This is a genomic window from Enterobacter sp. BNK-16 (genome assembly GCF_048684955.1).
GTDB classification, from domain to species: domain Bacteria; phylum Pseudomonadota; class Gammaproteobacteria; order Enterobacterales; family Enterobacteriaceae; genus Enterobacter; species Enterobacter bugandensis.
In genome coordinates, this window is the sequence record NZ_JBLQTQ010000001.1 from 2,854,459 (window position 1) to 2,966,554 (window position 112,096).

At 55.4% G+C, this 112,096-nt stretch carries 120 protein-coding genes and 1 tRNA gene (2 of these 121 running past the window's edge); 70 read left to right on the top strand and 51 right to left on the bottom strand.

The window, feature by feature from the left end:
- Positions 1-791, bottom strand: the 5' portion of a protein-coding gene (locus tag ACMGGH_RS13615) for a pirin family protein (RefSeq protein ID WP_045261663.1). It extends 70 nt beyond the left edge of the window; only the first 791 of its 861 coding nucleotides appear in the window; its start codon is at positions 789-791; its stop codon lies off the left edge, out of view.
- A gap of 109 nt (positions 792-900) precedes the next feature.
- On the opposite strand from ACMGGH_RS13615, the gene ACMGGH_RS13620 reads away from it, so the two are divergent.
- Positions 901-1,806 (top strand): LysR family transcriptional regulator, encoded by a 906-nt coding sequence (locus ACMGGH_RS13620; RefSeq protein WP_028012669.1) that lies wholly within the window; start codon positions 901-903, stop codon positions 1,804-1,806.
- Positions 1,807-2,049: 243 nt separating this feature from the next.
- On the opposite strand, the gene ACMGGH_RS13625 is transcribed toward ACMGGH_RS13620, so the two are convergent.
- Positions 2,050-2,137: transfer RNA gene (locus tag ACMGGH_RS13625), tRNA-Ser, on the bottom strand.
- A 232-nt stretch (positions 2,138-2,369) separates the two neighbouring features.
- Between ACMGGH_RS13625 and ghrA the strand changes: the two genes are divergently transcribed.
- From ghrA to ACMGGH_RS13645, 4 genes are all read left to right on the top strand, one after another.
- Positions 2,370-3,308, top strand: coding sequence for a glyoxylate/hydroxypyruvate reductase GhrA (ghrA, locus tag ACMGGH_RS13630; protein WP_028012670.1), 939 nt, complete (start codon positions 2,370-2,372; stop codon positions 3,306-3,308).
- A gap of 84 nt (positions 3,309-3,392) precedes the next feature.
- The gene (locus ACMGGH_RS13635) at positions 3,393-4,130 is read left to right on the top strand and encodes a phosphatase (protein WP_028012671.1); all 738 of its coding nucleotides are present in this window, start codon (positions 3,393-3,395) and stop codon (positions 4,128-4,130) included.
- Between the two features lie 20 nt (positions 4,131-4,150).
- Positions 4,151-4,705 carry a TorD/DmsD family molecular chaperone gene (locus ACMGGH_RS13640; protein WP_028012672.1) on the top strand — a complete coding sequence of 185 codons (555 nt, stop codon included), beginning with the start codon at positions 4,151-4,153 and terminating at the stop codon, positions 4,703-4,705.
- A gap of 96 nt (positions 4,706-4,801) precedes the next feature.
- On the top strand, positions 4,802-5,284 hold the full coding sequence (locus ACMGGH_RS13645) for a DUF1097 domain-containing protein (protein WP_072201771.1): 483 nt from the start codon (positions 4,802-4,804) through the stop codon (positions 5,282-5,284).
- A gap of 45 nt (positions 5,285-5,329) precedes the next feature.
- Here ACMGGH_RS13645 and csgG read toward each other — a convergent pair whose 3' ends face one another.
- Genes csgG through csgD form a run of 4 tightly spaced genes read right to left on the bottom strand, consistent with a single transcriptional unit; the run spans position 5,330 to position 7,671 of the window.
- Positions 5,330-6,163, bottom strand: a complete 834-nt coding sequence (gene csgG / locus ACMGGH_RS13650; protein ID WP_028012674.1) for a curli production assembly/transport protein CsgG — start codon at positions 6,161-6,163, stop codon at positions 5,330-5,332.
- A gap of 26 nt (positions 6,164-6,189) precedes the next feature.
- Positions 6,190-6,603: a curli production assembly/transport protein CsgF gene (csgF, locus tag ACMGGH_RS13655; protein WP_028012675.1), complete on the bottom strand. Its 414-nt coding sequence runs from the start codon at positions 6,601-6,603 to the stop codon at positions 6,190-6,192.
- A gap of 23 nt (positions 6,604-6,626) precedes the next feature.
- Positions 6,627-7,016, bottom strand: a complete 390-nt coding sequence (csgE, locus tag ACMGGH_RS13660; RefSeq protein ID WP_028012676.1) for a curli production assembly/transport protein CsgE — start codon at positions 7,014-7,016, stop codon at positions 6,627-6,629.
- A 4-nt stretch (positions 7,017-7,020) separates the two neighbouring features.
- Positions 7,021-7,671: a biofilm master transcriptional regulator CsgD gene (gene csgD / locus ACMGGH_RS13665; protein ID WP_028012677.1), complete on the bottom strand. Its 651-nt coding sequence runs from the start codon at positions 7,669-7,671 to the stop codon at positions 7,021-7,023.
- A gap of 755 nt (positions 7,672-8,426) precedes the next feature.
- Here csgD and csgB point away from each other — a divergent pair.
- The 5 genes from csgB (at position 8,427) to ymdB (ending at position 10,887) form a co-directional block, all read left to right on the top strand.
- Positions 8,427-8,882 (top strand): curli minor subunit CsgB, encoded by a 456-nt coding sequence (gene csgB / locus ACMGGH_RS13670; protein ID WP_028012679.1) that lies wholly within the window; start codon positions 8,427-8,429, stop codon positions 8,880-8,882.
- Positions 8,883-8,923: 41 nt separating this feature from the next.
- Positions 8,924-9,376: a curli major subunit CsgA gene (csgA, locus tag ACMGGH_RS13675; protein ID WP_047368274.1), complete on the top strand. Its 453-nt coding sequence runs from the start codon at positions 8,924-8,926 to the stop codon at positions 9,374-9,376.
- Between the two features lie 61 nt (positions 9,377-9,437).
- Entirely contained in the window at positions 9,438-9,770 is a 333-nt protein-coding gene (gene csgC, locus ACMGGH_RS13680; RefSeq protein WP_041910536.1) for a curli assembly chaperone CsgC, read from the top strand.
- A 150-nt stretch (positions 9,771-9,920) separates the two neighbouring features.
- Positions 9,921-10,241 (top strand): type 1 fimbrial protein, encoded by a 321-nt coding sequence (locus tag ACMGGH_RS13685; RefSeq protein WP_232948076.1) that lies wholly within the window; start codon positions 9,921-9,923, stop codon positions 10,239-10,241.
- A gap of 103 nt (positions 10,242-10,344) precedes the next feature.
- Positions 10,345-10,887, top strand: a complete 543-nt coding sequence (ymdB, locus tag ACMGGH_RS13690; protein WP_028012683.1) for an O-acetyl-ADP-ribose deacetylase — start codon at positions 10,345-10,347, stop codon at positions 10,885-10,887.
- A 35-nt stretch (positions 10,888-10,922) separates the two neighbouring features.
- Here ymdB and mdoC read toward each other — a convergent pair whose 3' ends face one another.
- On the bottom strand, positions 10,923-12,062 hold the full coding sequence (gene mdoC, locus ACMGGH_RS13695) for a glucans biosynthesis protein MdoC (protein ID WP_028012684.1): 1,140 nt from the start codon (positions 12,060-12,062) through the stop codon (positions 10,923-10,925).
- Positions 12,063-12,316: 254 nt separating this feature from the next.
- Between mdoC and mdoG the strand changes: the two genes are divergently transcribed.
- The 3 genes from mdoG to ACMGGH_RS13710 all read left to right on the top strand — a co-directional run bounded on the left by mdoG (position 12,317) and on the right by ACMGGH_RS13710 (position 16,703).
- Positions 12,317-13,870: a glucans biosynthesis protein MdoG gene (gene mdoG, locus ACMGGH_RS13700; RefSeq protein ID WP_232948077.1), complete on the top strand. Its 1,554-nt coding sequence runs from the start codon at positions 12,317-12,319 to the stop codon at positions 13,868-13,870.
- Positions 13,863-16,391: a glucans biosynthesis glucosyltransferase MdoH gene (mdoH, locus tag ACMGGH_RS13705; protein WP_041910533.1), complete on the top strand. Its 2,529-nt coding sequence runs from the start codon at positions 13,863-13,865 to the stop codon at positions 16,389-16,391. The genes mdoG and mdoH overlap by 8 nt, the downstream gene beginning before the upstream one ends.
- Positions 16,392-16,475: 84 nt before the next feature.
- Positions 16,476-16,703, top strand: a complete 228-nt coding sequence (locus ACMGGH_RS13710) for a YceK/YidQ family lipoprotein (RefSeq protein ID WP_013097162.1) — start codon at positions 16,476-16,478, stop codon at positions 16,701-16,703.
- Between the two features lie 6 nt (positions 16,704-16,709).
- Here ACMGGH_RS13710 and ACMGGH_RS13715 read toward each other — a convergent pair whose 3' ends face one another.
- The 3 genes from ACMGGH_RS13715 to ACMGGH_RS13725 form a co-directional block, all read right to left on the bottom strand.
- On the bottom strand, positions 16,710-17,084 hold the full coding sequence (locus ACMGGH_RS13715) for a MysB family protein (RefSeq protein WP_028012687.1): 375 nt from the start codon (positions 17,082-17,084) through the stop codon (positions 16,710-16,712).
- Positions 17,085-17,181: 97 nt separating this feature from the next.
- Positions 17,182-18,399, bottom strand: coding sequence for a multidrug efflux MFS transporter MdtG (gene mdtG, locus ACMGGH_RS13720; protein ID WP_232948078.1), 1,218 nt, complete (start codon positions 18,397-18,399; stop codon positions 17,182-17,184).
- A 140-nt stretch (positions 18,400-18,539) separates the two neighbouring features.
- Positions 18,540-19,466: a Kdo(2)-lipid IV(A) acyltransferase gene (locus tag ACMGGH_RS13725; RefSeq protein WP_028012689.1), complete on the bottom strand. Its 927-nt coding sequence runs from the start codon at positions 19,464-19,466 to the stop codon at positions 18,540-18,542.
- Between the two features lie 221 nt (positions 19,467-19,687).
- On the opposite strand from ACMGGH_RS13725, the gene ACMGGH_RS13730 reads away from it, so the two are divergent.
- Positions 19,688-20,737 carry a rhodanese-related sulfurtransferase gene (locus ACMGGH_RS13730; RefSeq protein WP_028012690.1) on the top strand — a complete coding sequence of 350 codons (1,050 nt, stop codon included), beginning with the start codon at positions 19,688-19,690 and terminating at the stop codon, positions 20,735-20,737.
- Between the two features lie 41 nt (positions 20,738-20,778).
- Here the strand turns inward: ACMGGH_RS13730 and ACMGGH_RS13735 are convergent, their stop codons facing one another.
- From ACMGGH_RS13735 to mdtH, 9 genes are all read right to left on the bottom strand, one after another.
- Positions 20,779-21,357 carry a YceI family protein gene (locus ACMGGH_RS13735; protein WP_028012691.1) on the bottom strand — a complete coding sequence of 193 codons (579 nt, stop codon included), beginning with the start codon at positions 21,355-21,357 and terminating at the stop codon, positions 20,779-20,781.
- Position 21,358: 1 nt separating this feature from the next.
- Positions 21,359-21,925 (bottom strand): cytochrome b, encoded by a 567-nt coding sequence (locus ACMGGH_RS13740; protein ID WP_028012692.1) that lies wholly within the window; start codon positions 21,923-21,925, stop codon positions 21,359-21,361.
- Between the two features lie 218 nt (positions 21,926-22,143).
- Complete coding sequence (locus ACMGGH_RS13745) at positions 22,144-22,257, bottom strand: YceO family protein (protein ID WP_032644857.1); 114 nt, start codon at positions 22,255-22,257, stop codon at positions 22,144-22,146.
- Positions 22,258-22,317: 60 nt separating this feature from the next.
- Complete coding sequence (solA, locus tag ACMGGH_RS13750; RefSeq protein ID WP_232948079.1) at positions 22,318-23,436, bottom strand: N-methyl-L-tryptophan oxidase; 1,119 nt, start codon at positions 23,434-23,436, stop codon at positions 22,318-22,320.
- A gap of 116 nt (positions 23,437-23,552) precedes the next feature.
- Positions 23,553-23,807 (bottom strand): biofilm formation regulator BssS, encoded by a 255-nt coding sequence (bssS, locus tag ACMGGH_RS13755; protein ID WP_023299782.1) that lies wholly within the window; start codon positions 23,805-23,807, stop codon positions 23,553-23,555.
- Positions 23,808-24,079: 272 nt separating this feature from the next.
- Positions 24,080-24,325 carry a DNA damage-inducible protein I gene (gene dinI, locus ACMGGH_RS13760; protein ID WP_028012694.1) on the bottom strand — a complete coding sequence of 82 codons (246 nt, stop codon included), beginning with the start codon at positions 24,323-24,325 and terminating at the stop codon, positions 24,080-24,082.
- Positions 24,326-24,399: 74 nt separating this feature from the next.
- Positions 24,400-25,446, bottom strand: coding sequence for a dihydroorotase (pyrC, locus tag ACMGGH_RS13765; protein WP_028012695.1), 1,047 nt, complete (start codon positions 25,444-25,446; stop codon positions 24,400-24,402).
- Positions 25,447-25,572: 126 nt separating this feature from the next.
- Positions 25,573-26,133, bottom strand: coding sequence for a lipoprotein (locus ACMGGH_RS13770; protein WP_028012696.1), 561 nt, complete (start codon positions 26,131-26,133; stop codon positions 25,573-25,575).
- 123 nt (positions 26,134-26,256) lie between these two features.
- Positions 26,257-27,465: a multidrug efflux MFS transporter MdtH gene (gene mdtH / locus ACMGGH_RS13775; RefSeq protein ID WP_232948080.1), complete on the bottom strand. Its 1,209-nt coding sequence runs from the start codon at positions 27,463-27,465 to the stop codon at positions 26,257-26,259.
- A gap of 236 nt (positions 27,466-27,701) precedes the next feature.
- Between mdtH and rimJ the strand changes: the two genes are divergently transcribed.
- From rimJ to murJ, 4 genes are all read left to right on the top strand, one after another.
- A complete protein-coding gene (gene rimJ / locus ACMGGH_RS13780; RefSeq protein WP_013097146.1) occupies positions 27,702-28,286 on the top strand; it encodes a ribosomal protein S5-alanine N-acetyltransferase in 585 nt (194 codons plus the stop codon).
- Between the two features lie 9 nt (positions 28,287-28,295).
- Entirely contained in the window at positions 28,296-28,943 is a 648-nt protein-coding gene (locus ACMGGH_RS13785; RefSeq protein WP_420299126.1) for a YceH family protein, read from the top strand.
- A 2-nt stretch (positions 28,944-28,945) separates the two neighbouring features.
- Positions 28,946-29,869 carry a Gfo/Idh/MocA family protein gene (locus tag ACMGGH_RS13790; protein WP_047364274.1) on the top strand — a complete coding sequence of 308 codons (924 nt, stop codon included), beginning with the start codon at positions 28,946-28,948 and terminating at the stop codon, positions 29,867-29,869.
- A 129-nt stretch (positions 29,870-29,998) separates the two neighbouring features.
- Positions 29,999-31,534, top strand: coding sequence for a murein biosynthesis integral membrane protein MurJ (murJ, locus tag ACMGGH_RS13795; RefSeq protein ID WP_232948082.1), 1,536 nt, complete (start codon positions 29,999-30,001; stop codon positions 31,532-31,534).
- 59 nt (positions 31,535-31,593) lie between these two features.
- Here murJ and flgN read toward each other — a convergent pair whose 3' ends face one another.
- The 3 genes from flgN to flgA form a co-directional block, all read right to left on the bottom strand.
- Complete coding sequence (gene flgN, locus ACMGGH_RS13800) at positions 31,594-32,019, bottom strand: flagella biosynthesis chaperone FlgN (RefSeq protein WP_028012701.1); 426 nt, start codon at positions 32,017-32,019, stop codon at positions 31,594-31,596.
- Between the two features lie 4 nt (positions 32,020-32,023).
- Positions 32,024-32,317, bottom strand: a complete 294-nt coding sequence (gene flgM / locus ACMGGH_RS13805; RefSeq protein WP_014883360.1) for a flagellar biosynthesis anti-sigma factor FlgM — start codon at positions 32,315-32,317, stop codon at positions 32,024-32,026.
- Positions 32,318-32,410: 93 nt separating this feature from the next.
- Complete coding sequence (gene flgA, locus ACMGGH_RS13810) at positions 32,411-33,070, bottom strand: flagellar basal body P-ring formation chaperone FlgA (RefSeq protein ID WP_232948083.1); 660 nt, start codon at positions 33,068-33,070, stop codon at positions 32,411-32,413.
- A 157-nt stretch (positions 33,071-33,227) separates the two neighbouring features.
- Between flgA and flgB the strand changes: the two genes are divergently transcribed.
- From flgB to flgL, 11 genes are all read left to right on the top strand, one after another.
- A complete protein-coding gene (gene flgB / locus ACMGGH_RS13815) occupies positions 33,228-33,644 on the top strand; it encodes a flagellar basal body rod protein FlgB (protein WP_008500815.1) in 417 nt (138 codons plus the stop codon).
- A gap of 3 nt (positions 33,645-33,647) precedes the next feature.
- Positions 33,648-34,052, top strand: coding sequence for a flagellar basal body rod protein FlgC (gene flgC / locus ACMGGH_RS13820; RefSeq protein ID WP_013097138.1), 405 nt, complete (start codon positions 33,648-33,650; stop codon positions 34,050-34,052).
- 11 nt (positions 34,053-34,063) lie between these two features.
- The gene (gene flgD / locus ACMGGH_RS13825; RefSeq protein WP_041910524.1) at positions 34,064-34,774 is read left to right on the top strand and encodes a flagellar hook assembly protein FlgD; all 711 of its coding nucleotides are present in this window, start codon (positions 34,064-34,066) and stop codon (positions 34,772-34,774) included.
- Positions 34,775-34,800: 26 nt separating this feature from the next.
- A complete protein-coding gene (gene flgE / locus ACMGGH_RS13830) occupies positions 34,801-36,009 on the top strand; it encodes a flagellar hook protein FlgE (protein WP_041910523.1) in 1,209 nt (402 codons plus the stop codon).
- 20 nt (positions 36,010-36,029) lie between these two features.
- Positions 36,030-36,785 carry a flagellar basal body rod protein FlgF gene (locus tag ACMGGH_RS13835; protein WP_028012705.1) on the top strand — a complete coding sequence of 252 codons (756 nt, stop codon included), beginning with the start codon at positions 36,030-36,032 and terminating at the stop codon, positions 36,783-36,785.
- 11 nt (positions 36,786-36,796) lie between these two features.
- On the top strand, positions 36,797-37,579 hold the full coding sequence (gene flgG / locus ACMGGH_RS13840; protein WP_000625853.1) for a flagellar basal-body rod protein FlgG: 783 nt from the start codon (positions 36,797-36,799) through the stop codon (positions 37,577-37,579).
- A gap of 57 nt (positions 37,580-37,636) precedes the next feature.
- On the top strand, positions 37,637-38,335 hold the full coding sequence (gene flgH, locus ACMGGH_RS13845; protein ID WP_023311139.1) for a flagellar basal body L-ring protein FlgH: 699 nt from the start codon (positions 37,637-37,639) through the stop codon (positions 38,333-38,335).
- Between the two features lie 12 nt (positions 38,336-38,347).
- A complete protein-coding gene (locus ACMGGH_RS13850) occupies positions 38,348-39,439 on the top strand; it encodes a flagellar basal body P-ring protein FlgI (RefSeq protein ID WP_232948084.1) in 1,092 nt (363 codons plus the stop codon).
- Positions 39,439-40,392 (top strand): flagellar assembly peptidoglycan hydrolase FlgJ, encoded by a 954-nt coding sequence (gene flgJ / locus ACMGGH_RS13855; RefSeq protein WP_041910522.1) that lies wholly within the window; start codon positions 39,439-39,441, stop codon positions 40,390-40,392. The genes ACMGGH_RS13850 and flgJ overlap by 1 nt, the downstream gene beginning before the upstream one ends.
- Positions 40,393-40,467: 75 nt before the next feature.
- Positions 40,468-42,108 (top strand): flagellar hook-associated protein FlgK, encoded by a 1,641-nt coding sequence (gene flgK, locus ACMGGH_RS13860; RefSeq protein ID WP_048956760.1) that lies wholly within the window; start codon positions 40,468-40,470, stop codon positions 42,106-42,108.
- 14 nt (positions 42,109-42,122) lie between these two features.
- Positions 42,123-43,076, top strand: a complete 954-nt coding sequence (gene flgL, locus ACMGGH_RS13865; protein ID WP_041910520.1) for a flagellar hook-associated protein FlgL — start codon at positions 42,123-42,125, stop codon at positions 43,074-43,076.
- Between the two features lie 77 nt (positions 43,077-43,153).
- Here flgL and ACMGGH_RS13870 read toward each other — a convergent pair whose 3' ends face one another.
- On the bottom strand, positions 43,154-44,368 hold the full coding sequence (locus ACMGGH_RS13870) for an MFS transporter (RefSeq protein ID WP_045261646.1): 1,215 nt from the start codon (positions 44,366-44,368) through the stop codon (positions 43,154-43,156).
- 109 nt (positions 44,369-44,477) lie between these two features.
- Here ACMGGH_RS13870 and ACMGGH_RS13875 point away from each other — a divergent pair, with 109 nt between their 5' ends.
- Positions 44,478-45,416 (top strand): LysR family transcriptional regulator, encoded by a 939-nt coding sequence (locus ACMGGH_RS13875; RefSeq protein ID WP_028012711.1) that lies wholly within the window; start codon positions 44,478-44,480, stop codon positions 45,414-45,416.
- 41 nt (positions 45,417-45,457) lie between these two features.
- Here ACMGGH_RS13875 and rne read toward each other — a convergent pair whose 3' ends face one another.
- Positions 45,458-48,565, bottom strand: a complete 3,108-nt coding sequence (rne, locus tag ACMGGH_RS13880; protein ID WP_232948085.1) for a ribonuclease E — start codon at positions 48,563-48,565, stop codon at positions 45,458-45,460.
- A gap of 572 nt (positions 48,566-49,137) precedes the next feature.
- On the opposite strand from rne, the gene rluC reads away from it, so the two are divergent.
- A complete protein-coding gene (gene rluC, locus ACMGGH_RS13885) occupies positions 49,138-50,085 on the top strand; it encodes a 23S rRNA pseudouridine(955/2504/2580) synthase RluC (RefSeq protein ID WP_028012713.1) in 948 nt (315 codons plus the stop codon).
- 79 nt (positions 50,086-50,164) lie between these two features.
- Here the strand turns inward: rluC and ACMGGH_RS13890 are convergent, their stop codons facing one another.
- A complete protein-coding gene (locus tag ACMGGH_RS13890; protein ID WP_232948086.1) occupies positions 50,165-50,749 on the bottom strand; it encodes a Maf family protein in 585 nt (194 codons plus the stop codon).
- A gap of 140 nt (positions 50,750-50,889) precedes the next feature.
- On the opposite strand from ACMGGH_RS13890, the gene yceD reads away from it, so the two are divergent.
- The 14 genes from yceD to ptsG all read left to right on the top strand — a co-directional run bounded on the left by yceD (position 50,890) and on the right by ptsG (position 63,216).
- A complete protein-coding gene (gene yceD / locus ACMGGH_RS13895; protein WP_021240759.1) occupies positions 50,890-51,411 on the top strand; it encodes a 23S rRNA accumulation protein YceD in 522 nt (173 codons plus the stop codon).
- A gap of 16 nt (positions 51,412-51,427) precedes the next feature.
- On the top strand, positions 51,428-51,601 hold the full coding sequence (gene rpmF, locus ACMGGH_RS13900; RefSeq protein ID WP_003857964.1) for a 50S ribosomal protein L32: 174 nt from the start codon (positions 51,428-51,430) through the stop codon (positions 51,599-51,601).
- A gap of 80 nt (positions 51,602-51,681) precedes the next feature.
- On the top strand, positions 51,682-52,716 hold the full coding sequence (plsX, locus tag ACMGGH_RS13905) for a phosphate acyltransferase PlsX (protein ID WP_065421059.1): 1,035 nt from the start codon (positions 51,682-51,684) through the stop codon (positions 52,714-52,716).
- A gap of 6 nt (positions 52,717-52,722) precedes the next feature.
- Positions 52,723-53,676 (top strand): beta-ketoacyl-ACP synthase III, encoded by a 954-nt coding sequence (locus tag ACMGGH_RS13910; RefSeq protein WP_232948087.1) that lies wholly within the window; start codon positions 52,723-52,725, stop codon positions 53,674-53,676.
- 15 nt (positions 53,677-53,691) lie between these two features.
- Entirely contained in the window at positions 53,692-54,621 is a 930-nt protein-coding gene (gene fabD, locus ACMGGH_RS13915; RefSeq protein ID WP_028012717.1) for an ACP S-malonyltransferase, read from the top strand.
- Positions 54,622-54,633: 12 nt separating this feature from the next.
- Positions 54,634-55,368 (top strand): 3-oxoacyl-ACP reductase FabG, encoded by a 735-nt coding sequence (gene fabG, locus ACMGGH_RS13920; RefSeq protein WP_010429699.1) that lies wholly within the window; start codon positions 54,634-54,636, stop codon positions 55,366-55,368.
- A gap of 154 nt (positions 55,369-55,522) precedes the next feature.
- A complete protein-coding gene (gene acpP, locus ACMGGH_RS13925; protein WP_003857954.1) occupies positions 55,523-55,759 on the top strand; it encodes an acyl carrier protein in 237 nt (78 codons plus the stop codon).
- 91 nt (positions 55,760-55,850) lie between these two features.
- The gene (gene fabF / locus ACMGGH_RS13930; RefSeq protein WP_045630098.1) at positions 55,851-57,092 is read left to right on the top strand and encodes a beta-ketoacyl-ACP synthase II; all 1,242 of its coding nucleotides are present in this window, start codon (positions 55,851-55,853) and stop codon (positions 57,090-57,092) included.
- 121 nt (positions 57,093-57,213) lie between these two features.
- Positions 57,214-58,029, top strand: coding sequence for an aminodeoxychorismate lyase (gene pabC, locus ACMGGH_RS13935; protein ID WP_232948088.1), 816 nt, complete (start codon positions 57,214-57,216; stop codon positions 58,027-58,029).
- The gene (gene yceG, locus ACMGGH_RS13940; protein ID WP_041910512.1) at positions 58,026-59,048 is read left to right on the top strand and encodes a cell division protein YceG; all 1,023 of its coding nucleotides are present in this window, start codon (positions 58,026-58,028) and stop codon (positions 59,046-59,048) included. The genes pabC and yceG overlap by 4 nt, the downstream gene beginning before the upstream one ends.
- Positions 59,038-59,679, top strand: a complete 642-nt coding sequence (gene tmk, locus ACMGGH_RS13945; protein WP_232948089.1) for a dTMP kinase — start codon at positions 59,038-59,040, stop codon at positions 59,677-59,679. The genes yceG and tmk overlap by 11 nt, the downstream gene beginning before the upstream one ends.
- Positions 59,676-60,680 (top strand): DNA polymerase III subunit delta', encoded by a 1,005-nt coding sequence (gene holB / locus ACMGGH_RS13950; RefSeq protein ID WP_232948090.1) that lies wholly within the window; start codon positions 59,676-59,678, stop codon positions 60,678-60,680. The genes tmk and holB overlap by 4 nt, the downstream gene beginning before the upstream one ends.
- Before the next feature lie 10 nt (positions 60,681-60,690).
- Positions 60,691-61,485 carry a metal-dependent hydrolase gene (locus tag ACMGGH_RS13955; RefSeq protein ID WP_047368291.1) on the top strand — a complete coding sequence of 265 codons (795 nt, stop codon included), beginning with the start codon at positions 60,691-60,693 and terminating at the stop codon, positions 61,483-61,485.
- A gap of 297 nt (positions 61,486-61,782) precedes the next feature.
- Entirely contained in the window at positions 61,783-63,216 is a 1,434-nt protein-coding gene (gene ptsG, locus ACMGGH_RS13960) for a PTS glucose transporter subunit IIBC (RefSeq protein ID WP_028012724.1), read from the top strand.
- 71 nt (positions 63,217-63,287) lie between these two features.
- Here ptsG and fhuE read toward each other — a convergent pair whose 3' ends face one another.
- Positions 63,288-65,477 carry a ferric-rhodotorulic acid/ferric-coprogen receptor FhuE gene (gene fhuE, locus ACMGGH_RS13965; protein ID WP_045630101.1) on the bottom strand — a complete coding sequence of 730 codons (2,190 nt, stop codon included), beginning with the start codon at positions 65,475-65,477 and terminating at the stop codon, positions 63,288-63,290.
- Positions 65,478-65,817: 340 nt separating this feature from the next.
- Between fhuE and hinT the strand changes: the two genes are divergently transcribed.
- The 8 genes from hinT (at position 65,818) to ACMGGH_RS14005 (ending at position 71,906) form a co-directional block, all read left to right on the top strand.
- Positions 65,818-66,177 carry a purine nucleoside phosphoramidase gene (gene hinT / locus ACMGGH_RS13970; RefSeq protein ID WP_006809243.1) on the top strand — a complete coding sequence of 120 codons (360 nt, stop codon included), beginning with the start codon at positions 65,818-65,820 and terminating at the stop codon, positions 66,175-66,177.
- Position 66,178: 1 nt separating this feature from the next.
- Complete coding sequence (locus ACMGGH_RS13975) at positions 66,179-66,553, top strand: YcfL family protein (RefSeq protein ID WP_193540654.1); 375 nt, start codon at positions 66,179-66,181, stop codon at positions 66,551-66,553.
- 13 nt (positions 66,554-66,566) lie between these two features.
- The gene (gene lpoB, locus ACMGGH_RS13980) at positions 66,567-67,211 is read left to right on the top strand and encodes a penicillin-binding protein activator LpoB (RefSeq protein ID WP_088205017.1); all 645 of its coding nucleotides are present in this window, start codon (positions 66,567-66,569) and stop codon (positions 67,209-67,211) included.
- Entirely contained in the window at positions 67,192-68,016 is an 825-nt protein-coding gene (gene thiK / locus ACMGGH_RS13985) for a thiamine kinase (RefSeq protein ID WP_041910506.1), read from the top strand. Before lpoB ends, thiK begins: the two co-directional genes overlap by 20 nt.
- 11 nt (positions 68,017-68,027) lie before the next feature.
- Positions 68,028-69,053, top strand: coding sequence for a beta-N-acetylhexosaminidase (nagZ, locus tag ACMGGH_RS13990; RefSeq protein WP_045630221.1), 1,026 nt, complete (start codon positions 68,028-68,030; stop codon positions 69,051-69,053).
- Positions 69,054-69,087: 34 nt separating this feature from the next.
- Positions 69,088-69,630: an alpha/beta hydrolase YcfP gene (gene ycfP / locus ACMGGH_RS13995; protein WP_008500781.1), complete on the top strand. Its 543-nt coding sequence runs from the start codon at positions 69,088-69,090 to the stop codon at positions 69,628-69,630.
- A gap of 237 nt (positions 69,631-69,867) precedes the next feature.
- A complete protein-coding gene (locus ACMGGH_RS14000) occupies positions 69,868-71,172 on the top strand; it encodes an NAD(P)/FAD-dependent oxidoreductase (RefSeq protein WP_028012730.1) in 1,305 nt (434 codons plus the stop codon).
- A gap of 194 nt (positions 71,173-71,366) precedes the next feature.
- Entirely contained in the window at positions 71,367-71,906 is a 540-nt protein-coding gene (locus tag ACMGGH_RS14005) for a glycine zipper 2TM domain-containing protein (protein WP_028012731.1), read from the top strand.
- Between the two features lie 59 nt (positions 71,907-71,965).
- On the opposite strand, the gene comR is transcribed toward ACMGGH_RS14005, so the two are convergent.
- Positions 71,966-72,601, bottom strand: coding sequence for a TetR family copper-responsive transcriptional repressor ComR (gene comR, locus ACMGGH_RS14010; protein WP_028012732.1), 636 nt, complete (start codon positions 72,599-72,601; stop codon positions 71,966-71,968).
- Positions 72,602-72,845: 244 nt separating this feature from the next.
- Between comR and bhsA the strand changes: the two genes are divergently transcribed.
- The gene (bhsA, locus tag ACMGGH_RS14015; RefSeq protein WP_023332711.1) at positions 72,846-73,103 is read left to right on the top strand and encodes a multiple stress resistance protein BhsA; all 258 of its coding nucleotides are present in this window, start codon (positions 72,846-72,848) and stop codon (positions 73,101-73,103) included.
- A 73-nt stretch (positions 73,104-73,176) separates the two neighbouring features.
- Here the strand turns inward: bhsA and ldtC are convergent, their stop codons facing one another.
- The 3 genes from ldtC to ACMGGH_RS14030 form a co-directional block, all read right to left on the bottom strand.
- Positions 73,177-74,142, bottom strand: coding sequence for a L,D-transpeptidase LdtC (ldtC, locus tag ACMGGH_RS14020; protein WP_232948091.1), 966 nt, complete (start codon positions 74,140-74,142; stop codon positions 73,177-73,179).
- A 150-nt stretch (positions 74,143-74,292) separates the two neighbouring features.
- On the bottom strand, positions 74,293-77,739 hold the full coding sequence (mfd, locus tag ACMGGH_RS14025; RefSeq protein WP_232948092.1) for a transcription-repair coupling factor: 3,447 nt from the start codon (positions 77,737-77,739) through the stop codon (positions 74,293-74,295).
- A 149-nt stretch (positions 77,740-77,888) separates the two neighbouring features.
- Positions 77,889-78,962 carry an acyltransferase family protein gene (locus ACMGGH_RS14030; RefSeq protein WP_232948093.1) on the bottom strand — a complete coding sequence of 358 codons (1,074 nt, stop codon included), beginning with the start codon at positions 78,960-78,962 and terminating at the stop codon, positions 77,889-77,891.
- A 256-nt stretch (positions 78,963-79,218) separates the two neighbouring features.
- On the opposite strand from ACMGGH_RS14030, the gene lolC reads away from it, so the two are divergent.
- Genes lolC through cobB form a run of 5 tightly spaced genes read left to right on the top strand, consistent with a single transcriptional unit; the run spans position 79,219 to position 84,158 of the window.
- Positions 79,219-80,418 (top strand): lipoprotein-releasing ABC transporter permease subunit LolC, encoded by a 1,200-nt coding sequence (gene lolC / locus ACMGGH_RS14035; RefSeq protein WP_028012739.1) that lies wholly within the window; start codon positions 79,219-79,221, stop codon positions 80,416-80,418.
- On the top strand, positions 80,411-81,112 hold the full coding sequence (gene lolD, locus ACMGGH_RS14040; RefSeq protein ID WP_008500772.1) for a lipoprotein-releasing ABC transporter ATP-binding protein LolD: 702 nt from the start codon (positions 80,411-80,413) through the stop codon (positions 81,110-81,112). The genes lolC and lolD overlap by 8 nt, the downstream gene beginning before the upstream one ends.
- Positions 81,112-82,356: a lipoprotein-releasing ABC transporter permease subunit LolE gene (lolE, locus tag ACMGGH_RS14045; protein ID WP_045261624.1), complete on the top strand. Its 1,245-nt coding sequence runs from the start codon at positions 81,112-81,114 to the stop codon at positions 82,354-82,356. Before lolD ends, lolE begins: the two co-directional genes overlap by 1 nt.
- 54 nt (positions 82,357-82,410) lie before the next feature.
- Positions 82,411-83,322 (top strand): N-acetylglucosamine kinase, encoded by a 912-nt coding sequence (nagK, locus tag ACMGGH_RS14050; RefSeq protein ID WP_192985960.1) that lies wholly within the window; start codon positions 82,411-82,413, stop codon positions 83,320-83,322.
- Between the two features lie 14 nt (positions 83,323-83,336).
- Positions 83,337-84,158, top strand: coding sequence for a Sir2 family NAD+-dependent deacetylase (gene cobB, locus ACMGGH_RS14055; protein ID WP_232948094.1), 822 nt, complete (start codon positions 83,337-83,339; stop codon positions 84,156-84,158).
- Positions 84,159-84,197: 39 nt separating this feature from the next.
- Here cobB and potD read toward each other — a convergent pair whose 3' ends face one another.
- From potD to potA, 4 genes are read right to left on the bottom strand one after another with little or no spacing between them, the layout of a single operon-like run.
- Positions 84,198-85,232 (bottom strand): spermidine/putrescine ABC transporter substrate-binding protein PotD, encoded by a 1,035-nt coding sequence (gene potD / locus ACMGGH_RS14060; RefSeq protein ID WP_028012743.1) that lies wholly within the window; start codon positions 85,230-85,232, stop codon positions 84,198-84,200.
- On the bottom strand, positions 85,229-86,020 hold the full coding sequence (gene potC / locus ACMGGH_RS14065; protein ID WP_048959704.1) for a spermidine/putrescine ABC transporter permease PotC: 792 nt from the start codon (positions 86,018-86,020) through the stop codon (positions 85,229-85,231). Before potC ends, potD begins: the two co-directional genes overlap by 4 nt.
- Positions 86,017-86,874: a spermidine/putrescine ABC transporter permease PotB gene (potB, locus tag ACMGGH_RS14070; protein ID WP_232948095.1), complete on the bottom strand. Its 858-nt coding sequence runs from the start codon at positions 86,872-86,874 to the stop codon at positions 86,017-86,019. Before potB ends, potC begins: the two co-directional genes overlap by 4 nt.
- Entirely contained in the window at positions 86,858-88,006 is a 1,149-nt protein-coding gene (gene potA / locus ACMGGH_RS14075) for a spermidine/putrescine ABC transporter ATP-binding protein PotA (protein WP_167401640.1), read from the bottom strand. The genes potB and potA overlap by 17 nt, the downstream gene beginning before the upstream one ends.
- Before the next feature lie 237 nt (positions 88,007-88,243).
- Here potA and pepT point away from each other — a divergent pair, with 237 nt between their 5' ends.
- Positions 88,244-89,467 carry a peptidase T gene (gene pepT, locus ACMGGH_RS14080; protein ID WP_032644861.1) on the top strand — a complete coding sequence of 408 codons (1,224 nt, stop codon included), beginning with the start codon at positions 88,244-88,246 and terminating at the stop codon, positions 89,465-89,467.
- Between the two features lie 42 nt (positions 89,468-89,509).
- Here the strand turns inward: pepT and ACMGGH_RS14085 are convergent, their stop codons facing one another.
- The 8 genes from ACMGGH_RS14085 to rluE all read right to left on the bottom strand — a co-directional run bounded on the left by ACMGGH_RS14085 (position 89,510) and on the right by rluE (position 97,317).
- Positions 89,510-90,631, bottom strand: coding sequence for a cupin domain-containing protein (locus tag ACMGGH_RS14085; RefSeq protein ID WP_232948096.1), 1,122 nt, complete (start codon positions 90,629-90,631; stop codon positions 89,510-89,512).
- A gap of 90 nt (positions 90,632-90,721) precedes the next feature.
- Positions 90,722-92,185, bottom strand: a complete 1,464-nt coding sequence (gene phoQ, locus ACMGGH_RS14090; RefSeq protein ID WP_045630113.1) for a two-component system sensor histidine kinase PhoQ — start codon at positions 92,183-92,185, stop codon at positions 90,722-90,724.
- On the bottom strand, positions 92,186-92,857 hold the full coding sequence (gene phoP / locus ACMGGH_RS14095) for a two-component system response regulator PhoP (RefSeq protein WP_025911763.1): 672 nt from the start codon (positions 92,855-92,857) through the stop codon (positions 92,186-92,188).
- Between the two features lie 124 nt (positions 92,858-92,981).
- Positions 92,982-94,352 (bottom strand): adenylosuccinate lyase, encoded by a 1,371-nt coding sequence (purB, locus tag ACMGGH_RS14100; protein ID WP_232948097.1) that lies wholly within the window; start codon positions 94,350-94,352, stop codon positions 92,982-92,984.
- 19 nt (positions 94,353-94,371) lie between these two features.
- Positions 94,372-95,001: a high frequency lysogenization protein HflD gene (gene hflD / locus ACMGGH_RS14105; protein WP_013097081.1), complete on the bottom strand. Its 630-nt coding sequence runs from the start codon at positions 94,999-95,001 to the stop codon at positions 94,372-94,374.
- Positions 95,002-95,027: 26 nt separating this feature from the next.
- On the bottom strand, positions 95,028-96,140 hold the full coding sequence (gene mnmA, locus ACMGGH_RS14110) for a tRNA 2-thiouridine(34) synthase MnmA (protein ID WP_028012751.1): 1,113 nt from the start codon (positions 96,138-96,140) through the stop codon (positions 95,028-95,030).
- Positions 96,141-96,180: 40 nt separating this feature from the next.
- Positions 96,181-96,654: an NUDIX hydrolase gene (locus tag ACMGGH_RS14115; RefSeq protein WP_028012752.1), complete on the bottom strand. Its 474-nt coding sequence runs from the start codon at positions 96,652-96,654 to the stop codon at positions 96,181-96,183.
- A gap of 9 nt (positions 96,655-96,663) precedes the next feature.
- Positions 96,664-97,317 carry a 23S rRNA pseudouridine(2457) synthase RluE gene (rluE, locus tag ACMGGH_RS14120; RefSeq protein ID WP_045630114.1) on the bottom strand — a complete coding sequence of 218 codons (654 nt, stop codon included), beginning with the start codon at positions 97,315-97,317 and terminating at the stop codon, positions 96,664-96,666.
- Positions 97,318-97,434: 117 nt separating this feature from the next.
- On the opposite strand from rluE, the gene icd reads away from it, so the two are divergent.
- The 3 genes from icd (at position 97,435) to ACMGGH_RS14135 (ending at position 99,425) form a co-directional block, all read left to right on the top strand.
- Positions 97,435-98,685, top strand: coding sequence for an NADP-dependent isocitrate dehydrogenase (icd, locus tag ACMGGH_RS14125; RefSeq protein WP_003857898.1), 1,251 nt, complete (start codon positions 97,435-97,437; stop codon positions 98,683-98,685).
- Positions 98,686-98,762: 77 nt separating this feature from the next.
- Complete coding sequence (locus ACMGGH_RS14130; protein ID WP_059356893.1) at positions 98,763-99,110, top strand: DUF1304 domain-containing protein; 348 nt, start codon at positions 98,763-98,765, stop codon at positions 99,108-99,110.
- Between the two features lie 69 nt (positions 99,111-99,179).
- Complete coding sequence (locus ACMGGH_RS14135; RefSeq protein WP_045261617.1) at positions 99,180-99,425, top strand: DUF2543 family protein; 246 nt, start codon at positions 99,180-99,182, stop codon at positions 99,423-99,425.
- Position 99,426: 1 nt separating this feature from the next.
- On the opposite strand, the gene ACMGGH_RS14140 is transcribed toward ACMGGH_RS14135, so the two are convergent.
- A complete protein-coding gene (locus ACMGGH_RS14140) occupies positions 99,427-100,926 on the bottom strand; it encodes an EAL domain-containing protein (protein WP_028012756.1) in 1,500 nt (499 codons plus the stop codon).
- A gap of 172 nt (positions 100,927-101,098) precedes the next feature.
- On the opposite strand from ACMGGH_RS14140, the gene ACMGGH_RS14145 reads away from it, so the two are divergent.
- Positions 101,099-102,583, top strand: a complete 1,485-nt coding sequence (locus ACMGGH_RS14145) for a sensor domain-containing diguanylate cyclase (RefSeq protein WP_232948098.1) — start codon at positions 101,099-101,101, stop codon at positions 102,581-102,583.
- 278 nt (positions 102,584-102,861) lie between these two features.
- Entirely contained in the window at positions 102,862-103,110 is a 249-nt protein-coding gene (locus ACMGGH_RS14150) for a GlsB/YeaQ/YmgE family stress response membrane protein (RefSeq protein ID WP_028012758.1), read from the top strand.
- Positions 103,111-103,236: 126 nt separating this feature from the next.
- Here the strand turns inward: ACMGGH_RS14150 and ACMGGH_RS14155 are convergent, their stop codons facing one another.
- Both ACMGGH_RS14155 and ACMGGH_RS14160 read right to left on the bottom strand, forming a co-directional pair.
- Positions 103,237-103,335 (bottom strand): YoaK family small membrane protein, encoded by a 99-nt coding sequence (locus tag ACMGGH_RS14155; protein ID WP_014883431.1) that lies wholly within the window; start codon positions 103,333-103,335, stop codon positions 103,237-103,239.
- A 45-nt stretch (positions 103,336-103,380) separates the two neighbouring features.
- Positions 103,381-104,400: a sensor domain-containing diguanylate cyclase gene (locus ACMGGH_RS14160; RefSeq protein ID WP_045630223.1), complete on the bottom strand. Its 1,020-nt coding sequence runs from the start codon at positions 104,398-104,400 to the stop codon at positions 103,381-103,383.
- A gap of 308 nt (positions 104,401-104,708) precedes the next feature.
- Here ACMGGH_RS14160 and ACMGGH_RS14165 point away from each other — a divergent pair, with 308 nt between their 5' ends.
- Together ACMGGH_RS14165 and ACMGGH_RS14170 are read left to right on the top strand one after the other, a co-directional pair.
- The gene (locus ACMGGH_RS14165; RefSeq protein WP_045261615.1) at positions 104,709-104,963 is read left to right on the top strand and encodes a DUF333 domain-containing protein; all 255 of its coding nucleotides are present in this window, start codon (positions 104,709-104,711) and stop codon (positions 104,961-104,963) included.
- 80 nt (positions 104,964-105,043) lie between these two features.
- The gene (locus ACMGGH_RS14170; protein WP_028012761.1) at positions 105,044-105,349 is read left to right on the top strand and encodes a hypothetical protein; all 306 of its coding nucleotides are present in this window, start codon (positions 105,044-105,046) and stop codon (positions 105,347-105,349) included.
- On the opposite strand, the gene ACMGGH_RS14175 is transcribed toward ACMGGH_RS14170, so the two are convergent.
- Entirely contained in the window at positions 105,350-105,694 is a 345-nt protein-coding gene (locus ACMGGH_RS14175) for a DUF488 domain-containing protein (RefSeq protein ID WP_049136794.1), read from the bottom strand. It abuts the gene before it with no gap.
- A gap of 101 nt (positions 105,695-105,795) precedes the next feature.
- Between ACMGGH_RS14175 and ACMGGH_RS14180 the strand changes: the two genes are divergently transcribed.
- On the top strand, positions 105,796-106,503 hold the full coding sequence (locus tag ACMGGH_RS14180) for a CTP synthase (RefSeq protein WP_028012763.1): 708 nt from the start codon (positions 105,796-105,798) through the stop codon (positions 106,501-106,503).
- Positions 106,504-106,534: 31 nt separating this feature from the next.
- Here the strand turns inward: ACMGGH_RS14180 and ACMGGH_RS14185 are convergent, their stop codons facing one another.
- The gene (locus ACMGGH_RS14185; protein ID WP_192985964.1) at positions 106,535-107,722 is read right to left on the bottom strand and encodes a CynX/NimT family MFS transporter; all 1,188 of its coding nucleotides are present in this window, start codon (positions 107,720-107,722) and stop codon (positions 106,535-106,537) included.
- A gap of 99 nt (positions 107,723-107,821) precedes the next feature.
- Between ACMGGH_RS14185 and ACMGGH_RS14190 the strand changes: the two genes are divergently transcribed.
- Positions 107,822-108,613: an AraC family transcriptional regulator gene (locus tag ACMGGH_RS14190; protein ID WP_041910482.1), complete on the top strand. Its 792-nt coding sequence runs from the start codon at positions 107,822-107,824 to the stop codon at positions 108,611-108,613.
- Here ACMGGH_RS14190 and ACMGGH_RS14195 read toward each other — a convergent pair.
- A complete protein-coding gene (locus ACMGGH_RS14195; RefSeq protein WP_008500737.1) occupies positions 108,597-109,043 on the bottom strand; it encodes a DUF441 domain-containing protein in 447 nt (148 codons plus the stop codon). The two genes, ACMGGH_RS14190 and ACMGGH_RS14195, sit on opposite strands and share 17 nt — an antisense overlap.
- 144 nt (positions 109,044-109,187) lie before the next feature.
- On the opposite strand from ACMGGH_RS14195, the gene yoaI reads away from it, so the two are divergent.
- Positions 109,188-109,292: a small membrane protein YoaI gene (gene yoaI / locus ACMGGH_RS14200; protein ID WP_088205013.1), complete on the top strand. Its 105-nt coding sequence runs from the start codon at positions 109,188-109,190 to the stop codon at positions 109,290-109,292.
- A 5-nt stretch (positions 109,293-109,297) separates the two neighbouring features.
- On the opposite strand, the gene ACMGGH_RS14205 is transcribed toward yoaI, so the two are convergent.
- The 3 genes from ACMGGH_RS14205 to yeaG all read right to left on the bottom strand — a co-directional run.
- On the bottom strand, positions 109,298-109,804 hold the full coding sequence (locus ACMGGH_RS14205; RefSeq protein ID WP_028012766.1) for a YbaK/prolyl-tRNA synthetase associated domain-containing protein: 507 nt from the start codon (positions 109,802-109,804) through the stop codon (positions 109,298-109,300).
- Positions 109,805-109,903: 99 nt separating this feature from the next.
- A complete protein-coding gene (locus ACMGGH_RS14210) occupies positions 109,904-111,187 on the bottom strand; it encodes a YeaH/YhbH family protein (protein ID WP_028012767.1) in 1,284 nt (427 codons plus the stop codon).
- 74 nt (positions 111,188-111,261) lie between these two features.
- Positions 111,262-112,096, bottom strand: the 3' portion of a protein-coding gene (yeaG, locus tag ACMGGH_RS14215) for a protein kinase YeaG (protein ID WP_014883443.1). The gene runs 1,100 nt beyond the window's last position; the window shows 835 of its 1,935 coding nt (coding positions 1,101-1,935); its start codon lies off the right edge, out of view — the gene reads right to left on this strand; it ends in the stop codon at positions 111,262-111,264.

Consider the following 112,096-nt stretch of genomic DNA (forward strand, 5'->3'; position numbering starts at 1 on the left):
ACAAACGGGCCGTAGCCCACAATCGGTTCATTCAGCGGCTCACCGGCCATCAGCAGCAATTTCGCGTCGCTGTTCGCTTCCAGATGCAGCTTTTCACCGCTCTGACTTAGCACAACCAGCTGCGCTTCACCCGCTGGCGTGGTGCCGTTCACCGTTACGCTGCCCTCAAGTACCACCAGCGCCGTGCTCCAGCCTTCGGGCTGGTTGAGCGTCAGATGGCTGCCCTGGTTAAGCGCGATGTCCCAGACGTTCAGCGGTGAGAAGGTATGGGCCGGGCCCGTCACGTCCTCAAGGCGACCGGCGATGACCCGCAGCGTGCCGCTGTTATCCGGCAGCGTGACCACCGGGATATCCGCTTTGGTGATACTCTGGTAGCCGGGCGTCGCCATTTTGTCTTTGGCGGGCAGGTTGACCCACAGCTGCATCATTTTTAGTTCACCGCCTTTCTGCGCGAAGGCGCTGGAGTGGAACTCCTCGTGCAGGATGCCTGCGCCCGCCGTCATCCACTGCACGTCGCCGGGGCCAATAACGCCGCCTCTGCCGGTGGAGTCGCGATGCTCCACTTCGCCGGCGTAAACGATGGTCACCGTTTCAAAGCCGCGATGAGGATGCTCGCCCACGCCGCGTTTCGCGCCGTCCGCCGGGAAGGTGTACGGTCCGGCATAGTCCAGCAGCAGAAACGGGCTCAGCGGCTCGCCGTGCGTCTGGTAAGAAAACATTGAACGAACCGGGAAACCGTCACCGACCCAGTGCGGACGAGGTGCGGTATAAACGCCTGTTACGTTTTTCATGATGTACTCCTGATGTTCTGTTGATGTAATTAGCTTATATTCAGGGTTAATATCCCGGTAGATAGTGAAAATGACATTCACTGTTCTGAATATGGAACGATGAGGGCGTATGCAGGATCTCAATGATTTCGCGTGGTTTGTGAAGGTGGTGGACCATGGTGGATTTGCGGCGGCGGGTCGGGCGCTCGATCAGCCCAAGTCAAAACTGAGCCGCCGGATTGCCCAGCTGGAAGAGCGCCTTGGCGTGCGGTTGATCCAGCGCACCACCCGGCAGTTTACGGTGACGGAAGTGGGGCAGACGTTCTATCAGCACTGTAAAGCCATGCTGGTAGAGGCCGAAGCTGCGGAAGAGGCGGTGGCGGCGTTGCAGGCCGAGCCACGCGGCGTGGTCAGGATCACCTGTCCGGTCACCTTGCTGCACGTGCACGTGGGTCCCATGCTGGCACGGTTTATGGCGCGCTATCCGGGGATCAATCTTCAGCTTGAGGCCACCAACCGACGGGTCGATCTGGTGGGCGAGGGCATTGACGTGGCGATCCGCGTTCGTCCACGTCCGTTTGATGACAGCGACCTGGTGTTAAGAGTGCTGGCAGACAGGGGACACTGCCTGGTGGCGAGCCCTGCACTGATTGAGCGGATGGGTCACCCTGCCGTGCCCTCTGAGCTGAGCGAGTGGCCGGGTTTGAGCATGGGGGTGGGAAAGCAGCTGCACAGATGGGAGCTGAGCGGGCCGGAGGGAGCGAAAGCCGCGATTCATTACACGCCGCGCTTTATTACCACCGACATGCTGGCGCTGCGTGAAGCGGCGATGGCGGGGGTGGGTGTGGTGCAGCTGCCGATTTTGATGGTCAAGGATCAGCTGGCATCCGGGGAACTGGTAAGGGTGCTGGACGCATGGGAACCCCGACGGGAAGTGATTCACGCTGTTTATCCTTCCAGGCGAGGTTTGCTGCCGTCCGTCAGAACGCTGGTGGATTTTCTTACTGAAGAGTATGCGCGGATGGTGGAGGAGTAACGATCCCCTCGCCCTTTTGGGGAGAGGGTTAGGCTGAGGCGCTCAGGCTGCACCGAGCTGAATATAGCACCGGGGGGGATTGACTCGCTTCGCTCGCCCTGCGGGCAGCCTGTTCGCTTTGCTTACAGTCTGTCCAACTGGCTGCGCCAGTTGTCGAACCCCGGTCGGGGGTTCTCATCCCCCCGCAGGCGTGCAACATGCGAAAAAAAAGCCCGCATTTTCATGCGAGCTCTTCTTAAAATATGGCGGTGAGGGGGGGATTCGAACCCCCGATACGTTGCCGTATACACACTTTCCAGGCGTGCTCCTTCAGCCACTCGGACACCTCACCATATTGTCATCCCGTTGTTGCTGGGACGGGCGCTAATGTAAGGAAAAGCCGAACTGCCGTCAACCCACTTTTTCAGTAATTTAGCGCGTTTAGACAAACTTCAGGCAACATGATTCTTAAATGTGCTGAAAGCGTCTTTTTTATCAACAACACGGTCACGCAATAAATTTGCTATGCTGACCGTCCAGTTAAAAAGCAAAATAAATCAGCGCAATAAAAGGCAGGATTGACTATGGATATACTCTTCTATCACCCCACTTTTGATACGGCTTACTGGATTAAGGCACTTTCTGCGGCACTGCCGGGCGCTCGCGTTCGTGAGTGGAAGCGGGGCGATAACGAACATGCTGACTACGCGCTGGTCTGGCATCCGCCGGTAGAAATGCTCCAGGGCCGTAAGCTGAAGGCCGTGTTCGCGCTTGGAGCCGGCGTGGATTCCATTCTGAGCAAGCTGAAAGCACACCCTGAAATGCTGCCGGAAGATATTCCTCTGTTCCGCCTGGAAGATACCGGTATGGGCCAGCAAATGCAGGAATATGCCGTCAGCCAGGTGCTGCACTGGTTCCGCCGCTTTGATGACTATCAGGCGCTTAAGCAGCAATCCCGCTGGGAGCCGTTGCCTGAATATCCGCGCGAAGCGTTTACCGTTGGTATCCTCGGCGCGGGCGTGCTGGGTTCGAAAGTGGCTGAAGCGCTCGCGCCGTGGGGCTTCCCGCTGCGCTGCTGGAGCCGCAGCCGTAAAGACTATCCGGGCGTTGAGAGCTTTGCCGGAACGGATGAGCTTCCGGCCTTCCTGAACGGCACGCGTGTGCTGATTAACCTGCTGCCCAATACGGCGGAAACGGTGGGGATTATCAATGAAGGCCTGCTCAACCAGCTGGACGACCAGAGCTACCTGATGAACCTGGCGCGCGGCGTGCATCTGGTCGAGCCGGATCTGCTGAAGGCGCTGGATAGCGGGAAGCTTAAAGGCGCCATGCTGGATGTCTACAGCCGTGAGCCGCTGCCGGAGGAAAGCCCGCTGTGGCGACACCCGCGCGTGGCAATGACTCCGCACGTTGCCGCCGTGACGCGACCTGCCGAGGCGGTGGCCTATATCTCGCACACGATCGGTGAAATAGAGAAGGGTAACCCGGTCACCGGACAGGTCGACCGACAGCGCGGCTACTGAGAGAAACCCGGCGTTCGCCGGGTTTTTGCTAATATTCGCCGCTGATAACTGCTATCCTTTGGAAAAAACGCAGAGGAGAGAAATATGTATCCCGTTGACCTGCATATGCACACCGTCGCCAGCACCCACGCTTATAGCAACCTCCATGATTATATCGCCCAGGCGAAGCTTAAGGGCATCAAGCTGTTCGCGATAACCGATCACGGCCCGGATATGGCGGATGCGCCGCACTACTGGCATTTTGTGAATATGCGTATCTGGCCACGTCTGGTGGACGGCATTGGGATACTGCGCGGCATTGAGGCGAACATCAAAAACACCGACGGTGAAATTGACTGTACCGGCCCGATGCTGACCTCCTTAGATCTGATCCTTGCCGGCTTCCATGAGCCGGTTTTCCCGCCGCAGGATAAAGAGACCAATACCGCGGCGATGATTGCCACTATTGCCAGCGGCAATGTGCACATCATCAGCCATCCGGGCAATCCGAAATACCCGATTGATATTCAGGCCGTGGCGCAGGCCGCGGCGAAACACCGCGTGGCGCTGGAGATTAACAACTCCTCGTTCGTGCACTCGCGTAAAGGCAGTGAAGCCAACTGTCGCGAAGTGGCTGCCGCCGTGCGTGATGCGGGTGGCATGGTGGCGCTGGGCTCTGATTCGCACACGGCCTTCACGCTGGGGGATTTTAGCGAGTGCCTGAAAATATTGCAGGATGTGGATTTCCCGGAAGAGCGCATCCTGAACGTCACGCCGCGTCGTATGCTTGATTTCCTCGAGTCGCGTGGCATGGCGCCGATTGATGAATTTGCCGATCTTTAATTGAATAACGGAATAGAACAATGAATGAATTTTCCATCCTTTGCCGCGTGCTGGGCTCCCTGTATTACCGCCAGCCGCAGGACCCGCTGCTGGTGCCGCTGTTTACGCTGATTCGCGAAGGTAAACTGGCGCAGAACTGGCCGCTGGAACAGGATGAGTTACTGGAGCGCCTGCAGAAAAGCTGCGATATGCAGCAGATCTCAACGGACTACAATGCTCTGTTCGTGGGCGAAGAGTGCCGCGTGTCGCCGTATCGTTCCGCCTGGCAGGAAGGAGCGACCGAAGCGGAAGTGCGGGCATTCCTTTCAGAACGCGGGATGCCCCTGAGCGATACCCCAGCCGATCATATCGGTACGCTGCTGCTGGCCGCGTCCTGGATCGAAGACAACGCTGGCGACGATGAAAATGAAGCCATCGGGATCCTCTTCGAAACCTATCTGCTGCCGTGGGTGGGGACCTTCCTGGGTAAAGTGGAAGCTCATGCCACCTCTCCGTTCTGGCGAACGCTGGCCCCGCTGACGCGTGACGCCATTGCAGCAATGTGGGATGAGCTGGAAGAAGAGAGCGAGGAGTGATGTAAATCACAAAAATCCTGCAACGATACATTTCAACTTGCACGTAATGTGCTTCTGATCGCATTTCTACGGCGCGCTTCTGCTAAGATGCGCGCCATGAACATATTACTTTGTATTGCAATCACGACGGGCATCCTCTCCGGTATTTGGGGATGGGTAGCGGTGTCTCTCGGTCTGTTAAGCTGGGCTGGCTTCCTGGGCTGCACGGCCTATTTCGCCTGTCCTCAGGGCGGGCTGAAAGGGCTCTTTATCTCAGGCTGCACGCTGATGAGCGGCGTTATCTGGGCGCTGGTCATCATGAAAGGCAGCGCGCTGGCGCCGCATCTGGAGATGCTGGGGTACGTCATGACGGGTGTCGTCGCGTTCCTGATGTGCATCCAGGCGAAGCATCTGCTGCTGTCGTTTGTGCCGGGAACCTTTATGGGGGCCTGCGCAACCTTTGCCGGGCAGGGGGACTGGAAGCTGGTGGTTCCTTCCCTGGCGCTGGGGCTGCTGTTTGGCTACGCCATGAAGAACAGCGGTCTTTGGCTGGCGGCGCGACGGGAAAAAACGCAAAACATCACCGCGGTGAGTGAATAAAAAAAAGGCGAGATAATCATCTCGCCTTTTTTTATGCGCTGCCTGTCAGGATTCCGGAGGCACCGACATATCACGGTATTTCACCAGGATCGGGTTCTGCACGTCCGCTTTGTTTTGCAGATCCCACAGCCCGCGATCGATACCATCGTTGATTAAGAAGATCACGCCGGTTTCAATGGCTGACATCAGACACATCATGACCGGTTCGTTAGAGGTGTAGCCAATTTCTCCCTCCAGCAGACGCTGGTAATCGATGAAGCGGAATACCCCAGCCTGAACTTCATAAGACAATATCGTTTTGCTGGTGTTGACCGAAGAGAGCACTTCACCGGTACTGACGTTCACGACGCGCAGGTTAACCGCAATTTGGTCGAGCTGGTACTGGGTATCTGCGCCGATACCGAAGTAGCGCGCGCCCACGCCACCCGATTTCACGTTGCTCTCGTAACCGATAATCGACCCTTCAATCATCACGTTTGCGGCGGCCAGAGACTGCAGAGGCATCCGGTTATTGTCCGCAACGGTGCCATTCTCCTGCGCGGCACGAATGATTTTTCGTTCATTTAACAGGTTCTGAAGCCCCTGGCGTTCCAGCGGAATAAACCAGTGCGAATCTTTAAGTGCAGTCACCAGCATGGCGGTGGCGCTTTGCGGCACCGCGGTGGAGAAGTTACTTGCCGGATAAGGCTTAAATTGTCCGGTTTCATCCTGAATGTTGTATACCGAGACAAATATCTTGCCCGTAGGTGAAGGCAAATGGGTTAAATCACGGTAACTTTGGGCCCGCGGCATTAATGTGGGTTTTGCAGCTTCTTTAGGCGGAGCAGTTAAACAACCGCTCAATAAGCACACTGCAACAAATATCAGGAAGCGCTGCATGGTCGTTGTCCTTATTTAGCTATTGTTTAAAAGTCAGTTGAATTATTTTGCAGGCCGGAAACCTCTATGGTGGAAGTTTTTCCGGTTTTACGATCGGTCACATTCAACTGGAGCTGTCCGTCCCTGTTGGCGATGTCGACGATAAAGTCGTTGGTCATCATTCGGCCGGGTTTGCCGGTATTAATGTTGGTCAGCAATCCCCCTAAAATCTGCGACTGGATAGCCTGGGTGAAGTTATCCAGTGCGGAAGGGGTATCAACGGTAAAATCCTGAAAGCTCGGATCTTTATAGGAGTTTTGTGCCTGAGCTTGATTCAGCAGAAAGGCACCGTTGTTGGGGTTACCGCCAAAGTTAGGGTTACGGAACTGGAAGGTCATATTTCCAGCCCAGCTCAGGGGAGCAATAAGCATGATCGAAACAACTGCATATGCAATACGCATGACAGCCTCCGCATATCGGTTCGCTAGAACTCATCTTTTGCTAAATCGCTGGTGCTTAATAGGGCTTTATCTATTTGCAGGCGATTAATAGCGTCTTCAGTTTGAGCCAGTGCTAAGGCTACGTTTTTTTCGAAGTCTGTTTTCGAGGGGAATAAAAACGTTTGATAAATAACGTCCTGATTGGCCGTTATGGTTATCCAGCTTCCCCATCGTGCACTGGGCCGCTCGTTGATTGTTAAATTACCCGTGTAGGGACTGTCCCATTTATCGCTGAAGGCCCGGTAAAAACTGTGCCCGATCGATGAGACAGTGTGGTCAGTTAACAATCCGGGAACTTCGACCTCAACGGCCTGCAGGTTCCCTGCAGCGAGCAGGAGACTCGCTGCGGCGATCCAACTCAACGTGCGCTTCATGTGATTAACGCCTGAGGTTATCGTTTGCCCATGAAACCGCCTGAGTTCGGTTTTTAACAGCTATCTTCTTGAAAAGATTATAAAGGTGCGTCTTTACCGTATTTTCGCTGATAAATAACGAACGGGCGATTTCAATATTTGAAGCACCAATGCGTAATTTGTTCAGGATCTCTTTCTCACGGTGGGTGAGCAGCGCTGATTCCGAACTGTTATAGCGGTAATTTCCGGAGTGCGTGATGAGGTAGCTGGCCAGCTTTTGCGAGAAATAGCATTCGCCGCGCAATATGCCTTGCAGACCATCTACCACCCGAACTTCTTCTTCAGTGACGTAGAACACGCCATTGATATGCGGCCAGCTTTCAATATCTCTGAAAGGATATTCATCAGGCGTATTCAATAATAACACGCGGATATTATTGTTTTTCCTGCTTAAGTTATCTTGCCAGTAATGGATAAGCTTTTTATCGGCTTCCATCATATCAAACAGAATGATGCTGCCAGGCGCAATATCATCAAAAGAACGTTGAATATTATGCAATTTCCCGTTCAGTGATAGAGATTGCTTTAAATGTTGTAATAAAGCTGTCGCTTGCAGAGAAGGTTTTGTGATCAACAGTAATGTATGACCATGTAAACTATGGACTTCATTATACATGATGAAACCCCACTTATTTTTGGCACCTGACAGCCGCCCTCTCTGTAAAGAAGAGGGCACCAGAAGTACTGACAGATGTTGCACTGCTGTGTGTAGAATCAGAACATAACCTCCACAGGGAGGTAAATATAAAACCAATTTCGTACATCTAATTTCAATCTAGCTTTTACGAATTTTAAAGCAAGTGTTAATCATGTAACAAAATGTAAAAATCAATATTAATTTGTGAAAATTGCAGATTTTGAATGTTGTTATTTGATATGAAAGTTGTACATGGAAATAGTGGTGCATAGATTTTAAAAATCATACAAATATAATTAACTAGTTAATATTTATAAGTATTTATTATTTTATTTAGTTTGTGCCCAGGTATGAGTAACTGATACTTTCTAAGTCATGCCGTTCTGATTTTTCCGGCTTAAGAAAACTCGCCTTGTGTCACGCCCTGAAGAAAATGTCATCCTGGCGTTACGCTTAAACAACGCGGGAAGGGGCATGGACGGCTTTCTCGCCGTTGTACAACATGTCGCGCATAAATATTTCATAAAAAAATAAAAACGGCCTGTGTCATGCCTTTTATGGTGCAAATTACAACTTTGTGGTGACCTGAAAAATAAAAATAAGCCGCGCGGGTGAGATATTTAAAATGTTTCAGCGGACATACTCTTCACCGTAACGACGCGTTAACAAAAACGTGTCGTTTAATACGAAATACGATCAGGGTGTTTTCAGGTAGCCGGGTCCAGGGTGACAACATGAAAAACACATCGTTATTTTTGATGTTTACATTACTGGGTGCGCCTGGATTTGTAACCGCCGCGAATTCAGATTTGGCAAACGCTGAATATAATTTTGCGGTTAATGAATTAAGTTATTCATCATTAAATCAGGCAGCCATTATTGGTCAACAGGGCGTATTTAATGACGCTCAGCTTCGCCAGGAAGGATCGAAACTCTTGTCCGTCATTTCTCAGGATGGGGCAGGCAACAGAGCGAGAGTTGATCAATCAGGGACTTACAATATTGCCTGGATCGATCAGAGCGGTAACGGGAACGATGCAGGTATTACGCAAGATGGATATGGTAATAGTGCGAAAATTATCCAGAAAGGGTCGGGTAATAGAGCAAATATTACGCAGTACGGTACGCAGAAAACCGCAGTTGTAGTGCAGAAACAGTCGCAGATGGCAATTCGCGTTATTCAGCGCTAGCTATTTCGCGACGACGTTAATCAATCCGATGGGGGTTTACCATGAAATTTATCAAAGTGGCAGCACTTGCAGCAATCGTCGTTTCTGGTAGTGCTATGGCTGGTATGATTAATCAGGGCGGATGGGGTCATGGACACGGTCATGGCGGAAACAGTGGTCCAAATTCAACCCTGAATATTTATCAGAACGGTGGCGGTAACTCCGCGCTGGCGTTGCAGACAGATGCCAGAAATTCCGTTCTTAATATTAGCCAGACCGGTGGCGGTAACGGGGCTGATGTCGGTCAGGGTTCTGACGACAGCAAAATCAACCTGACCCAGAACGGCTTTGGCAACAGTGCGACTCTCGATCAGTGGAACAGCAAAAAATCCGTTATGAATGTTAGCCAGTACGGCGGCCTTAACGGTGCGCTCGTAGACCAGACGGCGTCTAACTCCACCGTCAACGTTACCCAGATCGGCTTTGGTAACCACGCGACAGCGCATCAGTACTGATACTGAAATCTGTACTACAAAAAAACAGGGCCGATGCCCTGTTTTTTTTCGGGAGTTCCTCATGAATACCTTCATTCTCCTTGCCGCGCTTTCCGGGCAGATAACCTTTCAAACGTCACAGCAGGGAAATATGACGACCATTATTCCGCAGGTCATTTTGACGGAACCGTGTGATTGTCAGGTTCAGATCCTCTCTTTGAAGGAAGGGCAGAGTGGGCAAAGTGCTTCGCGACAGCAAAATACCCTTTTTATTCCCGCTAATCAGCCGATTGATTTAACGCGGTTGAGTTTAACTATTTCTGCGGAAGACACGATCAACATCGTTGTCACCGTCACGGATGGAAAAGCGCTTCATTTATCACAGCAGTGGTCGCCAGCCGGGGGTGCGCTGTAAATATTCATGAAATCAATGCATTGTGAATATTTGCCGTTGAACTAAGCTGTTATCAGGAACTGCGTTGTTAGGTTCCGTAACGTCAGCCTTCGTTTGCATAATGAAGCGCGTTTGCCCCTCATGGACGATTTTCATTGAGGAGTACATATCGTGACCCACTCTTTTGCACATCTTTTTTCAGGTCTGGGCCTGCTTGTTTCGGCATTTATCGCTCCAGCTTATTCGGCCACGCTCGCGCAGGGCGGCGTTATTCACTTTCGCGGCGCAATCGTTGCTGACCCTTGCGAAGTTACCCAGCAGCAACGGCAGCTGGCGGTGTCGTGTCCGGAAAAAAATCGTATGCAAACGCGTATGGTGAGTTACGGCGACGCGCTGGACGGCAAGGCGACGGCTTCCGGCCTGGCGACAGTGAATATGACGTACCTGAATCCTGAAAAAACGCTCGCGGTTGTTCAGATCCAGTACCGTTAATACCCGTGAGCGCCCGCCGGTGGGCGCGGTTTTATGCCTATCGTTTTTCTCAATAACCCCTCTGCGATACACTTATAAAAAAGGCGGGCAGCAGAGGGGCTTTATGAAACCGCAAATTGAAGTTATTCATGGCGATATTACGACAGTTCATGTCGACGTCATCGTCAATGCAGCCAATCCTTCCCTGATGGGGGGAGGAGGCGTAGACGGCGCTATTCACCGGGCTGCCGGACCGCAGTTACTGGAAGCCTGTAAAATCGTGCGTCAGCAACAGGGTGAATGCCCTCCGGGCCATGCGGTGATTACGCTGGCGGGCAACCTTCCTGCCAAAGCGGTGATTCATGCTGTCGGGCCCGTGTGGCACGGCGGAGACCAGCATGAAGCGAGCCTTCTGGAGGAGGCATACCGAAACTGTCTGCGGCTTGCCGCCGACAACGGCTATAAAACGATGGCGTTCCCGGCCATCAGCACCGGCGTGTATGGATATCCTAAGGCGGCAGCGGCGACCATCGCCGTCGAAACGGTTTACCGCTATTTGTCGCTTAAACCGCTGCCAGAGAAGGTGATTTTTGTCTGCTTCGATGAAGACACCACGCATCTTTATCAGCGGCTTCTGACTCAGCGCAGACAAGAGCTGGAGAGCTGAAGCGAAGGCGGCGCACCGTGAGTGCGCCGCGCTGCTCAGGCGGCTTTCGGCTGAGGTTTTCCTGAAAACAGGAAGCGCAGAAGAGGGATCCGCAGATGGATCTCGTAGAGTACGACGGCAATCCCCACCACAAACACCAGCCCGGTAAAGAAGCCCAGCGTGTTGGATGCGATATGCGGCGTGATGTATGCCCCGAAGAACAGCGTCAACGGGTGGTGCACCAGATAGATAAACAGTGAGGCATTGACGAAGTAGGTCACGCGGCTGGACTTAAAGTTCAGCAAACGGTGGCCGAGCGCGAACACTACGTTCACCATCCACAAGCCCAACAGCATGGTGATCACGCTTTCTGTTTCATACATCCAGGCGTCGCCACTCCCGTAGCGCTGGTTCAGCAGGTAGGCCACAAACGCGATGGCCGCACCCACCGCGCACCACGGTGACGGGGTGGTAAACAGCGCTTTAAGCCTCGGATGAATAAAGGCCAGCGCGCCAATTAAAAAGAACGGAATGTAGAACAGCGACTGCATCACCACAAAATTGAACAGGCCGTCGCTCAGTATCGGTGGATAGACAATAAACAGCGTGCGTCTCACCGCGGCATAGGCGATCCCCAGCAGTAAAAAGAGCACCGACAGTTTGCCCAGCGTGACGTTAGCGAAGAAAGAGTCTGCTGTCGTGCTGAGATGACGCCGCAGGCGGCTGAAAATCACCAGACTGACCGTGGTCAGCACCACCAGAACCAGCAGGAACCAGAGGTGAGACACCAGCTCCCAGACCAGCGTGTTGTACTTTTCATACAGCGAGAGATTCGGCCAGTTCTCCGCCTTGCCTTTAACGTATTGCAGCATAATGAACTGCGGCAGCGTCAGCAGCGGTATGGCGGTTAACATGGGAATACCTACGCGCTCCACGCGCACTTTCCACCAGCGCTTAAGCGGATAGCGTAAAAAAAGCATGTACGAGAAATAGCCGGAGATGACAAAAAACACCTGCATGCGGAAGGCGTGAATAAAGTCATTAAACAGCGTCAGCCACCAGGAGGGCATCTGGCTATTAACATGCCACGTGTGGCTGGAGTAAATCAGTGAAATATGAAAGGGGATCCCCAATAGCATCAGCCATGCCCGGATCGAGTCGAGGAAATATTCCCGTTGTATCGGTGTTGTGCTCATATAACGTTGCGCATTCTCAGACTTTTCGCCTTATCCCTAAGGCTCATAATGGTTACATTCGACGCCAACCCTACACCAAGACCGACACACTGTCTCCAGGATAAGCACGCAAAGTGAATAACGGGTTCTTTCATTTGCTTAATCCATGAGCCAGCAGCTGAACAAAGCAGTGATTATGTTGTCGGATTGCCTGAGTTTCCATTAAAATGGATCGGATCGATATAAGCACACAAAGGGGGAAGTGCTTACTTATTATGAAACATAAACCACAGATGATGAAAATGCGTTGGTTGGGTGTTGCGGTGGTGTTATCACTGTATACCTCATCGGCACTGGCCTTTAACATCGACGATGTCGCAAAACAGGCAAAATCGATGGCAGGCAAGAGCTACGAAACGCCGAAAAGTAACCTGCCCTCCGTTTTCCGCGACATGAAGTATGCGGACTATCAGCAGATCCAGTTCAACCACGATAAAGCGTACTGGAACAACGTTAAAACCCCGTTCAAGCTTGAATTTTATCATCAGGGTATGTACTTCGACACGCCTGTTGCCATCAATGAAGTGACGGCGACCGCGGTACGTAAGATCAAGTACAGCCCGGATTACTTCAATTTTGGCAATGTGCAGCACGACAAAGATACGGTGAAAGACCTGGGCTTCGCAGGCTTCAAGGTGCTTTACCCGATCAACAGCAAAGATAAAAACGACGAAATCGTTAGCATGCTTGGCGCCAGCTACTTCCGCGTGATTGGCGCGGGCCAGGTGTACGGGCTTTCTGCGCGCGGTCTGGCTATTGATACCGCGCTGCCATCAGGTGAAGAGTTCCCGCGTTTCCGCGAGTTCTGGATTGAGCGTCCAAAACCAACGGACAAACGTCTGACTATTTATGCGCTGCTGGATTCCCCACGCGCAACCGGTGCCTATCGCTTTGTGATTATGCCAGGTCGTGACACGGTCGTTGACGTGCAGTCTAAGGTTTACTTGCGTGACAAAGTGGGCAAACTGGGCGTCGCTCCGCTGACCAGTATGTTCCTGTTTGGGCCGAACCAGCCGTCACCGGCAACCAACTTCCGCCCGGAACTGCATGACTCCAACGGTCTGTCTATTCATGCCGGTAACGGTGAGTGGATCTGGCGTCCGCTGAATAACCCGAAACATCTGGCGGTCAGCAGCTTTGCGATGGAAAACCCGCAGGGCTTTGGCCTGCTGCAACGTGGCCGTCAGTTCTCTCGCTTTGAAGATCTCGACGACCGCTATGACCTGCGTCCAAGCGCCTGGGTTACGCCGAAAGGCGACTGGGGTAAAGGCAAGGTAGAGCTGGTTGAAATCCCAACCAACGACGAAACCAACGACAACATCGTCGCATACTGGACGCCGGATCAGCTGCCGGAAGCCGGTAAAGAGATGAACTTCAAGTACACCATTACCTTCAGCCGCGACGAAGATAAGCTGCATGCGCCGGATAACGCGTATGTGACGCAGACTCGCCGCTCTACGGGTGACGTGAAGCAGTCTAACCTGATCCGTCAGCCTGACGGTACGGTAGCGTTTGTTGTGGACTTTACCGGCCAGGATATGAAGAAACTGTCTCCTGATACTGCGGTGTCGGCCCAGGCCAGCATCGGTGACAACGGTGAAATCGTAGAGAACACCGTGCGTTACAACCCGGTAACCAAAGGCTGGCGTCTGACCCTGCGCGTGAAAGTGAAAGATCCGAAACAGACCACTGAAATGCGTGCTGCGCTGGTCAGTGAAGATCAGCCGCTGAGTGAAACCTGGAGCTACCAGCTACCTGCCAATGAATAATACATCTGAATATATTGATGCCATGCCGCTGACGGATATCGAAAAAGCGGCGCTGCCTAAGAGCGACATCCGCGCGGTTCATACCGCGCTGGATGGCGAACATCGTCAGTTTTCCCGTGATGATGATACGCCGCTGGGGTCAGTCAAGGCGCGTCTGGAGCAGGCCTGGCCGGACTCGCTGGCAGAAGGGCAGTTGATTAAAGACGACGAAGGACGCGATCAGCTTCAGGCGATGCCGAAAGCGACGCGTTCCTCAATGTTCCCCGATCCATGGCGCACCAACCCGGTTGGCCGCTTCTGGGATCGCCTGCGCGGGCGTGACGTCACGCCGCGCTATCTGTCGCGCCTGACGAAAGAAGAGCAGGCCTCCGAACAGAAATGGCGTACCGTGGGGACAATTCGCCGTTATATCCTGCTGCTTCTGACGCTGGCGCAGACGGTTGTCGCGACCTGGTATATGAAAACCATTCTGCCTTACCAGGGCTGGGCGTTTATCAATCCGACGGACATGATGGGCCAGGATCTCTGGGTCTCCTTCATGCAGCTGCTGCCGTATATCCTGCAGAGCGGCATTCTCCTGCTGTTCGCGGTCCTCTTCTGCTGGGTATCTGCCGGTTTCTGGACCGCGCTGATGGGCTTCCTGCAGCTGCTGATGGGACGGGACAAGTACAGCATTTCGGCGTCAACGGTCGGGGATGAACCCCTCAATCCCGAGCACCGTACCGCGCTGATTATGCCTATCTGTAACGAAGACGTTGACCGCGTATTTGCGGGGCTGCGTGCAACCTGGGAGTCCGTAAAGGCAACCGGTAATGCGGCGCATTTCGACGTTTACATCCTGAGTGACAGTTACAACCCGGATATCTGCGTTGCAGAGCAAAAAGCCTGGATGGAGCTGATTGCAGAAGTGCAGGGCGAAGGGCAGATCTTCTACCGCCGCCGCCGCCGTCGCGTGAAGCGTAAAAGCGGCAACATCGATGACTTCTGCCGCCGCTGGGGTAACCAGTATAGCTACATGGTCGTGCTGGATGCTGACTCCGTCATGAGCGGTGACTGCCTGAGCGGTCTGGTGCGTCTGATGGAAGCCAACCCGAACGCGGGGATCATTCAGTCTTCGCCAAAAGCATCCGGCATGGACACCCTGTACGCGCGCTGCCAGCAGTTCGCCACCCGTGTTTACGGCCCGCTGTTTACCGCCGGTCTGCACTTCTGGCAGTTGGGTGAGTCGCACTACTGGGGCCACAACGCCATTATCCGCGTGAAGCCGTTCATCGAACACTGTGCGCTGGCGCCGCTGCCGGGCGAGGGTTCGTTTGCCGGTTCGATTCTGTCGCATGACTTCGTGGAAGCGGCGCTGATGCGTCGTGCTGGATGGGGCGTCTGGATTGCCTACGACCTGCCGGGATCGTACGAAGAGCTGCCGCCGAACCTGCTGGACGAGCTCAAGCGCGACCGCCGCTGGTGTCACGGTAACCTGATGAACTTCCGCCTGTTCCTCGTAAAAGGGATGCACCCGGTTCACCGTGCGGTGTTCCTGACGGGCGTAATGTCTTATCTCTCCGCACCGCTGTGGTTTATGTTCCTCGCGCTCTCCACTGCGCTGCAGGTCGTCCATGCCCTGACGGAGCCGCAATACTTCCTGCAACCGCGCCAGCTGTTCCCGGTGTGGCCGCAGTGGCGTCCGGAGCTGGCGATTGCGCTCTTTGCTTCCACCATGGTGCTGCTGTTCCTGCCTAAGCTGCTCAGTATCATCCTGATCTGGTGCAAAGGCTCGAAAGAGTACGGCGGATTCTTCCGCGTCACCCTTTCGCTGCTGCTGGAAGTGCTGTTCTCCGTGCTGCTGGCGCCGGTGCGTATGCTGTTCCACACCGTGTTTGTGGTCAGTGCCTTCCTGGGCTGGGAAGTGGTCTGGAACTCACCGCAGCGTGATGACGACTCCACGCCGTGGAGTGAAGCCTTCATGCGCCACGGCTCTCAGCTGCTGCTGGGCCTGGTGTGGGCGGCCGGAATGGCCTGGCTGGATCTGCGCTTCCTGTTCTGGCTGGCGCCGATTGTCTTCTCGCTGATCCTGTCGCCGTTTGTGTCCGTGATCTCCAGCCGTTCAACGGTAGGGCTGCGTACCAAACGCTGGAAACTGTTCCTGATCCCGGAAGAGTATTCCCCGCCGCAGGTGCTGGTGGATACCGATACCTATCTGGAGCAGAACCGTAACCGCACGCTGGACGATGGCTTTATGCACGCCGTGTTTAATCCGTCATTCAACGCTCTGGCGACGGCAATGGCCACCGCGCGCCACCGCGCAAGCCAGGTGCTGGAGATTGCCCGCGATCGTCACGTTGAGCAGGCGCTTAATGAGACTCCGGAAAAACTCAATCGCGACCGTCGTCTGGTGCTGCTGAGCGATCCGGTCACGATGGCAAGACTTCACTATCGCGTATGGTCCGCTCCGGAGAAGTACTCTTCGTGGGTGAACTACTACAAAGAGCTGAAGCTGAACCCGCTGGCGCTGAAGGCGAAGTAAGCGGTTAAGCAAGGCGGGTAAGCAAAGCGCCACCCGCCAGATAAAATACCGGCTGTGAGGCCGGTATTTTTTTAGAGGTTACTGATGAAAATAATCATCGTCGTCATGATGGCATGCCTGCTGAGCGGCTGCGGCAGCATCATCAGCCGCACTATTCCAGGTCAGGGCCATGGCAACCAGTACTACCCGGGCGTAAAATGGGATGTCCGTGATTCCGCATGGCGCTACCTGACGGTGCTCGATCTGCCGTTCTCGCTGATTTTCGACACGCTGTTGCTGCCCATCGATGCCAGCCACGGCCCGTACGAGTAGCGTAAATTAACGCTCGTCCCATTCATCGGCTGCGGTTTGACCTTCTTCCGTATCCAGCGGTGGCTCGAGCTGAAATTCGCCCTCATCCCACTCGTGCAGCGTATTCTCCTCCAGCCATTCCTGGCGTAACTCGATTTCATCATAGTCGCCATCAAACACGGCCTGCGCACCTGCACCGCTCAGGACCGGCAAACATTCTCCTTCTTCGCCTTCATCGGCAAAGAATTCGGCCTGCCACATAATATCCCCATCCTGCAGAACATATTTTTGGATATTAAGTTGTTGCACGTCAGCATCTTCTTCCTCAACGCCGGGATTATCGGCAAGGAACTCTTCACGAGCGGCATCAATAGCTTCTTCCAGCGTGGCGTACATGGTCATTGGTGTCTCCCTGTTTTCCAGAAGGTTTCAGGGAAAGAATAGCTGAATATCAGATTCTGCAAGTATGAATGCGAAAATAAGCCGTCAGGCGTTCTTCTTATTCCGTCACCGGCCGTAACGCGCGGGATAAACTGAACCACGAGTAAATCGCGTTGAACAGCACCACGCCTGCCGTCACGATAAAGACGGCGCGAAAACCGAAGCTGGCGGAAATACCCGCCCCGAGAAGCGGCCCGGTGACGTTACCGATATCGCGAAACGACTGGTTATAGCTAAAGATACGCCCGGCAATCTGATTCGTGGAGTTGTAGACCAGCAGGGTCTGTACGGCGGGCAGCAACGCCCCGTCGGCGGCGCCCAGCAAAAAGCGAAGCACGCCCAGCTGCCACGGAGAGTGCACTATCGACATGGGGATAAGCAGCAGGACGGAAATGATCAGTGCGCAGATCAGGATCTTTTCCGGGCCGACCCGGTCACCCAATTTCCCCAGTCTCGGTGCGCTAACCAGCGCCGCCACGCCGGGCACAGAGGCAATCAGTCCGCTGATAAACGCAATATTGCTGACGTTACCCGCCAGGTCGCGAACGTATAGGGTGAGAATAGGAGCGATCGATCCGGTTGCCACCTGAATGATCAATGTCGTTACGAACAGGCTCAGCACCAGTCTGGGATTTTTAAGCGAGGTCAGCACGTCTCTGGCGTGAAGCATCTCTTTTTTGGCGACGGGCGTAAATTTTTCACGGATGCAGACCAGGGTGACGATAAAGCACAGGAACAACACGCTGGCGGTGATGAAAAAGACCGGGCGCAGGCCGTAGTTATCCGCCAGTAATCCCCCAGCCAGCGGCCCAAGCAGGGCGCCGCTCACGCCACCGGTTGAGAGCGTGCCAAGCGCCCAGCCGCTCTTATGGCGAGGAATTTGCGTGGCGATCAGGGCGTTCGCGTTGGGAATAAATCCGCCCAATAAGCCCAGCAATGCGCGCAATATCAGGAACTGCCAGACGTTCTGCGCCACGCCCATCAGCGCCATGATAATCGCCATCCCCAGCGCCGAACGCAGGAGCATGATTTTACGTCCCTTGCGGTCGGCAAGGCCGCCCCAGAAGGGCGAGGCAATGGCGGAAAAGAGAAACGTGATGCTGAATACCAGGCCAGACCACATGTTGAGTGCGCTATGGCCCGTCACGCCCAGCTGTTCGACGTAGAGCGGCAGGAAAGGCATGACCAGGCTAAACGCCGCGCCGGTAAGAAAACAGCCAAGCCACGCAACCGTGAGGTTACGCTTCCAGTTTATGGGGGCATCTGAGGGTGTCATAACAATCCGCATAGTGAGGTGCAGAGCACCTGAGGCATGAAGTAATAAGCCTGCTAATTATGCGCCTGGGTTATGATTGCCGCAATGAGGGGGAGCTTTTAAAGCTAAAATAGCATGCGGCCCTGAGGGCCGCATGAGGATCAATAGCGGGAAGGCGTGCCTTCTGGCCGCGTTTTAAAGCGTCGATGCAGCCACATGTACTGCTCGGGTGCCAGCATGATGCACTTCTCCACAACGCCGTTCATCCAGCGCGCGGTAGTTTCCGCATCTTCCAGCGGTGGCGCGAGTTCCGGCTCAAGCATCATCAGCTCGTAGCCTGAGCCATCCGGCATACGGCGGGGAACAAAGGGAACGATGGCGGCTTTGGACATCCGCGCCAGCATCCAGGTGCCGGTCGTGGTGGCGGCCTCATCAACGGCGAAGAAGGGGACAAAGACGCTGGCCTGGGGGCCATAGTCGTGATCGGGGGCATACCAGACCACTTCACCGGACTTCAGCGCGCGGATCATGCCCTTCAGATCCTTACGGTCGATCATGCTTTTGTTGGAGCGCATGCGGCCGTTGGTCTGGATGAGATCGATAACCGGGTTGTCGTTAGGACGGTAAACCCCGATGCCGGGCGCCTGCATGCCAAACATACGCGCCCCGATTTCGAGCGTCAGGAAATGGACGCCGATCAGCAACACGCCGGTCTGATTGGCCTGAAGCGTATGCACCGGCTCCATGCCGGTGCCTGTAACCTTGCTCCAGCGGGCCATACGTTTGTCCGACCAGAACCACGCCATGCCGGTCTCCATGAGACCCATGCCGACGGATTCGAAATTCTTCGAGACCATATCATGGCGCTCTGCCTCGCTCATCTGCGGAAAGCACAGCTCAAGGTTACGATACGCGATGCGGGCGCGGCGCTTCATAAGCGTTTGCGCGAGTCGGCCTAATGATGTACCTAACCGGAAGATAACAGGGTAGGGAAGCTGTACCAGTAGCCATAAAAAGCCAATGCCAAGCCAGGTCATCCAATAGCGGGGGTGCAAAAGGGCGACGGTAAATTTTGGTAACTGGGTCATGTCTTTCCTGTGTTCAAACGTCCTGTTTCGCTATTGTCGCATTTTTTGAGACGTAGCCAAAATATCTGCCGTCGAAACCTGCACGACGACGGCGATTGTTAAGCCTGATTCATCAGGGTGTGTGAAATGTAGCGTAAATTGTGTGGATGTAAATTGGTTTTGTTTGCTATATGATGCCGACCGATTTTGATTCTCTCTGACGATTGCAGGACTTGTACACCATGCCAGTGTTACACAACCGCGTTTCGAATGAGATGTTAAAGGCGCGCATGTTGGCTGAAACCGAACCGCGCACAACCATCTCCTTCTACAAATACTTCACCATCGACGATCCGCAGGCGACCCGCGATGCGCTTTATCAGGCCTTCACGGCGCTGAACGTTTTCGGGCGCGTCTACCTTGCCCGCGAAGGCATTAACGCGCAGATTAGCGTGCCGGAAAGCAAAGTGAATGCGTTCCGCGACGCGCTTTATAGCTTCGATCCGGCCCTCAACGGCTTACGCCTGAACATTGCCCTGGATGACGATGGAAAATCGTTCTGGGTGCTGCGCATGAAGGTGCGTGAACGCATCGTGGCGGACGGTATTGACGATCCTGAGTTTAACCCGGCGGACGTCGGCGAATATCTGAAGGCCGCGGAAGTGAATGCGATGCTGGACGATCCGGATGCCGTGTTCATTGATATGCGTAACCACTACGAGTACGAAGTGGGGCATTTCGAAAACGCGATGGAGATTCCGGCCGATACCTTCCGCGAGCAACTGCCTAAAGCGGTGGAGATGATGCAGGAGCATAAGGATAAAAAAATCGTTATGTACTGCACCGGCGGTATCCGCTGCGAGAAGGCCAGCGCGTGGATGAAGCACAATGGGTTCAACAAGGTCTGGCACATTGAAGGCGGTATTATCGAGTACGCCCGCCGCGCCCGTGAGCAGGGCTTACCGGTACGCTTTATCGGTAAAAACTTCGTCTTTGACGAGCGCATGGGCGAGCGCATTTCTGAAGATGTGATTGCCCAGTGCCACCAGTGCGGCGCGCCGTGCGATACCCACACCAACTGCAAAAACGACGGGTGTCATCTGCTGTTTATTCAGTGCCCGGCCTGTGCCGAGAAGTTTAACGGCTGCTGTAGCGAGCTGTGCAGCGAAGAGAGCGTCCTGCCGGAAGAAGAGCAGCGTCGTCGTCGCGCGGGGCGTGAAAACGGTAATAAGATTTTTAATAAATCACGCGGCCGTCTGAATACCAAACTGGGTATTCCTGACCCGGAATGATAATAACGCCCGGCACGGCGAAAGCCTGCCGGGCGAATCTATTACGACTTCTGCTGCACACCTTCAACGGAAATAACCAGCTCAACGTCCTGCGACGCCGGGCCTAAATCCGTTGTGATATTAAAATCTTTCAGGTGAATTTTACCCGCCGCTTCAAAACCTGCGCGTTTTCCGCCCCACGGATCGTCGCCCTGACCGATCAATTTCGCATCCAGAGTCACGGGTTTAGTTACGCCATTCAGCGTCAGATTCCCGGTAATAGCCAATTTATCACCGTCTTTCTTAACTTCCGTGGAGGTGAAGGTGGCCTGTGGGAATTTTGTGACGTTGAGGAACTCTGCGCTGCGCAGGTGTTTATCGCGCTCAGCATGGTTCGTGTCGACGCTGTTCGTATTAATGGTCACATTGACTTTATCTGCCGCAGGATTTTTCTCGTCAAAAGTAAATGTGCCGTCGAAATCTTTAAAGGTGCCGTACAGCCAGCTGTATCCCAGGTGCTGAATGCGGAAATTGACGAAAGCGTGCTGGCCCTCTTTATCAATTTTATAGTCAGCCGCTACGGCAGAACCGGTGGTGAATAACAGAGAACCGAGGGCAATACCCAGCAGGTGTTTTTTCATTTTATGCTCCAGAGTCAACTGACGAGCGGCCAAGCATGCGCTTAAGCGTATCGTCTTTATCAATAAAATGGTGTTTAAGGGCGGCGAGCCCGTGCAGTACGGACAGGATCACCACGCTCCAGGCAAGCCAGAGGTGAACGACGCCTGCCGTATCGGCCTGAGCCCCGGCATCGCTGAGCGTTGCCGGAACCTCGAACAGGCCAAAAACGCTAATCGGTTTGCCGTCTGCCGTTGAAATGAGATAGCCGCTGATCAGAATGGCGAAGAGCAGCGCGTAGAGCGCAATATGCGCGGCAACGGCGCTGACGCGGGTTATTTTTCCATATGTCTTTAGTGGCGCGGGCGGTGGGGAAATATGTCGCCAGATGGCGCGAAATACCAGCCCCAGCATCAGCAGAACCCCGATGCTTTTATGCAGCTCGGGTGCCTGATGATACCAGCCATCGTAATAGCTGAGCGTGACCATCCAGAGTCCAAGTCCGAACATACCGTAGACGGCAATGGCAAATATCCAGTGCAAACTTATGGATATTATTCCGTAGCGCCGGGAGGAGTTACGCAATTGCATCAGAATGTCCATTTTCAAATTAACCGAAAGGTAAAAATGAACGGGAAGACGCGATATTGCAACTGAAATAATTGACTATTGATTTTTATTTTATTTATTTCAGCGATTTTGAAAAGAAACGGCGAGATTAATTCAATGGCTTCGTGCAAGACGTATTTAGCAGAAGAAAAAATCTTAAATAAACATAAAGTAACGTCAGTTAACGTCAATTGTCACTTTCAATAAAACACAATGTATATAACATCAACGATAGCGAGCAGCGCCCACAATAAGATATAGAGCATAAAGTGTTCGCGAATGTTATTGATGAGGAAATCCACTATCCTGCGCATAACGCCCCACAATTGAGTACGAAGAAAACGGGCCCCGATACCGCCGGAGCCCGTGGCCGATTATCCGTTAAAACGCGAGAGTGAGAACGGCGTCAGATCAAACTGCGGCGTGATACCCTGGGCAAACTGCGCGGCGATTTCACCCAACACCGAAGCGAACTTAAAGCCGTGGCCACTCAGCCCGGTAATCAGCAGGGTGTTGTCATGTCCCGGCAGCGTATCAATGATAAAGTCTTCATCCGGCGTGTTGTCATAGGTGCAGGCTGCGCCATAAAGCAGGCCACCGACGCCCGGGAGAATATTGCGCAGGAACGAGAAGGCTTCTGAGCCGTCCTGCGGGCAGGCGCCAAACGGCTTGCGCTCCTCAGGTGAGGAGATGACCTGCCCGCCGTTGTGTTTTCCAATCTTGAGAGCGTCCTTCTCGGAAGGGAAACCGTAGAACTGATCGCCGTTGGGTAACTCGCCGGTAAACGCCGGGAATTTATTTTGCGCGCTGTAACGCCCGTCCGACTGGAACCAGGAGAAGACCTTGCGTACCGGCTGGATCGGCAGGTCCGGGAGCAGGCGGGTAACCCAGGTTCCTGCGCTAATAAGCAGGCGGGAAGCCGAATATTCCCCGTCTACGGTTTTCACCGTAACGCCGTTTGCATCATGCGTGATGGCCTCTACGGGGCAATTGAACAGCTGCGCACAGCCCGCTTTGGAGGCAAGATCGACCCAGGTTTTGATCGCCGTTTCACAGTGCAGCACACCGGAGTTGGCTTCAAAGAGGCCGATATAATCCTCCGGGACGGTAATTTCAGGCCAGCGCGAGGTAATGGCCGCCGCGTCCAGCTTCTCTACGTCAAGATTAAAGGCTTTCGCGCTGCGTTCGACGTTGGCGAGAAAGTCTGAACGGGCCGGACCGAGGTTGATGATCCCCGTGCGTTCGAAAATGCGCTCTTCAGTCTGTTTCGCCAGCTCGTCCCACAGCGTCTGGGCGCGAAGCACCAGCGGAACGTAGCGCTCCCCCTCGCCATAGGCATGGCGAATGAGACGGGTGTCGCCATGATGGCTACCTTCGCTATGCGGCGGCAGGTGGGCGTCAATCATCAGGACGTTTAGCCCTGCCTGCGTTGCGTAATAACCGGCGGCCGATCCAACGGAGCCGCTACCAATAATGATTAAGTCGTATCTCATATGCATCTCGTAAACTTACGGTTTGTTAGCAGAGTAATTAACAACGCGGGCGTAAACAAGCGGGAAATAAATAAGGCACCGCGAGGGTGCCTGTTGAGTGAAAAGTGGGCATAAGGTTAGTGCCGTTTATACTCATTTTCCTGATAGTCGCCAGATTCTATTTTTGCAATGCCTGCCTCTAAAATAGAAATAAACTGACGGGCGACGTCTGTTGTTAGCCACAGCGTCTGTCCAACTTCCGCTTCGTCACGGTTGAGTTGATTTGGGGTCTGGTAGTGCAAACGCAGCATCAGTGCATCGTAGCTATCTACGGTACTGATATCCCAGCCTACAAGCGGATGGGTCTGGATCACTTCGTTATTCTTTTCCATTATAACCCCCTTAATGCGTGTTAGAAGACAACGGCTCTGAGGTTCAATGCATGTTTTTCTGAAAGCTTCTTCAGTATACCAAGTAATAAGGGTTCCAACGGGAAAAATAAACAGGTAGCAACACATTTTTCTGCTTTTTAGGATTGTTCGAACAATAAAACACCATCTCGTTCACGATTTTTTAAGAACACGCTGAATTAATTTGAACTTTCGAAATTACAGGCAAAAAAAAGCCGGGGCGACCCGGCAAAAAACACAATGAGGGAGCAGTGTTAATCGGTAATGAACCAGTCGTCTGCGCTTTCCCACGTTTCCTGCAGGATTTCGCTGATGCGATCTTTATCTTCTTTTGCGGCACCCATGACGGAGAGGTTGTTCGCTGCGGCGTAACGTACCGTTACGGCGCCCGCGTTGTCGGGAAAGGTGTTGTTAATACGACGGGATAATTCGCCTGCCAGAGCGTCAAGCGCGCCGGCAGGCAGAACGGTAGTTTTGGCTATGGTGACTTCAATACGCATAAATGCCCCCTGTGTAATATACTGTTTATTTATACAGGCATATTGTCGGTTTGACAACAAGGGGCGTTGATTTTTTAGCGTTTTACCGTCCAGCTTACGGTTTCACCTGCCAGGAAGGGGATCAGCGTGTCATCCGTCAGCGCGATAGACTCCTCAACCTGGCTCGCTTTGCGCTCCAGCTCAATGAAGGTGTCATTGACCGGCAGGCCGTAGAAGCGCGGGCCGTTGAGGGAGCAGAACGCTTCGAAATGTTCCAGCGCGTTCATCTCTTCAAATACGGTTGCGTAGCTGGCAAGCGCCGTTGGGGCGTTGAAACAGCCCGCGCAGCCGCAGCTTGCCTCTTTGCGATGGCGGGCGTGAGGCGCGGAGTCTGTGCCCAGGAACGCACGAGTGAATCCGCTGGCGACCAGCTCGCGCAGCGCCTGCTGGTGAACGTTGCGCTTGAGGATCGGCAGGCAGTACAGGTGAGGGCGCACTCCGCCCACCAGCATATGGTTACGGTTAAACATCAGATGCTGCGGGGTGATAGTCGCAGCGATCAGTTCGTTACCGTCGCGAACATACTCTGCCGCGTCTTTGGTGGTGATATGCTCAAAGACCACCTTAAGCGCCGGCAGGCGCTGGCGCAGGGGCTCCATCACGGTTTCGATAAAACGGGCTTCACGGTCGAAGATGTCAATCTCCGCATGCGTTACTTCACCGTGTACCAGCAGCGGCATGCCCAGTTTCTGCATGCGCTCCAGCACCGGCATGATGGCATCAATACTGGTGACGCCGTGGCTGGAGTTGGTGGTGGCGTTCGCAGGGTAGAGTTTCGCCGCCGTAAATACGCCTTCGTTAAACCCGCGTTCCACTTCGTTCGGATCCAGTGAATCGGTCAGGTAGCAGGTCATCAATGGAGTGAAATCATGTCCCGCCGGAACGGCATCCAGAATGCGCTGACGGTAGGCAATGGCGGCATCGACGGTGGTGACTGGCGGAACCAGGTTTGGCATGACAATCGCGCGGCCATAAATTTCACTGGTATAGGGCACGACGGTTTTCAGCATATCGCCATCGCGCAGATGGATATGCCAGTCGTCTGGGCGGCGGATTTTAAGAACCTGGGGTTGTGCAGTCATGGAAGCTCCGGCTTGTCAGGAATCAGTCATAAGGATGGCTGTTTTTGCCGGACACAAATCATAAGCGGAAACGTTTTCGTTTGCACACTTTTCCGTAAAAAAAAGGGCGCCGCAGCGCCCTTCAGGTTAATCGGTGAAAGGAATAACGATCTCTCCCGGTTTCACCTCTATCCCTTTTGCGTATTTCTTCGCGAGAGCTTCACCCTTGCTGTTGTCTTCGCTTAAGACGTACGCCGGCTGCTGGTTAAAGTAGTTTCGCAGCGACTGGTTCAGATAGGGCATCAGGGTTTGCAGTACCGGCGCCATTTTGTCCGGCGAAACCTGCGCATCGACCACTTCCATCTCCTGCAGGAATATCGCCCCTTTCTCTTTGTTGAAAACGGGGAGCGCCTTCAGCTTGAGCTTGATGTTGGCTTTCTGATTGCCAAAAAGGGACGTCATATCAAGCGCGGCATCGCCTGCGAGAGTGACTTTATTCGGCTCTTCGCGACCAATCTGGCTGGTGAGATTGGTGAGCACGATGTGGGCATCGGCCAGCCCTGGCACGCCAATGTCTTTAGAGAAATTGTTATGTTTTTCCAGCGCCTGATTAATTTCCTGCTCACTGACGGTATATTGCGTAAGCTGGTTACAGCCCACCAGCAGACCGCTGACAACGAATGCCGCGGCTAAGACAATTTTCTTCATAGTGCTCCTCAACGAAAAATCGGCGCTTCTGTCCTGTTACGCCAGTATGTCAGCGTGAATGGGCAGAAACCAGCAGAAAAAACTGAGAAGTGGGGCGGGAGAGGCTCCCGCCCGAGGGAAAGGCTACGCGCCAGGCTCGAGCATGCCGCTCGCGCTGCGCTTCTGGCTGAACTGCCACCACAGGGCGAGAAGCGTCATGATGCCTACCACGCCGAGCATCATCCAGGGGAGTTCCGGCTGGTTCAGCGCTTTGCCGGCATCGAACAGCCAGCCGCCGCCGGCGTAACCCAGCGCACCGCCAAAGGCCAGACCCAGGCGGCTGAAGCCCATATAGCTGCCGCGCGCACGCGCATCCGCAAGCGAGGCGCTCAGCGTTTCGCGGGCGGGCTCAGCGATGATGGAGCCGATATAGAAGGTGCAGATCAGCGTAAAAAGCTGCTGAAGCGTGTTTACCAGACCGATCGGCATCATGCTCAGCGTCATCAGAAACAGCCCTGCCATCAGGCGATGCTCCAGGCGAAAACGCCGTTCACTCCAGCGGGCAATCGGATAAAGCAGCGTTAATGACAGGCAGGCTTCGATGGCGTACATCCATTTTACGGCAGCAGGCGTGCCCGCAATATCGTTCACCATGATTGGCAGCATCAGCATCACCTGTACGGCGAGCATGTAATAGCCGGTCAGGGTCAACACGTAGGTGACAAAACGCCTGTCGCGCAGGACGCGTCCTAGCCCCTCGCGCACCGGGGCTTTTACCGTCGACAGCTTCCAGGCCGGAAGGTAGAGGCCGTTAAACAGGGCGCACAGAATAAACAGCACCGCCCCGGCCGCGCAAACCAGACGGAAATCGTACTGCAGCAGCCAGCTGCCCAGCAGGGCGCCAACAACCGCCCCGGCGCTGTCCTGCATCATCAGAATGGAGAAGAAGCGGCCGCGGTGCTGAGGACGAATCAGCTTTACCACCAGCGCGGTGCGCGGCGGGTCAAACAGGGTGCCACCGATACCGGAGAGAAAGCAGGAGAACCACAGCAGCCACGGCTCCTGGGCGATCGCCATCGTGGCAAAGCCTGCCGCGCGGAGCAGCATACCGGTCACGATCATCGGTTTAGCGCCAAAGCGGTCAGCGATCGCGCCGCCAAAGACGCCCAGCCCCTGCTGGACAAACTGACGTAGCCCCAGGGCAATCCCAACCATTAATGCCGCCCAGCCCATTTGATCGACAAAGCGGATCGAGATGAGGGGGAACACAACAAAAAAGCCGAGCACGACCAGCATGTTATCGACGAGCAGGAAATATTTACCCAGGCTCCTGGCCTGTGATACGCGGGACATTTTCCCTCCAGGGAAAATAAGAAGGTGAGCACGCTAACATTCTGCGGTGTCGCCGCGTTTTTTCCCACCCCCGGGCGCGACAATATTTTTTTATCAAAACGGTGCTTTGATAGAGAGTTCTCATCGAAAAATGTGAAAAGAGGTCAAAATGGTATGTCACTGTTTTCACAGACGGCACGGGCGCAGGTATAGTAAAGCTAATGGGTAAGCTGAAGTGACGGGAAGGAGTGGTATTGATGTTTGGCTATCGCAGTAATGTGCCAAAAGTGCGTCTGACAACGGACAGGCTGGTCGTTCGTCTTGTGCATGAGCGTGATGCCTGGCGTCTGGCGGATTATTACGCCGAGAATCGCCAGTTTTTAAAACCCTGGGAACCCGTTCGGGATGAGAGCCATTGTTACCCCTCCGGCTGGCAGGCACGCCTCAGCATGATCGCTGAATTTCATAAGCAGGGCAGCGCGTTTTATTTCGCGCTGCTGGATCCAGAAGAGAAAGAGATTATCGGGATCGCCAATTTTTCAAACGTGGTGCGGGGATCGTTTCACGCCTGCTACCTTGGCTATTCCATCGGTCAGAAATGGCAGGGGCAGGGGCTGATGTACGAGGCGTTAACGGTAGCCATCCGCTATATGCAACGCACGCAGCATATCCATCGCATTATGGCGAACTACATGCCGCATAATCAGCGCAGTGGGAATTTGCTGGCGCGTTTAGGGTTTGAGAAAGAGGGTTATGCCAAAGACTATCTGCTGATAGACGGAGAGTGGCGCGACCACGTTCTGACGGCATTAACCACCCGTGACTGGACCGCAGGTCGTTAAGGAGAAAAGATGAAGTATCAGCTAAACGGTACGGAAGCGCGCGTGATTGGGTGCTTACTCGAAAAACAGGTCACCACGCCGGAGCAGTATCCGCTCTCTGTTAACGCCGTGACCATGGCCTGCAACCAGAAGACCAACCGCGAGCCGGTGATGAATCTCAGCGAGCATGAGGTTCAGGACGTGCTGGATGCGCTGGTGAAGCGCCACTATCTGCGCACCGTCAGCGGCTTCGGCAACCGCGTGACCAAATACGAGCAGCGCTTCTGTAACTCCGAATTTGGCGATCTGAAACTGAGCAGCGCGGAAGTGGCGGTTATTACCACGCTGATGCTGCGCGGGGCGCAAACGCCGGGGGAACTGCGAACGCGCGCTTCCCGAATGCATGAGTTCAGCGACATGCAGGAAGTCGAGCAGACCCTGGAAGGGCTGGCCGCGCGTGAGGATGGCCCTTACGTGGTGCGCCTGGCGCGCGAGCCGGGTAAACGTGAGAGCCGCTACATGCATCTCTTCAGCGGCGACGTTGACGCCGCAAGCGCGGCGACGGAATCGAGCCCTGCAACCCGTGACGACCTTGCCGCGCGCGTAGAGGCGCTGGAAGACGAGGTGGCCGGGCTGAAACAGCGTCTGGATGCACTGCTGGCACATTTGGGAGACTAACGGTGAAAAAATTACGCATTGGCGTGGTGGGGCTGGGCGGTATTGCGCAGAAAGCCTGGCTGCCCGTATTGGGCGCTGCGTCTGACTGGACGCTGCAAGGGGCATGGTCACCCACCCGAGAAAAGGCAGAACGTATCTGTGAAACCTGGCGTATCCCGTATGCGGCATCGCTCCAGGATCTGGCCCGCGAGTGCGATGCGGTCTTTGTGCATACCTCAACGGCAACCCACTATCAGGTGGTGAGCGAGTTGCTCAATGCGGGGGTTCACGTCTGCGTGGATAAACCGCTGGCGGAAAATGTTCAGGACGCCGAACGGCTGATTGAGCTGGCGGCACGTAAAAAACTGACGCTGATGGTCGGTTTCAACCGCCGCTTCGCGCCGCTTTACCAGCAGCTGAAGGCGCAGTCCGGCAATATGGCCTCGCTGCGCATGGATAAGCACCGCACCGACAGCGTGGGACCAAACGATCTGCGCTTTACCCTTCTCGATGACTACCTCCACGTGGTGGACACCGCGCTGTGGCTGACTAACGGCGAAGCGCTGCTGAAAAGCGGCACTCTAGTCACCAACGAACAGGGGCAGATGGTGTATGCGGAACACCATTTTGCCGTTGAGCATCTTCAGGTCACCACCAGCATGCACCGCCGCGCGGGCAGCCAGCGGGAATCCGTGCAGGCGGTAACCGACGGCGCGCTGTACGACGTTACAGACATGCGTGAATGGCGGGAAGAGAAGGGCAGCGGCGTGGTGATGCAGCCGGTCCCCGGCTGGCAAAGCACTCTGGAGCAACGAGGTTTCGCAGGATGTGCCCGCCACTTTATCACCTGCGTGCAAAATCAGACGGTTCCTGAAACGTCCGGCGAGCAGGCCATTCTGGCTCAGCGCATTGTGGAACGGCTCTGGCGCGAGGCCATGAGTGAATAACTCGCTGTAACATCTGCGGATAGTAATTCGTTGAAATCCGGTTAGACTAAGCACCGCTTGTTGGCTTTGCCGGGTGGCGCTTGTGCGTTCCCGGTCTATAAATCCGTATGGTTCTGGAAATTCACGTTAATGAACTTATTAAAATCGCTGGCGGCCGTCAGCTCGATGACCATGTTCTCTCGCGTTCTCGGTTTTGCGCGCGATGCCATTGTGGCAAGGGTCTTTGGTGCAGGGATGGCAACGGACGCCTTTTTCGTGGCGTTCAAACTGCCGAACCTGCTGCGTCGCATTTTTGCTGAAGGGGCGTTCTCCCAGGCGTTTGTGCCCATTCTGGCGGAATATAAAAGCAAGCAGGGTGAAGACGCGACGCGCGTGTTTGTCTCTTATGTCTCCGGGTTGCTGACGCTGGCGCTGGCCGTGGTGACGGTAGTCGGTATGCTGGCCGCGCCCTGGGTCATTATGGTGACCGCGCCCGGCTTTGCCGACACGGCGGATAAATTTGCCCTGACCTCGCAGCTTCTGCGCATTACCTTCCCCTATATTCTGCTGATCTCGCTGGCCTCGCTGGTGGGGGCGATCCTGAACACCTGGAACCGCTTCTCCGTTCCGGCGTTTGCGCCGACGTTTCTCAACGTCAGCATGATCGGTTTTGCGCTGTTCGCCGCGCCGCACTTCACCCCGCCGGTGCTGGCCCTGGCCTGGGCGGTCACCGTGGGCGGCGTGCTGCAGCTGGCGTACCAGCTGCCGCATCTGAAAAAAATCGGCATGCTGGTGCTGCCGCGCATCAACCTCAAAGATGCCGGGGCGATGCGCGTTATCAAGCAGATGGGGCCCGCCATTCTTGGCGTCTCCGTCAGCCAGATCTCGCTGATTATCAACACCATTTTTGCCTCTTTCCTGGTGTCGGGTTCCGTCTCGTGGATGTACTACGCTGACCGCCTGATGGAGTTCCCGTCCGGCGTGCTGGGCGTGGCCCTGGGGACCATCCTGCTGCCGTCGCTGTCGAAAAGCTTTGCCAGCGGCAACCATGACGAATACTGCCGCCTGATGGACTGGGGCCTGCGTCTCTGCTTCCTGCTGGCCCTGCCAAGCGCGGTAGCGCTGGGGATCCTCGCCAAGCCGCTGACGGTATCGCTTTTCCAGTACGGGAAATTCACCGCGTTTGACGCCGCGATGACCCAGCGCGCGCTGGTCGCTTACTCGGTGGGATTGATGGGGCTGATTGTCGTCAAAGTGCTGGCACCAGGGTTCTATTCACGTCAGGACATTAAAACGCCGGTGAAAATTGCCATTGTGACGCTGATTATGACGCAACTGATGAACCTGGCATTTATCGGCCCGCTGAAGCATGCCGGCCTGTCGCTGTCTATTGGTCTGGCGGCCTGTCTGAATGCCGGGCTGCTTTACTGGCAGCTGCGCAAGCAGGATATCTTTACGCCGCAGCCGGGGTGGGCAAGTTTCCTCGTGCGTTTGGTAGTGGCGGTGCTGGTGATGTCTGCGGCACTCATCGGGATGATGTACGTCATGCCGGAGTGGTCTCTGGGCACGATGCCTTATCGTCTGATGCGGCTGATGGCCGTGGTGGGCGTTGGGGTGGTAGCGTATTTTGCCACGCTCGCCGTGCTGGGCTTCAAAGTGAAAGAGTTTACCCGCCGGACGGCATAAACGCCAAAAGGGGAGTTCACCTCAGGGTGCTCCCCACTGCAAGATTTGTCGCTTACGCGTCAAATCGAAATCTTTTTTACACCCGCAATACGTGCCGTCGCCGTCTGACCATCCGCGCCGTACAGTCCGGTTTCTTTATGCGGCTTCAGCACCTCAAGCGCCTGCTGATTACGCTCTATCTGGCCTTCAAGCAGCCAGCCGTTATGCTGGTTGAGATCGCGCAGATGCTGGGTTTTTTCGGTAATGGTCTGCCAGCGCTCGGCAATATCGTCATTGGCGCTGCGCTTCGAGTCCTGCTCGGCGCGGCGCTGCTGCTCCAGATAATCCAGCGTGGCCAGCAGCGAACTCTTATCTTCAGTAATACGCTGCAGCGCGCTGCCGTTAATGTGACCGGAAGAGAGATGCTGTTGTTCAGCATCCATTACCGTTTTCAGGTCGTTCAGGACAACCGTCATTTGATCCAGTATTTCTGACAGTCGACTCATACGGTTAGTTACTCTGTAAGAAACTCTGTGCTTCCTGAATCAGGGCATCAGCGATTTTGCTGGTGTCCATTTTCAGCTCACCGTTGCGAATAGCCGTTTTCAGCGCTTCAACACGTTCCATATTGATATCGTTGCTGCCTGGCTGCATCAGTTTTGCCTGGGCATCGCTCAGGGTCACGCTGGTGCTGTTAGACGTTGACGGTTTTTCCAGACGCGTTTTCTGAGGGGTAGCGTCGTTCGTTTCGCGAGGCTGTACAGCGCTTACCGGCTTCAGGGCTGATGTACGATCAATGCTCATAGTGTTGTCCTCATCGAGGGTTCGCGGCGTTTGCGCCTGACATCATCATTAGTGGAATATTTATCGGCACGCGCCGCGAAATCTTTAAAAAGATTATAGGTTAATCAGAATATTCCCATCAGAATCGACGGTTCCGCTCACCACCTGGCCTGAGGACATTCTGACGCGGGCGTTTTGCGCTACCGCGGCATTGTTCAACGCTTTCCCTTCACTGTTGATGCTAAAGCCGTCTCCGTTGGCAACGACCATCACCTGCTGTCCCGCTTTGACACGCCACGCCTGGCGCAGCATGGAGAGCTGAATAGGCTGGCCCGGCGCGACATCGCGCAGGCTGACGGCGTCCTGTGCCTGGTTAGTGTCCAGCATTGTCCGCGGCGGGAGCTGATCCAGACGCCCGCGCTTTAACGTCACGCTGTTTGCCTGCAGCGCGCTGCCACGCACAATGGGGACGGCGGCGACAACATAATTGCCCGTCGCCTGAACTGCAACCTGTAAATAGCGTTTTTCGTTGGCGCAGCGTGCCAGAACGTTCACATTGCCCCACAGCTTCGTGGTTCCCGTCACGCTGAATGACGGTTGTTCGCAGGTCGGATACAGATTCGGCGGCGTGCGGATGGTCACGTTAACGTCATCGCTAAAGCCCGCCAGCTTCTGGGCAAAAAAATTCGTCAGCGCATCCTGTAAATCCCCGGCATTCACCAGAGGGCTAAACAGCAAGAAGGTTGCCATCAGGCCACGTTTTAACGTTTGCATCGCAAGCTCCACCGTTTCCAGAGTTGGATGAATTCTACCTGCAGTGGTTTTGCATCAACGGAATAAATAGCGACGCATTTTGTGCTTATTCCGTCGATAGGGGAGACCGGGTGAGATTTAAGCTGTGAACTGAAATTTTGCCATCAGCGGAGGAGACATGCTCGATAAACTCGACGCCGCGTTACGTTTTCAGCAGGAAGCGCTCAATTTACGCGCCCAGCGGCAGGAGATTTTAGCCGCCAACATCGCTAACGCCGATACGCCCGGGTATCAGGCGCGCGATATTGATTTTTCCAGTGAGCTCAAAAAGGTGATGGAGCGTGGACGTGCCGAAGGAACGGGTGTTGCACTCGCCATGACATCCTCTCGCCATATTCCCGCTCAGGCGATGACCGCGCCAGCGACCGATTTACTTTATCGCATCCCTGACCAGCCTTCACTCGACGGTAACACCGTGGATATGGACCGGGAGCGTACGCAGTTTGCCGATAACAGCCTGAAATACCAGACGGGCCTGACCGTACTCGGCGGACAAATCAAAGGCATGATGAACGTCCTGCAGGGGGGCAACTGATAAATGGCCTTGCTGAATATTTTTGATATCGCCGGCTCGGCGTTAACCGCCCAGTCCAAACGTCTGAACGTGGCCGCCAGTAACCTGGCGAACGCCGACAGCGTGACCGGACCTGACGGACAGCCTTATCGTGCCAAACAGGTTGTGTTTCAGGTCGACGCTGCGCCAGGCGCGGCAACGGGCGGCGTGAAGGTGTCTGACGTGGTTGAGAGCCAGGCGCCGGACAAGCTGGTGTATGAGCCAGGTAACCCGCTCGCGGACGCTAACGGATACGTGAAGATGCCAAACGTGGATGTGGTAGGCGAGATGGTGAACTCCATGTCGGCGTCCCGTAGCTACCAGGCGAACGTCGAAGTGCTTAATACCGTGAAGAGCATGATGCTCAAAACACTCACTCTCGGCCAGTAAAGGAGACATGCATGTCCATCGCCGTAAATGTGAATGATCCGACGAACACGGGTGTTAACAACACCAAAAGTTCGACAAGCTCCAGCTCCCTGACGGGAAGCAATGCCTCCGATTTGCAGAGCAGTTTTCTGACGCTGCTGGTGGCGCAGCTTAAGAACCAGGATCCGACTAACCCAATGCAGAACAACGAACTGACCACGCAGCTTGCGCAGATCAGTACCGTGAGCGGCATTGAGAAACTGAACACCACCCTCGGTTCCGTCTCCGGTCAGATTAACAGCGCTCAGTCCCTGCAGGCGGCAAGCCTGATTGGTCACGGCGTGATGATCCCGGGGACCACGATCCTGGCGGGCACCAGCACCACCGACGGTACATCGACCACCACCACTACGCCGTTCGGCGTTGAATTGCAGCAGGCGGCTGACAAAGTGACGGCGACGATCACCGATTCAACCGGCGCCGTGGTTCGCACCATCGACATCGGCGAGCTGAAAGCGGGCGTTCACACCTTTACCTGGGACGGCAGCCTGACCGACGGCACGAAAGCACCAAATGGCTCCTACAAAGTCGCGATTAGCGCCAGCAACGGGACGACCCAGCTGGTGGCGCAGCCGCTGCAGTTCGCGCTGGTTCAGGGCGTGATTAAAGGGGGCGACGGCAACAAACTGGATTTGGGTACTTCAGGTACCACCACACTCGACGAAGTTCGGCAGATTATCTAAGCCTTAACACTTATCAGGAGTAAGTCATGGCCTTTTCTCAAGCGGTCAGCGGCCTGAATGCTGCGGCCACCAACCTGGACGTCATTGGCAACAACATCGCCAACTCCGCGACCTATGGTTTCAAATCCGGTTCTGCGTCTTTTGCAGATATGTTTGCCGGTTCCAAAGTGGGTCTGGGCGTAAAAGTTGCGGGCATCACTCAGGACTTTACCGACGGTACCACCACCAACACCGGTCGTGGCCTGGACGTTGCCATCAGCCAGAACGGTTTCTTCCGTATGGTCGATGCAAACGGCTCGGTGTTCTACAGCCGTAACGGCCAGTTCAAGCTGGACGAAAACCGTAACCTGGTGAACATGCAGGGGATGCAATTAACGGGGTATCCGGTTGCCGGAACGCCATCAACGGTTCAGACCGGTGCGAATCCGCAGGCGATTAATATCCCGACCACGCTGATGGCCGCGAAGTCCACCACCACGGCTTCCCAGCAGATTAACCTCAACTCCACCGATGCCGCACCAACCGCCGCCTTTGATCCGGCCAACCCGGATACCTACAACAAAAAAGGTACGGTAACCGTCTTTGATAGCCAGGGTAATGCGCACAACATGAACCTGTTTTACGTCAAAGATGCGACCCCGGCGAACTCCTGGAAAGTGTATGCCCAGGACGGCAGCGTGGCAGGCAGCGCGGCGGCAGTGGCCACGACCTTGACCTTCGATAATAACGGTACGTTGATCGGGGGTGGAAACATCAACATCACTACCGCGACTATCCCAGGTGCGGACCCGGCGACCTTCGCGATGAGTTTTGCTAACTCCATGCAGCAGAACACCGGTGCAAACAATATCGTGGCGACCAATCAGAACGGCTTCAAGCCGGGCGACCTGGTGAGCTATCAGATTAACGATGACGGCACCGTCGTCGGGAACTACTCCAACGAGCAGACTCAGGTGCTGGGCCAGATCGTGCTGGCAAACTTCGCCAACAACGAAGGTCTGAAGTCCGAAGGGGATAACGTCTGGTCTGCCACGCAGTCTTCCGGTGTTGCCCTGCTGGGCACCGCGGGCTCCGGTAACTTCGGCACGCTGACCAACGGCGCGCTGGAAGCCTCTAACGTGGACCTGAGTAAAGAACTGGTGAACATGATTGTCGCGCAGCGTAACTATCAGTCGAATGCGCAGACCATCAAGACCCAGGATCAGATCCTCAACACGCTGGTTAACCTGCGTTAAGCGGCTAACAGGAAAGCGCAATGGATCACGCAATATATACCGCGATGGGCGCGGCAAGTCAGACGCTCAGCCAGCAGGCCGTTACCGCCAGCAACCTGGCAAACGCCTCTACGCCGGGCTTTCGCGCGCAGCTGAATGCGCTGCGCGCGGTGCCGGTGGAAGGGCTCTCCCTGCCGACCCGTACGCTGGTGGCGGCATCCACCCCGGGCGCAGACATGACGCCAGGGCAGATGGATTACACCTCACGCCCGCTGGACGTTGCTCTGCAGCAGGACGGCTGGCTGGCGGTGCAAACGGCGGACGGTGGCGAAGGCTATACCCGTAACGGGAATATCCAGGTCAGCGCGACCGGCCAGCTGACGATTCAGGGGCATCCGGTGATGGGTGAAGCGGGCCCGCTGACCGTGCCGGAAGGCTCTGAGCTGACCATCGCCGCGGACGGCACCATCTCGGCGCTGAACCCGGGCGATCCGGCCAACACCGTTGCCCCCGTTGGGCGTCTGAAGCTGGTCAAAGCGGAAGGCAAAGAGGTGCAGCGCGGCGACGACGGCATGTTCCGTCTGACCCAGGCAGCTCAGGCTACCCGTGGTGCCACATTACAGGCCGATCCGAGCATCCGCGTGATGTCCGGCGTTCTGGAAGGCAGCAACGTTAAGCCGGTAGCCGCTATGAGCGACATGATCGCCAGCGCCCGTCGTTTTGAAATGCAGATGAAAATTATCAGCAGCGTGGACGAAAACGCGGGCAAGGCTAACCAACTTCTGTCGATGAGTTAACAGGACTCTTTATGATCAGTTCTTTATGGATCGCGAAAACTGGCCTGGACGCGCAGCAAACCAACATGGATGTGATTGCCAACAACCTGGCAAACGTGAGCACCAATGGTTTCAAGCGTCAGCGCGCCGTTTTCGAAGATTTGCTTTATCAAACCATCCGCCAGCCGGGCGCGCAGTCTTCTGAACAGACGACGCTGCCGTCAGGCCTGCAGATCGGTACCGGCGTTCGCCCGGTGGCGACCGAGCGTCTGCACAGCCAGGGCAACCTGTCTCAGACCAACAACAGCAAAGACGTGGCGATCAAAGGCCAGGGCTTCTTCCAGGTGCAGCTGCCTGACGGGACCTCTGCCTACACCCGTGACGGTTCCTTCCAGGTCGATCAGAACGGTCAGCTGGTGACGGCGGGCGGTTTCCAGGTTCAGCCTGCGATCACCATTCCGGCGAACGCCCTGAGCATTACCATCGGCCGCGACGGCATCGTGAGCGTGACCCAGCAGGGGCAGGCCGCGCCGGTCCAGGTCGGACAGCTCAACCTGACCACCTTCATGAACGATACCGGTCTGGAAAGCATTGGTGAGAACCTCTACACCGAAACGCAATCCTCCGGTACGCCAAATGAAAGTACGCCAGGCCTCAACGGTGCCGGTCTGCTGTATCAGGGGTATGTCGAAACCTCCAACGTGAACGTGGCGGAAGAGCTGGTGAATATGATCCAGGTCCAGCGCGCGTATGAAATTAACAGTAAAGCAGTCTCGACGACCGATCAGATGCTGCAGAAACTGACGCAACTCTAAGGTGTAGCCCGGTGCGGTAAACCCCGCACCGGCTCCCTGTTTTCGAAGATGAAGGCAATGCAAAAAAACGCGGCGTTTCGTTATCCGATACTGACTGTTCTGGCCGTCACCCTCAGCGGGTGCGCTTTGATCCCGTCTAAACCATTGGTCCAGGGTGCGACGACTGCCCAACCCGTTCCTGGCCCTGCGCCAGTTGTAAACGGCTCCATTTTCCAGACCGCGCAGCCGATTAACTACGGCTATCAGCCGCTGTTTGAAGATCGCCGCCCGCGTAATGTCGGCGATACATTGACCATTGTGCTGCAGGAAAACGTCAGCGCGAGCAAGAGCTCGTCGGCGAACGCCAGCCGCGATGGCAAAACCAATTTTGGCTTTGACACCGTTCCACGCTATCTGCAGGGCCTGTTCGGCAATGCCCGTGCGGATGTTGAGGCCTCCGGCGGCAACACCTTTAACGGTAAAGGTGGCGCGAACGCCAGCAACACCTTCAGCGGTACGCTGACGGTCACGGTTGACCAGGTGCTGGTTAACGGCAATTTACACGTCGTGGGTGAAAAACAGATCGCCATTAACCAGGGCACTGAATTCATTCGCTTCTCGGGCGTGGTGAATCCACGCACCATCAGCGGCACCAACACCGTTCCGTCCACCCAGGTGGCGGATGCGCGCATTGAGTACGTCGGTAACGGCTACATTAATGAAGCGCAGAATATGGGTTGGCTGCAGCGCTTCTTCCTTAATTTATCGCCGATGTAAGCGAGGTGACCCATGTTTAAATCGATCTTCGCCGCGGCGCTGGTTCTTGTCGCAACGTTTGCCCAGGCCGATCGCATTCGCGATCTCACCAGCGTTCAGGGCGTCCGCGGGAACTCGCTGATTGGCTATGGCCTGGTGGTGGGGCTGGACGGTACCGGTGACCAGACCACCCAGACGCCGTTTACCACCCAAAGCTTAAACAACATGCTTTCCCAGCTCGGCATTACCGTGCCGGCGGGAACCAACATGCAGCTGAAAAACGTGGCCGCGGTAATGGTCACTGCCTCATACCCGGCGTTTGCGCGCCAGGGGCAGACCATTGACGTGGTGGTCTCCTCAATGGGTAACGCCAAAAGCCTGCGCGGCGGTACGCTGCTGATGACCCCGCTGAAAGGCGTCGACAGCCAGGTCTACGCGCTGGCGCAGGGGAACATCCTGGTTGGCGGGGCTGGCGCATCCGCTGGCGGAAGCAGCGTACAGGTGAACCAGCTGAACGGCGGGCGCATCACCAACGGTGCGATCATCGAGCGTGAACTGCCGACCCAGTTTGGCGCGGGCAACACCATCAACCTGCAGCTGAATAATGAAGACTTCACGATGGCGCAGCAGATTACCGACACCATCAACCGCAGCTATGGCAATGCCACGGCACTGGATGCGCGTACCGTGCAGATCCGCACCTCCACCGGCAGCAGCAACCAGGTGCGCATGCTGGCGGATATCCAGAATCTGGAAGTGAACGTGCCGGTGCAGGATGCCAAAGTGATCATCAACTCCCGTACGGGCTCCGTGGTGATGAACCGGGAAGTGTCGCTGGATAGTTGTGCCGTGGCGCAGGGTAACCTGTCGGTGACGGTTAACCGTTCCGCCAACGTCAGCCAGCCGGATACACCATTTGGTGGCGGCCAGACGGTAGTGACGCCGCAAACGCAGATTGATTTACGCCAGAGCGGCGGTTCCCTGCAGAGCGTGCGCTCCAGCGCCAACCTGAACAGCGTGGTACGTGCCCTGAACGCCCTGGGCGCGACGCCGATGGATCTGATGTCCATTCTGCAATCGATGCAAAGCGCGGGCTGCCTGCGCGCCAAACTGGAAATCATCTGATGCTGACCGATAGCAAACTGTTGACCAGTGCCGCCTGGGACGCCCAGTCGCTCAACGAACTGAAAGCCAAAGCAGGTAAAGACCCGGCGGCGAATATCCGCCCGGTCGCCCGCCAGGTGGAAGGGATGTTTGTACAGATGATGCTGAAAAGCATGCGTGAAACCCTGCCGAAAGACGGGATGTTCAGCAGCGATTCAACGCGTCTCTACACCAGCATGTATGACCAGCAGATTGCGCAGCAGATGACCGCCGGTAAAGGCCTCGGTCTGGCTGACATGATTGTCAAACAGACCGCTGCCGCACAGGGTGTTCAGCCAGAAGAGCAGCCGCCGCAGGTGCCGATGAAGTTCGACCTCGAAACGGTGACCAGTTATCAGAACCAGGCGCTGACGCAGATGGTGCGTAAAGCGATACCGAAGGCAACGGGCAGCGGCGACGAGGCGCTCTCCGGTGACAGCAAAGACTTCCTGGCGCAGCTTTCTCTGCCGGCACGGCTTGCCAGTGAACAGAGCGGCGTGCCTCATCACCTGATTCTGGCCCAGGCCGCGCTGGAGTCGGGTTGGGGCCAGCGCCAGATCCGCAAGGAAAACGGCGACCCGAGCTTCAACATCTTCGGCGTGAAGGCCACCTCCAGCTGGAAGGGGCCGACCACCGAGATCACGACTACGGAATACGAGAACGGCGCGGCGGTGAAGGTGAAAGCCAAATTCCGCGTTTACAGCTCGTATCTGGAAGCCTTATCCGATTATGTAGGCCTGCTGAGCCGAAATCCGCGTTATACCGCCGTTACGCAGGCGGCAACGGCGGAGCAGGGCGCTCAGGCCCTGCAAAACGCGGGCTACGCGACCGACCCGAACTACGCGCGCAAGCTTACCAGCATGATCCAGCAGCTGAAATCCATGGGCGAGAAGGTCAGCAAAGCCTATAGCACAGATATCGAAAATCTGTTCTGAAAGTTCTCAAGTCCCGGTGGAGGTTGCCGATAACCTTCATCAGGACTCGTGTCTGAACGTATAAAAGGAACCCCCATGTCCAGTTTGATTAACAGCGCCATGAGTGGCCTCAGTGCCGCGCAGTCGGCACTCAATACCGTCAGTAATAATATTTCAAGCTATAACGTGGCAGGTTACACCCGCCAGACGACGGTGCTGGGTGCATCTAACAGCACGCTGACCGGCGGTGGCTGGGTGGGTAACGGGGTGTATGTCTCCGGTGTCCAGCGTGAATATGACGCTTTCATCACCAACCAGCTGCGCGCCGCGCAGACCCAGAGCAGTGGCCTGACCACGCGCTATCAGCAGATGTCAAAAATTGACGATGTGCTATCCGATACCACCAACTCGCTTTCCACCACTCTGCAGGATTTCTTTAAGAGCCTGCAAACGCTGGTGAGCAACGCGGAAGACCCGGCTGCGCGTCAGACGGTGTTGGGAAAAGCGGGCGGCCTGGTCAATCAGTTCAAAACCAACGATCAGTATCTCCGCGATCAGGATACGCAGGTGAATACGGCGATCGGGACCAGCGTTTCGCAGATCAACAACTATGCCAAACAGATTGCCAATCTGAACGATCAGATTTCCCGCCTCACCGGCGTCGGCGCGGGCGCATCGCCTAACGATCTGCTCGACCAGCGCGATCAGCTCGTCAACGAGCTGAACAAAATCGTGGGTGTGGAAGTTTCGGTTCAGGATAGCGGCACGTTTAACATCTCTTTCGGCAACGGCTACAGCCTGGTGCAGGGCAGCAAAGCTAACCAGCTGGCCGCCGTGAAGTCCAGCGCCGATCCTTCCCGCACCACTATCGCCTACGTCGATGAAGTTGCGGGTAATGTCGAGATCCCGGAAAAGATGATCACCACCGGCTCGTTAGGCGGTTTGCTGACCTTCCGCGCGGAAGATCTGGATAAGGCTCGTAATAACCTGAACCAGATGGCGCTGGCGTTTGCTGACGCGATGAACAAGCAGCATGAGGCTGGCTTTGATGCCAACGGCGATGCGGGCGGCAAGCTGTTCGGCTTCGGTTCTCCGGCTGTGCTTTCCAACAGCAAAAATAGCGGCACGGCGGTCGTCAATGCCACCGTTGCGGACAGCACCAAAGTTCAGGCAACGGACTATAAGCTGCAGTTTAACGGCACCGACTGGACCATCACCCGCACGTCGGACAAGACCAGCTTTACCATGAGCCCGGATGCCAGCGGCAATCTGTCGTTTGACGGTCTTAACGTGAACGTCAGCGGTTCGGCCAACGCCAAAGACAGCTTTACCGTGAAGCCCGTCTCTGACGTCATCATGAACATGGAACTGTCCATCAGTGACGAATCCAAACTGGCCATGGCCGCGGTGCAGAACGGCGGTGAGAGCGATAACCGCAACGGGCAGAAAATGCTCGATCTGCAAAACAGCAAAGTGGTTGGCGGGAACAAAACCTTTAACGATGCCTATGCCTCACTGGTGAGCACCGTAGGGAGCACCACCGCTTCACTGAAAGTCAGTAGCCAGACGAAAGCCAATGTGGAAACGCAGTTAATTAAGCAGCAGCAGACCATCTCTGGGGTAAACCTCGACGAAGAGTATGGCAACCTGCAGCGTTATCAGCAGTATTACCTCGCCAACGCGCAGGTGCTTCAGACTGCCAGTACGCTCTTCGATGCAATTATCAACATTCGTTAAGGTTGAGGTGAAAAATGCGTATTAGCACCCAGATGATGTACGAACAGAACATGCGCGGGATCACCGATTCCCAGAGCAGATGGCTGAGCTACGGTGAACAAATGTCCACCGGCAAGCGCGTTAACCGTCCGTCGGACGATCCTATTGCGGCTTCACAGTCTATTGTGCTGTCACAGTCTCAGTCTCAAAACAGCCAGTTCGCGTTAGCGCGCACCTTTGCCACGCAAAAAGTGTCGCTGGAAGATAACGTGCTGACCCAGGTGAACACCGCGTTATCAAGCGTGCGTGAGAAGCTGGTCTACGCGTCAAACGGCACCTTAAGCGATGACGACCGTCTCTCTCTGGCGACCGATATCCAGGGGATCCGCGACCAGCTGATGAACCTGGCTAACACGACGGATGGCAATGGTCGCTTTATCTTTGCGGGATACAAAACCGAGAGTGCACCGTTTGATGCCGCAACCGGCACCTACAATGGTGGTACTGAGGCGATCACTCAGCAGGTCGATACGGCGCGAAACATGGCGATCAGCCATACCGGCCAGCAGATCTTTGAGAGCATTACCAGCAATGCACAAGAGCTGCCGGGCGGTGGGTATGGCGATACCAACATGTTTAAAATCCTTGATTCCGCCATTGCTTCGTTGAAGACGCCGATTGAGAACGATCCGGCCGCGGCCGCCGCGCAAGGTCAGGTGATTTCCAACGCGCAGATCGGTATTAAAAACGCTCAGAACAACGTCCTGACGGTCGTTGCGGATGTGGGTACTAAACTGAACGAACTGGAAAAACTCGATACTCTGGGTGACGACCGCGCGCTGGGTCAGACTAAGCAGATGAGCGACCTGGTGGACGTAGACTGGAACGAAGCGATTTCCTCTTACACCATGCAGCAGGCGGCCCTGCAGGCCTCTTATAAAGCGTTTAGCGATATGCAGGGCATGTCTCTGTTCCAGCTGAACAAATAACATCTTGACCTCTTGGAACATGTCTTGAAACTGGGCATGTTTTACTGCCCAATCCGTCTGGATTGGGCATTTTTTTTTTATGCCATTTCTGCTGGTGCCGAGGCGACCCGCGCGCTTTCAATCATACGGATTGCCAGCGCAATGATGCCGCAAACCGTTGCCAGCGCAACCACGCCCGTCCAGCCAGCCAGCGTGTAAATATTGCTGCCTAACGCGGAACCCAACGCCATACCGATAAAGATCACGGTAAAGAGCAGGGCGTTCAGACGACCCCGCGCCTGTGGCTCAAGGCTGTAAACCAGATTCTGGTGCGCGACCAGGCTGGACTGCAGGCCCAGATCGAACCCGATAGCAGAGACGGCAATCAGAATCAGCTGTCCGTGAACTCCCAGGGCGGGCATCAGGAACATCAGGGCAAACGAGACGGTCACAAGGACGGCACCAAGCTGCGTGACTTTCCCGGCACCCAGTTTATCCGCCAGGCCGCCCGCCAGCGGGGCTGCCAACGCACCGGCTGCACCTGCGATACCAAAACCACCGGCGACGGCACTCCCGAGGTGATAGCGTTCCAGCAGCATGACCGCAAGCGTAGACCAGAAGGCGCTAAAGGCTATCGACAGAAAACCCTGGGCCAGCGCGGCACGGCGCAGAGCGGGATAGCGACGCCACAGATGTTCCATCGAGCGCAGCAGAGCGGGATAGCTCAGCGTGGAGTGAACGGCGAAACGAGGGAGTACGGCCCACATCACCACGCCGATAAACGCAATACTTGCCGCAGCCAGCTGATACATCACGCGCCAGCCAAACGCTTCGCCCACCACGCCGCTGACGGTTCGGGAGAGCAAAATGCCCAGCAGCAGACCGGTCATCACCGTACCCACGGTTTTCCCCTGTTTGCCTTCCGGCGCAAGGATCGCCGCAGCCGGGACAATATCCTGCGCCATGGTGGCGGCCATGCCGATGAGCAGGCTTGCCAGCAGCAGGGAGTGGATCTGTCCGGTCAGGCTACAGCCCAGCAGGAACAGCGCCAGGGCCGCGCTCTTTATCAGGATTAATGTTCTGCGGTCGTGGCGATCGCCGAGCGGCAGCAGGAACAGGATCCCTAAGGCATATCCCGCCTGGGTGAGGGTCGGGACCAGGCCCATTCCTTCGATACTCAGGTGAAGGTCGGCGCCCATCAGAGGCAGCAGAGGCTGGGCATAATAGATGGATGCCACGCTGAAGCCTGCACCGAGCGCCAGCATTAAGATTACCCAGCGGCTTACGGCATGGGCGGCGGTTGTTGTGTTCATAAGACGTTCCTCATTCATCGTGTGAGGCTATTTTTTATCAGTACGCCTTGCGGCGGTAGCGGGCGCGGTGGTAAAACGCTTATACGTTGAACGTATAGATGAAAAGTAAATGAAAAGAGCTGAGCGTATAGACAGGGTAGAGCTAATGCGGACGTTTGTCCGCATTGTGGAGGCGGGTTCCCTTTCTGCGGCGGCACGGCAGCTGGACACCACCCAGGCCACGGTGAGCCGGCGGCTGCAGTCGCTTGAGACAATGCTGGGCGTGCGTCTGATGTTGCGCACCACCCACACGACGCGGCTGACGGATGACGGGGAGCGCTGTTATCAGCATGCCCGCCGGGTAATTGACAGCTGGCTGGCGCTGGAAGATGAGGTGGGGCAGACGGAAGATGAACCTGTAGGCGTGCTGCGGGTGCGGGCACCGCATGCGTTTGGTCAGGATCAGCTCCTGAAACCACTAACCGAATTTCTACAGCGTTATCCGCAGCTTTCTATTGAGTGGATGCTCAACGATCGGTCGGCTGATTTTCTGGGCGACAACCTTGACTGCGCTATTCGGGTGGGAATGGAAGTCGACCCGGCGACCGTGTCCGTGCTGCTGGCCGAAGTGCCGCGCTCGGTGGTGGCTTCTCCGGCATTGCTGGACCGCTTTCCGACGGTTAACACCCCGGAGGATCTGCAGCAGCTGCCTTGGATTGCCATCAGCTCTTTCTACCAGCGCCATGTGGAGCTTTTTCACGAGGCATCATCCGCCACCGCGCGCGTGATAATTACCCCACGCCTGAGCACCGACAGTTTGTATGTCGCACGCAATACGGCACTCACCGGTCTTGGCGTGGCGGTAGTATCCAGCTGGACGGTACAGGATGATATCCGGGAAGGTCGGCTGGTACATTTGCTGCCAGAGTGGCAGCCGGCGGCGTTACCGGTGCATCTGGTTTACCCCTGGTCCCGGTATTATCCGGCGCGCTTGCGGCGATTTCTGGAGCTAATGCGGCAGATCATGCCGGAGGTCACCGGGATGAGAAAGCCCGTGCAGCAGCCATAAAAAAAGCCGACCCGAAGGTCGGCTTTTTACTTTCTGCGTCGTTATTCGACAGACTGCGGACGCGTCGCTGGTGCAGTCGCCTGATGCGTTGCACTGTGGCCGCCTGCAGCGCCTTTACCGTCAAAGCTGAACGCCGGGCGAACCCAGTCGCTGTGACGCGGTGCTTCAGGCACATACTCTGGTGCCGGAGCGCGCGTCATCGGCGCTGTCGCAACGTGAGCAGGCGCAGGAGCGGCAACAACCTTAACCGGCTCTGGTTCCACTTCAGGCGCTTTCGCTTCTTCAACAACCGGTTCAACCTGAATCTCAACGTCCTGAACGATTTCTTCAGTGGTGGTTTCGACGAGGGTTTCAGCGGCTTCTTCCACTGCGGCTACTGGTTCAGCCTCTTCAGCGACTTCCTCAGCCACCACGACATCTTCTTCGGCGATAATCTGCGGCGCGGCATCAACCGGCGCGGCAATCACTTCAGGATGGGTGGTTTCGACGTCCACTGCGTGTGGTTCTGCCGCTTCAACAACCTGAGGTTCAACCACGGTTGCTGCTTCGGTCACAGCGTCTTCAACCGCTGCTACAGGAGCAATCACCTCTTCGGTCACAGCCTGCTCTTCAACAGCCTGCTCCAGGCGAGCGACCGGATAACGGATCCAGACTTTGCCGGATGCCATTTCTGGTGACGCGCACGCCACGGTCAACGGCATTGGAGACTGAGTCGGATAACGCTCGTCACGGTAGCGACGACGACGCTGGCCACTCACGCGCAGATGACGCGGAGAACGGCGGGAGCGACGCGGCATACCTGCGTTGTCACGGTTTTCACCGTTTTCATCCTGCTCAACGTTATTGTCCACGACGGCTGGCAGGTCAACTTTTGCAACCTGCGTGCCTGTTGCGGTTTCTGCCGCTTCAGCCGCAACTACGGTGGTTTCTTCTACCGGAGCCGCACCAACGCGCACTTTCTGTGACAGCTGGCGCTGCTTACGACGAGGCATCACCTGAGTACGTTCTTCCTGCTCGCCGTCCTGCTGCTCAGCGGGCTCTTCGCGGTTCAGGTTTTTAACTTCCTGCTGCGCCTGACGCTTCTCGTCGTTACGACGACGGTTGCGTTCGCGGCGTGGCTGCTGCTCGTCGCGCTGTTTGCTCTTCTCGGACTCATCGCCCGCCTGCTGGCGAATTTCACGATCTTCAACATTCTGCTGCTGTTTCTCGCGACGGTTGCGACGGTTGTCTTCGCGCTGCTCACGGCCTTCGTTATTGTCTGAACGGCTGTCACGACGCTCGTTACGGTCGCTGCGGTCGTTACGATCGCGGCGGTTGTTCTGACGCTTGCGACGGTCCTGCTGACGTTCAGGTTTGGCTGCTTTAGGTTCTTCTTTCGGCTGCTCTGGCTGAACTTCTTCACCCGCAAACATCTTCTTCAGCGCGCCGAAGAAGCGGCTCAGCAGACCCGGTTGCGCCGGCTGGGCTTTCACTGCCGCGGCTTCTGGTTTCTGCGCCGCCGGTTTGGCTGCAGGTTTTTCCAGCGCCGCTTCCGGTGGTGCTTCAGGCATAATGAAGGTCGCTAACGCAGGCTGCTCTGGCAGTTTGCGCTCGGCAGGTTCTTCATCGGAAGGCAGCGCCATCTCTTCTTCATGCAGCTTCGGCAGCAGATAGCTGAGGGTGCTGGTCTCTTCGCCCTTACGGACACGCAGCACGTGATAGTGCGGGGTTTCCATCTGGTCGTTTGGCACGATGATGCAGCGAACGCCGCCCTGACGCGCTTCGATTGCGCTGACCGCTGCACGTTTTTCGTTCAGCAGGTAGGAGGCAATCGGCACAGGCACAATGGCGTGAACCTCTTTGGTGTTCTCTTTCAGCGCTTCTTCTTCAATCAGACGCAGGATAGAGAGAGACAGCGATTCGTTATCACGCACGGTGCCGGTGCCGGAGCAGCGCGGGCAGACGTGATGGCTGGACTCACCCAGCGACGGGCTCAGACGCTGGCGGGACATCTCCAGCAGGCCGAAGCGCGAGATGTGGCTAATCTGGATACGCGCGCGATCCTGACGCACCGCTTCACGCAGGCGGTTTTCAACCGCGCGCTGGTGGCGAACAGGAGTCATGTCGATGAAGTCGATAACAATCAGACCGCCCAGGTCGCGCAGGCGGAGCTGGCGGGCGATTTCATCAGCGGCTTCAAGGTTGGTGTTGAAGGCCGTCTCTTCGATGTCCCCGCCGCGGGTTGCACGCGCGGAGTTGATGTCGATAGCGGTCAGCGCTTCGGTGGTATCGATAACGATAGAACCGCCGGACGGCAGGCGCACTTCACGCTGGAAGGCGGACTCGATCTGGGATTCGATCTGATAATGGCTGAACAGCGGGATTTCACCGGTGTACAGTTTAATTTTGCTGGTGAAATCCGGACGACCCAGCGCGGCGATGTGCTGGCGAGCCAGCTCAAGCACTTTCGGGTTATCGATCAGAATCTCACCGATGTCCTGACGCAGGTAATCACGGAAGGCACGCACGATAACGTTGCTTTCCTGGTGGATCAGGAACGGAGCAGGGCGGCTTTCTGCGGCTTTCTGGATAGCTTCCCAGTGCTTCAGACGGAAGCTCAGGTCCCACTGCAGCGCTTCGGCAGATTTGCCCACGCCCGCGGTACGCACGATAAGCCCCATGCCATCCGGCAGCTCAAGGCTTGCCAGCGCTTCTTTCAGCTCGGTACGGTCATCACCTTCGATACGGCGAGAGATGCCCCCCGCGCGCGGGTTGTTTGGCATCAGCACCAGATAGCTCCCCGCCAGGCTGATAAAGGTGGTCAGTGCGGCACCCTTGTTGCCGCGCTCTTCTTTATCAATCTGAACGATAACTTCCTGACCTTCACGCAGAACATCTTTGATGTTTGGGCGGCCATGGGCGTTGTAGTTTGCAGGGAAATATTCGCGGGCGATTTCTTTCAGAGGGAGGAAACCATGACGCTCAGCACCGTAATCGACAAATGCAGCTTCAAGGCTTGGTTCAATGCGGGTGATTTTACCTTTGTAAATGTTCGCTTTTTTCTGTTCGTGTCCAGGACTTTCAATATCCAGATCGTACAGGCGCTGCCCATCCACAAGGGCGACACGCAACTCTTCTTGCTGAGTTGCGTTGATTAACATTCTTTTCATCGTAACTTACTCGTTATTCTTACATTGACGACAAAGCTGCGGGCAAGGTGACGCTTTCCGGGGTATGAACCGATGGCCTCGTGTCTGTTCACGTCGCCAACCTCACGGTTGTCGCTCGCTTAAGAGGCGCAGAGTGTCGGTTGCCTGTATTTCATACGGAAACACAGCGCAATTATCAGGGGAATTGCCTGGGTAGAACTCTCCAGAGAACAATCCTTATACCGGGAAGTACTGCAACCCGCAGCCCGCTAACTGCCTGAAAGATCAATACGTCTTACGCCATTGCTGCGTGGATGATCGGTCAGACAAAATTGGTCATTCCGTCGACATCCTTACAAAACCCGGATTTAACGCGGAAAACAGCCCCATTATTCCACTGCTCGCCGGGTTATAGCAAGATGACTTTTACCAATTATCACCCGGTTACTCACAGTTTCTTCACCTCAAGGTGGTGATTGGTTTAATAACCACCAAATCGATTGCGTGAAACGGGGCGCAGGCCGGATAAAAGTAAATATAAGCATAGAAAAATGAGTGGCGCTAATGGCTGACGATATTTAGAATCGCCAACCATGAAAACAGAGACTCCAGCCGTAAAAATGGTTGCTATCGCGGATGACTACGCGGGGCAACGCATCGATAACTTCTTGCGCACCCAACTGAAGGGCGTGCCAAAGAGTATGATTTACCGCATCCTGCGTAAGGGCGAGGTGCGGGTGAATAAAAAACGCGTGAAGCCTGAGTATAAGCTCGAAGCCGGTGATGAAGTGCGTATTCCACCGGTGCGCGTGGCTGAACGTGAAGAAGAGGTGGTTTCGCCGAAGCTGCAAAAAGTCGCGGCCCTGAGCGATGTCATCCTTTATGAGGACGATCATATTCTGGTGCTGAATAAGCCATCGGGTACCGCGGTCCACGGTGGTAGCGGTCTGAGCTTCGGCGTGATTGAAGGGTTACGTGCGCTGCGTCCTGAAGCCCGTTTCCTCGAACTGGTTCACCGCCTGGACCGTGATACCTCAGGCGTGCTGCTGGTAGCGAAAAAGCGTTCAGCGCTGCGTTCCCTGCACGAGCAGCTGCGTGAAAAGGGCATGCAGAAAGATTATCTGGCGCTGGTGCGCGGTCAGTGGCAGTCCCATGTGAAGGTGGTGCAGGCCCCGCTGCTGAAGAACATTCTGCAAAGCGGCGAGCGCATTGTGCGCGTGAGCCAGGAAGGGAAACCGTCTGAGACGCGCTTTAAGGTTGAAGAGCGCTACGAGTTTGCCACGCTGGTGCGCTGCAGCCCGGTGACGGGGCGTACCCATCAGATTCGCGTGCATACCCAGTTTGCGGGCCATCCGATTGCGTTTGATGACCGCTACGGCGATCGCGAGTTCGATAAGCAACTGGCGGGCACGGGCCTGTCGCGTCTGTTCCTGCATGCGGCAGCGTTGAAGTTTACCCATCCTAATACCGGGGAAGTTATCCGTATTGAAGCGCCGCTGGATGAGCAGTTGAAACGCTGCCTGAAGGTTCTGCGCGGCTGATTAGGTGCCGGGTGGCGCTGCGCTTACCCGGCCTACGAAACCCGTAGGCCCATGCAAGCGAAGCGCCGCTGGGTATAACTTACACGACCAGCGGATTACACTCTTCTCGCCGTAACATCTGGCACAAGGCAATCAGCGGCAATCCCACCAGTGTGTTCGGATCCCGACCGCCCAGCTTGTCGAACAGCGCAATTCCCAGCCCCTCACTTTTGAAGCTTCCTGCGCAGTTCAGCGGACGTTCCCGGCGCACGTAGTCCATAATCTCCTGCTCGCTAAGATGGCGGAAGTGCACGTCGAACGGCTCGCATTCGGTTTGCAGATGGCCGGAGGCGGAGTTATAGAGCGCCAGGCCCGTGTAAAAGGTCACGATAGTGCCCCGCGCACGCAGAAGCTGCTGGCAGGCATTCTCCTCCGTATGGGGCTTGCCGGTGATTTCGCCGTCCAGCACGCAAACCTGATCGGAGCCTATAATCAAATGTGCAGGATAACGTGCGGCCAGCGATTGCGCTTTCTCCTTAGCGAGACGCGTTACCAGATGACGCGGTGATTCGCCCGGCTGCGGCGTCTCATCAACGTCCGGCGCGGCGCATTCAAACGGGATCCCGAGCTTTTCCAGCAGCGTTCGACGGTAGGGAGAAGTGGAAGCAAGGACGAGATTTGGCATATTTTTATCACCAGATATAGCGTATCGATGCCAGCCATTTTAAACTACAGGCCGCAATGTGTGCGAATAATTGGCAAAAGGCAGCTCTGGTTGCCTTTTTCTTTGACTCTATGACGTTACAAAGTTAATATGCGCGCCCTATGCAAAAGGTAAAATTACCCCTGACTCTTGATCCGGTTCGTACGGCTCAAAAACGCCTCGATTACGAAGGTATCTATACTTCCGATCAGGCCGAGCGTATTGCCGAATCTGTAGTCAGTGTGGACAGTGATGTAGAATGCTCCATGTCGTTCGCTATCGACAACCAGCGTCTCGCCGTTTTAACCGGTGATGCAAAGGTAACGGTAACGCTCGAGTGTCAGCGTTGCGGGAAACCGTTTGTACAGCATGTTCACACAACGTATTGTTTCAGTCCGGTTCGTTCTGACGAACAGGCTGAAGCACTCCCGGAAGCGTATGAGCCGATTGAGGTTAACGAATTCGGTGAAATCGATCTTCTGGCTCTGGTTGAAGATGAAATCATCCTCTCCTTGCCAGTTGTTCCGGTGCATGATTCTGAACACTGTGAAGTGTCCGAGGCGGACATGGTCTTTGGGGAACTGCCTGATGAAGCGCAAAAACCAAACCCATTTGCCGTATTAGCCAGCTTAAAGCGTAAGTAATTGAGGAGTAAGGTCCATGGCCGTACAACAGAATAAACCAACCCGTTCCAAACGTGGCATGCGTCGTTCCCATGACGCGCTGACTGCAGTTACCAGCCTGTCTGTAGACAAGACTTCTGGTGAGAAACACCTGCGTCACCACATCACCGCTGACGGTTTCTACCGCGGCCGCAAGGTTATCACTAAGTAATCGCGCGAAAGCGTGATTAGGCTTAGTGAGGATTTCCCCGTGCAAACGGGGAAGTTACCGAACCAGGCTGCGACGATACCTTGACACGTCTAACCCTGGCGTTAGATGTCATGGGGGGAGATTTTGGCCCTTCCGTGACAGTGCCTGCAGCATTGCAGGCACTGAATTCTAATTCGCAACTCACACTTCTTTTAGTCGGCAATCCCGACACAATCACGCCATTACTTGCAAAAGCTGACTTTGAACAACGTTCGCGTCTGCAGATTATTCCTGCGCAGTCAGTTATTGCCAGTGATGCACGCCCCTCACAGGCGATTCGTAATAGCCGTGGCAGCTCTATGCGCATTGCGCTGGAGCTGGTAAAAGAAGGGCGAGCGCAGGCTTGCGTCAGCGCTGGCAATACCGGCGCGCTGATGGGGCTGTCGAAATTACTGCTCAAGCCGATTGAGGGCATTGAGCGCCCGGCGCTGGTGACGGTGTTACCGCATCAGCAGAAGGGGAAAACGGTGGTGCTCGATTTGGGCGCTAACGTGGATTGTGATAGTACCATGCTGGCTCAGTTCGCCGTGATGGGGTCGGTGCTGGCAGAAGACGTGGTCGGGATCAACAATCCCCGCGTTGCGTTATTGAATATTGGTGAAGAAGAGACCAAAGGCCTGGACAGCATTCGCGACGCTGCTGAAATGCTCAAACAGGTTCCCTCCATCAACTATATTGGTTATCTCGAAGCCAATGAGTTGCTGACGGGAAAAACGGATGTTCTGGTGTGCGATGGCTTCACCGGAAACGTAACGTTGAAGACCATGGAAGGGGTCGTGCGCATGTTCCTTTCTCTGCTGAAATCTCAGGGAGAAGGCAAAAAAAGCGCCTGGTGGTTGATTTTATTGAAGCGTTGGTTACAAAAGAGCCTGACGCGGCGATTCAGTCACCTCAACCCCGACCAGTATAATGGCGCCTGTCTGTTAGGATTGCGCGGCATCGTGATTAAGAGTCATGGCGCCGCCAATCAGCGAGCATTTTCTGTCGCCATTGAACAGGCAGTGCAGGCGGTGCAGCGACAAGTCCCTCAGCGGATTGCCGCTCGCCTGGAATCTGTATTAGCTAAAAGTGACTGAGCGTACATGTATACGAAGATTTTAGGTACCGGCAGCTACCTGCCAAAACAAGTGCGTACCAACGCCGATCTGGAAAAAATGGTAGATACGTCTGACGAGTGGATTGTCACGCGCACAGGTATCCGTGAACGTCGTATCGCCGCGCCAGACGAAACCGTGTCCACCATGGGTTACGAAGCCGCACAGCGCGCTATCGAAATGGCGGGTATCGATAAAGAAGAGATTGGCTTGATCGTGGTTGCCACGACGTCTGCCACGCATGCTTTCCCAAGCGCGGCGTGTCAGGTGCAGAACATGATCGGTATTAAAGGCTGCCCGGCGTTTGACGTTGCCGCCGCGTGCGCAGGTTTCACCTACGCGCTGAGCATTGCCGATCAGTATGTTAAATCTGGCTCCGTCAAATATGCGCTGGTTATCGGTGCTGACGTTTTGGCGCGTACCTGCGATCCAACCGATCGCGGAACGATCATTATTTTCGGTGATGGTGCCGGTGCGGTGCTGCTGGGGCAGTCCGAAGAGCCGGGTATCATCTCCACGCATCTGCATGCCGATGGCCGCTACGGCGAGCTGTTAACGCTGCCTAACGCCGATCGCGTTAATCCGGACAGCTCCATCTACCTGACCATGGCGGGTAACGAGGTGTTCAAGGTGGCGGTGACCGAGCTTGCGCACATTGTCGATGAGACGCTGGAAGCAAATAACCTTGAACGCACCGCACTCGACTGGCTGGTGCCGCATCAGGCGAACCTGCGTATCATCAGCGCCACCGCTAAAAAGCTGGGCATGTCGATGGATAACGTTGTGGTGACGCTGGATCGTCACGGCAACACCTCTGCGGCGTCGGTACCGTGCGCATTTGATGAAGCGGTACGCGACGGACGAATCAAACGGGGCCAGCTGGTCTTGCTTGAAGCCTTCGGGGGCGGGTTCACCTGGGGTTCCGCGCTGGTTCGTTTCTAGTATAAGGAATAAAAAATGACGCAATTTGCTTTTGTGTTCCCGGGCCAGGGTTCTCAAACCGTTGGGATGTTGTCTGAAATGGCAGCAAACTACCCGGTCATTGAAGAGACTTTTCGTGAAGCTTCTGATGCGCTGGGTTATGATCTGTGGGCGCTGACCCAACAGGGTCCGGCCGAAGAGCTGAACAAAACCTGGCAAACTCAGCCAGCGTTGCTGACTGCGTCCGTTGCGCTGTGGCGCGTATGGCAGCAGCAGGGCGGTAAAGCGCCAGCGCTGCTCGCGGGCCATAGCCTGGGTGAATACTCTGCGCTGGTGTGCGCCGGTGTGATTGCGTTTGCTGACGCGGTGCGCCTGGTAGAACTGCGCGGTAAATTCATGCAGGAAGCGGTGCCAGAAGGAACGGGTGGCATGTCTGCCATTATTGGTCTGGATGATGCCGCGATTGCAAAAGCGTGTGAAGAATCTGCTGAAGGGCAGGTGGTTTCTCCGGTTAACTTCAACTCGCCGGGCCAGGTTGTTATTGCTGGTCATAAAGAGGCCGTTGAACGTGCCGGTGCTGCCTGTAAAGCCGCGGGCGCCAAACGCGCACTGCCGCTGCCGGTCAGCGTACCGTCTCACTGCGCACTGATGAAGCCCGCAGCCGAGAAACTGGCGGCTGAGCTGGAAAAAATTACCTTTAACGCACCGACGATTTCCGTTGTGAACAACGTCGATGTGAAATGCGAAACCGCGCCGGAGGCTATCCGTGACGCACTGGTTCGCCAGCTCTATAGCCCGGTACAGTGGACCAAAACCGTTGAGTTTATGGCCTCTCAGGGCGTTGAGCACCTTTATGAAGTCGGTCCTGGTAAAGTCCTCACCGGTCTGACGAAACGTATTGTTGACACCCTGACTGCCTCGGCGATTAACGAGCCGGAAGCGATGTCAGCGGCACTCTCGCAATAAAAGAGGAATACCATGAGTTTTGAAGGAAAAATTGCCCTGGTTACTGGCGCAAGCCGCGGTATCGGGCGTGCAATTGCTGAAACACTGGTCGCGCGCGGCGCGAAGGTGATTGGTACAGCAACCAGCGAGAATGGCGCTCAGGCCATCAGCGAGTATCTGGGTGCGAACGGTAAAGGTCTGGTACTGAATGTGACCGAACCTGCATCTATCGAATCTGTTCTGGAAAATATTCGCGCAGAGTTTGGTGAAGTGGATATTCTGGTCAATAATGCCGGGATCACTCGCGACAACCTGCTGATGCGAATGAAAGATGATGAGTGGAACGATATTATCGAAACCAACCTGTCATCTGTATTCCGTCTGTCAAAAGCGGTAATGCGCGCTATGATGAAAAAGCGTCATGGTCGTATTATCACTGTTGGTTCTGTGGTTGGTACCATGGGAAATGCTGGTCAGGCTAACTACGCTGCGGCGAAAGCAGGTCTGATCGGTTTCAGTAAGTCGCTGGCGCGTGAAGTCGCGTCCCGCGGGATTACTGTAAACGTTGTTGCTCCGGGCTTTATTGAAACGGACATGACGCGTGCGCTGACTGATGATCAGCGTGCGGGTACGCTGGCGGCAGTTCCGGCGGGTCGTCTTGGCGACCCTAAAGAAATCGCCAGTGCGGTTGCATTTTTAGCCTCTGACGAAGCGGGTTACATCACTGGTGAGACCCTCCACGTCAACGGCGGGATGTACATGGTTTAATCACGATCGAAAATATTTGCGTTATTAGGGCAAATGGCCTCAAAATAACGTAAAATCGTGGTAAGACCTGCCGGGATTTAGTTGCAAATTTTTCAACATTTTATACACTACGAAAACCATCGCGAAAGCGAGTTTTGATAGGAAATTTAAGAGTATGAGCACTATCGAAGAACGCGTTAAGAAAATTATCGGCGAACAGCTGGGCGTTAAGCAGGAAGAAGTTGTGAACTCCGCTTCCTTCGTTGAAGACCTGGGCGCAGATTCTCTTGACACCGTTGAGCTGGTAATGGCTCTGGAAGAAGAGTTTGATACTGAGATTCCGGACGAAGAAGCTGAGAAAATCACCACCGTTCAGGCTGCCATTGATTACATCAACGGCCACCAGGCGTAAGTGAACATCTCCAGGCGGTCATTCGACCGCCTGAGTTTTATCTTTTTTAGTCCCACGTATCTCTTTTTTTATCCCTCCCTGGAGGACAAACGTGTCTAAGCGTCGTGTAGTTGTGACCGGACTTGGCATGTTGTCTCCTGTCGGCAATACCGTAGAGTCCACCTGGAAAGCTCTCCTTGCCGGTCAGAGCGGCATCAGCCTAATCGACCATTTCGATACTAGCGCCTATGCAACGAAATTTGCTGGCTTAGTAAAGGATTTTAACTGTGAAGAGATCATCTCGCGCAAAGAACAGCGCAAGATGGATGCCTTCATTCAATATGGAATTGTCGCTGGCGTTCAGGCCATGCAGGATTCTGGCCTTGAGATTACGGAAGAGAACGCAACCCGTATCGGCGCCGCTATCGGCTCCGGGATTGGTGGTCTTGGCCTGATCGAGGAAAACCATACATCGCTGATGAATGGCGGACCGCGTAAGATCAGCCCGTTCTTCGTTCCGTCCACGATTGTTAACATGGTGGCAGGTCACCTGACCATTATGTTCGGCCTGCGTGGGCCAAGCATCTCTATCGCTACCGCGTGTACGTCTGGCGTACATAACATCGGCCAGGCCGCGCGTATCATTGCGTACGGCGATGCAGATGCTATGGTTGCGGGCGGTGCTGAAAAAGCCAGTACCCCACTGGGTGTTGGTGGTTTCGGCGCAGCGCGTGCGCTCTCTACCCGTAACGATAATCCTCAGGCGGCGAGCCGTCCGTGGGATAAAGACCGCGATGGTTTCGTGCTGGGTGACGGCGCAGGTATGCTCGTACTGGAAGAGTACGAACATGCGAAAAAACGTGGCGCGAAAATTTATGCTGAAGTCGTTGGCTTCGGGATGAGCAGCGATGCGTATCACATGACGTCTCCTCCGGAGAACGGCGCGGGTGCTGCGCTGGCGATGGAAAATGCGATCCGTGATGCGGGTATTACCCCTGCACAGATTGGCTACGTTAACGCGCACGGCACTTCTACGCCTGCAGGCGATAAAGCAGAAGCGCAGGCGGTTAAGTCTATCTTCGGCGAGGCTGCCAGCCGCGTAATGGTCAGCTCCACGAAATCCATGACCGGTCACCTGCTGGGTGCGGCGGGTGCAGTAGAGTCAATCTACTCTATCCTTGCGCTGCGCGATCAGGCTGTGCCGCCAACCATCAACCTGGATAACCCGGATGAAGGTTGCGATCTGGACTTCGTTCCGCACGAAGCGCGTCAGGTTAGCGGTATGGAGTACACCCTGTGTAACTCCTTCGGCTTTGGCGGCACGAATGGTTCTCTGATCTTCAAAAAGGTCTGAGCCTGACTGCCTGAAAACTATAAAAAAAGGTCCGCTTGGCGGGCCTTTTTTATTAGGGAAAATTCCCTTGTCCGGCTTTAAACATCCTGCCAGACTGAGCCTCCACGCATAAGGAGCCACCATGTTTTTAATTAATGGCCTTGAGCAAGAAACGCTGCCGGCAAGCGACAGGGCAATCCAGTTTGGCGATGGCTGTTTCACCACTGCGCGTATTCTTGACGGTGAGGTGAGCCTGCTTGACGCCCATATCCGTCGTTTACAAAAAGCCTGCGAGAAATTGCTGATTCCCTTCATGCAGTGGGACATTCTCGAGCGCGAGATGCGCCGGCTGGCGTCAGGTAATACAAGCGGCGTTTTAAAAGTTATTCTTAGCCGCGGCAGCGGCGGGCGAGGGTACAGCGGTTCCGCCTGTCAGCATCCCACGCGTATTCTTTCCGTATCAGCGTATCCTGCTCACTATGCGCGCTGGCGTGAGGAGGGGATAACGCTGACGCTGAGCCCGGTACGGCTGGGGCGAAACCCTATGCTCGCCGGAATAAAACATCTTAACCGCCTTGAACAGGTGCTTATTCGTACTCATCTTGAACAGACGGACGCCGATGAGGCGCTAGTCCTTGACAGCGAAGGGTTCATTACGGAATGCTGTGCGGCTAATTTACTCTGGCGGAAGGGCCGTGAGGTCTTCACCCCTTCGCTGGAGCAGGCTGGGGTTAACGGCATCATGCGCCAGTTTTGTTTGCAACAGCTGGCACATGCAGGCTTTCGCGTTGTCGAAGTAAACGCGAAGGAAGAGGCGCTGCTGTCCGCCGATGAAGTTGTGATCTGCAATGCGCTGATGCCTGTTATACCCGTTCGGGCGTATGGTCAACAGCGCTGGTCTTCGCGAGAGCTCTTTACGTTTTTAGCCCCGATATGTGAGCAAATCAAAAAGTCATGAAGAAAATGTTGCGCTTTGTCCTTCTCCTGATCGTTGCGCTGGGTATTGCCGGCGGAGCGGGAGTATGGAAGGTTCGCCAGCTGGCGGACAGTAAAATCCTGATTAAAGACGAGACGATTTTTACCCTGAAAGCCGGTACCGGGCGGATGGCGCTGGGCGAGCAGCTTTACGGGGATAAAATCATCAACCGTCCACGCGTGTTCCAGTGGTTATTGCGTATCGAGCCTGAACTGTCTCACTTCAAGGCTGGTACCTATCGCTTTACGCCCGGCATGACCGTCAGAGAGATGCTGCAGCTGCTGGAAAGCGGTAAAGAGGCACAGTTCCCGCTGCGCTTTGTTGAAGGGATGCGCTTAAGCGATTACCTCAAGCAGCTGCGTGATGCGCCTTACATCAAGCACACGCTCAAAGATGACCGCTATGAGACGGTCGCTGAGGTGCTGAAATTTGAACATCCTGAGTGGGTGGAAGGCTGGTTCTGGCCAGACACCTGGATGTATACGGCGGGCACGACCGATGTGGCGATTCTTAAACGGGCACACAAAAAGATGGTCGAGGCAGTTGATTCCGCCTGGGAAGGGCGCATGGACGGGCTGCCTTATCAAGATCAAAACCAGTTTGTGACAATGGCCTCGATCATTGAGAAAGAGACGGCCGTGGCGGCTGAGCGCGACCGGGTCGCGTCGGTATTTATCAACCGCCTGCGCATCGGCATGCGTCTGCAAACCGACCCGACCGTTATCTACGGCATGGGCGAGAGCTATGCCGGTAAGATCTCCAGAAAAGATCTGGAGACGCCAACGGCGTATAATACCTACGTGATTAACGGCTTACCGCCGGGCCCGATAGCCACGCCGAGCGAGGCTTCGCTCAAAGCCGCCGCGCACCCGGCCAAAACACCATACCTCTATTTTGTGGCTGATGGAAAAGGGGGGCATACCTTTAACACCAACCTTGCCAGCCATAATCGCTCTGTTCAGGACTATCTGAAGGCACTTAAGGAAAAAAATGCGCAGTAAATACATTGTCATTGAGGGACTCGAAGGGGCGGGTAAAACCACCGCCCGTAACGTGGTAGTGGATACGCTGAAATCGCTTGGCGTCGCTGACATGATCTTTACCCGCGAGCCGGGCGGTACTCAGCTGGCGGAGAAACTGCGCAGCCTGGTGCTGGATATTAAATCCGTTGGCGACGAGGTTATTACTGACAAAGCCGAAGTGCTGATGTTCTATGCGGCGCGCGTCCAGCTGGTTGAGACCGTGATTAAACCTGCGCTGGCCGACGGCAAGTGGGTGATCGGTGACCGTCACGATCTGTCGACTCAGGCCTATCAGGGCGGCGGACGCGGTATTGACCGGGCGATGCTGGCAACCCTTCGCGATGCCGTACTGGGGGATTTTCGCCCGGACCTGACCCTCTACCTGGATGTGACCCCGGAAGTGGGCCTCAGGCGCGCCCGCGCGCGCGGCGAACTGGATCGCATTGAGCAAGAGTCATTCGATTTCTTTAACCGCACGCGCGCGCGCTATCTTGAGCTGGCCGCACGGGACAGCGCAATTCGTACCATTGACGCCACGCAATCTCTGGACGACGTCACGCGCGATATTCAACAGACCGTTACGCAGTGGCTACAGGAGCAGCAGGCATGAAATGGTATCCATGGTTGCGCCCGCACTTTGAACAGCTGATCGCCAGCTATCAGGCCGGTCGGGGGCATCATGCGTTACTGATTCAGGCGTTGCCGGGAATGGGGGATGATGCGTTGATCTACGCCATCACTCGTTTTCTGATGTGCCAGCAGCCGGAAGGGCATAAAAGCTGCGGTAAATGCCGCGGCTGCCAGCTGATGCAGGCCGGCACGCATCCTGACTATTACACGCTTGAGCCTGAGAAGGGCAAAAGCGCGCTTGGCATTGATGCCGTGCGTGAAGTCAGCGAGAAACTGTACGAACATGCGCGTCTGGGCGGGGCAAAAGTGGTCTGGCTCAACGACGCTGCGTTGCTTACCGAGGCGGCGGCGAACGCGCTGCTTAAAACCCTGGAAGAGCCGCCGGAAAAGACGTGGTTTTTCCTTTCCTGCCGGGACCCGGGACGTTTACTGGCGACGCTGCGCAGCCGTTGTCGTCTCCATCATCTGGCGGTACCTCAGGAATCGTGGGCGTTTAGCTGGCTTGAGCGAGAGGTGACAACGTCACAGGAGAGTGCGTTGTCTGCGCTGCGCCTCAGCAGCGGCGCCCCCGCGGCGGCGCTGGCATTACTACAGCCTGACGTCTGGTCGCAGCGAGAAACGCTCTGCCGGGCCGTTGAGGCTTCACTTAACAACCAGGACTGGCTAAGTTTACTGCCTGCGCTGAATAGCGATCGGGCCGTTGAGCGTCTGCACTGGCTGGCCTCCTTATTGCTTGATGCGCTAAAAATCCAGCAAGGAGCTACGCTGCTGACTAACCCGGACGCGTGGCCCCTGGTGAACATGCTGGCGAGCCGCCTTACAGGCGCGTCTCTGCACGCTATCCTTCATGATGTTTGCGAGAGCCGCGAACAGCTTTTAACCGTGACGGGTCTTAATCGCGAGCTTTTGCTGACCGACCAGTTACTGCGTATTGAACACTACCTGCAACCGGGCGTTACGCCGCCTGTTTCCCATCTCTGAGAGAGACATTATGTTTTTAGTCGACTCACACTGCCATCTTGATGGCCTGGATTATCAATCCCTGCACAACGACGTGGATGACGTGCTGGCGAAAGCCGCTGCCCGCGATGTGAAATTTTGTCTTGCGGTGGCGACGACGCTGCCGGGGTATCGCTCAATGCGTGAGCTGGTGGGCGTTCGCGATAACGTGGTGTTCTCCTGCGGCGTTCATCCGCTGAACCAGGACGAAGAGTATGACGTAGAAGAGCTGCGCCGACTGGCAGCAGAAGCGGGCGTCGTGGCGATGGGTGAAACCGGGCTGGACTATTTTTACACGCCGGAAACGAAAGCGCGCCAGCAGGCGTCTTTCCGCAACCATATCCGCATCGGCCGCGAACTGAATAAACCGGTCATCGTACATACGCGCGACGCGCGCGCCGATACGCTGGCGATCCTCCGGGAAGAAAACGTGACGGATTGCGGTGGCGTACTACACTGTTTCACAGAAGACAGAGAAACGGCGGGTAAACTGCTTGATTTGGGGTTTTATATTTCGTTTTCCGGGATCGTGACGTTCCGTAACGCTGAGCAGCTCCGTGATGCTGCGCGCTATGTCCCGCTCGATCGCATTCTGGTGGAAACAGACTCTCCGTATCTGGCGCCGGTACCGCATCGCGGTAAAGAGAACCAGCCGGCCATGACGCGAGACGTCGCAGAGTACATGGCCGTGCTTAAAGGCGTCAGTATCGAAGAGCTGGCCCGCGTTACGACGCAAAACTTCTCTGCGCTGTTCCATATCGACCCCGCCCGCCTGCAATCCGTCTGATAAGCCTGTTTTTTTTAGGCTCGTAATTAATAAATAAAACGAGTAAAGTTCACCGCCTCATTTGGGGCGGTGACGGTGTTCTTAGAAACATCTAGACATGCTTTTTGTAAATTACTGAAAGTTTTTCGACCGTCTTAAGCTGAAACGTGATAGCCGTCAAACAAACTCAGAGGGAATTATTTTACTCTGTGTAATAAATAAAGGGCGCTTAGATGTCCTGTCCACGGCACGGTACTCCCCCCGGGCCAATGCGTGAAAGCGTAAAAAAAGCACAAATACTCAGGAGCACTCTCAATTATGTTTAAGAATGCATTTGCTAACCTGCAAAAGGTCGGTAAATCGCTGATGCTGCCAGTATCCGTACTGCCTATCGCAGGTATCCTGCTGGGTGTCGGTTCTGCTAACTTCAGCTGGCTGCCAGCCGTAGTTTCCCATGTGATGGCTGAAGCAGGCGGTTCCGTCTTTGCTAACATGCCTCTGATCTTCGCTATCGGTGTGGCGCTGGGCTTCACCAATAACGACGGCGTTTCTGCGCTGGCTGCAGTGGTTGCTTACGGCATCATGGTGAAAACCATGGCTGTGGTTGCGCCGCTGGTTCTGCATTTACCGGCAGAAGAGATTGCCGCGAAACACCTGGCAGATACCGGTGTTCTGGGCGGTATCATCTCCGGTGCGATTGCAGCGTATATGTTCAACCGCTTCTATCGCATCAAGCTGCCTGAGTATCTGGGCTTCTTCGCGGGCAAGCGTTTTGTTCCGATCATCTCTGGTCTGGCAGCGATTTTCACTGGCGTGATCCTCTCCTTCATCTGGCCACCAATCGGTTCCGCTATCCAGACCTTCTCTCAGTGGGCTGCTTACCAGAACCCGGTTGTCGCGTTCGGTATCTACGGCTTCATCGAGCGTTGCCTGGTGCCATTCGGCCTGCATCACATCTGGAACGTTCCATTCCAGATGCAGATTGGTGAATTCACCAACGCAGCAGGTCAGGTGTTCCACGGCGATATCCCACGTTACATGGCGGGTGACCCAACTGCAGGTAAACTGTCTGGTGGCTTCCTGTTCAAAATGTACGGCCTGCCGGCTGCTGCGATTGCAATCTGGCACTCTGCTAAGCCAGAAAACCGTGCAAAAGTGGGCGGTATCATGATCTCCGCAGCGCTGACCTCGTTCCTGACCGGTATCACCGAGCCGATCGAGTTCTCCTTCATGTTCGTTGCGCCAATCCTGTACATCATCCACGCTGTACTGGCTGGCCTGGCGTTCCCAATCTGTATCCTGCTGGGTATGCGTGACGGTACGTCCTTCTCTCACGGCCTGATCGACTTCATCGTTCTGTCCGGTAACAGCAGCAAGCTGTGGCTGTTCCCAATCGTGGGTGCGTGCTACGCCGTTGTTTACTACACCATCTTCCGCGTGCTGATCAAAGCACTGGACCTGAAAACTCCGGGTCGTGAAGATGCAACTGAAGACAGCAAAGCAGGCGCGACCAGCGAAATGGCTCCGGCACTGGTTGCTGCGTTCGGCGGTAAAGAGAACATCACTAACCTGGACGCGTGCATCACTCGTCTGCGTGTGAGCGTTGCCGACGTTGCGAAAGTGGACCAGCCGGGTCTGAAAAAACTGGGTGCAGCGGGCGTGGTTGTTGCAGGTTCGGGCGTTCAGGCTATCTTCGGTACTAAATCCGATAACCTGAAAACCGAAATGGATGAGTACATCCGCAACAGTTAAGCTGTGACCTGGGGAGACTAAGGCAGCCGAATGGCTGCCTTTTTTATTGCTGTGGTTTGTTGTGCCAACACTCAGAAGTCGTAGCTTGCGCTCACCGAGACGTTCAGCGGTGCGCCATAAACCACGTAAGAGCCGACGTAATCGTAATACTCTTTGTCGAACAGGTTGTTGACGTTCGCCTGAATAGCAAAATCTTTGGTGACCTGATAGCGGCTGAACAGATTAACCAGTCCATAGCTGCCTTGCTCTGCGCGGGATTGTCCCGCCGGGCCACCGTCCACATCCGTCCACACTTTGTTCTGCCAGTTTACGCCACCGCCCACCGTCAGCGCCGGCAGCATTGGCAGTTGATAACGGGTAAACAGCTTCATTGTCGTGCGCGGCTGATCGGAACTGACAGCGCTGCCGTTCTTATCTTCCGCAATGTAGCGGGTCGCGCCGAACGTCAGCTGCCAGTTATCGGTCAGGGCGCCGTTCAGCTCGAACTCAATCCCTTTGCTGACCACGCCGTCCAGCGATTCATAAATCGACTCACCGCTCGGCATGTAGGTATAGGTGTTGCTCGCCACGTTATCCTGCTCGATGCGGAAAATCGCCAGCGAGGTGGTCAGGCGGGTATTAAACCAGTCTGCTTTAACACCGGCTTCGTAGCTTTTGCCCGTGGTTGGATCGAGATAACGTCCGCTGGCGTCGCGCTTGTCCTGCGGCTGGAAGATGGAGGTATAGCTGACGTAGGTCGACCAGTCTTCGTTGATATCGTAGACCAGGCCCGCGTAAGGCGTTACGTCATCTTCAGTGCTTTCCAGACGGGTGTCAGGAGAGCCCGCCGGGTTATAGCGAATGTTGTAGTTGGTGTAGCGCGCCCCGAGGATCAGGTGCAGCGGGTCGGCCAGCGAGAAGCGGGCGGAGGTGTACGCTGAGGACTGGCGAATGTCATCCTGGCTGTAGAGCTTCCACGGCGTCCACTGCGGATCGGCGATATTTCCGTTCCAGTTTTTGAAATTCCCCACGTCCACCATGCCGTACAGCGCATCCGGCATTCTGTTGTCATAGTGGTTGCGCTGTCGGCTGAAGCTGCCGCCAAACATCATCTCATGCTGGCGGCCGAAAAGATCGAAGCCGCCGCGCAGGAAGGCATCAACCGCATCCTGTTTGCGTTCACCTCTGTTCCAGCCGCCGTAGCCAACCATGCCCGCCCCGGTCTCTTTTTCCGGATAGCCGGACATATACATCAGCTTGCTGTCGAAGTTGGTCTCCGCGTGCATGCCGTTGACGTGCGCTTCCCAGCCGTTGTCGAAACGCTGGGTCAGGTTAGCGAAGATGCGGGTGCTATCCTTGTCCGAGTAGGCCCAGTCAGGCGCGACGGTCTGGCTGCGATTGTAGTCGGTTTTACTCCCGTCGCTGTACCAGGTCGGCAATCCGCCCCAGGTCGGATCGGCGGTGTGGCTTTCCTGATATTCATACCCTACAGAGAGGGTGGTGCTGTCGGTGACGTCCGCATCCACCACGCCGTAGAGGAACTTCTTCCGGTAGTGGTAGTTATCAACGAAGCTGTCGTTGTCCTGATAGCCCGTAATCAGGCGTCCCCGTACCTTCCCGGACTCTACCAGCGGTGCCTGGAGATCCAGCACGTAGCGCTGTTTGTCCCAGCTGCCGTAGCTGGCCGAGACATTGCCTTTGAACTCATTGCTGTCCGCATGCTTACGCACCATATTGACGTACGCCGCCGGGTTACCGGTGCCGGACATCAGCCCGGTCGCGCCGCGAACCACTTCGATACGGTCGTAAATCGCGGTATCGGCGGCGGTGTCGCCGAAGTTCCACACTTCGCTGATGGAGGTTGGCAGGTCGTCAAAGGCGTAGTTACTGACGAAAAATCCGCGCGAGTAAAATACGGTACGATCGCTGTCCTGCACCTGCGCCGTTACGCCCGTGGTGTTAGTCAACACCTGGCCGATAGACTGAAGGTTCTGATCCGCCATGCGCTGTTGGCTAATGACGCTAACGGACTGTGGGATATCACGGGGAACCAGCAACAGCTTTGTGCCGGTGGTGGTGGTTTTTACGCTGTAATCCCGGTCCTGACTTGCGGAAGGATCCTGCGTATTGTCAAAACCTCCATCCACGACGACGGTGTCTTCGGTTGCTGATGCAGCGAAAGCGGCGGCTGGCGTCAATGCCATAGCAATACAGGCTGCCAGCAACGAAGGCGTTGCGACAGGCTGACGTTGCCCATCCCTGGTGTGATCAATGAAAGACATTATCAAACCCTTATGAACGGTGAAGAGTGTTTGCGTCAGTCCCACAAATACGGTCTGACGTCGTTTTCTATGTTAAAAATGCGCATGAAAATGCAAATGCGAAATATACGCATTGCCATTAATGCTGTAAACAGATGTGTCGTGCGAAACTGAAATAATGTTTCAGCCCGTTAAGGCACGCGAGCGGTCACTCTTCAGTCAGCTGATGAATATTCAGCAAAGAATTCGGGGGAGAAGGTTGAAAGGACAGGAGAAACTCGCTCATACTCTTGAATTGTGTCACACAGTCCTCCAGAGAGTGTGTTAACAGCGGACGCACCTAACAAAAAAGGAAAAGGTCATGGCTGAAGAAACGATTTTCAGTAAAATTATTCGCCGCGAAATCCCGTCGGATATCGTCTATCAGGATGAACTGGTAACGGCTTTCCGGGACATTTCCCCTCAGGCACCGACACACATCCTTATCATTCCTAATATTCTGATTCCGACCGTAAACGACGTAAAAACCGAGCACGAAGTGGCGTTAGGTCGTATGCTGACGGTGGCGGCGAAAATTGCCGAGCAGGAAGGCATAGCGGAAGACGGTTATCGTCTGATCATGAACTGTAATCGTCATGGCGGCCAGGAAGTTTATCATATTCACATGCATCTGCTGGGTGGACGTCCGCTGGGACCGATGCTGGCTCACAAAGGTCTGTAACATGTTTAAAGGGCGTATTGCAGCGCTGGTAATGACGATGATAGTTGTGGGGTGCAGCACGCGTCCGGCGATCCCCGTCAGCGATGAACAGACGCTGGTGATGGAATCCTCCGTGCTGGCTGCGGGCATCACGGCGCAACAGCCCGCACTGACCATCAGTGAAATTAAATCTTCTGCCTCCTCTACGCTCTATAACGAAAGAAATGAACCGGTGACGGTCCACTACCGTTTTTTCTGGTATGACGTAAGAGGTCTTGAGATGCACCCGCTGGAGGCGCCGCGTAGCGTCACTCTTCCGGCAAGGTCGTCGGTAACGCTCTATGACAGCGCCAGCTATCTGGGTGCGCATAAGGTGAGACTTTATCTTTATCTCTAAGGGGTGAACCTTGATTAAAAATATGAGCCGTTATGCGCTCGTGACCGCATTCGCACTGTTCCTCGCAGGGTGTGTGACCCGTACAGAACAGCCAGCACCTGTGGAAGAGGCAAAGCCGGGTACCGAGCAGCCGACACCGCCAACGCAGACCCAGCCAACCGTGCCGTCTGTACCGTCTATTCCGTCACAGCCTGGCCCGATTGAACATCAGGACCAGACGTCACAACCTGCGCCGCGCGTGCGCCATTACGACTGGAACGGTGCGATGCAGCCGATGGTCGGTAAAATGCTGCAGGCTCAGGGCGTGACGGCAGGCAGCGTGCTGCTGGTCGATAGCGTGAACAACCGTACCAACGGTTCGCTGAACGCGGGCGAAGCGACAGAAACGCTGCGCAATGCACTGGCAAACAACGGTAAGTTTACGCTGGTCTCTGCTCAGCAGCTCGCGTTAGCCAAACAGCAGCTGGGCCTGTCGCCGCAGGATAGCCTCGGCACCCGCAGCAAGGCGATTGGCATTGCCCGCAACGTTGGCGCCCAGTATGTGCTGTACTCTAATGCGACCGGTAATGTGAATACCCCAGCCCTGCAGATGCAGCTGATGCTGGTTCAGACAGGCGAAATTATCTGGTCAGGTAAAGGTGCGGTTACGCAACAATGACACCACGCGTGAAGAGATTCTGACGCGTTATTTTCCACAGTACCGCCTTATCGCGCCGCAGGCCCACTCCGGGCTTAGCGGCGCGAGTTGCATTATAGCGCGGGGCGCGCACCGTCTGGTCTTGCGGCAGAACCACGATCCCTTCGCCCCGGCTTTCCAGTTTCGCCGTCAGTTTCGCGCCCTCAAACGCCTTCCGTCGGATCTCGTGCCTGAACCCCGATTTTTCAGCAAGGGCTGGATGGCCGTCGACTATCTGGAAGGGGAGGTGAAAAGCGCGCTGCCGGACACCCCAGCGCTTGCGGCGATGCTGTATCATCTGCACCAGCAACAGCGTCTGGGGTGGCGAATCGCCTTACTTCCACTGCTGGAAAACTACTGGCAACAAGCCTCTCCAGCAAGACGTACCCCAGTGTGGCTTGCGCATCTCAAACGGCTGCGTAAAGCGGGCGAGCCGCAACCGATTCGGCTCTCGCCGTTACATATGGATGTGCACGCCGGGAACATCGTGCATACGCCACAGGGCGCCAGGCTTATCGACTGGGAATATGCCGGAGACGGCGATGTGGCGCTGGAGCTGGCCGCGGTCTGGACGGAAAGTGAAGCCGCGCGGCAGAAACTCATCAGAGAGTATGCCAGCGTTGCGCACTTTAACGCCGATGCGCTGGCACACCAGGTGAGACGCTGGCGGCCCTGGGTCATCATGCTGATGGCGGGCTGGTTTGAGATGCGTTTGCAGCAGTCCAGAGATAAACAATTTATTGCGCTGGCAGACGATGCCTGGCGCCAGTTACAAACGAAAGGATAAGAGAGGTGAGTGTGGGTCCAGTCATGTTGGATGTAGAAGGGTTTGAGCTGGATGCGGAGGAGCGTGAAATTCTGGCGCATCCGCTGGTGGGCGGCCTGATCCTGTTTACCCGCAACTATCATGATCCGGCGCAACTGCGTGAACTGGTGCGCCAGATCCGCGCCGCGTCGCGCAATCATCTGGTGGTGGCCGTCGATCAGGAAGGCGGCCGCGTGCAGCGTTTTCGCGACGGTTTTACCCGCCTGCCGGCAGCCCAGTCTTTCGCCGCGCTGCTCGGCACGGAAGAGGGTGGGAAACTGGCGCAGGAAGCCGGCTGGCTGATGGCCAGCGAAATGATTGCCATGGATATCGACATCAGCTTTGCCCCGGTGCTGGATGTGGGCCATATCAGCGCCGCGATTGGCGAGCGCTCCTACCATGAAGATCCGCGTATTGCGCTGGAAATGGCGACCCGGTTTATCGACGGGATGCACGATGCGGGAATGAAAACCACCGGGAAACACTTCCCGGGCCACGGGGCGGTGACGGCGGATTCCCACAAAGAGACCCCGCGCGACCCGCGTCCGGAAGCGGAAATTCGCGCCAAAGATATGTCGGTGTTCCGCTCGCTTATCACCGATAACAAGCTGGACGCCATTATGCCCGCGCACGTGATTTACAGCGATGTGGATCCGCGTCCTGCCAGCGGCTCCCCGCACTGGCTGAAAACCGTTCTGCGCCAGGAGCTGGGTTTCAACGGCGTCATTTTCTCCGACGATCTGTCGATGGAAGGGGCGGCAATCATGGGCAGCTATGCTGAGCGCGGTCAGGCCTCGCTGGATGCAGGTTGCGATATGATCCTGGTCTGCAATAATCGTAAAGGTGCCGTTAGCGTGTTGGATAACCTGTCACCGATCAATGCAGAGCGTGTTACGCATTTGTATCATAAAGGTTCATTTAGCCGTCAGGAGCTGATGGATTCGGCGCGCTGGAAGTCGGTCAACGCCCGGCTTGAAGACCTGAATGAGCGCTGGCAGGCACATAAAGCCAGCCTGTAAACCCTCCCGGAAGGCGTAGCGTGGTGAGAAGACAATGATCATCTATTTACACGGTTTTGACTCAAACAGTCCTGGTAATCATGAGAAGGTGCTACAGCTGCAGTTTATCGATCCCGATGTACGGCTGATTAGCTACAGTACGCGCCATCCGAAGCATGATATGCAGCATCTGCTCAAAGAGGTGGACAAGATGCTGCAGCTTAACGTCGACGATCGCCCGTTGATTTGCGGCGTGGGGCTGGGCGGCTATTGGGCGGAGCGGATTGGCTTCCTGTGCGACATCCGCCAGGTGGTCTTCAATCCTAACCTTTTCCCGAATGAGAACATGGAAGGTAAAATTGACCGCCCGGAAGAGTATGTCGATATTGCGACCAAGTGCGTGAGCAACTTCCGTGAGAAAAACCGCGATCGCTGTCTGGTGATCCTCTCGCGTAATGATGAAGCACTGAACAGCCATCGGGCCGCAGAGCTGCTGCATCACTATTACGAGATCGTCTGGGACGAAGAGCAGACCCACAAGTTCAAGAACATCTCCCCGCACCTGCAGCGCATCAAAGCCTTTAAAACGCTGGGCTAAACCACAGCCTGCCACTTCAGAAACCCGGTCGCGAACGCGCACCGGGTTTCTTTTTGTCCAGAATTGTCTACTTTTAAGCCATCAAAACTTGATGCATATCAATTTTGGTATGACCAATGCGCCTGACGTGTTATTCTCAATGCACCTGAATGGTTTCAGTGCTGTAACCTGTTGTTAATTAAGGGTTATTTTCATAACTTTTAATTAACAATTGGTTAATAATTTGAGGGGGTCACGTTGACTACGCCATTGAAAAAGATAGTGATTGTAGGCGGTGGTGCTGGCGGGCTGGAGCTGGCCACACAGTTAGGCAAGAAGCTGGGGCGCGGTAAAAAAGCCAAAATCACGCTGGTGGATCGTAACCACAGCCACCTGTGGAAACCGCTGCTGCACGAAGTGGCGACCGGCTCACTGGATGAGGGCGTGGACGCGCTGAGCTATCTGGCGCACGCGCGCAACCATCATTTCCAGTTCCAGCTGGGCTCGGTGGTTGACATCAACCGTGAGAGCAAAACCATTACACTGGCCGAGCTGCGTGATGAAAAAGGCGAGCTGCTGGTCCCCGAGCGCAAGCTGGCGTATGACACGCTGGTGATGGCGCTCGGCAGTACCTCCAACGACTTCAACACGCCGGGCGTTAAAGAGCACTGTATCTTCCTCGATAACCCGCACCAGGCGCGTCGTTTCCATCAGGAAATGCTGAACCTGTTCCTGAAGTACACCAGCAATCTGGGTGCGAATGGCAAGGTTAACATTGCCATTGTCGGCGGCGGCGCGACAGGCGTTGAGCTGTCCGCAGAGCTGCACAATGCGGTTAAACAGCTGCACAGCTACGGTTACAAAGGGTTAACTAACGAAGCGCTGAACGTGACGCTGGTTGAAGCGGGTGAGCGTATTCTGCCTGCGCTGCCTCCGCGCATTTCCGGCGCAGCGCACAATGAACTGACGAAACTGGGCGTGCGCGTCCTGACGCAGACCATGGTGACCAGCGCTGACGAAGGTGGACTGCACACCAAAGACGGCGAGTACATCAAAGCGGATCTGATGGTCTGGGCGGCAGGTATCAAAGCGCCTGACTTTATGAAAGATATCGGTGGTCTGGAGACGAACCGCATTAACCAGCTGGTCACCGAGCCGACGCTGCAAACCACGCGCGACCCTGAAATCTTCGCTATTGGTGACTGTGCCTCCTGCGCGCGTCCTGAAGGGGGCTTCGTGCCGCCGCGCGCTCAGGCCGCGCACCAGATGGCAAGCCTGGTGCTGCACAACATCCTGGCGCAGTACAAAGGCAAGCCAATGAAGGCGTATGTCTATAAAGACCACGGTTCTCTGGTATCGCTGTCAAACTTCTCTACCGTCGGTAGCCTGATGGGTAACCTGATGCGTGGCTCGATGATGGTGGAAGGGCGCATTGCACGCTTCGTGTATATCTCCCTGTACCGTATGCACCAGATCGCGCTGCACGGTTACTTTAAAACGGGCCTGATGATGCTGGTGGGCAGAATCAACCGCGTCATTCGTCCACGTCTGAAGCTGCACTAATCTTTCACTCCCTCCGGGCCCTCCGGAGGGATTTTTTAGCATATCATGCTGCTCGTCGTGGATTAGGTGCCTAAGAGTTCTCCTAAACGCGATATATCTCTCCCCCGATGTCCACTTTTTGATCCTTTGTCTTATTGGCGAAGCCGCGCCTCCATAGCAGAATTGTTACCAATAGCAACAAAGGAGGAAGTCCCGTGAATAAATCAATGTTGGCGGGTATAGGGATCGGCGTCGCAGCTGCGTTAGGTGTGGCTGCTGTTGCCAGTCTCAACGTTTTAGATCGCGGCCCGCAGTATGCGCAGGTGGTTTCTGCAACGCCTATTAAAGAAACCGTAAAAACCCCACGTCAGGAGTGCCGTAACGTCTCCGTAACCCACCGTCGTCCGGTACAGGATGAAAACCGTATTGCCGGCTCTGTTCTGGGTGCGGTAGCGGGTGGGGTGATTGGTCACCAGTTTGGCGGTGGTCGGGGTAAAGATGTCGCGACCGTGGTCGGCGCGCTGGGTGGCGGCTATGCCGGTAACCAGGTGCAGGGCGCAATGCAGGATAACGATACTTACACCACGACCCAGCAGCGCTGTAAAACCGTCTATGACAAGTCGGAAAAAATGCTGGGCTATGACGTGACCTACAAAATTGGCGATCAGCAGGGCAAAATCCGCATGGATAAAGACCCGGGCACCCAAATTCCACTGGATGGAAACGGCCAGCTGGTACTGAATAACAAAGCGTAAAAAAGATGTTCTCTGAACTTAGCTCCTCAAGCGCTCAGGCTGAGGAGCTTTTTTTTGCGTCAGATTTTGAGCAGTTCAGGCCACAGGCGCAGCGTGGTGTCGGAAATGTTCTGCAGTTTTTCCAGCGTCGCCCCTTCACGGGCGCTGATCGACATTCCCTGTAAAATACAGCTCAGGTATTGCGCCAGCATCTGAGGCTGGCAGTGTGCGGGAATTTCACCGCGCTGCTGACGCTGAGCCAGAAATGCGCTGAGCGTCTCCTCCTGCATCGCATGACGCGATTTCACCGTATTGGCGATCTCTTTTGATGCTGCCGCCAGGGTGGCAGAGGTGTTAATCATAAAGCAGCCCGCGGGCGTCTCTTTACTGGTGAAGCAGGTGGCAACGGCGGTGAAGTAATCCCGTAGCGCCTGTTCAACGCTTTTCTCTTCACAAAATAGCTGGGCTTCGTGTTTCGCCGCAAAGCGCGAAATGTACCTGTCCAGCACCGCCCTGAACAGCCCCTCTTTATTGGTAAATTCAGCATAAAGCGTCGGCGCTTTAGCTCCGGTGGCTTCTACCAGATCGGAAAGCGAGGTCGCTTCATACCCATGTTGCCAGAAGAGAGTCATGGCCTTATCAAGCGCTGCATCCCTGTCAAACACTTTTGGTCGGCCACGGCTTTTCTTCACACAACTCGTGACGTCGGTTGTCATTTGCCGTTGGTCCTCTGTTGGTTTGTTGAATGACCATTATAAAAATAAACGCAACCCACCACCAGTGCAGAATGCTTAAAAATAAATTAATCATATATGTATGAAAAATAACAATTTTAAAATTTAATTAATGCTCGTTATAAAAATGTGTTGACGCGTGAGCTGGATCACATTTATTATTTACCTATCGATCGTTAACTAAATAGCTAACGACCAAAAAATTCATCTGCCAAAGGTAAACATTATGAAAAACGTAAAAACCCTCATCGCTGCTGCTGTACTGAGTTCACTCTCTTTCGCAAGCTTTGCTGCTGTACAGGTACAATCCACTCCAGCCGATCAGCATAAAGTCGGGACGATCTCTGCATCTGCCGGGACTAACCTGGGCTCTCTGGAAGATCAGCTGGCACAAAAAGCGGAAGCAATGGGTGCAAAATCTTACCGCATCACCTCTGTGACCGGTCCTAACACCCTGCACGGCACCGCTGTCATCTACAAATAAGCCGGGCATAAACCCTCATTTATGCCACTGCAATAAAAAACGCCCTGCTTAGCAGGGCGTTTTACTTTCCGTCTTACATGGACTGCTGGACGACATCGTGATGCCGGGTGACATCGGTCGGCATGCCTGACCGCGCTTCCATCGCGCGCTCCATCACCAGGCTATCGGTATTCGCATTCGTTTTGAAGCTCACCATCGTGGCATTCAGGTTAATGGGTAATGTCTGGGGATCATCGCCGATATTTTTTGATAGCGGCTGGTGAATCTCAACCAGCCGCACGCCGCCTGGCTCTTCAGAGACCTTAATCGGCGTATTGATAATATTCACCTTCGTTCCCGGCGTAACGACGTTAAACAGCGTTTTGATATCGTCATCGCGCAGACGAATGCAGCCGGAGCTGACGCGCATGCCGATGCCAAAATCCGCGTTCGTACCGTGCAGCAGGTATACACCGCCGTATGCGGCAAGGCGGATCGCGTGATGACCCATCGGGTTATCCGGGCCTGCCGGAACCACGGCAGGAAGATCGATGCCCTGGGCCTTATAGCGGGCGCGAATGTTGGCCGTCGGCGTCCAGGTTGGGTTGGCGCGTTTATCCGAGACGGTGGTGACCATCGTCGGCGTCAGCGTATCGCCGCCCAGTTGACCAATACCGATAGGGTAGACGGTAACCTCATTTTTACCCGGCGGGTAATAGTACAAACGCAACTCCGCCAGGTTGATCACGATCCCCTCCCGCGGAGCGTCCGGCAGGATAGTCTGTAACGGAATGGTCAGTACGCTGCCCGCGCGCGGGACGTACGGATCGACGCCGGGGTTCGCCTGCAGCAGGGCCAGAAAACCGACGTTATATTTTTTGGCTATCGCTTCCAGTGAGCCACCATTGTTTTCAACCACATGAAAACGGTTTTCGCCCACCACCTTGCTGCCGGGCGGGGGAAGGGACCAGGTGTTTGCCCGCGCAGGAAGCGCAACCGCGACGGTGGCTGCCAGCGCAAACAGGGTTATCCAGCGGGTAAAACGCGAAGAGGTCATCATCACCATAATCCGTATAAATGATAAGGTTATTGTTTTATAAGGGGTTAAAGATAATTATGGCGAATGGGTGTGTCGGGAAGATCGGGTGAAGTGCAAAGAGTTTGTAAATTGTCCCCCCGCCAGCACTGCGCTAACGGGGGGAAGGGCGAGTTACGCGACAGCGTTCTCTTCCAGCTGACGCATAAAGTTACGCACCCAGTCCATGCGCGTTTTGCGCTCCGTCAGCTCCTGGGTAAATTTCAGTCGCGTCGGGCCATCAAGACGGAAGTGCTGCGGCTGTTTTTGCAGCAGGCCGATCAGCCACATCGGGTTGACGTGGTTCTTCTCGGCAAATTCAATAACGCCGCCTTTTTCGTTGCCCTCAAGCTTGCGAATGCCCAGCTTCTGCGCCTGCTGGCGCAGGCGCGCGATATCCAGCAGATTACGCGCAGCATCTGGCAGCAGGCCGAAGCGGTCGATCAGCTCAACCTTAATTTCTTCCAGCTCGTTTTCCGTCTTCGCGCTGGCGATGCGCTTGTAGAACGACAGGCGGGTATTCACGTCCGGAATGAAATCGTCCGGCAGCAGGGAAGGCATTCGCAGCTCGACCTCGGTTTGCTGGCTGGTCAAATCTTCCAGAGACGGCTCGCGCCCGGCCTTCAGGGCGTCCACCGCGTTTTCCAGCAGCTCCATATAGAGCGAGAAGCCGATGGTCTCCATGGAGCCGCTCTGGTCCTCACCCAGCAGTTCACCCGCGCCGCGGATCTCCAGGTCGTGCGTGGCCAGCGCGAAGCCTGCGCCGAGGTCTTCCAGCGAGGCGATGGCTTCCAGGCGCTTTTGCGCGTCGGTGGTCATCGCTTTCGGATGCGGCGTCAGTAGCCAGGCGTAGGCCTGATGGTGCGAACGCCCGACGCGGCCGCGCAGCTGGTGAAGCTGGGCCAGGCCGAAGTGATCCGCGCGTTCGATGATAATCGTGTTCGCCGTTGGAATGTCGATCCCGGTTTCGATGATGGTGGTACACACCAGCACGTTAAAGCGCTGGTGGTGGAAGTCGTTCATCACCCGCTCCAGCTCGCGTTCACGCATCTGTCCGTGACCGATAGCAATGCGTGCCTCCGGCACCAGCTCCGCCAGCCTGTCGGCCGCTTTCTGGATGTTTTCCACGTCGTTATACAAGTAATAGACCTGACCCCCGCGCAGCACTTCACGCAGAATGGCCTCACGCACCACCAGATTGTCGTACTCGCGGACAAAGGTTTTTACCGCCAGACGACGGGCCGGCGGCGTGGCGATAATCGACAGATCGCGCATGCCGCTCATCGCCATGTTCAGGGTTCGCGGGATCGGCGTCGCGGTCAGGGTCAGGATATCGACGTCGGCGCGCATCGCTTTGATACGCTCTTTATGGCGAACCCCGAAGCGGTGCTCTTCGTCGACGATCAGCAGCCCCAAATCTTTCCACTTCACGTCGCTTTGCAGCAGCTTATGGGTGCCGATCAGAATATCGATCTTGCCTTCGCTTGCCTGCTCCAGGATCTGCGTCTGCTCTTTGGTGCTGCGAAAACGCGACAGCATCTCTATACGCACCGGCCAGTTGGCGAAACGGTCCCGGAAGTTGTCGAAGTGCTGCTGAGCTAGCAGGGTGGTTGGCACCAGCACCGCCACCTGCTTGTTGTTTTCAACCGCAAGGAAGGCGGCGCGCATTGCCACTTCGGTTTTGCCGAAACCGACGTCGCCGCAGACTAAGCGGTCCATTGCCAGCGGCTGGCACATGTCGCTCAGCACGGCGTTAATAGCCTGAGCCTGATCCGGCGTAGTTTCAAACGGGAAGCTGTCGCAGAACAGCTGGTACTGTTCTTTGTCGTGCTTAAAGGCGAAGCCCTCTTTGGCCGCGCGCTGGGCGTAGATATCCAGCAGTTCGGCCGCCACGTCGCGCACTTTTTCCGCCGCTTTCTGGCGTGCACGCGTCCAGGCGTCGCCGCCCAGCTTGTGCAGCGGCGCATTTTCCTCCGCGCCGCCCGCATAGCGGCTGATCAGGTGCAGCGACGAGACCGGTACATAGAGTTTGGCGTCGTTGGCGTAGGTCAGCATCAGGTACTCACCTTTGATACCGCCCGCTTCCAGCGTGGTCATCCCCTGATAGCGGCCAACGCCGTGCTCCAGGTGAACAATCGGCTGGCCTGGATGCAGCTCGGCCAGGTTGCGGATCAGCGTGTCCGGGTTGATGGTCCGACGGCTGTCCTGACGGCGGCGCGCGACGCGCTCGCCCAGCAGGTCGCTTTCGCAAATCAGCGCCAGGTTGTTGAGCGTGTCAATGAACCCGTGCTCGGCGGCGCCAATCATCAGGTAACGACCGTTTCCGGTTGCTTCGCTCAGGCGAAGAATGCGCTTCGGCGCCACCTTAATGCGTCCCAGCAGCTCACCGAGCGCCTCGCGGCGGCCTTCACTCTCAACGGAGAACACCACCGGCCCGGTAAAGGATTCCAGGAACTTGCGCAGATTATCCAGCGGGGATTTCTGCTGCGCCTGTACGGCCAGCTCCGGCAGCGTGCGGAAGGCGAGGTTGGTGTTGGCGGCCTTATCGGCAAGCGAATCGGTTTTCAGCTGCATGCGCGGCCAGCGCTTCAGCTCGGCGTTGAGTTCGTCGGTGCGCAGCCACAGCGCTTCCGGCGGCAGGAGCGGACGCATCGGGTCAACGCCCCGGTTTTCGAAGCGCGCGCGGGTTTCGCTTTCAAAGCGGCTGGCGCTGGCGTCGATATCGCCGGTGTTCACAATCAGCGTATTCGCCGGGAAGTAGCTGAACAGGGCGGGCAGCGGCTCGCTGAAGAACAGCGGCTGCCAGTATTCGATTCCGGCCGGGAGCGTACCTTTGCTGACCTGCTGATAGATATGTTCTGCATCACGCTTTACGTCGAACCTGTCGCGCCACTGGCTGCGGAACAGCTCGATGGCGGTTTTGTCCGTCGGGAACTCGTGGGCAGGCAGTAAATTGATGGATTCCACCTCTTCCAGTGTGCGCTGGGTGTCGGCATCGAACACGCGCAGGCTGTCGATTTCATCATCAAAGAAATCCAGACGATACGGCTGGTCGCTGCCCATCGGGTAAAGGTCGAGCAGCGCGCCGCGGGTGGCATATTCCCCGTGCTCCATGACCTGATCGACATGGCGATATCCGGCACCGTCAAGCTGGTCTCGCAGGGTGTCGCGAGACAGGCGCTGGCCTTTTTTCATCACCAGCGCGTGGCCGTGCAGATAGCTATGCGGGCAGACGCGCTGCATCAGGGTATTCACCGGCACAATTAGCACGCCGCGCTGCATGGTCGGGAGTTGATATAGCGTCGACAGGCGCGAGGAGATGATCTCCTGATGCGGGGAGAAACTGTCATACGGCAGCGTTTCCCAGTCGGCCAGGCTGAACACCAGGCTATCGGTGAACTGGCGGATTTCATCGTGCAGGCGCAGGGCGTTTTGCATATCCGGGGCAACCAGCACCACCGGGCCAGGGTGCCGCTCAGCGATTTCTGCCACCAGCGTGGCGCAGGCCGCGCCCGTGAGTTCACCCAGCTGGCGCTGGTCGCCCGCTTTGACGGGCAAGGAATAACGATAGTGTTCAGGCATGGCTATGTCAGAGTCTCTTATGGATATACCAACAGTATTGGGGCATATCACTGATACGCAATGTCTTTATTATCCTCGATCGTTTTACATAAGCAAATTGTAACCGCACGGCAGGGCTAAACGCCCCCAAAACGGGGGCGGAGAGGGCATTAACGGGTGGCAGGTGACAGGCTCTGCGTAGACGGAGGAGAGAAGAAAAGGTCCCCGAACAGCGCGGTGGAAATTTTACGCACCCCAAGCCCGGCAAGGGTACAGATCAGCAGGCTGGCAAACGGGTAGATCAGAATTAAGCACAGCTCTGCCCAGACCGGCCAGTAAGCGGCATTCATCTCGCCAATCAGGATCAGGCTGAAGGCCTCAATTAAGATGCGGTGGGTGGTATAGATCGCAATGGTGTTTGAGCCAATCACGTTCAGCAGGTTGTTGGGATGTACGGCATAACGCTGCTCAAGGCTGTAGAACAGCTTCATGATCAACACGATCGACAGCAGAGAAAGCAGGAGAGGAACGTTAGCAAACCACAGCACCACGGAGACGGCCGCGAAAGCGCCAGTAGCCAGCCAGGTGCGGCGCAGGTTGAAGCTTTTCATCCACGCCATCAGCTCGGCGCCATACCACGCCCCCAGGCTGTAGTAGATCATGTTGCGTACCACGCTGTTCATTCCCCACCACGGCAGCGGCAGGAAGTTGATCGCGATGCTCGCCAGCGCAAGCAGTCCGAGTACCGGCAGCTTCCAGCGGCTCAGCAGTTTACACAGCGTGAAGTAGACCACCAGAGCATACAGATACCACAGGCTGGTGCTGGCGGTGAGCATGCCCCGCACAAATTCTGCCAGGGAATCGGCGTAGGCCGCGTTCGACGAGGTGGCAAGCTCGCGATCGGGCGCCAGCCAGGCGTTCAGGTGGGTCAGCGCCTGCCATTGCAGGATCCCCCACAGCGCCAGAACCCAGACAATGCTCCAGATCCGCTTGTCGAGGCTGGTGCGCCAGTCTACCTCATCAATATAACGACGGATCAGATAGCCGGAGATAAAGAAGAAAACCGGCATCCGGAACGGGGCGAGATAGAGGTTAAAATAGACCCAGCATTTGGCGAGGAGACCGGAGAGCGGATGCTGTAGCCCGCTGAGATGAGGATAAAAGGTGATGACCGAGTGGTAAATCACCACCAGACAGATGCACAGCCCTTTTATCTGGTTTATCCATAATGCTTTTTGCTTCATTGTTCGCAACTACCTTATTGCCATAGACGAACGAGCAATTGTTGTTAAACGAAACCGTGATGTAATGGGTAACAGTCTGTATCAGGAGGTTTTTCGGAAAAGGTGGAGGTTGCGAGGCGCGGTTTCAGACATTAGTACCCTGATTTATCTGAATTTTTCGGAAAAATGATTACCAAAGCTTACGGTTTCAGTCATTTACCCTTAACGGATTCGCTTATATACTCGTGGGTCTGCTATCAGCAAACAGACGGACTTCATGTATCAACCTGTCGCACTCTTCATAGGCTTACGTTACATGCGTGGGCGCGCCGCGGACCGCTTCGGTCGCTTTGTCTCCTGGCTTTCGACTATTGGCATTACGCTCGGCGTGATGGCTCTGGTGACGGTGCTTTCCGTCATGAATGGCTTCGAGCGCGAGCTGCAAAACAACATCCTGGGGCTGATGCCGCAGGCCGTTCTCTCATCGAATAACGGTTCCGTTAACCCGCAACAGCTGCCGGAAAGCGCGGCGAAGTTACAGGGCGTCACGCGCGTTGCGCCCTTAACCACTGGCGATGTGGTGCTGCAAAGCGCCCGCAGCGTGGCGGTCGGCGTGATGCTGGGGATTGACCCGGCGCAAAAAGACCCGCTGACGCCGTTCCTGGTTAACGTGAAGCAAACCGATCTGGAAGCCGGAAAATACAACGTGATTCTGGGTGAGCAGCTTGCCGGGCAGCTTGGCGTCAACCGCGGCGATCAGCTGCGCGTGATGGTGCCGTCCGCCAGCCAGTTTACGCCAATGGGTCGCCTGCCGAGCCAGCGCCTGTTTAACGTGATTGGTACTTTTGCCGCCAACAGCGAAGTTGACGGCTATCAGATGCTGGTGAACATTCAGGATGCGTCACGCCTGATGCGCTACCCGGCGGGAAATATCACCGGCTGGCGCCTGTGGCTCGATCAGCCGCTGAAGGTCGATACCCTCAGCCAGCAAAAACTGCCGGACGGCACCAAATGGCAGGACTGGCGCGAGCGTAAAGGCGAGCTGTTCCAGGCCGTGCGCATGGAAAAAAACATGATGGGGCTGCTGCTGAGCCTGATCGTCGCCGTGGCTGCATTTAACATCATCACCTCGCTGGGCCTGATGGTGATGGAGAAGCAGGGCGAAGTCGCCATCCTGCAAACCCAGGGTCTGACGCCGCGCCAGATCATGGCGGTCTTTATGGTGCAGGGGGCCAGTGCAGGCATTATCGGCGCGCTGTTGGGCGCCGTGCTCGGCGCACTGCTTGCCAGCCAGCTTAATAACTTAATGCCGATCATCGGCGCGCTCCTTGACGGCGCGGCGCTGCCGGTGGCTATCGAGCCGCTGCAGGTGGTCGGAATTGCGCTGGCCGCGATGGCCATTGCGCTGCTTTCTACGCTTTATCCTTCCTGGCGCGCCGCCGCCACTCAACCCGCTGAGGCTTTACGTTATGAATAAGATCCTGTTGCAATGCGACAACCTGTCCAAACGCTATCAGGAAGGCACTGTGCAGACCGACGTGCTGCACAATGTGAGCTTCAGCGTGGGCGAGGGCGAGATGATGGCGATTGTCGGCAGCTCCGGCTCGGGCAAAAGTACGCTGCTGCACCTGCTGGGCGGGCTGGACACGCCAACCAACGGCGACGTGATCTTCTCCGGTCAGCCGATGAGCAAAATGTCCTCTGCGGCGAAGGCCGAGCTGCGTAACCGCGAGCTGGGCTTTATCTACCAGTTCCACCACCTGCTGCCGGACTTCACGGCGCTGGAAAACGTGGCGATGCCGCTGCTGATTGGTAAAAAGAAACCGGCAGAAATTAACGCCCGCGCCAGCGATATGCTGAAAGCGGTAGGACTGGGCCACCGGGGAAATCACCGCCCGTCGGAGCTGTCCGGCGGCGAGCGCCAGCGCGTGGCGATTGCCCGCGCGCTGGTCAATAATCCGCGCCTGGTGCTGGCGGATGAACCGACCGGTAACCTGGACGCACGCAATGCGGACAGTATCTTCCAGCTTCTCGGCGAGCTGAACGCCTCGCAGGGAACTGCGTTTCTGGTGGTGACTCACGACCTGCAGCTGGCAAAACGCATGGGTCGCCAGCTTGAGATGCGCGACGGCCATCTGAACGCGGAACTGACCCTGATGGGAGCAGAGTAATGGCGTCACCGTTATCGTTACTCATCGGGTTACGCTTTAGCCGCGGCCGCCGTCGCGGCGGTATGGTGTCGCTGATCTCCGTTATCTCCACCATCGGTATTGCGCTGGGCGTGGCGGTCCTGATTGTCGGCTTAAGCGCCATGAACGGCTTTGAGCGCGAGCTGAATAACCGCATTCTGGCGGTCGTGCCGCACGGGGAGATTGAGCCGGTTAACCAGCCGTGGGCCAACTGGAGCGATGCGCTCGCCAAAGTGGAAAAAGTGCCGGGCATTGCCGCGGCCGCGCCATACATTAACTTTACCGGACTGGTGGAGAGCGGGGTTAACCTGCGCGCCATCCAGGTTAAAGGGGTCAACCCGGCCCAGGAGGAGCGGCTCAGCGCGCTGCCGAAATATGTTCAGAACGGCGCGTGGGCGAACTTTAAGGCCGGCGAGCAGCAGATCATTATGGGTAAAGGCGTTGCCGATGCCCTGAAGGTGAAGCAGGGCGACTGGGTGTCAATCATGATCCCGAACGCCAGCGCCGATCACAAACTGCAGCAGCCCAAGCGCGTGCGCCTGCACGTTACCGGTATTCTTCAGCTGAGCGGTCAGCTTGACCACAGCTTTGCGATGGTGCCGATGGAGGATGCACGCCAGTATCTCGACATGGGCGACAGCGTGACGGGCATTGCCATTAAGGTGAACGACGTCTTTAACGCCAACAAACTGGTGCGTGATGCCGGCAGCGTCACCAATAACTATGTCTACATCAAAAGCTGGATCGGCACTTACGGCTATATGTACCGTGATATCCAGATGATCCGTGCGATCATGTATCTGGCGATGGTGCTGGTGATTGGCGTGGCGTGCTTTAATATCGTCTCGACGCTGGTAATGGCGGTTAAGGACAAGAGCGGCGACATCGCCGTGTTGCGTACCCTCGGGGCAAAAGACGGTCTTATTCGCGCCATCTTCGTCTGGTACGGTTTGCTGGCAGGGCTGTTCGGCAGCCTTTGCGGCGTGGTGATTGGCGTGGTGGTTTCTCTGCAGCTGACGCCGATTATCAACGGCATTGAAAAGCTTATTGGTCACCAGTTCCTGTCCGGTGACATCTATTTTATTGACTTCCTGCCGTCTGAACTGCACTGGCTGGACGTTTTTTATGTGCTGGTTACAGCACTTTTACTGAGTCTGCTGGCAAGCTGGTATCCGGCGCGTCGCGCAAGCCGAATTGATCCGGCGAGGGTATTAAGTGGCCAGTAATTACGTCATGGTGTAGTGGTCCTGAGGCCGCTATGTCAGAAAGAGGAATGCGTTATGTATTATGGATTTGATATTGGCGGCACCAAGATTGCGCTCGGCGTGTTTGATAAAGACCTCAAACTGCAGTGGGAAACCCGCGTTCCCACGCCGCGCGAAAGCTACGATGAATTTTTAACCGCCATTGCCGCGCTGGTGGCGCAGGCGGATGAACGATTTGGCGTGAAAGGCAGCGTCGGCATTGGTATTCCGGGCATGCCCGAAACCGACGACGGTACGCTGTACGCGGCCAACGTGCCTGCCGCCAGCGGTAAACCGCTCCGCGCCGACCTCTCGGCCCTCCTTGAACGCGACGTGCGTTTAGATAACGATGCCAACTGCTTTGCCCTCTCTGAAGCCTGGGACGATGAATTCCGCCGCTATCCGCTGGTGATGGGGCTGATCCTCGGTACCGGCGTAGGCGGGGGGATTGTCATCAACGGCAAGCCGATTACCGGGCGCAGCTACATCACCGGGGAGTTTGGTCATATCCGTCTCCCGGTGGATGCGCTGGAGGTGGCAGGGCGTGATTTCCCGCTGACCCGCTGCGGCTGCGGCCAGCACGGCTGTATCGAGAACTATCTCTCAGGACGCGGGTTTGCATGGCTTTACGAACACTTCTATCATCAGAAACTTGAGGCCCCTCAAATCATTACCCTGTGGGAGCAGGGGGATGCGCAGGCGCGTGAGCACGTCGAGCGCTATCTGGATCTGCTGGCGGTGTGTCTGGGAAATATTCTCACCATCGTCGACCCGGATCTGTTGGTGATCGGGGGAGGGCTTTCAAACTTTACTGCGATTACGGAACGGTTGTCCGGGCGTCTGCCCCGACATTTATTGCCGGTCGCCCGCGTGCCGCGCATTGAACGCGCGCGACACGGGGACGCGGGAGGCATGCGCGGAGCCGCATTCCTTCATCTCACCGATTAGTTTACGAGGTCTTTATGCTGTCGCGTCGCCAGGGTCGACTCAGCCGTTTTCGCAAAAACAAACGCCGCTTACGAGAGCGCTTGCGCCAGCGGATCTTTTTCAGAGACAGAATCATGCCTGAAGCGATGGATAAACCCAGAGTGGTGGTACTGACCGGAGCGGGGATCTCCGCCGAGTCAGGAATTCAAACCTTCCGTGCGGCAGACGGGCTGTGGGAAGAGCACCGCGTCGAGGACGTGGCGACGCCGGAAGGCTTTGCCCGCGATCCGGATCTCGTGCAGGCGTTTTACAACGCTCGCCGTCGGCAGCTTCAGCAGCCTGAGATTGCGCCGAACGCGGCGCATCTGGCGCTGGCGAAGCTGGAAGAGGCGCTCGGGGACCGTTTTCTGCTGGTGACGCAGAATATCGACAACCTGCACGAGCGGGCCGGTAACAAGAACATCATCCACATGCATGGCGAGCTGCTTAAAGTTCGCTGCGCCTGGAGCGGCCAGGTGCTGGACTGGAAAGAGGACGTGCTGCCAGAGGACAAGTGCCACTGCTGCCAGTTCCCGTCGCGCCTGCGTCCGCACGTGGTCTGGTTTGGCGAAATGCCGCTGGGGATGGATGAGATCTACGGCGCGCTGGCGATGGCGGACGTGTTTATCGCTATTGGCACATCAGGGCACGTTTACCCGGCGGCGGGGTTTGTTCACGAAGCGCGACTGCACGGGGCGCATACGGTGGAGCTCAATCTGGAGCCGAGCCAGGTGGGCAGCGAGTTTGAAGAGAAGCAATATGGCCTGGCGAGCGAAGTGGTGCCAGCGTTTGTAGATAAGCTTCTAAAGGGGCTGTAAGAGTAACGGGCGACGTTGCGTCGCCCGTTATGTATTGCATTAACGACCTGCTTTTAACTTCTGATAATACTCTTCGTAAAGGCGGCTCGCGTCGCCTACATCGTTCTGCCATTCTCCTTTGCTGATGGTTTCGGCATCCGGATAGAGTGACTTATCGTTAGCCACGTCAGGCTTCAGCAGCTTGCGGGCGGCCAGGTTTGGCGTCGGGTAGCCAATCGTCTCGGCAACCTGTTTCGCCACGTCCGGACGCAGCAGGAAATTAATCAGCTTCAGCGCACCGTCCACGTTCTTCGCGTTGGCCGGGATCGCGAGGCTATCCATCCAGAAGATCCCGCCTTCCTTTGGCCAGACCACCTCCAGCGGCGTACCGGCCTGACGGGCAACATACGCAGAGCCGTTCCACACCATCCCCAGGTTTACTTCGCCTTCCATATACGGGTTTGCCGGGTTATCAGAGTTGAATGCCGCCACGTTAGGCATCAGCTTTTTCAGCTCGTTGTAAGCCGCGTCGATCTCTTTCGGATCGGTGGTGTTACCGGAATAGCCAAGCTTACGCAGCGCGATCTGGAACACTTCACGCGCGTCATCGGTTAACAGCAGGCTGCCTTTGTATTCCGGTTTCCACAGATCCGCCCAGCCGGTGACCGTTTTCGGATCGATGGCCTCGCTGTTCACGCCAATCGCCGTCGCCCCCCAGATGTACGGAATGGAGTAGTCGTTATTCGGGTCGAACGGCTTGTTGAGCATCTCAGGATCGAGGTTTGAAAAATTAGTTAGCTTCGTTTTGTCGATCTTCTGGATCATGCCCTCTTTGCGCATTTTGTCGACAAAGTAGGTGGAAGGAACCACCAGATCGTAGGCGCCGTCCTTGTAGGTTTTGAGCTTGGCGTACATGGTTTCATTCGACTCGTAGGTCGAGTAGATCACCTTGATGCCCGTCTCCTTTGTGAACTGTTCCAGCAGGCCCGGCGGCACGTATTCCGTCCAGTTGTAGAAGTAGAGCGTTTTGCTGTCATCAGCGTGCGCAGCACCCATGCCAAGCACCAGCGCCGCAGCGGCGAGCATTTTTTTCATTTCATTGTCCCCTGAGATTTTGTTTTATCACGAGCAAGAACCTGGCTGGCGATCACCAGAACCAGCGAAAACAGCAGCAGTATGGTCGCCAGCGCGTTCACCTCCGGTGAGACGCCAACTTTTACCATCGAATAGATCTTCAACGGCAGAATTTCGTAGCTCGGCCCGGTCACGAAGGAGGAAACCACGACGTCATCCATCGACAGGGTAAAGCTGAGCAGCCATCCGGCGGCGACGGCAGGCATCGCCAGCGGCAGGATGATTTTGCGCAGGATGATCATCTCGCTGGCACCCAGATCTTTCGCCGCTTCCAGCATGCGCACGTCGAACCCTTTCAGACGCGCGTAGACGGTGACCACCACAAACGGCAGGCAGAAGGTAATATGGGAAAACAGCAGCGACCAGAAGCCAAGCTGTACGCCCAGCAGCATAAACAGCACCAGCAGCGAAATCGCCATCACGATGTCCGGCGACATCATCACTACAAACAGCATGCCGCTGACGAACGGCTTGCCGCGAAAACGGTAGCGATACAGCGCCACGGCGGTCAGCGAGCCAATCAGCGTGGCGAAGGTGGCGGAAACGATCGCCATCGTCAGCGAGTGCTGTGCGGCCTGCAGCAGGCTGTCATTGTTCATCAGCAGGCTGTACCAGTTGGTGGTAAACCCCTGCCAGTTGATCCCGAACCGCGAGCTGTTAAACGAGTTCACGATCAAAATGATAATCGGGATATAAAGGTAAGCGTAAATGGCGGTCATAAAACCGCCGCGAAGCAGTCGACCGATCATTCGAGTTCCACCTTCCTGTTGAGCAGGCGAGAAGCGCGCCAGTAGACCAGCAGCATCAGCCCCATCACCACCGTGAGCGTAATGCTGGTCGCGGAGCCGAACGGCCAGTCGCGGATGTTCAGGAACTGACTCTTAATCACGTTGCCGATAAGCAGGTTTTTCGCCCCGCCCATCAGGTCAGAAACGTAGAACAGGCCCATCGCCGGGAGCATCACCAGCAGACAGCCCGCAATAATGCCGGGCATGGTCAGCGGAATGATAATGCGGATAAAGGTCTGCAGCTTGCTGGCCCCCAGATCTTTTGCCGCTTCCAGCAGCGGTTTATCGAGCTTCTCAATGCTGGAGTAGAGCGGCATCACCATAAACGGCAGCAGGATATAGACCAGGCCAATGATTACCGCACCTGGGGTAAACATGATGCGCACTGGCGTATCAATCACGCCCAGCCACAGCAGAAACGCGTTGAGGTAGCCTTTGGTGCTGAGGAAGATTTTCAGCCCGTAGATGCGAATCAGCGAGTTGGTCCAGAACGGCACAATCAGCAGAAACAGCAGCAGCGGGCGCACCTTTTGCGGCAGTCCCGCCAGGAACCATGCGAAAGGGTACCCCAGCAGCAGGCAGGCCACGGTGGCAATCAGCGCCATATTGAGCGAGTGCAACAGCACGTCGAAATAGAGCGGATCGAGCAGGCGCGCGTAGTTGTCCAGCGTAAAGACCAGCGAAACGAAGTTTGCATCGTCGCGGGTCAGGAAGCTGGTGGCGATGATCATCAGGTTGGGTAAAAAGACAAATAACACAAGCCAACCGACGATAGTGGCAATGACCACCTTCTGGAACTTACTTGTGTTCTTCATCAGCCAGCACAACCTCCCAGCTTTCTACCCAGTTGATAACCATTTTCTGGTCAAGAGAGTGGTCAAAGTCAGGATCGTCCTCGTTAAAGAATTCGCTGACCATCACCATTTTGCCGTTCTCCAGTTCCACAACGGACTCGAGGGTCATCCCTTTATAGTTACGTTCGCGAACGTAACCGATCAGACCTTCGACGTCGGCCGTGTCGTGGATCTCATCAACGCGGAGATCTTCCGGGCGCAGCAGGACGTTGAGTTTTTGTCCTTTCTCGACGGCAAAGTTCACGGTGATAATGCAGTCGCGTCCCTCGACGTTCGCGCGAACGCGCTGTGCATCCAGACGCTCAAGTACGGTGGCGTTGAAGATATTGATCTCGCCAATAAAGCTGGCGACAAACAGGTTTTTCGGCTCTTCGTATATTTCACGCGGCGTACCGTCCTGTTCAATCTTACCGTCACGCATTACCACGATACGGTCTGACATGGTCAGCGCCTCTTCCTGATCGTGGGTGACGAAGACAAAGGTGATACCGAGCTTGCGCTGTAGCGCTTTCAACTCGTTCTGCATCTGCTTGCGCAGCTTGTAATCCAGCGCGGAGAGGGATTCATCCAGCAGAAGCAGGCGCGGTTTATTGACGACCGCGCGGGCAATGGCCACGCGCTGCTGCTGACCGCCGGAGAGCTGGTGGGGCTTTCGCTGGGCAAACGTCTCCAGCTGAACCATGCGCAGGGCTTCGGTGACGCGCGGTTCGATCTCATTAGCCGGGGTTTTTTGCATCCGCAGGCCAAACGCCACGTTCTCAAACACGGTCATGTGCGGGAACAGGGCGTAGCTCTGAAAAACGGTATTGACGTGGCGATCTTCGGCAGGAACCTGGGTTATGTCCTGGTTCTCAAGATGGATGCGGCCATTATCAACGCTTTCCAGCCCGGCGATAAGGCGCAGTACGGTGGTTTTGCCGCAGCCGGAAGGGCCAAGCAGCGTAAGAAACTCACCATCATTGATGGTCAGGTTGAGGTCGGAAATGACGTCTTTGCCATCAAAGCTTTTACGAATTCGTTCCAGTTGCACCAGCGGTGAACGAGAACGGGATTGTGTATTCAATTTTTGCGCTGTCCCATATAGACGCCTCAGGCAGCAGACTGAAGCGGGGTTTGTGTGTAACCACCTTGGTGACTCGTAATGAGGGCGGACATTCTACGGCAATCCCCCGTAATCGCCAATCCTTGTCACTGATTCATAAGCTACATTTATTAACGCATAAAGATATAAACGTAAAAAGTTCTCGTTTGCGGGATAAAAGTGACCTGACGCAATATTTGCGTTTTGATGCTTACTGATAATGTTGTCACAAAAAGTGAGGGTGACTGCATGGATAAATTACTTGAGCGTTTTTTACAGTATGTTTCGCTGGATACCCAATCTAAGCCGGGTGTCCGCCAGGTGCCAAGCACCGAAGGCCAGTGGAAGTTGTTAAACCTGCTTAAAGAGCAGCTTGAGGCCATGGGGCTGGTCAACGTCACGTTAAGCGAAAAAGGCACTGTGATGGGAACGCTGCCGGCGAATGTGCCGGGTGATATTCCGGCGATTGGCTTTATTTCTCATGTCGATACCTCACCTGATTTTAGCGGCAAACACGTGAACCCGCAGATCGTGGAAAACTACCGCGGCGGTGATATCGCGCTGGGGATTGGCGACGAAGTGCTCTCTCCGGTGATGTTCCCCGTGCTGCACCAGCTGCTCGGGCAGACGCTGATCACCACCGACGGCAAAACGCTGCTTGGGGCGGATGACAAGGCGGGCATCGCGGAAATCATGACGGCGCTGGCGGTGCTGAAAGGTAAAAACATCCCGCACGGGGACATCCGCGTTGCTTTTACCCCAGATGAAGAGGTAGGTAAGGGCGCGAAGCACTTCGACGTGGACGCTTTTAACGCGCAGTGGGCGTATACCGTCGACGGCGGTGGCGTGGGCGAGCTGGAGTATGAAAACTTCAACGCGGCGTCGGTGACCATAAAAATTGTCGGAAACAACGTTCACCCAGGGTCTGCCAAAGGGGTGATGGTGAACGCGCTGTCGCTGGCGTCGCGTATTCATGCGGAAGTCCCGGCGGAAGAGAGCCCTGAACAGACAGAGGGGTACGAGGGCTTTTATCACCTCACCAGCATCAAAGGCACCGTGGACAGCGCGCAGATGCACTACATCATCCGCGATTTTGACCGTAAAGCTTTTGAGGCGCGCAAGCGCAAAATGATGGAGATCGCCAAGAAGGTTGGGAAGGGATTGCATCCTGACTGCTATATTGAGCTGATCATTGAAGACAGCTATTACAATATGCGCGACAAGGTGATGGCCCATCCGCACATTCTGGATATCGCCCAGCAGGCGATGCGAGACTGCGATATTGAACCGGTCTTAAAACCGATTCGAGGCGGCACTGACGGCTCGCAGCTCTCATTTATGGGGCTACCGTGCCCAAACCTGTTTACCGGTGGCTATAACTACCACGGCAAGCATGAGTTTGTGACGCTGGAAGGGATGGAAAAGGCGGTGAAGGTGATTGTGCGGATAGCCGAGTTAACCGCGAAGCGGTAAGAAAAAGCCCGGTGGCGCAGCGCCACCGGGCATTATCACAACTCAGTCCTCAAAGAACCAGTACCCGCTGTTGACCAGCGCGGCCAGCATCGCGAGGAAGGATGGGTCTTCCAGCGCGTCGCCAAAGGTTTCTGCAGTCAGTATCATATGGCTGGCAATGGCTTCCAGTGCCGGGCGGTGCGGGGAGTCGAGCTTCTCACCGTTGACGAAGACCTCTTCACCAATGCGCAGCACGCGTAATCCGCCCAGACGAACCAGCTTGTCACCCTGCTGCAGCGCATCATAGATCTCATCTGCCTGATACGGCGGCTCCGGCGGTGCAACGTCCAGCTCGTGACGTGACTGGCTAATAAATTCGCCAAACCACTGCCTGAAATGTTCCGGCTGGTTGATCAGATCCAGCATCATGCCGCGCAGCTTATCCAGCTCTTCTGGCACGATGTCTGCCGGATGCTCGCGCGCAGGCACATCCGGATCGCTGTAGCGATAGCTTCCCAGCTCGCGCTGCAGGACATAGTCGGCAAAGCCGCTGATCATTTCGCGGCCGCTTGGCGCACGGAACCCGACAGAGTAGTTCAGCGAGTTCTCCAGGGAGTAACCTTCGTGAGGGAATCCTGGCGGAATGTAGAGAATATCGCCTGGCTCCAGCTCTTCGTCGATAATGCCTTCGAACGGATCCACCTGAAGCAGATCCGGGTGCGGGCAGTGCTGCTTCATCGGCACTTTTTCGCCCACGCGCCAGCGGCGGCGGCCCGTGCCCTGAATGATAAACACGTCGTACTGGTCCAGATGCGGACCCACGCCGCCGCCAGGTACGGAAAAGGAGATCATCAGATCGTCCATTCGCCAGTCGGGCAGGGCGCGGAACGGGCGCATTAGCGCGGCAGTCGGCTCGTGCCAGTGGTTAACCGCCTGCACCAGCAGCGACCAGTTGCTTTCGCCGAGATGATCGTAGCTTTCGAAAGGACCGTGGCTGACCTGCCATTTCCCGTCCTGGTGGCTGACCAGACGGCTGTCGACTTCGTTTTCCATGGCCAGACCGGCCAGCTCGTCAGGTGAGATAGGGTCGACAAAGTTGCTGAACCCGCGTTTCAGAACCACCGGGCGCTTTTGCCAGTAACGTTCAATAAACTCGGGCCAGTTAAGTGTTAAGTGATAATCCATATTTTTTTATCCGCAGGCTCTTACTGACTCGGATTATAACGGAAGCTCAGCCCCCCGGCTGCGAGATCCTCGCATTTTTCACATAACGGGTTAACTATCGTCCGATGTGGGCTGCTGACGACCAAAAATCACTTCCATTCTGGCCCCGCCGAGCAAGCTTTCGCTGGTTTCGATTTTTCCGTCATACTGGTCGACAATCTCGCGGGCGACGGCTAAACCCACGCCCTGACCGGGGCGCAGCGTATCCGCTCGCTGACCGCGATCGAACACCACATCACGTTTATTAAGCGGGATCCCGGGGCCATCATCCTCAACGATAATGTGTAACTCGTTATCCGTCTGGCGCGCCGATACTTCAACAAACTCCAGGCAGTATTTACAGGCGTTATCCAGCAGGTTGCCCATCACTTCCATAAAGTCATTTTTTTCGCCAACAAAGCTAATTTCAGGCGAAATATCGAGGCTGATGTTGACCCCTTTACGCTGATACACCTTGTTAAGTGCGGACGTGAGATTATCCAGCAGCGGGGCCACCGGGTGCAGTTCGCGGCTCAGGAGCGCGCTGCCGGAACGCATGCTGGCGCGGTGCAGATAGTAGCCAATTTGCTGCGAGATTCGGCTGATTTGTTCCAGCATCACCGGCTCGGCATCGTCGACGCTCAGCCTTGAGCTGCGCATGGAACGCAGGGTGCTTTGCATTACGGCCAGCGGCGTTTTCAGGCTGTGGGTGAGGTCGGTCAGGGTCGTACGGTACTTATCATAGCGTTCACGCTCGCTTTTCAGCAGGCGATTGAGGTTACGCACCAGACTGGTCAGCTCACGGGTGGTTTCCGGATTGAGCTTTTCACGATGATGTTCCTCAAGCTCGCGCACCTCTCGCGCCAGGGACTCAATAGGGCGCAAGCTCCACCACGCCGCCACCCAAAGCAGCGGGATCACCAGCAGCAGGTTTGCTGCCAGAACATAAACGAACCAGCCCCAGACCTTATAGGAACGTTTTAGCTCAACCGGAATGGTGTCGATCACCACAATAGTTAACTGCGGCATGTTCATGGTCGCCGGGTAGATATTGATCGCCACCGAGTGCGTCATTTCCGTCTCGGCATCGTCAGCCCGGATTTCATTGAGCTTTTGCTGCATCGAGCGATCTTCGCGAATCAGCGTGCTGGTGGTATTGAGATCGGCTTCTATCTCATGAAACCCGTTGGTTTTGAGCCACTCCGGACGAATGCTTTTCGCCAGCCACGGAATATCGCGTTGCGCCCAAAGCAACTTTCCCTTTTCATTGTAAATCAAGGCTAAAGTAGGACTCTGTTGATCCAGGTTCTCTGGCATTTCAACGGTGATGTGGTTGTCTTCCCATGTGGCCAGGGTATAAAACAGATTACTTTCGCCGCGTAACAGTCGAAAGGTCGTTTTATCGAAGCTGACGCTGTAGCCCACCAGGGCGACCAGACCGTAGGAGAGCGACAGCACCAGCACCACCGCGGCCGTTGCCAGTAAAAAACGAACCCGCAGCGAGAGGGGCAGAATGTGGCGCAAAATCCGTCTCATTTAGCGTAATTCGAACAGGTAGCCCTGGCCGCGGACGGTCGTAATCACGTCCTGCGGATACTGCGCCTGAATTTTCTTACGCAAACGGCCCATCAGCACGTCTATGGTGTGACTCTCGCGCAGCTCAGCGTCAGGGTAGAGTTGGAGCATCAAGGAGTCTTTGCTCACTACTTTTCCGCTGTTACGGATCAGCGTTTCCATAATGGTGTATTCGAACGCGGTGAGCTTGATCACTTCATCGTTAATCGACAGCTCGCGACGGGAGAGATCCACCTGGAAAGGCGGAATGGAGATAACCTGTGAAGCCAGCCCGCTGTTGCGGCGTAACAGCGCCTGCATGCGCGCCGCCACTTCTTCAATGTGAAACGGTTTGGTGACGTAATCATCCGCACCGGCGCTGAGCACTTCAACTTTGTCCTGCCAGCCTTCGCGGGCGGTGAGAACCAGAACCGGCAGGGAAACGTCATGGCTGCGCCAGCGACGAATTAACGACAGGCCGTCTTCATCAGGCAGGCCTAAATCGACAATGGCGATGTCCGGCAGGTGTTCATTGAGATAATAATCGGCTTCTTTTGCATCTTCAGCATCATCCACCTGATGTCCCATCTCCTGAAGCTGAACCTTCAGGTGGTGGCGTAGCAATGCGTTATCCTCAACAACCAGTACGCGCATCATCTTTTCTCCCAGAATAAATAGTATGAATAGTTTAACGCTGATTATGTTGCTGTGGGGATAAACATTCAGTAAACCGGGGAAAAGCAACCCCCTTTCCGGGCGGAAAGGGGGGGAAGGAACGTTACTTCAGCTCATCAACCATAGTGATGGCGCGGCCAATGTAATTCGCCGGAGTCATGGCCTTCAGGCGGGTTTTCTCTTCTTCCGGCAGTGCCAGACCGTCGATAAACTGTTTCATGCCTTCGGCATCGACGCGTTTACCGCGTGTCAGCTCTTTCAGCTTCTCGTACGGTTTTTCGATACCGTAGCGGCGCATCACGGTCTGAATCGGCTCTGCCAATACTTCCCAGTTGTGATCCAGCTCGTCCAGAAGACGGTCACGGTTCACTTCGAGCTTGCTCACGCCCTTCAGGGTGGACTGATACGCGATCAGCGCGTAGCCAATGCCCACGCCCAGGTTACGCAGCACGGTGGAATCGGTCAGGTCGCGCTGCCAGCGGGAAACCGGCAGCTTGCTCGCCATATGCTGCAGCACGGCATTCGCCAGGCCCAGGTTGCCTTCGGAGTTTTCGAAGTCGATTGGGTTCACTTTGTGCGGCATGGTGGAGGAGCCAATTTCCCCGGCGATGGTCTTCTGCTTGAAGTGGTTCAGCGCGATGTAGCCCCACACGTCGCGATCGAAGTCGATCAGGATGGTGTTGAAGCGCGCGATGCAGTCAAACAGCTCTGCAATGTAGTCGTGCGGCTCAATCTGGGTGGTGTACGGGTTCCACTGGATCCCCAGAGAGGTCACGAACTCTTCGCTGAACTGATGCCAGTCCACTTCCGGGTAAGCGGCAATGTGGGCATTGTAGTTACCGACCGCGCCGTTAATTTTACCCAGAATTTCAACCTGCTCCAGCTGACGGTATTGGCGCTCCATACGGTACGCCACGTTCGCCATCTCTTTACCCATCGTGGATGGGGTGGCTGGCTGGCCGTGAGTACGGGAAAGCAGCGGAATGTGACGGTATTCCACGGACAGCGCTTTCACCGCGTCGATGATTTTACGCCAGTAAGGCAGCACCACTTCTTTACGCGCGGTGGAGAGCATCAGCGCGTGAGACAGGTTATTGATATCTTCGGACGTACAGGCGAAGTGAATGAACTCGGATACCGCATGCAGGGCCGGGACGCTTTCCACTTTCTCTTTCAGGAAATACTCAACCGCTTTCACGTCGTGGTTGGTGGTGCGTTCAATGGTCTTAATGCGCGCGGCATCTTCTTCGCTAAACTCAGCAACGATTTTATCAAGGTAATCGTTTGCCTTTTCGTCAAAAGCAGGAACTTCCTTGATTGCTGCCTGGGCGGCCAGCTTCTGCAGCCAGCGTACTTCAACCTGAACACGGAACTTCAGCAAACCATATTCGCTGAAGATCCCGCGCAGCGCGCTGACTTTATCGCCGTAGCGTCCATCGACAGGGGATACGGCGGTCAGTGAGGATAATTCCATAATTCGCAACTCCGGGAGGTTAACAATGAGCAAGAATTTGTTTTGCCTGAGTAGTCAGGCGATTACGAGAAAACATTAACTGCAGGCGGCCACCGCCAACCTGATGCCACAGCACGGCGGCGCGGATCCCAGCCAGCAGGGAAGCGCGGACCTTCGCCTGCACCTGCGGGCTTTGCAGTACGGCAGGGGAGCCGGTGACCTGAATGCGCGGGCCCAGCGGGCTGATGACGTCAACGTAAATGCCCGCCATGGCGCTCAGCAGCGTTTCAGACTGCAGGTCAAAATGGTCGAGCTGACGCTGTAGGCCGGCGATGCGATCGCCCAGGGTATTGAGCGCGCCTTTTGCCGCGCTCAGCTTACGCTCAAGCACCATCAGGCTTAAGGTGTAGCGGGTCAGTTCCGCGTTTAACCCCTGACGGCTACTGGCGTTAAGCACGCCAAGCAGGGTTTCAAGACCGAGACGAAGATTGGTTTCGCTGCCGCCGAACACGCCCAGGGTTGAACCGGGGTTGAGGTCGATAACGCTGTTGAGCGAAACGTGCAGGGCATCAGCGTCACAGTGACCCTGATGCGCCAGCTGTTGCACCAGACGAGCAGACTGGCAAATTCCTGCCAGCGCCAGGGTGATGTCATAATAATTCTTCGCCACACGGTCTCCTTTATGTGTGCAATCGGTTAAACAGCGGGCAGCGGCAGGCGCTGTTCAATGATCCCGCCGCCCAGGCAGATTTCGCCGCTGTAGAAGACAGCAGACTGGCCCGGGGTAACGGCGGCGACCGGCTCGTCGAAACGGACGTCAATACGGTCGTCATCAAGCGCGGTGATGGTGCAAGGAATATCGGTCTGGCGGTAGCGCGTTTTCACCGTGCAGCGCAGCGTGCCTTTCAGGGGCTCGCGATCGACCCAGTGCAACTGCTGTGCGATAAGGCCAACGGACATCAGACGCGGGTGGTCGTGACCCTGAGCCACCACCAGAATATTGTTTTCGACGTCTTTATCGACCACGTACCACGGATCTTCGCTGCCTTCTTTCGTCCCACCAATACCCAGGCCTTTACGCTGGCCTAAGGTGTGGTACATCAGCCCCTGATGCTGACCAATCTCGTCGCCATCAACGGTGACAATTTTACCTGGCTGTGCAGGCAGGTAGCGGCCCAGGAAATCACGGAATTTGCGTTCGCCGATAAAGCAGATACCGGTGGAGTCTTTTTTCTTCGCGGTGATCAGGTCCAGCTCTTCGGCAATTTTACGCACTTCCGGCTTTTCCAGTTCGCCGACCGGGAACAGGCTTTGCGCAATCTGTTCGTGGCTCAGCGTATAAAGGAAGTAGCTCTGGTCTTTATTGCCGTCGAGGCCGCGCAGCAGCTGGCTTTTGCCATTCACGTCCGCACGACGCACGTAGTGACCGGTCGCAATGTAGTCAGCGCCCAGATCTTCCGCGGCGAATTCCAGGAAGGCCTTAAATTTGATCTCTTTGTTGCACAGAATATCCGGGTTCGGGGTACGGCCCGCTTTGTACTCTTCCAGGAACAGTTCAAAGACGTTGTCCCAGTATTCTGCGGCAAAGTTAACGGTGTGCAGTTCAATGCCGAGCTTGTCGCATACGGCCTGCGCGTCGGCGAGATCCGCTGCGGCAGTGCAGTATTCCTCGCCATCGTCTTCCTCCCAGTTCTTCATGAACAGGCCCTCCACCTTATAGCCCTGTTGCTGCAACAGGTAGGCGGAAACGGAGGAATCGACACCGCCGGACATGCCGACGATCACTTTTTTCTGGCTGTTATCTGACATGGAATACTCACGACATTGAACTTCAAGGCGGCGTATTCTATCACGCCCCCCCACCGTTGACACCCTCTGTAAACGGCCAGTTAAATTCTCCGATGACACCCAGCGGCAGGCGTGCGCCTGACTGCCAGCAGCGGATGCTTTCCGCAACCAGCGGCGAGCGCAGGTTTGGCGCGTTCAGGATCTCCTCGGCGGTGACCCACAGGCAGCGATCGATATCGTCATCATGCGGTTCTGTGGCGCACGTTTCGCTAAGCTCAACGGCGAATAAAAAGCGCAGGAATGGGGTGCTGTCGGGCGCAATCCACTGGTGCATGCGAATGAAGTGCTGGGGCTCAGCGCGAATGCCGGTCTCTTCCCAGAGCTCGCGCTTCGCGGCCTGCAGCAACGTTTCATTGGCTTCAAGATGCCCGGCAGGCTGATTCCACAGCGCCCTGCCGTTGATGCTCTCTTCCACAACGAGGAATTTTCCCTGCGCGTGCACCACGCAGGCGACCGTAACATGAGGTTTAAACATCGTTTCTCCTTAAGGGGCAGCGTCGCGCCATTCGCCGTTTGCCAGCGTATCCAGCGTGTAGCTGCCCATGGCGTAGCGAATCAGACGTAGGGTAGGGAAGCCGACGTGCGCGGTCATTCGCCTCACCTGGCGGTTGCGGCCTTCATACAGGGTGATTTTGAGCCAGCTTGTCGGGATGGATTTGCGCTCGCGAATGGGCGGGTTACGCGGCCACAGCCACTCCGGCTCATTCACGCGTTCAACACCGGCGGGCAGGGTGGGACCGTCGTTCAGCGTCACCCCGCTGCGCAGTTTCGCCAGCGTCTCTTCGTCCGGCTCGCCTTCAACCTGCACAAAGTAAATTTTGCCGGTGCGTTTGCCCGGTTGTGTAAGCTTTGCCTGTAGGGCGCCGTCGTTGGTTAGGACCAAAAGTCCTTCGCTGTCCCGGTCCAGGCGACCGGCGGCGTAGACGCCCTGAACAGGGATGTAATCCTTGAGCGTGCTGCGTCCGGCCTCATCGGTAAACTGCGGCAAAACATCGTAGGGTTTATTGAACAGAATAACCCGCTTTGGCTGGGTTTCTTGCGGTCGTCTGGCGGCTTGTCGCGAGCTGAATCGCTCAACCCGGTGTTTTGTAAAAGAAGTTTTCTTCATGGTATTTTCAGGCGTTATCAATTGCCGCATTATAGCCTAATAACGAAGACCTTTCATGGCGCAGGACAATCAGGTACTATCGAAGGGCTCATTACAATTTATTAACATAAGATCAGTAACAACCAGAAGCGCTCGAAGGAGAGGTTAATGGAAAGCAAAGTAGTTGTTCCGGCGGAAGGTAAAAAGATCACCCTGCAAAACGGCAAGATTAACGTTCCTCACAATCCGATTATTCCGTTCATCGAAGGCGACGGTATCGGTGTAGACGTTACCCCGGCAATGCTGAAAGTGGTTGATGCCGCTGTTGAGAAAGCCTACAAAGGCGAGCGTAAAATTTCCTGGATGGAAATTTACACCGGTGAGAAATCAACGCAAGTTTATGGCCAGGACGTCTGGCTGCCAGCAGAAACGCTGGACCTGATCCGCGACTACCGCGTTGCTATTAAAGGCCCACTGACCACTCCGGTCGGCGGCGGCATCCGTTCCCTGAACGTGGCGCTGCGTCAGGAACTGGACCTGTACGTGTGTCTGCGTCCGGTTCGTTACTATCAGGGCACCCCAAGCCCGGTTAAGCACCCTGAACTGACCGACATGGTTATCTTCCGCGAAAACTCAGAAGACATCTACGCGGGCATCGAGTGGAAAGCGGACTCTGCTGATGCAGAAAAAGTGATTAAATTCCTGCGCGAAGAGATGGGCGTGAAGAAAATTCGCTTCCCTGAGCACTGCGGTATCGGCATTAAGCCGTGCTCTGAAGAAGGCACCAAGCGCCTGGTGCGTGCGGCCATCGAATACGCGATCACCAACGACCGTGATTCTGTGACCCTGGTTCACAAGGGCAACATCATGAAGTTCACCGAAGGCGCGTTCAAAGACTGGGGCTACCAGCTGGCGACCGAAGAGTTCGGCGGTGAGCTGATCGACGGCGGCCCGTGGCAGAAGATCAAGAACCCGAACACCGGCAAAGAGATCATCATTAAAGATGTGATCGCCGATGCGTTCCTGCAGCAGATCCTGCTGCGTCCTGCTGAATACGATGTGATCGCCTGTATGAACCTGAACGGTGACTACATTTCTGACGCCCTGGCGGCACAGGTTGGCGGTATCGGTATCGCCCCTGGCGCGAACATCGGCGACGAGTGCGCCCTGTTCGAAGCAACCCACGGTACTGCACCAAAATACGCAGGCCAGGACAAAGTGAACCCAGGCTCTATCATCCTCTCCGCAGAGATGATGCTGCGTCATATGGAATGGTTCGAAGCCGCAGACCTGATCGTCAAAGGTATGGAAGGCGCGATCAACGCGAAAACCGTAACGTACGATTTCGAACGTCTGATGGAAGGCGCTAAGCTGCTGAAATGCTCAGAGTTTGGCGACGCGATTATCGCGAACATGTAATCCAGATTCTGGGTTAAACGAGAGCGGGGGCCTGAGGGTTCCCGTTTTTTTTGCTTCTGCCTGCAGGAAATAACACGATGCTCGCTACTGTTCTTATCGCTGTCGTTGCATTCATCCATATCTACATTCTTGTGCTGGAAATGTTCCTGTGGAACACCAGAACGGGGCACAAGGCCTTTAATCTGCGTCCCGATTTTGCGCGCGACACCCGCGTGCTGGCCGCGAATCAGGGGCTGTATAATGGTTTTCTGGCTGCGGGTCTGCTCTGGAGCCTCTGGCTTGGTGAAAAGGGTATATCTTTGGCCATCTTCTTCCTGACCTGCGTGTTGATTGCCGGACTCTTTGGCGCAGCGACCGCCAGCCGAAAGATACTGTACGTTCAGGCCATACCTGCTCTTGCAGCCCTGCTTGCCCTGCTTATCTGACGCAACGCGTTGGTTAACCGTACGTCGTCGGATATACTTGTGGCTTCACCCTCAAAGGTTAACGCTGTTATGAATAACGAAATCCCACTGAAGTATTATGACATCGTCGAAGAGTACGCGACGGAAGCCACAAAGCCCGTGAGTGAGTCAGAGCAGGATTCGCTGGCGCATTATTTCCAGCTGCTTCTCACGCGTTTGTCGAATAATGAGGAGATCGATGAGGAAGCTCAGCAGGAGATGGCGCGTGAAGCCGGGGTTCGTGCCGATCGTATTGATGATATTGCGAACTTTCTCAATCAGTGGGGAAACGAGTAACCTACCGCGCGATCCCAGCGAGTCGCTTCGCAAGCTCGCTTCGGGTGACGGATTTTGAGAAATACCATCCCTGAATCAGCGCCTCGGGGTATCTTTCAGCAATAAAGCGATACTGTATTTCGCTCTCTACGCCTTCGAAAACAAGCGTTTTATTCAGTTTTGCGAGGGCGTCGCTAAAGATGACAAAAATGTTCTGCTTGTAATGTTCACTGATGCCATCGACCAGCGACTTGTCGATTTTGATCTCATCATATTCAAGCAGCGAAAGCCTTGCCAGGTTTGAGTTTTGCACCCCGAAGTCATCAATGGATATTCTCACGCCAAGGTTTTTTAAATCCTTGCAGAAATCTTCCAGAATATTCCCAGTTGAAATGGCTTTTTCAGAAAGCTCGATTTTGATCAGAGAGAGCGGAATGTTATTAGCTAAACAGCTACGGCGCAAAATGCTGATAAACTGTCCGTCTTCAATTTCCGTTCGGCCAACATTGAGCGAAACAACCAGATGATATTTAATAATAAGTGGCGCGATATCCGAAAGGGATTTTTGGAGAATATTAATATAGTAATTTTTATACAGGCCAATTTTTTTGATTAATGGAATAAACAGTTCCGGGGAGACGTCACCGTATCTTGCGTCACGCCATCTCGACAAGACCTCCACACCTACAATTTTTTTATCCTCAATCCGAACAATGGGCTGGTAATGAACGCCGATGGTATTAGTGATAACAGCTTTGACCAGCGTCCGCTCCAGGGAGAACCGGTCCTCGTTGAGTCGAAAGAAAAAGAGCGTTATCGCAATCCAGATAAAACATAAAATGACCGCGAGAACGATAAATACAACGGGAGATAACGAGGCCAGTCCCGCGTTGTGATGCTTAACAATGACGCACAAATCCCACGTGGTGCTGCACCGGGTGAGGGTCAGGGTAAACAAGGAGGAATTCAGTTCGCTCTGCTGGTTTAATTCAGGCGTAGCCGAAAAAAACGTTCTGCTTAAGTCCCTGGTGGTGGTGCTCAGAGAATAGCTCTCCGTAACCGGGGTGAATTTATCGTAAGCATAGCGGGAGGTGAAGATAATGTGATTATTATAGATGGCCGCATTGCCGGTAAAAAAATCCTTTCTCGAAAATTGCGCGAGGAGAAATCCTCTGGGCGTTTCATGGAGCTCTTCAGGAAGCGGGACAGGATTAACGAGTTTACCCCAAAAAGCGGTACAGACTATTTTTCCCTTTTCAATAAAACCGACGTCAGCGACATAGCGGCTTTCGAGCTTGACCTGCCGGTAGCGATCGAGGCTGTCTCTGTCGCATCCCTGTGTGGTCAGGTTTTTGAGCGTCTGCGCCATGCTCTGGGTCAGACTTTCTGAATGCTGTAAAAGGGTTCGGGAAATCTCAAGCTGTTTGCTTTTCTGCTGGCTCCCGATAACTGCATTAACCGCAAAAAGAGACAGGAAGACCAGAAACGCTGAAACGATAGTAACGGCAATGATCTTTTTCATTTTCCAGATACCCTGTCCGCTCCCTCATCTCTCAAATCTTATCACAGGCAGTGCAAGCTACAAGCCTGATAATAACGGCAGCCGTTATGCTTAAGTGCAATTTGTTTTCCTCTTAACCTGAGCTTTGTTACAGTGACAAGAGTTGTCAGCCAGGGATGCCAGGCGTGATAAGGTGGAAAAGCTCGTGCATGTGAAAAATACTTTTTACACAACAACCATTACCGTCATCATTGTCTCATTGATTGTTTCATTGTCGCTTGCCGTCCAGATTGCCACGTCCCGACAGCAGTCAATCCAGCAAATCAATACCAGCGTTGCCAACCTGAGCCATACCCTTAACGTCTACACGGAAGGGATCATTCGCCAAAGTGAAATGTTGATTACCACCGTTTCCGACACAATCGAAATTTATGGTATGACCCCGCAACAGGCGATCAATATTCAGCGAATGATAAGCAATCAGGATAATCTTCTTACTCAGATTAATAATGTGGTTGTCTATGATGCGCATGGGGATATCTTCACTGCATTGCACAAAAATTTTGCGGGCCCCCATAATGGCGCGGACAGGGCATTTTTTGTTTATCACAAGGAAAATAAAAGTCAGCAGATTTATATTGGTGAGCCGGTGATAAGCAGAACCAATGGTAAATGGGTTATTACTCTTAGCCGACGCCTTGAAACCCACACCGGTGCATTTAACGGTGTTGTGGTGGTGACGCTGGGTATCGAAAATTTTCTGGCGCTTTATGGACAAATTAATATTGGTCACGCGGGCGTTATTGGTTTAACGACGCAAGCAGGCGTTTTACTGATTCGTTATCCCTTTAAAAATAACTATATCGGTACGATTTTTTCTGACTCACCTCTCTTCAGAAAATACCTCAAGGTACAAAATACAGGGATAGCCAGCTCTGTCTCCAGGTTTGATAAAATCGAACGCATTTATGCCTATGAGAAAAACAGGCGCTACGGACTGGTTACGACGGTAGCGGTAAGCATTGATGAAGCCCTTTCACCGTGGCGCAAGCAGGCGATTCAGCTTGCCGCACTTATTTTGGTGTTTACCGCGACGCTCATCGTGGCGTCCTGTTTCCTCTATTCCGACTTATCCAGAAAAGCACGGGATAACAAAGCGCTAAAGATTATTGCCTCGGAGGATGCGCTGACAGGGCTTTATAACAGGCGCATCTTTGATGAAAAAATCGTCTCGGAAATTGCGGCGTGTGCGGCAAAGGACGCGCCGGTTTCGCTGCTCCTTGTGGATGTGGACTACTTCAAAAAGTACAACGATAACTACGGTCATCCGGAAGGGGACAGATGCCTGGCGTTGCTGGGAAACTGCCTGAGGGAAAGTCTCACCCGCGACAACCAGATTGTGGCGCGCTATGGAGGGGAGGAGTTTGCGCTGATTTTGCCTGAAACGGATATCCAGGAGGCGCTCCGCCTTGCGCAGACGATTATTTGCTATGTTTTCTCTCAGCAAATTGAACACGCATTTAGCCCCTTCGGGCGGGTCACGGTAAGCGTAGGGGTCTCCAGTGCGCGTGCTGTCAACATCGCGGGTAGCCAGCAGAATATTATTAATGCTGCCGACCAGGCGCTCTATCAGGCAAAACGCGGCGGGCGCAACCGGCACGCTTTCGTTGGGGCTTGATCAAAAAAAAGCCCACTCATGAGTGGGCAAGAAATACTGGAAGCAATGTGAGCAATGTCGTACTGAATACCTGAGTGTTTTTCTCAACTATTCAGTGTTGAGAAAGATAATCTTTCTCAATAAAAGATGCAACCCCACAGTTCTTGTGGAAGGGCATGTTGATGAAGAAATGCGCAGACTCTCTCTGTGAGGCTTATCACAAATTTCCTTTCTCAGATCCTGTGCTATCCTTTTTGTGTCGTTGATTTAATGACAAAAACCATACAGAGAGGAAAGTTATGGGTATTTTATCCTGGATTATCTTTGGGCTTATTGCGGGTATTCTGGCGAAGTGGATCATGCCGGGCAAAGATGGCGGTGGGTTTATCGTCACCATAATACTGGGTATTGTCGGCGCGGTAGTCGGCGGTTGGATCAGTACGCTGTTCGGTTTTGGTAAAGTCGATGGCTTTAACTTCGGCAGTTTCGCGGTCGCGGTGATCGGCGCGCTGGTTGTGCTGTTTATCTACAGAAAGATCAAAAGCTAATACTGAAGCGTTAAAAAGGCTGCCATATGGCGGCCTTTTTACGTAACGGGTTTACCACCAGCCAAACTGCGTGCCGGCAAACGCCACGACGGCAACGATCAACATAATGAGGGTGGTTTTTCTCATTTATGCCCCCGGAGCAGCGTAACCACCGACAAAAAACCACGCCAGAAATACCACCGCCGTTATAAAAATAACGACCGGGAAGAGGATCCCTATTCTCATATCATCACCTGTTTCGGTTTTTATAACGCCGTAGAGTGTACGGGGTTAATCCATCGCGAGAAAGCCTGTTTTGCTTTTTCCTTTCTTATCCTGATACATCGCGATATCCGCGGCACGTAACGCACTGTCCGGATCGGTTACGCCGGGATCCACTTCGATAACGCCGAGGCTGGCGCCAGGATAAATGATGCTGATGCTACCCAGCCAGTATTCCCCCGCAATTCGGGCGCTGAGGCGCGTTCTGAGAAGGTGGATTTGCTCCTCATTCTCGACGTTGCTCAGAGTGGCCACCAGAAACTCATCGCCGCCCAGCCGGCCGATGATATCGTCCTGCTGTTTTTCTGCGGTCAAACGCTTGCCCACTTCAATCAGGAACTGGTCGCCTGCTTCATGCCCGTATCGATCGTTAATCAGTTTAAAATCATCCAGATCGATAAAGGCAATGATGGCGTTACGTTTCAGATGCCGCGCCAGCGAAAACAGGGTGGTCAGATCCTCAAAAATGGCGCGACGGTTGGGTAACCCTGTAAGGGCATCTGTGTAGGAGTGGGCGATAAGCGCCGCGTTGGCTTCACGGAGCTGGGTCACCAGAGACTCTTTCTGAATGTACTGACTAATTAACCCGGCGAAGAGTTTTAACATCTGCTCGCCGCGCGCGCTGAGCGGTTTTTTTGCCGTGCTGGTGGCGCAGAGCGTACCGTAAAGCGAGCCATCGGCAAGATGAACGGGGATGCTCATGTAAGTGGTAATGCCGAGTGCTTTCGCCGCTTCACACTCCGGCCAACGCTCGGGGACATCGTTACTGAATAATGTGTCGCTATCCAGCGCGCGCTTACACAGCGTTTCATCCCATGGCACGCTTAACCCTTCCGGGATAGTCATCTGCTTGCTGTTTCGGGCATAGAGGATGTGCTGCAGCCGGGCTGTTATATCCACCTTCGTCAGATACGTCGACTCCATGTCGGTGACGATTTCCAGCATCTCCAGCAGCTGACGAACGAGGCTTTCAAGGGATTGCTCGGTGGCAAGGGTTTCTGAAACGCGAGCGAGGATAAGATCCGACATGACGTAGAATGACTCCCAGGCAGAAGACGTCTGCATCTGCATGTTATGCTGAATTTTTAGGCTTCCGGCATAGTAAAACATGAATATAGAAAATTTAATATATGGAGAGGTAGGCAGCAGGCGGGAAAAAAAGCCCCGTTGTTGAGAACGGGGCAAAGACATCTTGATTACGGAATGATGTTCTCTGGTCAAAGTGAGAACATGCCAGACTGTAGCGTTGAAAAGTGCAGTTAGAATGGAGAAATCATGGAGAAAGCGGCGACAAGCCGTTACCCTTAGCCAATGATGATGTCAAAAGGATCAACAAGATGAGATTTCTGCTACTGGCGCTGGCGCTTCCCCTGGTTGCCTGCACCGCAAAAACAACCCCACCCGATGCCCCGAAACCGCCGCACGCCGTGGGCATGGCGAACCCGGCTTCCGTTTACTGCCTGGAAAAGGGCGGGGAACAGGTCCCAATTCAAAGCCCGCAGGGGGTCCGCACCGAGTGCAAGCTGCCCGGTGGCGAAGTGATCGACGAATGGACGCTCTATCGTCGCGATCATCCGCAACCTGCCAGGTGACAGAGGGACAGTAGCTGCGATACACTTCTCTTTAGGATTATTCTTAGCCAATTTCTGGCTACCGTTACCGCGAGAGAAGTATGTTTCAGCTTAAACCGGGCAGCGTGGCGATGATCGTCGGTGCCCGCACGGCGTCAGGCCGTCGCAATATTGGTAAATCTGTGGAGCTATTTGGTCTTTGCCAACCCGGCCAGCGTTTCGTTAACCCGGTCAACGGCGTGATGACGCAGTTACCCGCAAGCGCGGACCGCGCGCTCTGGCTGGTGACGGGAGACGTCTACGCCTTTGACAATCAGCACGGCTTTGCGTTTGTTCGCGCCGAACACCTGATGCCGCTCACCCCGGACGAAGCTCCGCAAATTCAGGATGAGCTGACGGTCGGCTGATCACAGATGGCGCAGCCAGTCGGCTAAGACCAGAGCGTGATTCTGCTTCGTGTCCTTCGCGCCGTAGAGCAGGGTTACGGTCTGCTTTTTCGCCAGCGCCGCCAGACGCTCTCCTTCGTCCTTATGCTGCGCCAGCTCTTCCTTGTAGGCTTTAGTGAAGGCCGCGAAATCAATCGCTTCGCTATGAAAGTCCTTGCGTAACGCGCTGGATGGTGTGAGCGTTTTACACCATTCGTCATACGCGAGGTCCGTTTTTTTCACCCCACGGGGCCAGAGCCTGTCCACCAGAACCCGATAGCCATCGTCCGGGCCTGCCTGTTCATAGACGCGTTTGCACTGAATCATAATTCCACCCTCCCAATTTAAGGTATTGTGATAATTGCAGAAGATCGGTAGTCTGAGGTTCCTTATGTTATCTGATAATACTCTGGCATAAGGAACCTTTCATGGAACACCTCCCGGTTAAAACGACGCTGCGCATTGCGCTGGTTGGCGATTACAATCCTGATGTTATTGCACACAAGGCGATCCCGCTGGCCATTGACGACGCCGCCGCGGTCCTTGACCTCACCGCCGATTACGACTGGCTTGCCACCACGGAATTAACCAGTTCTGAGGATCTGGTGGGCTACGATGCCATCTGGCTGGTTCCCGCAAGCCCCTATAAAAATACCGAGGCGGCCTTTATTGCCGCACGCTACGCGCGTGAAAACAGCATTCCGTTCCTGGGCACCTGCGGTGGGTTCCAGCATGCGTTAATTGAGTATGCCCGTAACGTGCTGGGCTGGAGCGACGCGGCACATGCTGAGACGGATACCGAAGGCACGATGGTGATTGCGCCGCTGACCTGCTCGCTGGTGGAAAAAACCGATGCCATTGAGCTGCGCAATAATACGTTGATCGCGAAGGCCTACGGAAAGCCGGAAATCGTAGAGGGTTATCACTGTAACTATGGCGTATCGGCGGCGTTTGCTCAGGAACTGGAGAGCGGTGATATGCGCGTGACGGGCTGGGACGAGCAGGGGGAAATTCGCGCTGCGGAGCTGGTGACCCATCCGTTCTTTGTGATCACCTTATTCCAGCACGAGCGTGCTGCGCTGGAAGGGCGTCCGGTGGTGCTGGTGCAGGCAATGCTGCGCGCGGCGCGCGGGTAAAAAAGGCAGACCCGATGGTCTGCCACCGTGTTTATCGGGGCGCGATTTCCCGGTCGCGCCCGGCAAGTACGCCGCAGATGGCCATGACGACAGCGGCCAGCGCGCAGGCGAGAAGCGGGATCCGCCAGTCTCCAGCCGAATCGTGAATTTTACCCATCAGCGGCGGACCGCAGGCGGCGAGCAGATAACCAATAGACTGTGCCATACCGGACAACGCTGCCGCCTGGTGTGCGGAGCTGGCGCGCAGGCCGATGAACGTCAGGCCGAGGATCATCGTTGCCCCGGTACCAAAGCCAAACACCAGCGTCCACATCACCGCCATCTCAGGCATAAACCACAAACCCGCCGCGCTAACCGCGCACATCAGCCCAACCGCTCCGGCGATGGTTCGCTGATCCTTCAGGCGCTGGAGGACGAGCGGAACGGCAAGCCCCGGCACGGCTGTGGCAAGCTGTAAAAGGCCGTGCACCGAGCCGGCCTGCGCTTCGCTGAAGCCGTGGCTGAGCAGTATCGCCGGCAGCCAGCCGATGATGACATAATAAATCAGCGAGTTAATCCCCAGAAAGAGCGTCACCTGCCAGGCGAGTGCCGAGCGCCAGATCGCGCGGTTATGCAGCGCGCCTGCGCCCGTTACGGTTGCGACGTGTTTTTGACGCCACTGCGGTAGCCAGAGCAGCAGTGCGACCAGCGGAAACGCCATCAGCATCAGCAGCGCGCCGTGCCAGCCCGCATTACCCTGCGCCAGGGGAACAATCAGCGCCGAGCCAAACGCGGCAGAGACACCCATCGTCAGGGAATAGGCGCCGGTGAGTTTTGCCACCTGACCCGGAAAGTCACGCTTAATTAAGCCGGGCAACAGCACATTCCCCAGCGCGATCCCGCAACCAATCACCGCCGTTCCGATGAAAAGCAGGGTAGCGGAAGGCAGGGAGCGAACCGCAATCCCGATGCAAATCAGCATCAGGGCGATAAACAGGCTGCGCTCCATGCCGATACGCCGGGCAACGCCCGCCGCGAGCGGGGAGACAAGAGCAAAGGCCAGCAGGGGCAGGGTGGTCAGCAGACCGGTTTGCGCCGTGCTTAAGCAATAATCAAGGCGAATAGTATCGAGCAGCGGCGCTGCGCCGGTAAAGGTGACGCGAAGCGTGGTGGCAATCATCAGGATGCCTGCAATTAACAGCGCGCCCTGTTTTCCTGAGGTGCGAAGAGCAGTAGTCATTGTGTTCTCATACGTTCAAGCGAGCGCACACAATACCGATTTTCTCCGCGGTTGAAATCAGGCTAAAATGACAGTTTATCGCTAATATCGGACAACCTGATGATTGGTCTGGGACTGGACGGCTACGATCCTGATAGCCAGCACGATGCGGCCGTTGCGTTTCGCATCCGCGTGGTGACGGAAGAACAATATATTCCGCAGCATCAACACCGTAAGGGGCAGCTGATTCTGGCCCTTGGCGGCGCGATCACCTGCGAAGTGGAAAATGCGATGCTGATGGTACCGCCCCAGTATGCCGTCTGGATCCCAGGCCAAATGCCGCACAGCAACAGGGCCACGCCGGGGGCGCAGCTCTGCTTTTTGTTTATTGAGCCTGGTGCCGCCAGCCTGCCCGACCGCTGCTGCACCCTGAAAATCTCTCCCCTGGTGCGGGAGCTGATTTTATCTCTGGCGGAGAAATCACGTGAACAGCTGCATCTTGCGGCCACATCGCGTCTGGTGGACGTCCTGTTTGACGAGCTGCCGCTCCAGCGCCAGGAGCATCTGCAGCTGCCCGTCTCTCCCCATCCTAAAATCCGGCTGATGAGCGAGAAGATGGCGGAAGAGCCCGCCGCCTGGCAGACGCTGGCGCAGTGGGCGAGCCATTTCGCGATGAGTGAACGCAACCTGGCGCGGCTGGTGGTCAAAGAGACCGGTTTAAGCTTTCGCCGCTGGCGTCACCAGCTTCAGCTGATCGTGGCGTTACAGCATTTGATTAGCGGGAAATCGGTGCAGCAGGTGGCACAGTCTCTGGGCTATGACTCTACCACCGCGTTTATCACCATGTTCAAAAAGGGGCTGGGCCAGACGCCGGCGCGTTACATGGCCAGCCTGACTATGACTTCCCGATAAACAGGGACACCAGCCCTGCCGCAATCAGCGGGCCTACCGGCACGCCGCGGAAGAGCGCCACGCCGAGTACCGTGCCCACCAGCAGGCCCGCCACCAGCGAGGGCTGGCTGCTCATCAGCGTAACGCCGCGTCCGCCCAGCCACGAAACAAAAATCCCCACCGCGATCGCCACCAGTGATTTCCAGTTCACAAACGAGTGCAGCAGCGTTGAGGCGGGAAGGGTGCCGCTGGCGATGGGAGCCATCACCCCGATGGTTAAAATGATGATCCCGATGGTGAGGCCTTGTTTTTCTATCCACGGGAAAAAGGTATTTAACGGAGTCACGCGCACAATAATCAGCACCAGAATCGAGATGGCGACGGTGGTGTTATGGCTGATAAAGCCGAGCGCGGCGAGCGCCAGAAGAATGAGCAGAGTAGGGTCAAACATGGAGGATCCTTGCCAGAATAATTATCCTGCTTACTTTACGCGCAAACGCGGCGGAGGACAGCGTTTAAAAGATTTTATCGCTGTCATTACCCTGTCATTTACGCGGATTAAAACGAAGGCAGGTATCGCAAAGGGATCGCCATCATGAACGATCATATGTTTGTTGAAACGCTCATTATCTCCTCATCGTTTTTCGCTATTGCCGTGATTCTCGTCGCCTCCGTGCTGTTTCTGGAAAGAAGAGGCTAGCGCCGTCACGACGACGCTTTATGGAAGTTTACAAGCTCAGGACGGGCGATGCGCAGGTAATCCTGGGTGTCCATAATCACGGATTTCTCCAGTAAACCGGCGTTAAAGGCAATTTCGTCGAAACGCTCGAACAGCAGCGGGTCGGCCACGAGCGCCAAATCAGGATGGAAGCTAAAGGGCGGGATCGCGCCAAAAACGCAGGCGGTAAGGGTATCGACCTCGGCCGGGCTGGCGAGGGAGGCTTTAAGCCCGCCAAAATGGCTGGCAAGCTGGCTCAGATCGGCCTGCAGGTCGGCGGCCAGAATCGCCAGTACGTGTTTTTTAACACCGTTGCCCTTCACCTTGCAGACCAGGGCTTTTGCCCCCTGGCGCAGATCGGTCCCGCGAATTTCACTCACCGCTTCGCATTTCCCCACCGCCTCGTGCTCCATGACGCGAAAACGCGCGCCCTGCTCGGTGAGTAAGGTAATCAGCTGATGGTGGGTACTTGTCCCCATAACGTCGTCAGTCATCACAATTTTCCCGGTGATAATCCAGTATGCGGCTTGCTACATTAGCACGGGATAAACGGGGTCGAAAGAAAACAGCCAGCGGATTCGCTGGCTGTTGGGTTATGCGTTGCTGGTAGCAGATTGCTTGTGGAACAGCTCCCTGAACACAGGATAAATATCATCCTGATCGCGGATATGCTGCATGGCAAAGTTATCGAACATGGACTGCAGATGTTCATATTCCCGCCACAGGGTCTGGTGGGCGCGACGGGTAATTTCGATATAGCTGTAGTAACGCACCACCGGCAGAATTTTCTTCGCCAGGATCTCGTGACACAGCGGTGAGTCGTCGGCCCAGTTGTCGCCATCCGACGCCTGCGCGGCATAAATGTTCCACTGCGCCGGGTCGTAACGCTCTTTCACTACTTCATCCATCAGCTTCAGGGCGCTTGATACGATGGTCCCCCCGGTCTCCTGGGAGTAGAAGAACTCATGTTCATCCACCTCTTTGGCCTGGGTGTGATGGCGGATATAAACCACTTCCACGTTCTTATAGGTTCTGCTCAGGAACAGGTAGAGCAGGATGTAGAAACGCTTCGCCATATCCTTGGTGGCCTGGTCCATCGAGCCGGAGACGTCCATCAGACAGAACATCACCGCCTGGCTGGAGGGTTCGGGACGTTTTTCGTAGTTCTTGTAGCGCAGGTCGAAGGTATCGATAAACGGTACGCGGTCGATCTTCGCTCTTAGCTCGGCAATCTCTTTACGCAGGCGCTCCTCTTCCAGCAGCTGCGCCGGCTCCGTGTTTTCCACGACCTTCAGGCTGCTCTCCAGCTCGCGCAGTTCGCGACGTTTGCCCGCTGTCATGGCCGTGCGGCGCGCCAGAGAATTCTGCAACGAACGCACAACGCTGATATTGGCGGGCACGCCGTTAGCGGTATAGCCCGCGCGATGGGTTTTATACTCGTTAAGCTGACGATGCTGATTCTTTTTCAGATTCGGCAGCGCAAGGTCCTCAAACAGCAGGTCGAGATATTCATCTTTCGAAATCTGGAAAACGAACTCATCCTGGCCTTCACCGTCCTGGCTGGCCTGCCCCTGACCGCTTCCTGAACCACCGCCGCCGCCCTGAGGGCGCTCAATTCTGTCGTTCTGAACGAAGTGGTCGTTACCTGGATGAACGCGATGGCGCAGGCCGCCGCGCCCCTGATGAAACATCGGTTCGCTGATGTCATCGGTAGGGATGGAGACAGACTCGCCGCTGTCGACGTCGGTCACCGAGCGTTTGTTGATGGCCTCGGAGATCGACTGTTTAATTTGCGCTTTATAACGGCGCAAGAAGCGCTGGCGGTTCACCGTGCTCTTGTTTTTGCCGTTAAGACGCCGGTCAATAAACCAGGTCATATACCCCCCGTACTGCATTTGCCAACTTGCGTTTTTGTTGGCCCGGCAGGCGCAGGCGCTACCGGGCACTTGTTTTAGGACGATTTACGCACGCGCAGATACCATTCGCAGAGCAGGCGAACCTGTTTGCGGGTGTAGCCTTTTTCCATCATACGGTCGACAAAATCGTCGTGTTTTTTCTGCTCGTCGGTTGAGGTTTTGGTGTTAAACGAGATCACCGGCAGCAGCTCTTCGGTATTGGAGAACATTTTCTTCTCAATAACCGTGCGCAGCTTCTCGTAGCTGGTCCAGTTCGGATTGCGCCCGTTATTATGCGCTCTGGCGCGCAGGACGAAGTTCACAATCTCATTACGGAAGTCTTTCGGGTTGCTGATCCCGGCAGGCTTCTCGATTTTTTCCAGCTCCGCGTTCAGGGATTCACGATCAAACAGCTGGCCGGTATCCGGGTCGCGGTACTCCTGATCCTGGATCCAGAAGTCAGCATAGGTGACATAGCGGTCGAAAATGTTCTGCCCGTATTCTGAATAGGATTCCAGATAGGCCGTCTGGATCTCTTTGCCAATGAACTCGGCGTATTTTGGGATCAGGTAGCCTTTCAGGAACTCAAGGTAGCGTTCAGCCTGCTCCTGCGGGAACTGCTCGCGCTCGATTTGCTGCTCCAGGACGTAGAACAGATGAACCGGGTTGGCCGCCACTTCCGCGTGGTCGAAGTTAAAGACCCGTGAGAGGATCTTAAACGCGAAACGCGTGGAGAGGCCGTTCATCCCTTCATCAACCCCGGCGTAATCGCGGTATTCCTGGTACGATTTCGCTTTCGGGTCGGTATCTTTCAGGCTTTCACCGTCGTAGACGCGCATTTTCGAATAGATGCTGGAGTTTTCCGGCTCTTTCAGACGCGACAGGATGGAG

Coding starts and splice junctions, on each gene's coding strand:
- ACMGGH_RS13620 (WP_028012669.1), top strand. CDS start 901: ATGCAGGATCTCAATGATTTCGCGTGGTTTGTGAAGGTGGTGGACCAT.
- ghrA (WP_028012670.1), top strand. CDS start 2,370: ATGGATATACTCTTCTATCACCCCACTTTTGATACGGCTTACTGGATT.
- ACMGGH_RS13635 (WP_028012671.1), top strand. CDS start 3,393: ATGTATCCCGTTGACCTGCATATGCACACCGTCGCCAGCACCCACGCT.
- ACMGGH_RS13640 (WP_028012672.1), top strand. CDS start 4,151: ATGAATGAATTTTCCATCCTTTGCCGCGTGCTGGGCTCCCTGTATTAC.
- ACMGGH_RS13645 (WP_072201771.1), top strand. CDS start 4,802: ATGAACATATTACTTTGTATTGCAATCACGACGGGCATCCTCTCCGGT.
- csgG (WP_028012674.1), bottom strand. CDS start 6,163: ATGCAGCGCTTCCTGATATTTGTTGCAGTGTGCTTATTGAGCGGTTGT.
- csgF (WP_028012675.1), bottom strand. CDS start 6,603: ATGCGTATTGCATATGCAGTTGTTTCGATCATGCTTATTGCTCCCCTG.
- csgE (WP_028012676.1), bottom strand. CDS start 7,016: ATGAAGCGCACGTTGAGTTGGATCGCCGCAGCGAGTCTCCTGCTCGCT.
- csgD (WP_028012677.1), bottom strand. CDS start 7,671: ATGTATAATGAAGTCCATAGTTTACATGGTCATACATTACTGTTGATC.
- csgB (WP_028012679.1), top strand. CDS start 8,427: ATGAAAAACACATCGTTATTTTTGATGTTTACATTACTGGGTGCGCCT.
- csgA (WP_047368274.1), top strand. CDS start 8,924: ATGAAATTTATCAAAGTGGCAGCACTTGCAGCAATCGTCGTTTCTGGT.
- csgC (WP_041910536.1), top strand. CDS start 9,438: ATGAATACCTTCATTCTCCTTGCCGCGCTTTCCGGGCAGATAACCTTT.
- ymdB (WP_028012683.1), top strand. CDS start 10,345: ATGAAACCGCAAATTGAAGTTATTCATGGCGATATTACGACAGTTCAT.
- mdoC (WP_028012684.1), bottom strand. CDS start 12,062: ATGAGCACAACACCGATACAACGGGAATATTTCCTCGACTCGATCCGG.
- mdoG (WP_232948077.1), top strand. CDS start 12,317: ATGAAACATAAACCACAGATGATGAAAATGCGTTGGTTGGGTGTTGCG.
- mdoH (WP_041910533.1), top strand. CDS start 13,863: ATGAATAATACATCTGAATATATTGATGCCATGCCGCTGACGGATATC.
- ACMGGH_RS13710 (WP_013097162.1), top strand. CDS start 16,476: ATGAAAATAATCATCGTCGTCATGATGGCATGCCTGCTGAGCGGCTGC.
- ACMGGH_RS13715 (WP_028012687.1), bottom strand. CDS start 17,084: ATGACCATGTACGCCACGCTGGAAGAAGCTATTGATGCCGCTCGTGAA.
- mdtG (WP_232948078.1), bottom strand. CDS start 18,399: ATGACACCCTCAGATGCCCCCATAAACTGGAAGCGTAACCTCACGGTT.
- ACMGGH_RS13725 (WP_028012689.1), bottom strand. CDS start 19,466: ATGACCCAGTTACCAAAATTTACCGTCGCCCTTTTGCACCCCCGCTAT.
- ACMGGH_RS13730 (WP_028012690.1), top strand. CDS start 19,688: ATGCCAGTGTTACACAACCGCGTTTCGAATGAGATGTTAAAGGCGCGC.
- ACMGGH_RS13735 (WP_028012691.1), bottom strand. CDS start 21,357: ATGAAAAAACACCTGCTGGGTATTGCCCTCGGTTCTCTGTTATTCACC.
- ACMGGH_RS13740 (WP_028012692.1), bottom strand. CDS start 21,925: ATGCAATTGCGTAACTCCTCCCGGCGCTACGGAATAATATCCATAAGT.
- ACMGGH_RS13745 (WP_032644857.1), bottom strand. CDS start 22,257: ATGCGCAGGATAGTGGATTTCCTCATCAATAACATTCGCGAACACTTT.
- solA (WP_232948079.1), bottom strand. CDS start 23,436: ATGAGATACGACTTAATCATTATTGGTAGCGGCTCCGTTGGATCGGCC.
- bssS (WP_023299782.1), bottom strand. CDS start 23,807: ATGGAAAAGAATAACGAAGTGATCCAGACCCATCCGCTTGTAGGCTGG.
- dinI (WP_028012694.1), bottom strand. CDS start 24,325: ATGCGTATTGAAGTCACCATAGCCAAAACTACCGTTCTGCCTGCCGGC.
- pyrC (WP_028012695.1), bottom strand. CDS start 25,446: ATGACTGCACAACCCCAGGTTCTTAAAATCCGCCGCCCAGACGACTGG.
- ACMGGH_RS13770 (WP_028012696.1), bottom strand. CDS start 26,133: ATGAAGAAAATTGTCTTAGCCGCGGCATTCGTTGTCAGCGGTCTGCTG.
- mdtH (WP_232948080.1), bottom strand. CDS start 27,465: ATGTCCCGCGTATCACAGGCCAGGAGCCTGGGTAAATATTTCCTGCTC.
- rimJ (WP_013097146.1), top strand. CDS start 27,702: ATGTTTGGCTATCGCAGTAATGTGCCAAAAGTGCGTCTGACAACGGAC.
- ACMGGH_RS13785 (WP_420299126.1), top strand. CDS start 28,296: ATGAAGTATCAGCTAAACGGTACGGAAGCGCGCGTGATTGGGTGCTTA.
- murJ (WP_232948082.1), top strand. CDS start 29,999: ATGAACTTATTAAAATCGCTGGCGGCCGTCAGCTCGATGACCATGTTC.
- flgN (WP_028012701.1), bottom strand. CDS start 32,019: ATGAGTCGACTGTCAGAAATACTGGATCAAATGACGGTTGTCCTGAAC.
- flgM (WP_014883360.1), bottom strand. CDS start 32,317: ATGAGCATTGATCGTACATCAGCCCTGAAGCCGGTAAGCGCTGTACAG.
- flgA (WP_232948083.1), bottom strand. CDS start 33,070: ATGCAAACGTTAAAACGTGGCCTGATGGCAACCTTCTTGCTGTTTAGC.
- flgB (WP_008500815.1), top strand. CDS start 33,228: ATGCTCGATAAACTCGACGCCGCGTTACGTTTTCAGCAGGAAGCGCTC.
- flgC (WP_013097138.1), top strand. CDS start 33,648: ATGGCCTTGCTGAATATTTTTGATATCGCCGGCTCGGCGTTAACCGCC.
- flgD (WP_041910524.1), top strand. CDS start 34,064: ATGTCCATCGCCGTAAATGTGAATGATCCGACGAACACGGGTGTTAAC.
- flgE (WP_041910523.1), top strand. CDS start 34,801: ATGGCCTTTTCTCAAGCGGTCAGCGGCCTGAATGCTGCGGCCACCAAC.
- ACMGGH_RS13835 (WP_028012705.1), top strand. CDS start 36,030: ATGGATCACGCAATATATACCGCGATGGGCGCGGCAAGTCAGACGCTC.
- flgG (WP_000625853.1), top strand. CDS start 36,797: ATGATCAGTTCTTTATGGATCGCGAAAACTGGCCTGGACGCGCAGCAA.
- flgH (WP_023311139.1), top strand. CDS start 37,637: ATGCAAAAAAACGCGGCGTTTCGTTATCCGATACTGACTGTTCTGGCC.
- ACMGGH_RS13850 (WP_232948084.1), top strand. CDS start 38,348: ATGTTTAAATCGATCTTCGCCGCGGCGCTGGTTCTTGTCGCAACGTTT.
- flgJ (WP_041910522.1), top strand. CDS start 39,439: ATGCTGACCGATAGCAAACTGTTGACCAGTGCCGCCTGGGACGCCCAG.
- flgK (WP_048956760.1), top strand. CDS start 40,468: ATGTCCAGTTTGATTAACAGCGCCATGAGTGGCCTCAGTGCCGCGCAG.
- flgL (WP_041910520.1), top strand. CDS start 42,123: ATGCGTATTAGCACCCAGATGATGTACGAACAGAACATGCGCGGGATC.
- ACMGGH_RS13870 (WP_045261646.1), bottom strand. CDS start 44,368: ATGAACACAACAACCGCCGCCCATGCCGTAAGCCGCTGGGTAATCTTA.
- ACMGGH_RS13875 (WP_028012711.1), top strand. CDS start 44,478: ATGAAAAGAGCTGAGCGTATAGACAGGGTAGAGCTAATGCGGACGTTT.
- rne (WP_232948085.1), bottom strand. CDS start 48,565: ATGAAAAGAATGTTAATCAACGCAACTCAGCAAGAAGAGTTGCGTGTC.
- rluC (WP_028012713.1), top strand. CDS start 49,138: ATGAAAACAGAGACTCCAGCCGTAAAAATGGTTGCTATCGCGGATGAC.
- ACMGGH_RS13890 (WP_232948086.1), bottom strand. CDS start 50,749: ATGCCAAATCTCGTCCTTGCTTCCACTTCTCCCTACCGTCGAACGCTG.
- yceD (WP_021240759.1), top strand. CDS start 50,890: ATGCAAAAGGTAAAATTACCCCTGACTCTTGATCCGGTTCGTACGGCT.
- rpmF (WP_003857964.1), top strand. CDS start 51,428: ATGGCCGTACAACAGAATAAACCAACCCGTTCCAAACGTGGCATGCGT.
- ACMGGH_RS13910 (WP_232948087.1), top strand. CDS start 52,723: ATGTATACGAAGATTTTAGGTACCGGCAGCTACCTGCCAAAACAAGTG.
- fabD (WP_028012717.1), top strand. CDS start 53,692: ATGACGCAATTTGCTTTTGTGTTCCCGGGCCAGGGTTCTCAAACCGTT.
- fabG (WP_010429699.1), top strand. CDS start 54,634: ATGAGTTTTGAAGGAAAAATTGCCCTGGTTACTGGCGCAAGCCGCGGT.
- acpP (WP_003857954.1), top strand. CDS start 55,523: ATGAGCACTATCGAAGAACGCGTTAAGAAAATTATCGGCGAACAGCTG.
- pabC (WP_232948088.1), top strand. CDS start 57,214: ATGTTTTTAATTAATGGCCTTGAGCAAGAAACGCTGCCGGCAAGCGAC.
- yceG (WP_041910512.1), top strand. CDS start 58,026: ATGAAGAAAATGTTGCGCTTTGTCCTTCTCCTGATCGTTGCGCTGGGT.
- tmk (WP_232948089.1), top strand. CDS start 59,038: ATGCGCAGTAAATACATTGTCATTGAGGGACTCGAAGGGGCGGGTAAA.
- holB (WP_232948090.1), top strand. CDS start 59,676: ATGAAATGGTATCCATGGTTGCGCCCGCACTTTGAACAGCTGATCGCC.
- ACMGGH_RS13955 (WP_047368291.1), top strand. CDS start 60,691: ATGTTTTTAGTCGACTCACACTGCCATCTTGATGGCCTGGATTATCAA.
- ptsG (WP_028012724.1), top strand. CDS start 61,783: ATGTTTAAGAATGCATTTGCTAACCTGCAAAAGGTCGGTAAATCGCTG.
- fhuE (WP_045630101.1), bottom strand. CDS start 65,477: ATGTCTTTCATTGATCACACCAGGGATGGGCAACGTCAGCCTGTCGCA.
- hinT (WP_006809243.1), top strand. CDS start 65,818: ATGGCTGAAGAAACGATTTTCAGTAAAATTATTCGCCGCGAAATCCCG.
- ACMGGH_RS13975 (WP_193540654.1), top strand. CDS start 66,179: ATGTTTAAAGGGCGTATTGCAGCGCTGGTAATGACGATGATAGTTGTG.
- ycfP (WP_008500781.1), top strand. CDS start 69,088: ATGATCATCTATTTACACGGTTTTGACTCAAACAGTCCTGGTAATCAT.
- comR (WP_028012732.1), bottom strand. CDS start 72,601: ATGACAACCGACGTCACGAGTTGTGTGAAGAAAAGCCGTGGCCGACCA.
- bhsA (WP_023332711.1), top strand. CDS start 72,846: ATGAAAAACGTAAAAACCCTCATCGCTGCTGCTGTACTGAGTTCACTC.
- ldtC (WP_232948091.1), bottom strand. CDS start 74,142: ATGATGACCTCTTCGCGTTTTACCCGCTGGATAACCCTGTTTGCGCTG.
- mfd (WP_232948092.1), bottom strand. CDS start 77,739: ATGCCTGAACACTATCGTTATTCCTTGCCCGTCAAAGCGGGCGACCAG.
- ACMGGH_RS14030 (WP_232948093.1), bottom strand. CDS start 78,962: ATGAAGCAAAAAGCATTATGGATAAACCAGATAAAAGGGCTGTGCATC.
- lolC (WP_028012739.1), top strand. CDS start 79,219: ATGTATCAACCTGTCGCACTCTTCATAGGCTTACGTTACATGCGTGGG.
- lolD (WP_008500772.1), top strand. CDS start 80,411: ATGAATAAGATCCTGTTGCAATGCGACAACCTGTCCAAACGCTATCAG.
- lolE (WP_045261624.1), top strand. CDS start 81,112: ATGGCGTCACCGTTATCGTTACTCATCGGGTTACGCTTTAGCCGCGGC.
- nagK (WP_192985960.1), top strand. CDS start 82,411: ATGTATTATGGATTTGATATTGGCGGCACCAAGATTGCGCTCGGCGTG.
- cobB (WP_232948094.1), top strand. CDS start 83,337: ATGCTGTCGCGTCGCCAGGGTCGACTCAGCCGTTTTCGCAAAAACAAA.
- potD (WP_028012743.1), bottom strand. CDS start 85,232: ATGAAAAAAATGCTCGCCGCTGCGGCGCTGGTGCTTGGCATGGGTGCT.
- potC (WP_048959704.1), bottom strand. CDS start 86,020: ATGATCGGTCGACTGCTTCGCGGCGGTTTTATGACCGCCATTTACGCT.
- potB (WP_232948095.1), bottom strand. CDS start 86,874: ATGAAGAACACAAGTAAGTTCCAGAAGGTGGTCATTGCCACTATCGTC.
- pepT (WP_032644861.1), top strand. CDS start 88,244: ATGGATAAATTACTTGAGCGTTTTTTACAGTATGTTTCGCTGGATACC.
- ACMGGH_RS14085 (WP_232948096.1), bottom strand. CDS start 90,631: ATGGATTATCACTTAACACTTAACTGGCCCGAGTTTATTGAACGTTAC.
- phoQ (WP_045630113.1), bottom strand. CDS start 92,185: ATGAGACGGATTTTGCGCCACATTCTGCCCCTCTCGCTGCGGGTTCGT.
- phoP (WP_025911763.1), bottom strand. CDS start 92,857: ATGCGCGTACTGGTTGTTGAGGATAACGCATTGCTACGCCACCACCTG.
- purB (WP_232948097.1), bottom strand. CDS start 94,352: ATGGAATTATCCTCACTGACCGCCGTATCCCCTGTCGATGGACGCTAC.
- mnmA (WP_028012751.1), bottom strand. CDS start 96,140: ATGTCAGATAACAGCCAGAAAAAAGTGATCGTCGGCATGTCCGGCGGT.
- ACMGGH_RS14115 (WP_028012752.1), bottom strand. CDS start 96,654: ATGTTTAAACCTCATGTTACGGTCGCCTGCGTGGTGCACGCGCAGGGA.
- rluE (WP_045630114.1), bottom strand. CDS start 97,317: ATGCGGCAATTGATAACGCCTGAAAATACCATGAAGAAAACTTCTTTT.
- icd (WP_003857898.1), top strand. CDS start 97,435: ATGGAAAGCAAAGTAGTTGTTCCGGCGGAAGGTAAAAAGATCACCCTG.
- ACMGGH_RS14130 (WP_059356893.1), top strand. CDS start 98,763: ATGCTCGCTACTGTTCTTATCGCTGTCGTTGCATTCATCCATATCTAC.
- ACMGGH_RS14135 (WP_045261617.1), top strand. CDS start 99,180: ATGAATAACGAAATCCCACTGAAGTATTATGACATCGTCGAAGAGTAC.
- ACMGGH_RS14140 (WP_028012756.1), bottom strand. CDS start 100,926: ATGAAAAAGATCATTGCCGTTACTATCGTTTCAGCGTTTCTGGTCTTC.
- ACMGGH_RS14150 (WP_028012758.1), top strand. CDS start 102,862: ATGGGTATTTTATCCTGGATTATCTTTGGGCTTATTGCGGGTATTCTG.
- ACMGGH_RS14155 (WP_014883431.1), bottom strand. CDS start 103,335: ATGAGAATAGGGATCCTCTTCCCGGTCGTTATTTTTATAACGGCGGTG.
- ACMGGH_RS14160 (WP_045630223.1), bottom strand. CDS start 104,400: ATGTCGGATCTTATCCTCGCTCGCGTTTCAGAAACCCTTGCCACCGAG.
- ACMGGH_RS14165 (WP_045261615.1), top strand. CDS start 104,709: ATGAGATTTCTGCTACTGGCGCTGGCGCTTCCCCTGGTTGCCTGCACC.
- ACMGGH_RS14170 (WP_028012761.1), top strand. CDS start 105,044: ATGTTTCAGCTTAAACCGGGCAGCGTGGCGATGATCGTCGGTGCCCGC.
- ACMGGH_RS14175 (WP_049136794.1), bottom strand. CDS start 105,694: ATGATTCAGTGCAAACGCGTCTATGAACAGGCAGGCCCGGACGATGGC.
- ACMGGH_RS14180 (WP_028012763.1), top strand. CDS start 105,796: ATGGAACACCTCCCGGTTAAAACGACGCTGCGCATTGCGCTGGTTGGC.
- ACMGGH_RS14185 (WP_192985964.1), bottom strand. CDS start 107,722: ATGACTACTGCTCTTCGCACCTCAGGAAAACAGGGCGCGCTGTTAATT.
- ACMGGH_RS14190 (WP_041910482.1), top strand. CDS start 107,822: ATGATTGGTCTGGGACTGGACGGCTACGATCCTGATAGCCAGCACGAT.
- ACMGGH_RS14195 (WP_008500737.1), bottom strand. CDS start 109,043: ATGTTTGACCCTACTCTGCTCATTCTTCTGGCGCTCGCCGCGCTCGGC.
- yoaI (WP_088205013.1), top strand. CDS start 109,188: ATGAACGATCATATGTTTGTTGAAACGCTCATTATCTCCTCATCGTTT.
- ACMGGH_RS14205 (WP_028012766.1), bottom strand. CDS start 109,804: ATGACTGACGACGTTATGGGGACAAGTACCCACCATCAGCTGATTACC.
- ACMGGH_RS14210 (WP_028012767.1), bottom strand. CDS start 111,187: ATGACCTGGTTTATTGACCGGCGTCTTAACGGCAAAAACAAGAGCACG.